This is a genomic window from Lysobacter enzymogenes, from assembly GCF_900106525.1.
Classification (GTDB): Bacteria; Pseudomonadota; Gammaproteobacteria; order Xanthomonadales; family Xanthomonadaceae; genus Lysobacter; species Lysobacter enzymogenes.
Genome location: NZ_FNOG01000007.1, coordinates 41,534 through 146,148 on the forward strand (window position 1 = coordinate 41,534; position 104,615 = coordinate 146,148).

General features: G+C 66.9%; 80 protein-coding genes and 5 pseudogenes. 40 read left to right on the top strand and 45 right to left on the bottom strand.

Annotation, left to right across the window (positions count from 1 at the left end; genetic code table 11):
• Positions 1-215 precede the first annotated feature (215 nt).
• From BLU84_RS17540 to trxA, 3 genes and pseudogenes are all read right to left on the bottom strand, one after another.
• A complete protein-coding gene (locus BLU84_RS17540; protein WP_074870401.1) occupies positions 216-584 on the bottom strand; it encodes a GFA family protein in 369 nt (122 codons plus the stop codon).
• Between the two features lie 204 nt (positions 585-788).
• Positions 789-2,273: pseudogene (gene rho / locus BLU84_RS17545) on the bottom strand (transcription termination factor Rho); the annotation flags it as partial.
• A gap of 688 nt (positions 2,274-2,961) precedes the next feature.
• Positions 2,962-3,294 (bottom strand): thioredoxin, encoded by a 333-nt coding sequence (gene trxA / locus BLU84_RS17550; protein ID WP_074870863.1) that lies wholly within the window; start codon positions 3,292-3,294, stop codon positions 2,962-2,964.
• Positions 3,295-3,582: 288 nt separating this feature from the next.
• On the opposite strand from trxA, the gene rhlB reads away from it, so the two are divergent.
• The gene (gene rhlB, locus BLU84_RS17555; RefSeq protein WP_074870405.1) at positions 3,583-5,388 is read left to right on the top strand and encodes an ATP-dependent RNA helicase RhlB; all 1,806 of its coding nucleotides are present in this window, start codon (positions 3,583-3,585) and stop codon (positions 5,386-5,388) included.
• 357 nt (positions 5,389-5,745) lie between these two features.
• Here the strand turns inward: rhlB and BLU84_RS17560 are convergent, their stop codons facing one another.
• The gene (locus BLU84_RS17560; protein WP_074870407.1) at positions 5,746-6,183 is read right to left on the bottom strand and encodes a hypothetical protein; all 438 of its coding nucleotides are present in this window, start codon (positions 6,181-6,183) and stop codon (positions 5,746-5,748) included.
• A 249-nt stretch (positions 6,184-6,432) separates the two neighbouring features.
• On the opposite strand from BLU84_RS17560, the gene ftsE reads away from it, so the two are divergent.
• The 5 genes from ftsE (at position 6,433) to BLU84_RS17585 (ending at position 11,174) form a co-directional block, all read left to right on the top strand.
• Positions 6,433-7,119: a cell division ATP-binding protein FtsE gene (ftsE, locus tag BLU84_RS17565; RefSeq protein ID WP_074870410.1), complete on the top strand. Its 687-nt coding sequence runs from the start codon at positions 6,433-6,435 to the stop codon at positions 7,117-7,119.
• Between the two features lie 128 nt (positions 7,120-7,247).
• A complete protein-coding gene (ftsX, locus tag BLU84_RS17570) occupies positions 7,248-8,144 on the top strand; it encodes a permease-like cell division protein FtsX (protein WP_074870864.1) in 897 nt (298 codons plus the stop codon).
• A gap of 354 nt (positions 8,145-8,498) precedes the next feature.
• Positions 8,499-9,353: a response regulator gene (locus tag BLU84_RS17575; protein WP_074870412.1), complete on the top strand. Its 855-nt coding sequence runs from the start codon at positions 8,499-8,501 to the stop codon at positions 9,351-9,353.
• Entirely contained in the window at positions 9,350-10,054 is a 705-nt protein-coding gene (ung, locus tag BLU84_RS17580; RefSeq protein ID WP_074870415.1) for a uracil-DNA glycosylase, read from the top strand. Before BLU84_RS17575 ends, ung begins: the two co-directional genes overlap by 4 nt.
• Before the next feature lie 904 nt (positions 10,055-10,958).
• A complete protein-coding gene (locus BLU84_RS17585; protein ID WP_036110112.1) occupies positions 10,959-11,174 on the top strand; it encodes a transcriptional regulator in 216 nt (71 codons plus the stop codon).
• 149 nt (positions 11,175-11,323) lie between these two features.
• Here BLU84_RS17585 and BLU84_RS17590 read toward each other — a convergent pair whose 3' ends face one another.
• Positions 11,324-12,178: a LysR substrate-binding domain-containing protein gene (locus BLU84_RS17590; RefSeq protein ID WP_074870419.1), complete on the bottom strand. Its 855-nt coding sequence runs from the start codon at positions 12,176-12,178 to the stop codon at positions 11,324-11,326.
• Between the two features lie 129 nt (positions 12,179-12,307).
• On the opposite strand from BLU84_RS17590, the gene BLU84_RS17595 reads away from it, so the two are divergent.
• The gene (locus BLU84_RS17595; protein ID WP_074870865.1) at positions 12,308-12,718 is read left to right on the top strand and encodes a tautomerase family protein; all 411 of its coding nucleotides are present in this window, start codon (positions 12,308-12,310) and stop codon (positions 12,716-12,718) included.
• A 10-nt stretch (positions 12,719-12,728) separates the two neighbouring features.
• Here BLU84_RS17595 and BLU84_RS17600 read toward each other — a convergent pair whose 3' ends face one another.
• A complete protein-coding gene (locus BLU84_RS17600) occupies positions 12,729-13,640 on the bottom strand; it encodes a LysR substrate-binding domain-containing protein (protein ID WP_074870421.1) in 912 nt (303 codons plus the stop codon).
• Positions 13,641-13,775: 135 nt separating this feature from the next.
• Between BLU84_RS17600 and BLU84_RS17605 the strand changes: the two genes are divergently transcribed.
• Together BLU84_RS17605 and BLU84_RS17610 are read left to right on the top strand one after the other, a co-directional pair.
• Complete coding sequence (locus BLU84_RS17605; RefSeq protein WP_074870422.1) at positions 13,776-14,468, top strand: FMN-dependent NADH-azoreductase; 693 nt, start codon at positions 13,776-13,778, stop codon at positions 14,466-14,468.
• 334 nt (positions 14,469-14,802) lie between these two features.
• Entirely contained in the window at positions 14,803-15,678 is an 876-nt protein-coding gene (locus tag BLU84_RS17610; RefSeq protein WP_074870424.1) for an EcsC family protein, read from the top strand.
• Here the strand turns inward: BLU84_RS17610 and BLU84_RS28775 are convergent.
• The 3 genes from BLU84_RS28775 to BLU84_RS17620 are packed head-to-tail and all read right to left on the bottom strand — an operon-like array spanning position 15,675 to position 17,810.
• The gene (locus BLU84_RS28775; protein WP_425479413.1) at positions 15,675-15,788 is read right to left on the bottom strand and encodes a DUF6053 domain-containing protein; all 114 of its coding nucleotides are present in this window, start codon (positions 15,786-15,788) and stop codon (positions 15,675-15,677) included. The two genes, BLU84_RS17610 and BLU84_RS28775, sit on opposite strands and share 4 nt — an antisense overlap.
• Positions 15,789-15,802: 14 nt before the next feature.
• Positions 15,803-17,068, bottom strand: a complete 1,266-nt coding sequence (locus BLU84_RS17615) for a sensor histidine kinase (protein ID WP_139175117.1) — start codon at positions 17,066-17,068, stop codon at positions 15,803-15,805.
• Between the two features lie 28 nt (positions 17,069-17,096).
• Positions 17,097-17,810, bottom strand: coding sequence for a response regulator transcription factor (locus BLU84_RS17620; RefSeq protein WP_074870428.1), 714 nt, complete (start codon positions 17,808-17,810; stop codon positions 17,097-17,099).
• Positions 17,811-18,229: 419 nt separating this feature from the next.
• On the opposite strand from BLU84_RS17620, the gene BLU84_RS17625 reads away from it, so the two are divergent.
• Both BLU84_RS17625 and BLU84_RS17630 read left to right on the top strand, forming a co-directional pair.
• Positions 18,230-18,991: a phosphatase PAP2 family protein gene (locus tag BLU84_RS17625; protein ID WP_425479410.1), complete on the top strand. Its 762-nt coding sequence runs from the start codon at positions 18,230-18,232 to the stop codon at positions 18,989-18,991.
• On the top strand, positions 18,988-20,655 hold the full coding sequence (locus BLU84_RS17630; protein ID WP_074870430.1) for a phosphoethanolamine transferase: 1,668 nt from the start codon (positions 18,988-18,990) through the stop codon (positions 20,653-20,655). Before BLU84_RS17625 ends, BLU84_RS17630 begins: the two co-directional genes overlap by 4 nt.
• A gap of 189 nt (positions 20,656-20,844) precedes the next feature.
• On the opposite strand, the gene BLU84_RS17635 is transcribed toward BLU84_RS17630, so the two are convergent.
• From BLU84_RS17635 to BLU84_RS28780, 4 genes and pseudogenes are all read right to left on the bottom strand, one after another.
• Positions 20,845-22,110: a patatin-like phospholipase family protein gene (locus tag BLU84_RS17635; protein ID WP_074870433.1), complete on the bottom strand. Its 1,266-nt coding sequence runs from the start codon at positions 22,108-22,110 to the stop codon at positions 20,845-20,847.
• 288 nt (positions 22,111-22,398) lie between these two features.
• Complete coding sequence (locus tag BLU84_RS17640; protein ID WP_172437094.1) at positions 22,399-23,769, bottom strand: glycosyltransferase; 1,371 nt, start codon at positions 23,767-23,769, stop codon at positions 22,399-22,401.
• 10 nt (positions 23,770-23,779) lie between these two features.
• Entirely contained in the window at positions 23,780-25,261 is a 1,482-nt protein-coding gene (locus BLU84_RS26640; protein WP_074870435.1) for a thioesterase domain-containing protein, read from the bottom strand.
• 61 nt (positions 25,262-25,322) lie between these two features.
• A pseudogene (locus BLU84_RS28780) lies at positions 25,323-27,788 on the bottom strand (amino acid adenylation domain-containing protein); the annotation flags it as partial.
• A gap of 859 nt (positions 27,789-28,647) precedes the next feature.
• Between BLU84_RS28780 and BLU84_RS17660 the strand changes: the two are divergent.
• Positions 28,648-29,310: a TetR/AcrR family transcriptional regulator gene (locus tag BLU84_RS17660; protein ID WP_074870437.1), complete on the top strand. Its 663-nt coding sequence runs from the start codon at positions 28,648-28,650 to the stop codon at positions 29,308-29,310.
• A gap of 28 nt (positions 29,311-29,338) precedes the next feature.
• Here the strand turns inward: BLU84_RS17660 and BLU84_RS17665 are convergent, their stop codons facing one another.
• The 3 genes from BLU84_RS17665 to BLU84_RS17675 all read right to left on the bottom strand — a co-directional run bounded on the left by BLU84_RS17665 (position 29,339) and on the right by BLU84_RS17675 (position 31,953).
• Positions 29,339-29,773 (bottom strand): hypothetical protein, encoded by a 435-nt coding sequence (locus tag BLU84_RS17665; RefSeq protein ID WP_074870440.1) that lies wholly within the window; start codon positions 29,771-29,773, stop codon positions 29,339-29,341.
• A 122-nt stretch (positions 29,774-29,895) separates the two neighbouring features.
• A complete protein-coding gene (locus BLU84_RS17670; RefSeq protein ID WP_074870442.1) occupies positions 29,896-31,254 on the bottom strand; it encodes an ATP-binding protein in 1,359 nt (452 codons plus the stop codon).
• Positions 31,255-31,953, bottom strand: coding sequence for a response regulator (locus tag BLU84_RS17675; RefSeq protein WP_074870445.1), 699 nt, complete (start codon positions 31,951-31,953; stop codon positions 31,255-31,257).
• 259 nt (positions 31,954-32,212) lie between these two features.
• Between BLU84_RS17675 and BLU84_RS17680 the strand changes: the two genes are divergently transcribed.
• The 3 genes from BLU84_RS17680 to BLU84_RS17690 all read left to right on the top strand — a co-directional run bounded on the left by BLU84_RS17680 (position 32,213) and on the right by BLU84_RS17690 (position 33,589).
• Positions 32,213-32,701: a hypothetical protein gene (locus BLU84_RS17680; protein ID WP_074870447.1), complete on the top strand. Its 489-nt coding sequence runs from the start codon at positions 32,213-32,215 to the stop codon at positions 32,699-32,701.
• A 77-nt stretch (positions 32,702-32,778) separates the two neighbouring features.
• Positions 32,779-33,240 carry an SRPBCC family protein gene (locus BLU84_RS17685; RefSeq protein WP_074870450.1) on the top strand — a complete coding sequence of 154 codons (462 nt, stop codon included), beginning with the start codon at positions 32,779-32,781 and terminating at the stop codon, positions 33,238-33,240.
• Positions 33,224-33,589, top strand: a complete 366-nt coding sequence (locus tag BLU84_RS17690) for an ArsR/SmtB family transcription factor (RefSeq protein WP_074870452.1) — start codon at positions 33,224-33,226, stop codon at positions 33,587-33,589. Before BLU84_RS17685 ends, BLU84_RS17690 begins: the two co-directional genes overlap by 17 nt.
• A 12-nt stretch (positions 33,590-33,601) precedes the next feature.
• On the opposite strand, the gene BLU84_RS17695 is transcribed toward BLU84_RS17690, so the two are convergent.
• Positions 33,602-34,075 carry a cupin domain-containing protein gene (locus BLU84_RS17695; RefSeq protein ID WP_074870454.1) on the bottom strand — a complete coding sequence of 158 codons (474 nt, stop codon included), beginning with the start codon at positions 34,073-34,075 and terminating at the stop codon, positions 33,602-33,604.
• 30 nt (positions 34,076-34,105) lie between these two features.
• Complete coding sequence (locus tag BLU84_RS17700; protein WP_074870456.1) at positions 34,106-34,912, bottom strand: MBL fold metallo-hydrolase; 807 nt, start codon at positions 34,910-34,912, stop codon at positions 34,106-34,108.
• Here BLU84_RS17700 and BLU84_RS28785 point away from each other — a divergent pair.
• Together BLU84_RS28785 and BLU84_RS28790 are read left to right on the top strand one after the other, a co-directional pair.
• A pseudogene (locus BLU84_RS28785) lies at positions 34,847-35,083 on the top strand (DUF6053 domain-containing protein); the annotation flags it as partial. The gene BLU84_RS17700 and the pseudogene BLU84_RS28785 overlap by 66 nt on opposite strands.
• A gap of 104 nt (positions 35,084-35,187) precedes the next feature.
• Positions 35,188-35,280, top strand: a pseudogene (locus BLU84_RS28790) (DUF6053 domain-containing protein); the annotation flags it as partial.
• Positions 35,281-35,286: 6 nt separating this feature from the next.
• Here the strand turns inward: BLU84_RS28790 and BLU84_RS17705 are convergent.
• On the bottom strand, positions 35,287-35,982 hold the full coding sequence (locus tag BLU84_RS17705) for a glutathione binding-like protein (protein ID WP_074870458.1): 696 nt from the start codon (positions 35,980-35,982) through the stop codon (positions 35,287-35,289).
• Positions 35,983-36,073: 91 nt separating this feature from the next.
• Between BLU84_RS17705 and pdxR the strand changes: the two genes are divergently transcribed.
• Positions 36,074-37,546: a MocR-like pyridoxine biosynthesis transcription factor PdxR gene (gene pdxR / locus BLU84_RS17710; RefSeq protein WP_074870460.1), complete on the top strand. Its 1,473-nt coding sequence runs from the start codon at positions 36,074-36,076 to the stop codon at positions 37,544-37,546.
• 177 nt (positions 37,547-37,723) lie between these two features.
• Here the strand turns inward: pdxR and BLU84_RS17715 are convergent, their stop codons facing one another.
• The 3 genes from BLU84_RS17715 to BLU84_RS17725 all read right to left on the bottom strand — a co-directional run bounded on the left by BLU84_RS17715 (position 37,724) and on the right by BLU84_RS17725 (position 43,051).
• On the bottom strand, positions 37,724-40,855 hold the full coding sequence (locus BLU84_RS17715) for a TonB-dependent receptor domain-containing protein (RefSeq protein WP_074870465.1): 3,132 nt from the start codon (positions 40,853-40,855) through the stop codon (positions 37,724-37,726).
• Between the two features lie 247 nt (positions 40,856-41,102).
• Entirely contained in the window at positions 41,103-42,377 is a 1,275-nt protein-coding gene (locus BLU84_RS17720) for a sensor histidine kinase (protein ID WP_074870468.1), read from the bottom strand.
• An 8-nt stretch (positions 42,378-42,385) separates the two neighbouring features.
• Positions 42,386-43,051, bottom strand: coding sequence for a response regulator transcription factor (locus BLU84_RS17725; protein ID WP_074870868.1), 666 nt, complete (start codon positions 43,049-43,051; stop codon positions 42,386-42,388).
• Positions 43,052-43,198: 147 nt separating this feature from the next.
• On the opposite strand from BLU84_RS17725, the gene BLU84_RS17730 reads away from it, so the two are divergent.
• Both BLU84_RS17730 and BLU84_RS17735 read left to right on the top strand, forming a co-directional pair.
• A complete protein-coding gene (locus BLU84_RS17730) occupies positions 43,199-45,355 on the top strand; it encodes a TonB-dependent receptor (protein WP_074870470.1) in 2,157 nt (718 codons plus the stop codon).
• A gap of 707 nt (positions 45,356-46,062) precedes the next feature.
• Positions 46,063-46,593 carry a YecA family protein gene (locus BLU84_RS17735; RefSeq protein WP_233431180.1) on the top strand — a complete coding sequence of 177 codons (531 nt, stop codon included), beginning with the start codon at positions 46,063-46,065 and terminating at the stop codon, positions 46,591-46,593.
• Between the two features lie 206 nt (positions 46,594-46,799).
• Here BLU84_RS17735 and BLU84_RS26650 read toward each other — a convergent pair whose 3' ends face one another.
• Entirely contained in the window at positions 46,800-47,147 is a 348-nt protein-coding gene (locus BLU84_RS26650; protein ID WP_139175082.1) for a hypothetical protein, read from the bottom strand.
• 150 nt (positions 47,148-47,297) lie between these two features.
• Between BLU84_RS26650 and BLU84_RS17740 the strand changes: the two genes are divergently transcribed.
• From BLU84_RS17740 to BLU84_RS17750, 3 genes are all read left to right on the top strand, one after another.
• Complete coding sequence (locus tag BLU84_RS17740) at positions 47,298-49,259, top strand: AAA family ATPase (protein WP_074870474.1); 1,962 nt, start codon at positions 47,298-47,300, stop codon at positions 49,257-49,259.
• A 285-nt stretch (positions 49,260-49,544) separates the two neighbouring features.
• Positions 49,545-54,167, top strand: coding sequence for an NACHT domain-containing protein (locus BLU84_RS17745; protein ID WP_074870477.1), 4,623 nt, complete (start codon positions 49,545-49,547; stop codon positions 54,165-54,167).
• Between the two features lie 124 nt (positions 54,168-54,291).
• Positions 54,292-57,570, top strand: coding sequence for an ATP-binding protein (locus BLU84_RS17750; RefSeq protein ID WP_139175083.1), 3,279 nt, complete (start codon positions 54,292-54,294; stop codon positions 57,568-57,570).
• A 23-nt stretch (positions 57,571-57,593) separates the two neighbouring features.
• On the opposite strand, the gene BLU84_RS17755 is transcribed toward BLU84_RS17750, so the two are convergent.
• The 4 genes from BLU84_RS17755 to BLU84_RS26655 all read right to left on the bottom strand — a co-directional run bounded on the left by BLU84_RS17755 (position 57,594) and on the right by BLU84_RS26655 (position 65,737).
• Positions 57,594-58,736 (bottom strand): hypothetical protein, encoded by a 1,143-nt coding sequence (locus tag BLU84_RS17755; protein WP_139175084.1) that lies wholly within the window; start codon positions 58,734-58,736, stop codon positions 57,594-57,596.
• Positions 58,737-58,976: 240 nt separating this feature from the next.
• Positions 58,977-59,237: a hypothetical protein gene (locus BLU84_RS17760; protein ID WP_074870484.1), complete on the bottom strand. Its 261-nt coding sequence runs from the start codon at positions 59,235-59,237 to the stop codon at positions 58,977-58,979.
• A gap of 3 nt (positions 59,238-59,240) precedes the next feature.
• Positions 59,241-63,887: an RHS repeat-associated core domain-containing protein gene (locus BLU84_RS17765; RefSeq protein ID WP_074870486.1), complete on the bottom strand. Its 4,647-nt coding sequence runs from the start codon at positions 63,885-63,887 to the stop codon at positions 59,241-59,243.
• An 863-nt stretch (positions 63,888-64,750) separates the two neighbouring features.
• Entirely contained in the window at positions 64,751-65,737 is a 987-nt protein-coding gene (locus tag BLU84_RS26655; RefSeq protein ID WP_139175085.1) for a hypothetical protein, read from the bottom strand.
• A 739-nt stretch (positions 65,738-66,476) separates the two neighbouring features.
• Between BLU84_RS26655 and BLU84_RS17775 the strand changes: the two genes are divergently transcribed.
• The 6 genes and pseudogenes from BLU84_RS17775 to BLU84_RS27825 all read left to right on the top strand — a co-directional run bounded on the left by BLU84_RS17775 (position 66,477) and on the right by BLU84_RS27825 (position 70,624).
• Complete coding sequence (locus BLU84_RS17775; protein ID WP_139175086.1) at positions 66,477-66,872, top strand: hypothetical protein; 396 nt, start codon at positions 66,477-66,479, stop codon at positions 66,870-66,872.
• Positions 66,862-68,148, top strand: coding sequence for an integrase catalytic domain-containing protein (locus BLU84_RS17780; protein WP_074870489.1), 1,287 nt, complete (start codon positions 66,862-66,864; stop codon positions 68,146-68,148). The genes BLU84_RS17775 and BLU84_RS17780 overlap by 11 nt, the downstream gene beginning before the upstream one ends.
• The gene (locus tag BLU84_RS17785; protein WP_170849195.1) at positions 68,138-68,689 is read left to right on the top strand and encodes a Mu transposase C-terminal domain-containing protein; all 552 of its coding nucleotides are present in this window, start codon (positions 68,138-68,140) and stop codon (positions 68,687-68,689) included. The genes BLU84_RS17780 and BLU84_RS17785 overlap by 11 nt, the downstream gene beginning before the upstream one ends.
• Positions 68,682-69,632, top strand: a complete 951-nt coding sequence (locus tag BLU84_RS17790) for a TniB family NTP-binding protein (protein ID WP_170849196.1) — start codon at positions 68,682-68,684, stop codon at positions 69,630-69,632. The genes BLU84_RS17785 and BLU84_RS17790 overlap by 8 nt, the downstream gene beginning before the upstream one ends.
• Positions 69,632-70,009, top strand: a pseudogene (locus BLU84_RS28795) (TniQ family protein); the annotation flags it as partial. The gene BLU84_RS17790 and the pseudogene BLU84_RS28795, both read left to right, overlap by 1 nt.
• Positions 70,010-70,018: 9 nt before the next feature.
• Positions 70,019-70,624 carry a hypothetical protein gene (locus BLU84_RS27825; RefSeq protein ID WP_233431181.1) on the top strand — a complete coding sequence of 202 codons (606 nt, stop codon included), beginning with the start codon at positions 70,019-70,021 and terminating at the stop codon, positions 70,622-70,624.
• Between the two features lie 95 nt (positions 70,625-70,719).
• On the opposite strand, the gene BLU84_RS27555 is transcribed toward BLU84_RS27825, so the two are convergent.
• Positions 70,720-71,247, bottom strand: coding sequence for a hypothetical protein (locus BLU84_RS27555; RefSeq protein WP_074870498.1), 528 nt, complete (start codon positions 71,245-71,247; stop codon positions 70,720-70,722).
• 1,383 nt (positions 71,248-72,630) lie between these two features.
• Between BLU84_RS27555 and BLU84_RS17810 the strand changes: the two genes are divergently transcribed.
• Complete coding sequence (locus tag BLU84_RS17810; RefSeq protein WP_074870500.1) at positions 72,631-73,326, top strand: helix-turn-helix domain-containing protein; 696 nt, start codon at positions 72,631-72,633, stop codon at positions 73,324-73,326.
• A gap of 79 nt (positions 73,327-73,405) precedes the next feature.
• Here BLU84_RS17810 and BLU84_RS17815 read toward each other — a convergent pair whose 3' ends face one another.
• Together BLU84_RS17815 and BLU84_RS17820 are read right to left on the bottom strand one after the other, a co-directional pair.
• Positions 73,406-75,916 carry a S8 family peptidase gene (locus BLU84_RS17815; RefSeq protein ID WP_170849197.1) on the bottom strand — a complete coding sequence of 837 codons (2,511 nt, stop codon included), beginning with the start codon at positions 75,914-75,916 and terminating at the stop codon, positions 73,406-73,408.
• Between the two features lie 111 nt (positions 75,917-76,027).
• Positions 76,028-77,008, bottom strand: a complete 981-nt coding sequence (locus BLU84_RS17820; protein ID WP_074870504.1) for an AAA family ATPase — start codon at positions 77,006-77,008, stop codon at positions 76,028-76,030.
• Positions 77,009-77,743: 735 nt separating this feature from the next.
• Here BLU84_RS17820 and rpoH point away from each other — a divergent pair.
• Positions 77,744-78,622 carry an RNA polymerase sigma factor RpoH gene (gene rpoH / locus BLU84_RS17830; protein ID WP_074870508.1) on the top strand — a complete coding sequence of 293 codons (879 nt, stop codon included), beginning with the start codon at positions 77,744-77,746 and terminating at the stop codon, positions 78,620-78,622.
• A 135-nt stretch (positions 78,623-78,757) separates the two neighbouring features.
• Here rpoH and BLU84_RS17835 read toward each other — a convergent pair whose 3' ends face one another.
• Complete coding sequence (locus BLU84_RS17835; RefSeq protein ID WP_074870510.1) at positions 78,758-80,254, bottom strand: hypothetical protein; 1,497 nt, start codon at positions 80,252-80,254, stop codon at positions 78,758-78,760.
• A gap of 140 nt (positions 80,255-80,394) precedes the next feature.
• Here BLU84_RS17835 and BLU84_RS17840 point away from each other — a divergent pair, with 140 nt between their 5' ends.
• The 3 genes from BLU84_RS17840 to BLU84_RS17850 all read left to right on the top strand — a co-directional run bounded on the left by BLU84_RS17840 (position 80,395) and on the right by BLU84_RS17850 (position 82,201).
• A complete protein-coding gene (locus BLU84_RS17840; RefSeq protein WP_074870512.1) occupies positions 80,395-80,865 on the top strand; it encodes a DUF1203 domain-containing protein in 471 nt (156 codons plus the stop codon).
• A gap of 380 nt (positions 80,866-81,245) precedes the next feature.
• Positions 81,246-81,674: a hypothetical protein gene (locus tag BLU84_RS17845; protein ID WP_074870514.1), complete on the top strand. Its 429-nt coding sequence runs from the start codon at positions 81,246-81,248 to the stop codon at positions 81,672-81,674.
• Between the two features lie 98 nt (positions 81,675-81,772).
• Positions 81,773-82,201, top strand: a complete 429-nt coding sequence (locus tag BLU84_RS17850; protein ID WP_074870516.1) for a hypothetical protein — start codon at positions 81,773-81,775, stop codon at positions 82,199-82,201.
• A 97-nt stretch (positions 82,202-82,298) separates the two neighbouring features.
• Here the strand turns inward: BLU84_RS17850 and BLU84_RS17855 are convergent, their stop codons facing one another.
• The 3 genes from BLU84_RS17855 to tal all read right to left on the bottom strand — a co-directional run bounded on the left by BLU84_RS17855 (position 82,299) and on the right by tal (position 85,307).
• The gene (locus BLU84_RS17855; protein ID WP_074870518.1) at positions 82,299-82,967 is read right to left on the bottom strand and encodes a hypothetical protein; all 669 of its coding nucleotides are present in this window, start codon (positions 82,965-82,967) and stop codon (positions 82,299-82,301) included.
• Between the two features lie 83 nt (positions 82,968-83,050).
• Positions 83,051-84,343, bottom strand: coding sequence for an NAD(P)/FAD-dependent oxidoreductase (locus tag BLU84_RS17860; protein WP_074870520.1), 1,293 nt, complete (start codon positions 84,341-84,343; stop codon positions 83,051-83,053).
• Positions 84,344-84,353: 10 nt separating this feature from the next.
• A complete protein-coding gene (gene tal / locus BLU84_RS17865; protein WP_074870522.1) occupies positions 84,354-85,307 on the bottom strand; it encodes a transaldolase in 954 nt (317 codons plus the stop codon).
• 186 nt (positions 85,308-85,493) lie between these two features.
• Here tal and BLU84_RS17870 point away from each other — a divergent pair, with 186 nt between their 5' ends.
• A complete protein-coding gene (locus BLU84_RS17870; protein ID WP_074870524.1) occupies positions 85,494-86,312 on the top strand; it encodes an NYN domain-containing protein in 819 nt (272 codons plus the stop codon).
• Between the two features lie 42 nt (positions 86,313-86,354).
• On the opposite strand, the gene BLU84_RS17875 is transcribed toward BLU84_RS17870, so the two are convergent.
• Together BLU84_RS17875 and BLU84_RS17880 are read right to left on the bottom strand one after the other, a co-directional pair.
• Positions 86,355-86,999 carry a hypothetical protein gene (locus BLU84_RS17875; protein WP_074870526.1) on the bottom strand — a complete coding sequence of 215 codons (645 nt, stop codon included), beginning with the start codon at positions 86,997-86,999 and terminating at the stop codon, positions 86,355-86,357.
• 917 nt (positions 87,000-87,916) lie between these two features.
• Positions 87,917-90,160: a primosomal protein N' gene (locus BLU84_RS17880; protein WP_074870528.1), complete on the bottom strand. Its 2,244-nt coding sequence runs from the start codon at positions 90,158-90,160 to the stop codon at positions 87,917-87,919.
• A gap of 544 nt (positions 90,161-90,704) precedes the next feature.
• Here BLU84_RS17880 and BLU84_RS17885 point away from each other — a divergent pair.
• Both BLU84_RS17885 and BLU84_RS17890 read left to right on the top strand, forming a co-directional pair.
• Entirely contained in the window at positions 90,705-91,607 is a 903-nt protein-coding gene (locus BLU84_RS17885; RefSeq protein WP_139175087.1) for a hypothetical protein, read from the top strand.
• Positions 91,604-92,236: a DUF3106 domain-containing protein gene (locus BLU84_RS17890; RefSeq protein ID WP_083382788.1), complete on the top strand. Its 633-nt coding sequence runs from the start codon at positions 91,604-91,606 to the stop codon at positions 92,234-92,236. The genes BLU84_RS17885 and BLU84_RS17890 overlap by 4 nt, the downstream gene beginning before the upstream one ends.
• Before the next feature lie 266 nt (positions 92,237-92,502).
• Here the strand turns inward: BLU84_RS17890 and BLU84_RS17895 are convergent, their stop codons facing one another.
• Both BLU84_RS17895 and BLU84_RS17900 read right to left on the bottom strand, forming a co-directional pair.
• Positions 92,503-92,820, bottom strand: coding sequence for a DUF4286 family protein (locus BLU84_RS17895; RefSeq protein WP_074870533.1), 318 nt, complete (start codon positions 92,818-92,820; stop codon positions 92,503-92,505).
• A gap of 70 nt (positions 92,821-92,890) precedes the next feature.
• Entirely contained in the window at positions 92,891-94,378 is a 1,488-nt protein-coding gene (locus BLU84_RS17900) for a DUF3667 domain-containing protein (protein ID WP_074870537.1), read from the bottom strand.
• A gap of 119 nt (positions 94,379-94,497) precedes the next feature.
• Between BLU84_RS17900 and BLU84_RS17905 the strand changes: the two genes are divergently transcribed.
• Entirely contained in the window at positions 94,498-95,919 is a 1,422-nt protein-coding gene (locus BLU84_RS17905) for an MATE family efflux transporter (RefSeq protein ID WP_074870538.1), read from the top strand.
• Positions 95,920-96,083: 164 nt separating this feature from the next.
• A complete protein-coding gene (gene sppA, locus BLU84_RS17910; RefSeq protein WP_074870540.1) occupies positions 96,084-97,970 on the top strand; it encodes a signal peptide peptidase SppA in 1,887 nt (628 codons plus the stop codon).
• Between the two features lie 245 nt (positions 97,971-98,215).
• Here sppA and BLU84_RS17915 read toward each other — a convergent pair whose 3' ends face one another.
• Positions 98,216-98,431, bottom strand: coding sequence for a hypothetical protein (locus tag BLU84_RS17915; protein ID WP_074870542.1), 216 nt, complete (start codon positions 98,429-98,431; stop codon positions 98,216-98,218).
• Positions 98,432-98,523: 92 nt separating this feature from the next.
• Here BLU84_RS17915 and BLU84_RS17920 point away from each other — a divergent pair, with 92 nt between their 5' ends.
• Complete coding sequence (locus BLU84_RS17920) at positions 98,524-99,300, top strand: SDR family oxidoreductase (protein ID WP_074870544.1); 777 nt, start codon at positions 98,524-98,526, stop codon at positions 99,298-99,300.
• Here BLU84_RS17920 and BLU84_RS17925 read toward each other — a convergent pair.
• From BLU84_RS17925 to BLU84_RS17950, 6 genes are all read right to left on the bottom strand, one after another.
• The gene (locus BLU84_RS17925; RefSeq protein WP_074870546.1) at positions 99,288-99,923 is read right to left on the bottom strand and encodes a hypothetical protein; all 636 of its coding nucleotides are present in this window, start codon (positions 99,921-99,923) and stop codon (positions 99,288-99,290) included. The two genes, BLU84_RS17920 and BLU84_RS17925, sit on opposite strands and share 13 nt — an antisense overlap.
• Positions 99,924-100,039: 116 nt before the next feature.
• On the bottom strand, positions 100,040-100,711 hold the full coding sequence (locus BLU84_RS17930) for a DUF4124 domain-containing protein (RefSeq protein ID WP_074870548.1): 672 nt from the start codon (positions 100,709-100,711) through the stop codon (positions 100,040-100,042).
• A complete protein-coding gene (locus BLU84_RS27265; RefSeq protein WP_074870550.1) occupies positions 100,711-101,529 on the bottom strand; it encodes a DUF4124 domain-containing protein in 819 nt (272 codons plus the stop codon). Before BLU84_RS27265 ends, BLU84_RS17930 begins: the two co-directional genes overlap by 1 nt.
• 63 nt (positions 101,530-101,592) lie before the next feature.
• Positions 101,593-102,027 carry an EamA family transporter gene (locus tag BLU84_RS17940; protein WP_074870552.1) on the bottom strand — a complete coding sequence of 145 codons (435 nt, stop codon included), beginning with the start codon at positions 102,025-102,027 and terminating at the stop codon, positions 101,593-101,595.
• A gap of 224 nt (positions 102,028-102,251) precedes the next feature.
• A complete protein-coding gene (gene tsaC / locus BLU84_RS17945) occupies positions 102,252-102,818 on the bottom strand; it encodes an L-threonylcarbamoyladenylate synthase type 1 TsaC (protein WP_074870554.1) in 567 nt (188 codons plus the stop codon).
• 85 nt (positions 102,819-102,903) lie between these two features.
• Positions 102,904-103,896 carry a lytic polysaccharide monooxygenase gene (locus tag BLU84_RS17950; RefSeq protein WP_074870557.1) on the bottom strand — a complete coding sequence of 331 codons (993 nt, stop codon included), beginning with the start codon at positions 103,894-103,896 and terminating at the stop codon, positions 102,904-102,906.
• Positions 103,897-104,615: the final 719 nt, after the last annotated feature.

Here is a 104,615-nt window from a genome sequence, read left to right on the forward strand (position 1 = left end):
GGGGTGAGAGTGGTGCCGCGAACTCGAAAGAAACGCCGCGGAAGAAGCGCGGCGGAACCCACCTATCGTCATGCCCGCGAACGCAGGCATCCAGGGCTTCACCGCGAGATGACTCTGAAGTCTCTGGATCCCCGCCTTCGCGAGGATGACGGCTTCGAGCATGCGCAGCGCACGCTCTTACCGTGTCGCCGTGTCGCCGTGTCGCTGTATTGGCGCTAGGCCCAGGCCGGTTTGCCATCCTCGAACGAATGCGAGACCGGCTCCAGCTCCGGTGCATCGTGCCGGTCGAGGCTGCCGAGCAGCAGCGCGATCGTCGGCGCGTCGTCGATCGCGCCCAGCGCGCTGCCGCAGTGCGGGCAGAACGCGCGGCTGGAGTGCGGCGAGGAGCGATAGACGGCGGGGCGGCCTTGCGGCCCGGTCCAGCGGACGCGTTCGCTGGGGAACTCGATCCACGGCGCGGCCAAGGATCCGGTGTGCTTGCGGCACTGGCCGCAGGAGCAATAGTGCGGATTGCCGGCTGGGCCGGTAGCTTCGAACCGGATGCGGCCGCACAGGCAGCCGCCGGTGTAGAGAACGGGATCCACGCGTCACCTGCAAGTCGATGCGATGGCGACGAGTATGCCCGTCGCATGCCCACGTCATCGAACTCGCACCTACGAACGGATGTCGCCTGACGTCTCCAGCGCGCGACGTCGCAGCGCCTTATGCAGCCCTCGCCATCGCCGATCGCAGAAACGACAAGGGCCTGAGGTCGCCCCCAGGCCCTTCGATGACTGCCGATTCCGCGCTTAGCGCTTCATCGAACTGAAGAACTCGTCGTTCGACTTGGTCGTCTTCATCTTGTCCAGCAGGAACTCCATCGCGCCGATCTCGTCCATGCCGTGCAGCAGCTTGCGCAGGATCCAGATCTTCTGCAGCAGCTCCGGCTCGATCAACAGGTCTTCGCGACGCGTGCCCGAACGGTTGATGTCGATCGCCGGGTAGACGCGCTTCTCGGCGATGCGGCGGTTCAAGTGGACTTCCGAGTTGCCGGTGCCCTTGAACTCTTCGTAGATCACCTCGTCCATCTTGCTGCCGGTGTCGATCAAGGCGGTGGCGATGATCGTCAGCGAGCCGCCTTCTTCGACGTTGCGCGCGGCGCCGAAGAAGCGCTTGGGACGGTGCAGGGCGTTGGCGTCGACGCCGCCCGACAGCACCTTGCCCGAGCTCGGCACGACGTTGTTGTAGGCGCGGGCCAGGCGGGTGATCGAGTCGAGCAGGATCACCACGTCCTTCTTGTGTTCGACCAGGCGCTTGGCGCGCTCGATCACCATCTCGGCGACCTGCACGTGGCGCGCGGCCGGTTCGTCGAAGGTCGAGGAGACCACTTCGCCGCGCACGGTGCGCTGCATTTCGGTCACTTCTTCCGGACGCTCGTCGACCAGCAGCACGATCAGGTGCACGTCGGGATGGTTGTGCGTGATCGCCGTGGCGACCTGCTGCATCATCATCGTCTTGCCGGCCTTGGGCGGCGAGACGATCAGCGCGCGCTGGCCTTTGCCCTGCGGCGCCATCAGGTCGAGGATGCGGCCGGTGATGTCCTCGGTGGACCCGTCGCCGCGCTCCAGACGGAAGCGCTTGCGCGGGAACAGCGGGGTCAGGTTCTCGAACAGGACCTTGTTCTTCGACGCTTCCAGCGGCTCGCCGTTGATGCCGGCGACCACCGACAGGGCGAAGTAGCGTTCGCCGTCCTTGGGGAAGCGGATGCGGCCGGAGAGGTGGTCGCCGGTGCGCAGGTTGAAACGGCGGATCTGGCTGGGTGAGATGTAGGTGTCGTCCGGGCCGGCCAGGTAGCTGGCCTCGGCCGCGCGCAGGAAGCCGAAGCCGTCGGGCAGGATTTCCAGCACGCCGTCGGCGGCGACGCCTTCGCCGTGGCGGGTCAGGACTTTCAGCAGGGCGAAGATCACGTCCTGCTTGCGCGCGCGGGCGACGCCTTCCTGGATGCTCAGCTGATCGGCCAGGTCCAGCAGCTTCGGCGCCGGCATGCGCTTGAGGTCGCCCAGCGAGTACTGCGGGAAGCCCTCGGGCACCTGCGGGTGCGGACGCGGAACGAAGTTTTCGCCGTTGTCGCCGAAATCCTCGCCGCCGCTGCCGCCGCGCTGCTGCTGGCGGTTGTTGCGGTCGCGCTCGCGGCGGTTGCGGAAGCGGTCGCGGCGGTTGTTGCCGCCGCGGTTGTTGTCGTAACCGCCGTCGCGCTGCTGGCCGGCCTGGTTCTGCTGGCCTTGCTGCTGCGCGTTGTTGGACTGGCCGCCGCCGTCGTTGGCGTGGCCGTTGTTGGAGGGGCCGTTGTTCTGCGGCGCGGCGGTCTCGGCGGCGCCGGAGGCGGCCGGAGCGGACTCGCCGGCGCTGGCGGCCGGGGCGGACGCGGCGGCCTTGGACGGGCGCGGCGCGGGCGCGGCTGCCGCAGCGGGTTCGCTGGCGGGCATCGGCGCGGGAATCAGGGGGCTGGCATCGGCGACGATGGCCGGAGCGGCCTCGGCGGCTTTGCTGGCGCGCGGCTTGCGCACGCGCTTCTCGGCGGTGTCGCCAGCGTCGGGGGTCTTATCGGACAAGCGGAGGTTCCTCGCTAAGCGGCGAGCGCTCGCATCGGGCGAGCGGGACGTCAGGGACGTGGGTTGATGTGATGAGTTGCTAGACGGGGTGCGGCGCGGGGACGCGGAGTCCGACGCCGGGTACTGCGAAACTAGCACTGCTGCGGGGCTGCGGCAAGATTCTCCCTTCCTGCCGTTCACCTGGCCGGGCCGGCGTCGGCCGGTCCGGGCTCAGGACCGCCCGCGCCCGTGGCGGGCGCGAACGTCGTGTCGCTGTGGATCTCGCTGTGGGCCGCGCCGCGCGGCGCGGATCGCGTCGATCCGGCTGGAGCTTGCTTGCTGGAGCCGCCCGGGCCGCCGCGGTCGCGCCGGCCCGGTTGCGGCGCCGGGCTCAGATGGCCTTGTCGATCATCTGGGTCAGCAGGGTCTTGATGTTCGGCGGCGCGCCCAACTGGGTGGAGTGGATCTGGCCGTCCTTGAACATCATCAGCATCGGAATGCTGCGGATGTTGAAACGCACGCCGAGCGCGGGATGTTCCTGCACGTCGACCTTGACCACCTTGGCGCGGCCGTCGTATTGCTCGGCCAACTGCTCGACGATCGGGCCGATGGCCTTGCACGGGCCGCACCACGGCGCCCAGAAATCGACCAGGACGGGTTCGGACGACTGCAGCACGGTGGCGTCGAAATCGGTAGCGCCAGCATGCAGAACTTTTTCGCTCACGGGGGTCTCCTGCGGGTGCCAAACCATACGGTTTAGACTAATTTGGAACGGAACGCCCGGGCGGGCCATGCCGGGCGGGGGCTTACGCTAAACTGGGGCGTTTCGTGGCGCCTTCAAGGCCCCTTCAAGGGCTGGGACACAGCGTATCGCGTCGCGCCACGGCCTCCTCGAACCGGTCTTCCCGCTACATAAAACGGGTGCCGGCTCGGCCCCGGCAGTCTGCTTCGCCGACGCCACCCACGCAAGCGACACCCTACGGCGCCGAACCGGCGCGGATTCCGGAAACGCATGAGCGACAAGCCTTTAACCGATATAACGTTCTCCTCCTTCGACCTGCATCCGAGCTTGCTCGCGGGTCTGGAAGCGGCCGGGTTCTCCCGCTGCACCCCGATCCAGGCGCTGACCCTGCCGATCGCCCTGACCGGCCGCGACGTCGCCGGCCAAGCCCAGACCGGCACCGGCAAGACCCTGGCCTTCCTGGTTGCGGTCATCAACCGCCTGCTGACCCGCCCGGCCCTGGCCGAGCGCAAGCCCGAAGACCCGCGCGCGCTGATCCTGGCGCCGACCCGCGAGTTGGCGATCCAGATCCACAAGGACGCGGTCAAGTTCGGCTCCGACCTGGGCCTGAAGTTCGCCCTGGTCTACGGCGGCGTCGACTACGACAAGCAGCGCGAGCTGCTGCAGAAGGGCGCCGACGTCATCATCGCCACCCCGGGCCGGCTGATCGACTACGTCAAGCAGCACAAGGTGGTCTCGCTGCACGCCTGTGAAGTGTGCGTGCTCGACGAAGCCGACCGCATGTTCGACCTGGGCTTCATCAAGGACATCCGCTTCCTGCTGCGGCGCATGCCGATCCGCACCGAGCGCCAGACCTTGCTGTTCTCTGCGACGCTGAGCCACCGCGTGCTCGAGCTCGCCTACGAGCACATGAACGAGCCCGAGAAGGTCGTGGTCGAGACCGAGTTCATCACCGCGGCCAAGGTCCGGCAGAAGGTCTATTTCCCGGCCGACGACGAGAAGATCCCGCTGCTGCTGGGCCTGCTGTCGCGCAGCGAAGGCGCGCGCACGATGGTGTTCGTCAACACCAAGGCCTTCGTCGAGCGCGTCGCGCGCGCGCTGGAGCGCGGCGGCTACCGGGTCGGCGTGCTGTCGGGCGACGTGCCGCAGAAGAAGCGCGAGTCGCTGCTCAACAAGTTCCAGAAGGGCCAGCTCGAGATCCTGGTCGCCACCGACGTGGCCGCGCGCGGCCTGCACATCGACGGCGTCAGCCACGTCTACAACTACGACCTGCCGTTCGATGCGGAAGACTACGTCCACCGCATCGGCCGCACCGCGCGCCTGGGCGCCGAGGGCGACGCGATCAGCTTCGCCTGCGAGCGCTATGCGATGAGCCTGCCGGACATCGAGGCCTACATCGAACAGAAGCTGCCGACCTCGCCGGTCGACGCCGAGCTGCTGGTGGCGCTGCCGCGTCCGCAGCGCGAGGCGCCGCCGCTGGAAGAGGGCGACGAGGAAAGCGAGAGCATCGGCGCGATCTTCAAGGAAGCGCGCGAGCAGCGCGCCGCCGACGAACAGCGTCGTGGCGGTGGCGGCAGCGGCCGTGGCCGCGGCGGCCCCGGCGGGCGCAGCGGCGGTCGCGAAGGCGGCCGCAGCGAAGGCCGTCGCGACGGCGCGCCGCGCCGTCCGCGCAGCGAAGAAGGCGCACCGGCCGTGGCCGGCGCCGAAGCCGGCGCGCCGCGTCCGCCGCGCAAGCCGCGCGCCGAAGGCGCCGTGGCCGCGACGGCGCAGGACGCCGCTCCGCAGGCGCCGCACACCGGCACGAGCCCGGCGGCCGAGGGCGAGCGCGCGCCGCGCAAGCGCCGTCGCCGTCGCGGCGGCCGCCGCATCGACGGTGGCGCCGAGGGCGCCGCGCCGAACCAGGCTGCGCAGACCGGTCAGCCGGCCGCTTCGGCGCCGGTGGTGCCCAAGGCGGTGCCGGCCAAGCCGGCCGCCGCCGCGCAACCGCAGCAGCCGGGCCAGCCCTCGTCGCTGCTGAGCCGCATCGGCCGCAAGCTCAAGTCGCTGGTCGCGCGTCCGCCGCGTACCCAGCACTGAGAACATCGCGGCGAAGCGGCGCGAGCCGCTTCGCTGCGAGATCCGGGCCGAAGCGAACGGCCGCGGGCCCGAAGGCCCGGCCGCGAAACTTCGATCTTTTCGATCCGTCCCCATCGTGTCGATCCCCACCCCGTCATCCCTGCGAAGGCGGGGATCCAGGGCGGCATCGCGACACCGCTGCGAAGTCTCTGGATATTCGGCTCCGCCGAAGAAAAGCGAAGCCCGCCTTCGCGGAAATGACGGTCCTGTGGGCTCGAATCGAGCCCAAGGGCGTCCAGGCCCGATGCCCCCGCCGCGCGCCGGGCCGAGCGCGGATCGGAAACATCGGGCCGTGGGCCCCGCCAGCGCAGGCCGGCCTTACTGCGTGCGGCTATAGAACACCGACCAGGTGTTGGCCGCGGTCTCCGACAACTGGAACACGTCCAGGTCGCCGTCGCCGTCGATGTCCAGCAGCTGGTACTGGTTGCCGTAACCCGGCGACGCCGGCCAACCGACCCCGAAGGCGCCGCCCGCGTACGGCCAGGTGCTGCCCACGCCGCCGCTGCCGGGTTCGAAGTGGCCGCGGCGGCCGCTTCCGCCGGCGTTGCACCAGATGGTCAGGCGCCAGTTTGCCGGGGTGCCGCCGAAGAACGGGAAAATCACGAAGCGCGCGTTGTTGAAGCCGGTGGAACCGGCCGGGCAGGCCAGGGTGGCGATGTTGATCGGCGCGTCGTACGACTCGGCGCGAGCGGCATCGGTGTAGAGCCCGCTGGCGGCGAGGGCGGCGCAGACGAGCGAGAGCTTGAGCGTGTGCATGATCCGACTCCTTGGAAGCGTCGAAGGGCATCCCGCCCGGAATGGGTCGGGACGTTCGCTGCGGATGTCGGACTGGAAAAGCCGAGCCGGCGCGTGACGCCGGCGGCCGCGCATGCGCCGGCCTGCGAGGTCCGCGCGTGCGGACGGCCGGTCTTGAAAGGTGCGGCGCGGGCCGCAGCGCGAACATAGGCCAAACCCGCGCGCCGAAACGTGATGTTTTCCGGCGATTCGCTCTGCGATACTTCCGCCATGACCGTCCTGCGCTTCGACAACGTCAGCAAACGCTACAGCAGCGGCCACGAGGCCCTCAGCGAAGTCAGCTTCGAGGTGGCCCAAGGCGAGATGCTGTTCGTCACCGGCCATTCCGGCGCCGGCAAGAGCACCCTGCTCAAACTCATCCATCTCAGCGAACGTCCCAGCCGCGGCGCGGTGGTGTTCGGCGAGAAGAACCTGCTCAAGGTCGGCGGCCGCCGCATCGCCCTGCACCGGCGCGAGGTCGGCGTGGTGTTCCAGGACCATCGCCTGCTCGCCGACCGCAGCGTCGCCGACAACGTCGCCTTGCCGCTGCTGTTGCGCGGCCTGCGCCGCAACGACATCGGCCGGCGCGTGCGCGCGGCGCTGGAGAAGGTCGGCCTGGGCGCGCGCGCCAGCGCATTGCCGGGCGAATTGTCAGCCGGCGAACAACAGCGCGTAGGCATCGCCCGCGCGATCATCGGCGAGCCGCGCCTGCTGGTGGCGGACGAACCCACCGGCAACCTCGACCCGACCCTGTCCGCCGAAATCATGGCCCTGTTCCAATCATTGCCCGAGCGCGGCACCAGCGTGCTGGTGGCCAGCCACGACCTGGCCCTGGTCAAGCGCATGAAGAAGCGCGTGCTGGTGCTCAACCACGGCCGCCTGGTCGACGACATCGCTCCGGAGGATCTGGCCGAATGAGCGCGCACGACCTTCGCGACGACGACGTCCTTCCCACCGATCCGTCCCAATCCGGCGTGCGCCCGTCCGAGCTGCGCGCCGAACGCGCCGAGCCCGCGGTCGAGGCGTCCTCGCAATCGCGCCTGGGCATGTGGCTCGATCACCACCTCTACAGCCTGGTCGCCAGCGTCGGCCGCCTGCTGCGCAAGCCGTGGGCGGCGCTGCTGACCATCGGCGTGATGGCGGTGGCGCTGGCGCTGCCGCTGGGGCTGTGGGCGGCGCTGAACAACATCGAGCGTTTCGCCGGCGACGTGCAGCGCTCGCGCCAGATCAGCGTGTTCCTCAAGCCGCAGATCAAGGTCGAGCGCGCCCGCGCCCTGGCCGAAGAGCTGCGCGCGCGGCCGGACGTGGGCGGGGTGGAACTGCGCACGCCCGAGCAAGGCCTGGCCGAATTGCGCGAAAAGAGCGGGCTGGCCGAGGCGCTGGCCGCGGTGGAATCCAATCCGCTGCCGAGCCTGCTGGTGGTGACGCCCAAGAGCGACGAACTGGCGCTGGCGCAATCGCTGGAACAACTGGGCGAGGCCGACGTGGTCCAGCACGACGCCGGCTGGCGCCAGCGCCTGGACGGCTGGCTGCGCTTCGGCACCCGCCTGGCCTGGGTGCTGGCGGCGATGCTCGGCCTGGGCGCGCTGCTGGTGGTCGGCAACACCGTGCGCCTGGACATCCAGTCGCGGCGCGACGAAATCGCCGTGCTGCAACAGCTCGGCGCCACCGACGGCTTCATCCGCCGGCCGTTCCTGTACCTGGGCGCCAGCTACGGCCTGGCCGCCGGCGCGGTCGCGCTGGCGCTGCTGACCGCGGCCGACCACAGCCTGCGCGAATCGCTGAGCGCGCTGGCGCAAAGCTACGGCAGCCGCTTCGCCCTGCAGGGCTTCGATCTGCTGCACGCGCTGGGCATCCTGGCCGGCGCGGCCGCGCTGGGCTGGCTCGGCGCCGGCCTGGTCACCGGCCACTACCTGCGCCAGACCCGCGGCGGCCAAGGCTGAATCGAGCCTCGCAGGCTCCCTGTAGGAGCGGCGCGAGCCGCGACCAACCGAAGCGACGTACGAAAGCGCCCCTCTGAAGCCTCGATCCCGATGCTCGGGGTTTCTTCCGGGGCTGGGTCTCGGCTCCGGCAAGTACAGGCTGTTCGACCTCTTCGGTTGGTCGCGGCTTGCGCCGCTCCTACAGGGAGCCATCGCGGCATCGAAAACCGCCGTCAATCCGCAATCGTGCCGCGCAAGACTCGGAATCCGCCCCCGCTTGCGCCTAGAATCGGGGTTCCCCCGCACGACCCGCGTCGCGTACCGCCGCCGCCGTCCCGGCTGCCGCCGGTGCGTGCGCAGACGCCAAGGCCCCGAATGCAAAGCCAGACCCTGCGACATTTCGACAACACCGCGCCGCGGGTGATGGTGGTGGACGGCTCCAGGCTGGTCCGCAAGCTCATCGCCGACGTGCTCGCGCGCGAGCTGCCGAACGCGCGCATCGTCCAGTGCGGCAACATCATCGAGGCCAAGCTCGCGCTCGATCACGGCGAAGTCGATCTGGTCACCACCTCGCTGGTGCTGCCCGACGGCGACGGCATCGCCCTGGCGCGCGCGGTGCGCGAGGCCGCGGGCCAGGCCTACGTGCCGGTGATCGTGGTCTCCGGCGACGCCCAGGCGCACCTGGAAGCGCGCCGCTTCACCGAAGACGTCACCGACTACTTCGACAAATCGCTGGGCCAAACGGCGCTGGCCGAATTCATCCGCGGCTACGTGCAGCCGCAGCCGATTCCCGGCGCGCGCGTGCTCTACGTCGAAGACAGCCGGGTGGTGGCGGTGGCGACCAAGCGCATGCTCGAACGCCACGCGCTGCAGGTGCTGCACTTCATCGGCGTGGAAGAAGCGCTGGAACACCTGGAAGCGCACCGCGCCAGCGGCCGCGACGGCGGCGACGCCGGCGCCGACCTGGTGCTGACCGATGTGTATCTGAAGGGCGAACTGGCCGGCAAAGACCTGCTCGCCAGACTCCGCAACGACTTCGCTTACGGCAAGCGCCGTCTGCCGGTGCTCGTGATGACCGGCGACGCCAATCGCGACAACCAGAGCGAACTGCTGCGCGCCGGCGCCAACGACCTGGTGCTCAAGCCGATCGAGGAGCGGCTGCTGGTGACCAAGACCCTGTTCCAGTTGCGCCTGTCGCGCATCGGCGAAACCGCGGCGGCCACGGCATGAGCGACGGCGACCGCGACATCAAGCTCGATCCGTCCTGGAAGTCGCGCATCGGCGACTGGTTCGGACGCGAGGACATGCAGGCGCTGTCGCGCTTCCTGCGCGAGCGCAAGGCCGCCGGGGCGCGGATCTTCCCGCCCGGCCCGCAGATCTTCTCCGCCTTCGACGCCACGCCGTTCGACCAGGTGAAGGTGGTGATCCTCGGCCAGGATCCGTATCACGGCTACGGCCAGGCCCACGGCCTGTGCTTCTCGGTGCAGCCCGGGGTGGCGGTGCCGCCGTCGCTGGACAACATCTTCAAGGAAATCCAGCGCGACCTCGGCATCGCCCGGCCCGACCACGGCTGCCTGCTGCCGTGGGCGAACCGCGGCGTGCTGCTGCTCAACGCGGTGCTCACCGTCGAGGAAGGCCGCGCCGGCGCGCATCAGGGCAAGGGCTGGGAAGGCTTCACCGACCACGCCGTCGACGTGCTCAACCGCGAGCGCGAGGGCTTGGTGTTCCTGCTGTGGGGCAGCTACGCCCAGGCCAAGGGCAAGGTCATCGACCCGCGCCGCCACCGCGTGCTCAAGGCGCCGCATCCCTCGCCCTTGTCCGCGCACCGCGGCTTCATCGGCTGCGGCCATTTCTCCGCCGCCAACGAGTACCTCGCGCGCCAGGGGCAGGCGCCGATCGACTGGACCTTGCCGCCGCGCAGCGCGCTGTAGCGGTTCGGCGGGCCGCTCGGCCCTTAGCTCTAGTGATGTCGTCCTGGCCGCCGGCTTTGCGGCCGGGCGGCTGTGCGTGTGTTTCGGATTGCGGTTGTCCGGCTGGCCGGAGCGGTGTCGGCCGGTCGCTGCGCTGTATCGCGCGCCGCGCTGCGGATCGTGGCGGCGGACCGGCCCAGGCCGCGAAGGCCAAACGTCTCTGAGCCGAGCCGGGCGCGGCATCGCGCCATCCGGGGCCGAATGTGTTCGCAGGGCACCGCAGAGGCCTTGTGAATGAAGAAAAACGGCTCAGACAAGTCTGAAATTTTGCGTGGTAATGGGGCCGCGATTCAGGATATTTAGCGATGTCAGTCACATTTATTTGGACCTAAAGCGTCGCTATTTGCCCTCATATCGCCTGGAAATGGAGTGTTTTCACGCTATTACGGGTGTTTCCCCGCTTTTCCGACCCGGAAAACCCCCGGCACAGTAAATCTGCCGATGTCCTTGCGTCCGGGGTTTCTCCGATGGGGACAGGTGTCAGGAGTTGGAGGTGCCGAGCGGTCGTTACCAGGCGCTCGGGGCCGCTACAGGGGGCAGACGAAGTGATCAGGCAGTCCACGCAATGCATCTGTTCGAGCGCATTCAAAGCGCACGAGGTGTGGCGTCGAATCACGTTTGCCGTGCCGCACGTGCAGGTCGGGTCCCGATCTCGCCGTCGTCCCCGGTGGCCGCGCCGTATCGGCGCGCCGGTTCCTCAAGCATTCGCGGCGGTGGCCGCGGATGCGGGCGGCGTCTTCGCTGCCTGCCTTTCGCGCCGGCCAGCCGGCGCGGCTTCCATCGCGTCCGTCGCACCGCCCTTGCGCCATCTGCGGGCGCAAGGCCGGGCGGTCGCGATTCCCATTGGACTACTTGAGGTGACCCCATGAAAGAAACCCGGCGCCGTATGACCCTCAACCTGGCCGGCAGCGAAATGCAGTTCCTCGAAGAGCTGTGCGTCCGCAAGGGCGTCAGCAAGACCGCGGCGATCCGTCAGGCGCTGCGCCTGTATCAGGTGGTCGAGGATCGTGCCGACAAGGGCAAGAAGATGTTCTTCGTCGACAACAGTACCAAGGAGCGCTCCGAGCTGATGCTGCTCTGACCCCGCGGATCAGACCGCACGGATCAGATCGCGCGGCCGCAAGTCCGCCGCACGTCCGGGCTGCGGCGGGCGGACAGCGCGGTTCGCGCGCGGTCGCGCCGGATCGGCCGGCGCGGCAACGCGTCGGCGCCTCGCCTCGCCGGCGCGCTTCAGGCGAAGAACGTGCGCACGATCAAGGCGGCCTCGTGCAAGGCCGCGGGCGCTTCTTCCGGCGGCGTCAGCAGGCCGAAACCGCAATCGGGCAGCGGCGGCAGCCGCGGCGAGCGGGCGATCGCCAGCCCCGGCCCGATCGCCGACGCGTTGAGGCAGCCCACGCCCAGGCCCGCGCGCAGCGCCGCCTGCAGCCCGGCCACGCCGCTGGCCAGATGGGCGATGCGATGCGCGCTGCGATGCCGCTGCAGGCGTTGCACCGCCAATCCGTGCAGGCCGCAGCCCGGCGGCAGCAACACCAGCGGCAGCTCGGCTTCCTCGCGCAGGTCCAGGCCGGGCGCGGCGACCCAGTGCAAGGCTTCGCGCCGCAGCGGCAGACCGGGCACGCGCGTGCGCGCGGCGCCGGCGTGCAGGATCACCGCCAGGTCGTACTGACCTTCGGCATGGCCCTGCGCCAGCGTCGCGCTCTGGCCGATGCTGACCTGCAGGCGCAATTGCGGGCAGCGCCGGCCCAGGTGGCCGAGCAGACCGGCGATCTCGTCGTTGCGGAAGTAATCGCTGATCGCCAGCCGTGCATCGGTGCGGCGCACTTCGTTGCGGACTTCGTGCAGGGCCAGCTCGCCCAGGGCCAGCATCTGCCGCGCGTGGCCGATCAGGCGCCGCCCGGCCGGCGTCAGGTCCACGCCTTGGCGCGAGCGCGACAACAAGGCCGCGCCGGCAGCGGCTTCGAGCTTCTGCAACTGCTCGCTGACCGCCGATTGCGAGCGGAACACCCGGCCGGCGCCGGCGGAGATGCTGCCGGCTTCGGCGACGGCGACGAAGGCGCGGAGCTGGTCCAGGTCGAGGCTGCGCATGGCGGCACCGTTATCGGAATAGCCGATGGATGAGCGGCAATCTTCCCGCTATTCCGATGGACGCCGCAAGCCTAGCCTGTACCTGCATTCCGGGGCCGAGTGATGCCGGCCCGCCACGAGACCGCCGCCATGCCGCACCTGAACCTGCAGATTTCCGGCCCCGCCGACTCCGAACTGGCGCGCCGCGCCAGCGCCGCGATCGCCGACCTCACCGTCGAGGTGCTCGGCAAGCGCCGCGAGCTGATCGCGATCGAGGTGCGCTTCGTCGAGCGCGCGCACTGGTTCGTCGGCGGCCGCAGCCTGGACGAGCTGGGGCGCAATTCGTTCTTCCTCGACATCAGCATCACCGACGAGACCAACACCAAGGACGAGAAGGCGCGCTTCATCGAGCAGGCCTACGCGCGCCTGTCGGCCTTGATCGGCGAGGTGCACGAGGTGTCCTACATCCACGTCGTCGATGCGCGCGCGGCCGCGTACGGATACGGCGGCGCGACCCAGGAACATCGCTACCAGGCCGCCCGCATCGCTGCGCCGGGTTGATCGATCGTCTTCAGATCGCGTCGGCCGGACCGACTGCGGCCTGCGCGCGCAGCCAGTCGCGCAGCGCCGCCAGCCCGGCGGGCTCCACGCCCGGCGCCCGCACGAACCAGTGCGGGTAGCCGTCGAGCGCGGGCCCGAACGGCTGCACCAGCGCGCCGCTGGCCAGATCGTCGGCGACCAGCGCCAGGCTCAGCAGCGCCACCCCGTGGCCGGCGATCGCGGCCTGGATGGCGTGGCTTTCGTCGGTGAAGCGCAGGCCGGCGTCGACATCCAGGCCGGCCAGCTCGGCCAGACCGGCGCGCTCGCGCCACAGCCGCCAGGTTGGCGTGTCGGCGGTGGGGTGGCGCCATTCCGAATGCAGCAGCATGTTCTCGTGCAGATCGCGCGGTTGCCGCAGCGACAGGCGCGGGCTGCACACCGGGGCGAAGCGGTTTTCGATCAGCGGCTCGGCCTCGAGGCCGGGAAACGGCCCACGGCCGTAGCGGATCGCCGCGTCGGCGAGGCCGGCGTGCAGGTCGACCGGGTCGTCGGAGGCGTGCAGACGCAGGTCTAGGTCGGGACAGGCCTGGCGGAACGAGGCCATGCGCGGTACCAGCCATTTGGCGGTGAACGACAGCGTCGCCGACAAGGTCAGCGCACGCCGCTGCGGCGGCGCGCGCAACGCCTCGACCGCTTCGGCGAAGGCGTCGAAACCGTCGCGCAGCACCGGGAACAGCCGCTCGGCTGCGGCGGTGAGGGCGACGCGGCGGGTCTGGCGTTCGAACAGGCGCAGACCGATGTGCTCTTCCAGCGCGCGCACCTGATGGCTGATCGCGGTCGGGGTGACGGAGAGCTCCTGCCCGGCGCGCTTGAAGCTGCGCAGCCGCGCAGCGGCCTCGAACGCGCGCAGGGCGCTCAGCGGGGGCAGGCGGCGGCCGGGCATGGATGAGGTGAGTTCATTCGTCGCTTGAGAAATCGGAGTTTGTCGCCTGCGGCACGTGGTTTCAACATGGCCTGCATCGCGGCAAGGCCTCGAACAGACCAAGCCGAACTCATCCATCACCTTGCGAGCCCCGTCATGACCCGACTGCTCCACATCGACTCCAGCGCCCGCTCCGGCGGCTCCGACACCCAGGCCCACGGCTCACACAGCCGCCGCCTCAGCGCCCGTTTCGTGCGCCGCTGGCGCGAACTGCGCCCCGACGACGAGGTGACCGTGCGCGACGTCGGCCTGCACCCGCCGGCCCCGGTCACCGGCGGCTGGATCCATGCCGCCTTTACCCCGCCCGAGAGGCGCGAAGCCTGGATGCGCGACGCGCTGGCCGAGAGCGACGCGCTGGTCGACGAACTGCTCGCCGCCGACGTGATCGTCGCCGGCGTGCCGATGTACAACTTCGGCATGCCGGCGCAGTTCAAGGCCTGGATCGACAACATCGTGCGGGTCGGCCGCACCTTCGGCTTCGACCGCACCCGCGAAGGCGAACCCTACTGGCCGATGCTGGCCGACAGCGGCAAGCGCCTGGTGCTGCTGAGCTCGCGCGGCGACTACGGCTACGGCAAGGGCGAACGGCTGGAAGCGATCAACCACGTCGAACCCGGCGTGCTGACCCCGCTGCGCTACATCGGCATCACCCAGGCCCATAGCGTGGCCGCGGAGTACGACGAATTCGGCGGCGAACGCCTGCGCGCCTCGCTGGAACGCGCCGAGGGCGAGATCGACGCGCTGGTGGAGCGTCTGGTCGCGGAGCATTCGTTGCGCGCTGCGGCGTGAGCCGGCGACAGTTGCGCAATACCCCTGTAGGAGCGGCGCGAGCCGCGACCGCGCCAACGCAACTAAGACGAATCTTTCACCGAGGCGTACAGGTTCGAGCTATCGCCGCATTCGCGTCATAACAAATGTTTACGGCGATCACCCTGTGTCGCCGCAGTTGCATTGGCGCGGTCGCGGCTTGCGCCGCTCCTACAGGGGGCGGCCGCCGCGGCGCTGAACGGTGGTGGGGCGCGGACTTGTAGCCGCCCCCCGCCACCCCTACCTTCGCCAAGTCGCGGAGCGATTTCGCGACCGGCCGCCGGCCATGGATTCCGGCGATGCGAGGCGAGGGGCGATGACCGAAGACGCGCAGTTGCTGAACCATCCGGCCGATGCGGCCGATCTCAAGCGCGCGGTGGCGTTGCTGGAGACGCCGTCGATCACCGCGCGCATGGCGGCGCTGGCCGGGGCGCCGATCGAGTTCGGCATGTCCAAGTTGCCGCGCTTCGCCCATGAGCGCATCCACAAGATCGTGCACGCGGCGATGCACAAGGCCGCGTCGGCGGCGCTGAGCACGGTCAAGGAGGCGCCGAGCAAGCGCGCTTCGACCAAGACCCACAAGCTGGCCGCGGCGGTGTCCGGCGCGGCCGGCGGTTTGTTCGGCGTGGCCGGATTGGCGATCGAACTGCCGGTGACCACGGTCATCATGATGCGTTCGGTCGCCGACATCGCGCGCAGCGAAGGGTTCTCGCTGTCCGAGCCTTGGGTGCAGGCGGCCTGCGTGGAGGTGTTCGCGTTCGGCGGCAACAGCAAGCGCGACGATGCCGCCGAATCGGGTTATTACGCCTCGCGCGGCGTGCTGTCGGAGCTGACCAAGAACGCGACCCGCGAGCTGGTGCACCTGGCCGGGCACCGCGGCGCGCACGAGGTCACCCAGGCCTACGCCAAGAAGCAGGCGGCGACGTGGATGGCCAAGCTGATCGATACGGTGGCCACGCGCTTCGGCATCGTCATCACCGAGAAGACTGCGGCGCAGATCGTGCCGGTGATCGGCGCGGCCACCGCGGCGACGATGAATGTGTTGTTCACCAACCACTACCAGGACATGGCGCGCGGGCACTTCATCGTCAAGCGGCTGGAGCTGAAGTACGGCGCGCAGGCGGTGGAGCAGGCGTACCGGCAGGTGAGGGCGGGCGAGGCGCCGGCGCCGCAAGCGCGGCTCGAAGGCTAGGCGCGGCCCCGAGGTCGGGCGCGGGGTTGCAGCGCCGCGAACTGGAACAAAGGCGTCGGGCCTGAAGGCCCTCCTACAGTCGCCTGCGTGGGAGGGCGTTCAGGCCCGATGCTTTTGTCTCAGATCAGGCCGAGGCCTTCAGCGCCAGCGTCGTGCGCGTCCCGCGTTCGGCCTTGTCGAAGCGCAGGCTCCAGCCCAGGTGTTCGCACAGCCGCGAGATCAGGTCCAGGCCGATGCCGCCGCCTTCGCGGCCGCCGCGGGCGACGCGGGCGTAGATCGCGCTGATTTCCTCCGGGGTCATGCCGTGCCCCGGGTCTTCGATCACCACGGTGGCGTCGCCCAGCAGGCGGATCGCGATTTCGCCGCGGTCGCTGTTCTCGATGGCGTTGCGCAGCAGGTTGCCGATCGCCGCCTGCACGATCGGCAGCGGCGCCAGGATTTCGCACGGCGGCAACGGCGCGATCGCCAGGGTCAGGTCCTTGTCGCGGGTCAGGTGGCGGTGGTCTTCGACGATTTCCGGCAACAGATGATCGAGCGCGACCCGGTCGCTGTTCGCGCTCAGGCGCTTGGGATCCTTGGCCAGCACCAGCAGCAGCGAGATCAGTTGTTCGACATCGCGCGAAGTGCGGCGGATGCGGTTGAGCTGGTGGCGGGTGCCGGCCGGCAATTCGTTGTGGTCCAGCGCGATTTCGGCCGCGCCGGCGATCACCGAGATCGGCGTGCGCAGCTCGTGGCTGGCGCTGTCGATGAAGGCGCGTTCGCGCTCGACGTAACGGTCGTTGCGCTGCAGGTAGTCGTTGACCGCGTCGGCGATCACCACCAGTTCCGAGCTGGCCGAGTCGGGCACGTCCACGCGCTGGCCGGAGCGGTCCGGGCGCAGGCCGCCGATGCGCTGGGCCATGTTGGTCAGCGGCCGCACCAGCCGGTGCACGCCCCAGCCGATGACCGCGCACAGCAGCAACAAGGTGGTGATGGCCGAAGCGGCGATGGTCAGCGCGAGGTCGAACTCGCGGTGTTCCATGTCGTCGATGTCCAGCGCCAGGATCAGGCGGCGGCCGTCGACGTCGCGCACCAAGGTCACGTACTCCACGCCGGCGACGACGACTTCGTCGTGCACACCGGGCGGAAGCGTGGCCAGCTCGCGCGGCGGCGGCCGGGTGGCGCTGTCGTACAGCGACAGCGCCTGGGTGTCGCTCCAGCGGTAGTCCGGGTCGCCGCGGCTGCGCTCGATGAAGTAGTCCATCTCGGTGTTCATCAGCGAGGTCCACACCAGGTGTTCGGCGTGCTCGTTGACGAAGAACCCTTGCACCACCACCGCGATCGACAGCAGCGCGGTGTAGCCGAACAGGCCCAGCAGGATGCGCTGGCGCAGGCTGGAGCGCGCGCGCAGCGGCGCGGCGGCCGGCGCCGGGGCGCGGTCAGACGGCGCTGCCATCGGCCTCGTGGTCGCCCGACTCCGCCGGCACCGCCAAGCGATAGCCCACCCGCGGAAGCGTCTGGATCAGCTTGACCGGGTACGGCCCGTCGACCGCGCGGCGCAGTTCGTAGATATGCGAACGCAGCATGTCGCCGTCGGGCGGGCTGTCGCCCCACAGCGCGTGCTCCAGGCGTTCGCGGGTGACCGCGCCGGGGCTGGACTGCATCAGCACTTCCAGCAACTTGCGGCAGGCCGGATACAGATGCAGCGAGCGGCCGCCGCGGCTGACTTCCAGTGTGGTCAGGTCGAGCTTGAGGTCGGCGACCTGCAGCACCTTGCTGCGGCCGCGGCCGGCGGCGCGCGCGGCCAGCGCTTCCAGCCGCACTTCCAGTTCGGGCAGGGCGAAGGGCTTGGTCAGGTAGTCGTCGGCGCCGGCGCGGAAGCCGGCGATCTTGTCGGGCAACTCGTCGCGCGCGGTCAGCATCAGCACCGGCACGTCGGAACCGGCTTCCTCGCGCAGGCTGCGCAGCACTTCGCGGCCGTCCAGGCGCGGCAGCATCCAGTCCAGCACGATCGCGTCGTAGCGCTGGGTCACCGCCAGGTGCAGGCCGGTGGGGCCGTCGGGCGCGGCGTCGAGGGTGTAGCCGCGCGCTTCGAAGTAATCGAAGAGGTTGGCCACCAGGTTGCGATTGTCTTCCACCACCAACAGGCGCATGCGCCGGTTCTCCTGCCGCGGGCGCGGCCTGAACTGAGTGTGCCCCAAGCCGGGGCGCGAGGTCTTGCCGGGAACTGACGCGCGGGGTGCGCGAAGCCCCCCAGCTCCCCGGCACAGGCCGCCAGTGTGGTTACGGTGGCGTCGGAACCCCGTCGGAACAAGGGGCCGCGGCTGCGCCGAATCTGAACGCAGCGCCGCGCGCACGCCCGGATTTTCCCTGTTTAACGAGCCCACAACCCGGTTCCGACCGCTCTCCGACAGCGCCGTTTCGATCATCGCCGCACAGCCCGCTTCGCCGACGTTGTCGCCGCCGCCCGGGTTTCTCACGCCCGCTCACGAGCTCGTTGCCGTCGATGAATCGTTCCGTATCCAGGCCGCTCGCACCGGCCGTCCCCGCCACGGCCGCCGTGCCCGCCGCATTGCCCCTCGTGTTGCCCGGCGTTCCCGCCGGCGTGTCGGCGCGCGGTTTCCTGCTGCGCCACGCGCTGTGGCCGCTGCTGGCGCTGGCGGCGCTGTCGGCGTTGAGCATGGGTCTGGGCGCCGACTTCTGGCTGGCGGACCGGCTCTACGCGCTGCAAGGCGGGCACTGGGCGCTGCAGAACGCCTACCTGACCGAGCACGTGATCCACCGCTTCGGCCGCGACGTCAGCACCGCGGCGTGGCTGGGCGTGTTCGCGTTCTGGCTGTTCGCGCGCTCGCGCCCGGCGCTGGCCGAATGGCGCCGGCCGCTGGCCTACCTGTTGCTGGCGACGTTGCTGGCGGTGTCGCTGGTGTCGGGCCTGAAGTCGCTGACCAACATGGACTGCCCCTGGGATCTGAGCCGTTACGGCGGCGACGTCGCGTTCTACGGCTTGTTCGACGCGCGTCCGCCCGGACTCGACCGTGGCGTGTGCTTCCCGGCCGGCCATGCCAGCGGCGGTTACGCCTGGGTGGCGTTGTATTTCTTCTTCCTGCAACTGCGGCCGCGGCTGCGTTGGCGCGGGCTCGCGGTCGGCCTGGGCGTGGGTCTGCTGTTCGGGATTTCGCAGCAGCTGCGCGGCGCGCATTTCTTCTCGCACGATGTGTGGACGCTGGCGATCAGCTGGTTCGTAGCGCTAGCGCTTTACTTGGCGATGGCGCGGCGCGAGGCGCCGAAAGCCGCGTCCGCAGCGCAAGCCGCGCTGCAGGGAGCCGGCCGATGAGCGTCGTCGCCCGTTCGCAACTGCGTTGGCCGGCCTGGCTGTCGTATCGCCCCGAGCTCAGCGTCGAGACCATCGTCCTGCTGGCCAGCGTGTTCTTCGCTGCGTTCGCCAACAACGCGTTCTGGCGCGCGGCCTCGGCCGCCGGCGCGTTCGCGGCCGGCCACGGCATATGGGTGGCGGCGTGCGTGTTCGTCGCCGTGGTCGCGATCACCTCGCTGTTGCTGGGCCTGTTGCTCAATCGCTGGACGGTGAAGCCGCTGCTGACGGTGCTGCTGCTGGTCACCGCGGGCGCCGCGCACTTCATGAGCCAGTACGGGATCTACCTGGACACCGGCATGATCCGCAACGTGCTGCAGTCCGACGGCAAGGAGTCGGCGGAGCTGTTCACCGCCGGGCTGATCCTGCCGCTGCTGCTGTACGGCGTGCTGCCGGCCGCGTTGCTGTGGCGGGTGCGGGTGAAGCCGCGGCCGCTGGGGCGCGCGCTGCTGGTGCGGCTGGGCCTGCTGGTCGCGTCGCTGGCGCTGGCGGGGCTGGCGCTGATGGGCTCGTTCCAGGACATCTCGGCGCTGCTGCGCAACCACAAGGAAATGCGTCACCTGGTGACGCCGGCCAATTACCTGGTGTCGCTGACGCGGGTGGCGCTGGACGACTCGGCCTCGCGCGTGCGCGGCCGCGCGCCCATCGGCACCGACGCGCGCGTCGCTGCGGCACGCACTGCCAGCCCGAAGCCGCGCCTGCTGGTGCTGGTGGTGGGCGAAACGGTGCGCGCGCAGAACTGGGGCCTCAACGGCTACGCGCGCCAGACCACGCCGGAACTGGCGCGGATCGCGCCGGTCAATTTCCCCGACGTGACCGCCTGCGGCAGCAGCACCGAGGTCTCGGTGCCGTGCATGTTCTCGCCGTATGGCCGCGCCAACTACGACAAGGACCGCATCCAGGGTTCGGAATCGCTGCTCAACGTGCTCGAGTACGCCGGCATCCAGACCTTGTGGCGCGACAACCAGACCGGCTGCAAGAACGTGTGCAAGGGCCTGGCGTTCGAATCGTTCGAGCATGCCAGCGATCCCAAGTTCTGCGGGCCCGACGGCTGCTTCGACGAGGTGATGCTGAGCGGCCTGCGCGAGCGCGTCGGCGCCAAGCCGGGCGACGCGGTGGTGGTGCTGCACCAGTTGGGCAACCACGGCCCCGCCTATTTCCGCCGCTACCCCGACCGCCTGCGCCGCTACACCCCGACCTGCGACACCAACGAACTGGGCAAGTGCGACCGCGAGCAGATCGTCAACGCCTACGACAACGCGGTGATGGCGACCGACGAGTTCCTCGCCCGCACCATCCGCTATCTGGCGCAGGACAATACGCGCGACACCGCGTTGATCTATGTGTCCGACCACGGCGAGTCGCTCGGCGAGAACGGGCTGTACCTGCACGGCGTGCCGTACGCGATCGCGCCCAAGACCCAGACCAAGGTGCCGATGGTGATGTGGTTCTCGCCGGGCTTCGCCGCCTCGCGCGGGCTGGATCTGCAGTGCCTGCGCACCGAATCGGCCAAGCCGGCGAGCCACGACAACCTGTTCCACTCGGTGCTGGGGCTGATGCAGGTGGAGACGAGCGTGTATCAGAAGCCGATGGACCTGTTCGCGTCTTGCGTGCACGCGAAGGGTTGAGGCGGTATTGCGCGGCGGTTCGGTCGGGAAGTTTTCGCGGGTGAGGCAGCGGGCGGCGTAGGTGCGGTTTCGCGGTCGCGGCTTGCGCCGCTCCTACAGTCGGAAACGAAACCGGCCGCAGCCCCTGTAGGAGCGGCGCAAGCCGCGACCGCGAAACCACGGCTACGACGATAGCGACCGTTCGCGGCGCTAACTCGCCCCCCACCAACGCCGATGCAGCACCCGCGCATGGCTGCGCCGCAGCCAACGCCGCACGCGGCTCTCGTCGGCGCGCTCCGGATACGGCCAGACCGCGGGCGCGGCGTCGGACACCCAGCCGTTCTGCCGCCACAGCGCATCGTGCGCGGCGAAGTAGCCGTGGTTGACCAATACTTCGAATTCGACGTCGAGGAACCGGTCCAGGTCGGTGCGCAGGCGGCCGAGCACGTCGCGCACCAGCGCGGGGCTGTAGCCGTCGGCGCCTTCGTCGCGGTAGCCGGTCAGGCTCCAATAGACGCCGCTGAAGGCGCCGCTTTCGGCCTGGCTGAAGAACAGCCGCTTGCGCAGCGCTTCGGCCTGATTGCTCATGACCTGGGTGTAGCGCAGCAGCCGCGACAGCCACCAGCGTTTGCTCTGGAATACGAACGGGCCGCCGGCGTCGGAGACCAGCACTTCGCGATAACGCCGCAGGCTCGGCTCGGTAGCGAGGTTGTCGTAGACGCCGCCGTCGCTGAGCTCGATGCGCGCGCGCAGCGCGTCGCCGTCGTCGCCGCGGTAATCGCCGCGCTGGTAGTCGCCGGGATCGGCCTCGAAACGCACCGGCCCGAACACCGGCGGAAAGCTCGAGGACGCAGCCACCGCGCAGCTCAGCCGCACCCGCCGCGCGCCGTCGCGCAGGTAGCCGGCGAGGTAGTCGCCGACGCGGCGGCGCGAGAATTCCCAGTTCACCCCGAAGGTCAGGTCGGTGGCGCAGAACACGAACGACGGCGACTGCGGCAGTTCGTCGAGATGGCGCTCGCCGAAGGCGCGCTGATAGCCGCGTTCGAGCAGGCCGATCCGCCACGACGGCTTGAGCCAGTTGAACGGCAGCGTCGCCAGCACCGGCAGCGTGCGCAGGTCGCGCGCGGCCACCGTGCGGAACGGCTCGACCACCGTGGCGAGGAGGTCGATGCGGTCGCTCCAGGCGGCGAAGCTTTCCTCGGCGTCGCGGCGGGTGTCGAGGTAGCGGCAGGCCAGCCAGGCCGACACGATGCTGCCGCCGGAGACCGAGCTGATCAGGCTCAGGCCGGCGAGCAAGCCGGCTTCGTGCAGGCGCAGCAGCCCGCCCAGATGAAATAGTGCGGCGCGGTAACCGCCGCCGGACAGGCACAGGGCGCGGCCTTCGCGCTGGTTGATGCCGCTGTGCGCGGCCAGCTCGGCGCGGCGCGCCTCGCGGCGCACGCGCAGGCGCTCGAGTTCGACTTCGGTGCTTTGCATGCGGGACGCCTCGCTCGCGGGCGGCGCGCACGGGCGCCGCGGGGCAGTCCGCCATTGTGTGCGGACGGCGTCTCCCAGGCTGTGACTGCGGCGCATGGCCTCACGCTCCGGCCTCGCCACAGGGGCGGGGAGGCCGGAGCGCCCGCGTGTGCGTAGGCCGCTGCGAGGAAAGGGCTGAGAGCGAAAGTCAAAATGGGTTCCGGCTTTCGCCGGAACGACGGTGTCGCGGCGGCGCGGTTCGCGCGAACGCCCGCTGGTTCGCGGCTCAGGCCGCGAACTGCGCGCGGCTCAGGCCACGCGCTCCAGCGGCAGCGCCGGCGCGTCCTGGCCCAGCCGCGGCGGCGGCAGCAGGCCCCATTGATTGAGCGCGCGGATCGCCGCGACGCCGCCGTTCTCGGCGCGGATCTTCTCGCCCAGTTCCTGCGCCGCGCGCACGCGCTCGGGCCGCAGCGCGTCCTCGACCGCCTGCGCCATCTGCTGCGCGGTGACCGTGCGCCGGTCCAGCGCCGGCGGCGCGGTGCCCAGCGCATTCATGCGTCGCGCCCAGAACGGCTGGTCGCCGAAGAACGGCACGAACACCGACGGCACGCCGGCGCGCGCCGCCGCCACCGTGGTGCCGGCGCCGCCGTGCTGCACGGTCGCGGCCATGCGCGGGAACAGCCAGTCGTGCGGCGCGGCTTCGATCACATAGACCTTGTCGTTCAAGCGTCCCGGCTCGCAGCGCAGGCCGCCCCAGCCGGTCGCCAGCACCGCGCGCCGGCCACCCAGGCGCACCGCGTCGAGCACCACCTGGGTCAGCGCCTCGGCGTTGTTGGCCAGCATGCTGCCGAAGCCGAAATACACCGGTTTTTCGCCTTCGGCGAGAAAATCGGCCAGGCCCTGCGGCGGCTGCCACACGTCGGCCTGATCGAGGAACCAGCTGCCGGTGACCTTGACCTCCTCGGGCCAGTCATCCGGCGGCGGCAGGATGTGGCGGCTGTAGCCGTACAGCACCCGCATGCGTTCGGGATTGGTGTCGAAGAACGGCCCATACCACGGGAACAGCGGCAGCTTGAGCTGCGGCCGGATCGCGCCGTTGACCGCCGGCTTGAGCGTGTACCAGGCCAGCAGCTTCATCACCGAGAACAGCGCCATGTTGACCGCGCCGGGAAACTCGCGCTCGGACCAGAACGACAGCGGCGAGAGTTTGCGCGAGGGCGTGAACGGTTGCAGATGGGCCTGGATGAAGGGAATGCCGTCGGCCTCGCCGATCGCCTTGGCCAGCTGGGTGACGATGCCGGTGCCGACCAGCAGCGCCGCGCCCTTGCACGCCGGCCGCGCTTCCTGCGCCCAGGTCGCCGCCCACTGCGCGAACTTGGCGCGGGTGTGCTGGACCAGGTACCAGGGGTTGAGCGCCTTGTCGACGGTTTCGGGATTGTTGGTCAACAGGTCGCTGAAGTCGGCGCTGATCGCCGAGAACTCCAGCCCGGCCTCGCGCACCAGCGGGGCGAAGTTGTCGCTGGTGACGATGCGCACCGGATAGCCGGCGCGCTTGAGCGCCTGGCCCAGGCCGATGCACGGGCGCGCGTCGCCCTGGGTGCCGACGGTGAAGATCACCACCGCGCCGGGGGTGACGGGGGCGGCGGCTTCGGCGGCGATGGGAAGTGCGGATGCGGACACGGACGTCTCCTTACGAATAAGCGGCGACCAGCGGCAGCGCGGCCGGCGGCGGCGGATCCAGGCGCGCGGGTTGCGCCGGTTCGCCGAGCAGGCGTTCGCGCAGCACCCGGCCGATGTGCGCGGCCGCGCGCGGCTCGAGCATGGTCTGGTGGTGGCAATCGATTTCGTGCACGTCGAAACGGCCGGCCACGTGCGCCTGCCAGGCGTTGGCGCGGTAGTGCAGCAGGCCGTCGAGGTCGACGCGCTCCTTGCGCTTGGCATCGAAGAACAGCACGTCGGCGTCGATGCGCTGCGGCACGTAGCGGCGCGCCAGGGTCAGGTTGTTGCGGGTGACCGCGGCGACGTGTTCGATCAGCTTGGCGTCGTCCTTGAGCACTTGCTGCACCAGCGGGTTGGAGAACACCTCGTATTCCTGGCACAGCAGCTCGGTCAGCGCGCGCATGTCCTGCGGTGCTTCGCGCAGGCGGTGGTGGAAGCCGAGGAACTTGAGCACGGCCTGGGCCTGCTGGGCTTCGTCGGGCAGCGCCGGTTCGGCGGCGAAGGGATAGGAATCCATCATCGCCAGCAACTCGACCGTGTCGCCGTCGCGCTGCAACTGCGCCGCCACCGCGTGGCCGATCAGCCCGCCCAGCGACCAGCCGAGCAGGCGGTACGGGCCCTGCGGCTGGACCTTGCGCATCTGCGCGATGTAATCGGCGGCGATCTCCTCGATGCTGCCCGGCAGCGCGCCGCCGCGCAGGCCGCGCGACTGCAGCGCGTACAGCGGCAGCTCGACCTGGCGCAACATACCGGCGAAGGCCCAGCCTACGCCGGTGACTGGGTGGATGCAGAACAGCGGCCGCTGCTGGTGTTCGGCCGCGCGCTCGCGCCCGCCGCCGCGCAGCGCCAGCAGCGCGCCGAGCGGATCGTTGTCGCCGCCGCTGCGTTCCAGCGCCGCGGCCAAACCGGCGATGGTCGAGCCTTCGAACAGCGCGCCCATCGACAATTCCGAACCGAAGTGGCGCGGCAGCGCGGCGACCAGTTCGGCCGCCGACAGCGAGTCGCCGCCGAGTTCGAAGAAGTTGTCGTGGATGCCGACCCGGTCGAGCTTGAAGATCTGCTGCCAGATCGAAGCCAGCTTGCGCTCGGCCTCGGTGCGCGGCGCCACATAGGCGCTGCGGCGGTCGCGCTCGGGCGGGCGCAGCGCCTTGCGGTCGAGCTTGCCGCTCGCGGTCATCGGCAGCGCCGCCAGTTCGATCCACGCCGACGGCACCATGTAGTCGGGCAGGCGCGCGGCCAGCGCGCGGCGCAGCGCGTCGGCCTCTGCGGTCGCGCCGGCGGACGGCACCACGTAGGCGGTCAGCAGCGCGTTGCCGGCGGCGTCGCGGTGCAGCGCGACCGCGGCCTCGGCGACGTCGGCGAAACCGCGCAGTTGCGCTTCGATCTCGCCCAGCTCGACGCGGTGGCCGCGGATCTTGACCTGCTGGTCGGCGCGGCCGAGGTATTCGAGCACGCCGTCGTCGCGCCAGCGCGCCAGGTCGGTACAGGCGTTCGCCGGGCCGGAACGGATCGGCGAGGAAGCGCTCGGCGTTGAGTTCGGCGCGGTTGCGATAGCCGTGGGCGACGCCGTGGCCGCCGATGTACAGCTCGCCGGCGCTGCCGGTCGGCATCGGCTGGCCGGCGGCGTCGAGCACGTAGACGCGGGTGTTGAGCAGCGGCCGGCCGATCGGCGGCGAAGCGCCGTTGCCGGCGGCCAGGGTGTCGGCGGTGATCTCCATCGCGGTCGACCACACCGTGGTTTCGGTCGGCCCGTACAGATTGGTCAGCCGCGCGGCCTTGCGCACCAGCTGCTGGGCCAGTTCCGGCTGCAAGGCTTCGCCGCCGATCAGCGCGTGCACGCGTTCCAGGCGCGCGTCCGAGTTGGCCAGCAGCATGCGCCACAGCGACGGGGTGGCCTGCATCGCATCGATGCGCTGTTCGTCGATCAGCCGCGCCAGCGCCAGCGGATTGCGCGCGACTTCGGCGGTGGTCAGCACCGCTGCGGCGCCGACGGTAAGCGGCAGGAACAGCTCCAGGCCGGCGATGTCGAAGGTGATCGTGGTCTGGGCGAGATAGCGCTGGCCCGGCTCGGGCCGCAGCTCGCGCTGCATCGCCTGGAGGAAATTCCAGAAGCCGCGCTGGCCGACTTCTACGCCCTTGGGCACGCCGGTGGAACCGGAGGTGTAGATCACGTAGGCCAGCTGCGCGCCGCCGACTTGCGGCAGCGGCGGCGCGGCTTCGGCGTCGTAGCGCTCGTCCTGGGCGTGGGCGAACAGCAGCGGCACGCCGCGGCCGGCGAACGCATCGGCGAAGGCCGGCGCGGTCAGCAGCAGGCTCGGCGCGGCGTCGTCCAGGGTCAGGGCGATGCGCTGCATCGGCGCTTCCGGATCCAGCGGCAGATAGGCCGCGCCGGCCTTCCACACCGCCAGCAGCGCGGCCGGCAGCACTTCGTCGCGCGGCAGCGCGATCGCGACCGTGTCGCCGGGGCGCACGCCGCGCGCGATCAGCCGGTGGGCCAGGCGGGTGCTGGATTCGTCGAGCTCGCGATAGCTCAATCGGGTGTCGCCGGCGATCACCGCCACCGCATCGGGCGTGCGCGCGGCCTGACGCTGGAACTGCGCCAGCGCGGTGCTGTCCTCCAGCGCTTCGTCGGTGGCGTTCCACTGGTTCAACAGGCGCTCGCGTTCTTCCTCGCCGAGCACGTCGATCGCGCCCAGGGCGATGTCGGGGCGTTCGAGCACCTGCTCGATCAGGCGCATCAGCCGGCGCTTGTGCTCGTCGAGTTCGGCGGCCGGGTACAAGGTGGGATTGGCGTCGAAGTCGAAGCTCAGGCCCTGGCCGTCGAGGCGGTCGAACACGAACACGGTCAGGTCTTCGGCGGTGCCGTTGTGCAGGTTGCGCGCGCTGCCGCGGTGGCCGAGGAAGTTGTTGTAGTCGTAAGGCTCGATGTTGATGCCGAGCCAGGCCATGTGCTGGTCCGGATTGACCAGGCCCAGGTCGCGGCGCAGTTCCTCGAAGCGGTACTGCTGATGGCGCAGCGCCGACTTGACCGTACGCGAGGTCTGCTGGAACAGCTCGCTCATGCTCATGTCCGCGCGCATCTGCAGGCGGATCGCAACCACGTTGGCGACCATGCCCGGGGTGCTGCGCAGCGCATGGCTGGAGCGGCCGGTGACCGGCATGCCGAACACCAGGTCGTGGGCGCCGCTGGCGCGGTGGTAATAGGCCGCGATCAGCGCGATCAGCACCTGCGGCAGGCTCACGCCGTTGTCGCGGGCGATTTCCACCAGACGCTCGCGCCCGGCCTCGGACACGCGGCCGCTGGCGCGGCGCAGGCCGCCGTTGTTGCGCACGCGACGGCGCGCCAGGGTCACCGCTTCGGGCAGGTCGGCGAGCTGCTCCAGCCAGTACTCGCGGTCGCGGCGGTAGCGGTCGGAATCGCGATAGGACGCTTCGGCCTCGATCAGCGAGGCCAGCGTGCCGTAGCCGCTCGGTTCGGGCTCGACGCCGTCGCGGTAGGCGCAATACAGCTCGTTGAGGCGCTTGGCCGCCATGCCGCCGCTGTAGCCGTCGTAGACGGTGTGGTGGGCGCGCTGGTACCAGCAGTACAGATCGTCGGCGTACTTGAAGATCGCGCCGACCCACAGCGGGTCGTGGGCCAGATCGACCGGACGGTTGATCTCGGCCTGCATCCAGCGTTCGGCGGCGGCGCGCGGATCGGGCTCGCCGCTGAAATCGATGTAGGGCGTCTCGAACTCGTAGCGCTCGCGCACGATCTGATAAGGCAGGCCGTTGTGCTCGACGATGCGCGCGCGCACGGCTTGCGCTTCGTCGGCGAATTGGCGCAGCGCGCGCTGGAACAGCGCCGGCTCGACCGGCCCGTGGATCTCCACCGCCTCGGCGATGTTCAAAGTCGCTTCGGCCGAGGCGAGCTTCTGTCCGACCCACAAGCCGCGCTGGGCGGTGGTGAGCGGCAGGCCGGATGCATGGAGTTCGTTCATGGCGCTTCCTTTGAACCGGCGCCGGGACGCGCGACGCCGCCGGCTGCCGGCGGACGCGCTGTCCGTCGGCGCGCCGTGACGAATGCGCGCGAGCCTGCGGCCGACTCGTTCTTACGAGTGGCCCCCTCTCCGTGTGTATAGCGAATTCGAAGTACAAACATGGCCGCAGCGCAGCGCGCCTGGGCGGGGCCTCTGTCCGTAGCCATCCGGCGCGAACGGCGGACGGTGGGCCTTAGTTCTTATCGGTACAGCAAAGGGGGGAAGGTCCGGGCGATGCCCGCGTTTCGGGCGCGGCGCGATCGCATCGGAAGGCGACGCTGCGCGGATGCGTTGTGCGCCGCCTTCGGAATCAATATCCCCGAGCGCTCAAGTCATGTCCATCAAGTGCGATGAGAGGCATATCACAAGTCGAGGATTTACGAACACGACGGTGAGAGGCTTATCACAAGACGGATATGTGAAGGTTTTCGGACAACGCACAAGCCATCGCCGATGCGTTCGACGGTTCGCGCGAAGTACGAAATTTCCCTGGAAAAATGCCGATTTCGCGCGCTATCGCAGACTCGCGTTCAATCACGCGAAAGTTGTGATCGTGTCCGATTCGTTTCCGCTCAACGCGAACGTGTTTTCATCGCGGGCAATAGATTGGTTCGCATGCGAATGTCGATCGCGGTCGCAAGCGGCGGTGAGGGTTGGTGAAAATTTATCCAATGCGGAAAACCGCAGCGGGGCCGATCGACGCGCTCGGCTCGGTGGCCGGACGCGGCGCAGATGACAGCTGGGCGACAGGCGCCTCCGGCCGCGCGCCGGGGCCGCGGATGGGTTACGATGAGAATCGTTCTCATTTGGAGCTGTCGCCATGACCCTCCTGTCGCCCACGGCCGTGGACGACGCCGGCGCGCGCGAAGCGGCCGCGGCGTCGGCGTTCCTGGCCCTGCCGCCGGATCCGGCGCTGGACGCCGCCGCGCGCCTGGTCGCGGTGTACGGCACCGGTGCGCTGCGGCTGGAGCGCATCGCCGCGGCCGCGGCGATCGACGAGGCCGGCCTGCGCGCGCGCTTCGGCTCGGATCGCCACCTGCGCACGGCGCTGGAGCAGCGCTTCGCCGACAGCTTCGTCGCGCGCGTGCGCGCGGCGATGGACCAGTGCCGCGACGGCGACTGGAGCGGCCGCCTGCGCGCCTGGGTGCGCACCGCGGTGACCGCCTACCTGGAGCAGGTGGCGCTGCACGACGCGCTGTTCCACGACGCCCACGGCAACGGCTACGACCGCCAGGCCTGGCAGGACAATCCGGTGATCGACCAGTTGGTCGAGCTGCTGGAAGGCGGCATCGCCGCGCGGGTGTGGGCAGCGCCGGATCCGCGCATGACCGCGGTGATCTTCTTCAGCGCCATGCACGGCGCGGTCGACCGCGCCATCGCCTGCGGCGACGCGCAGGCGCAGCCGGACGAGACCCGGCACCGCCTGGTCCAGACCCTGATCGGCCATTTCGAGCGCAACGTGCAGTGGTGGACGCGGTTCTGAGCCCGCGTCGCGACCGCCCGGCGCGCGCTCAGGCGGCGTCGGAGCGCAGCAGGCGCGCCACCGCCGCGCGCAAGTCGAGATCGATCGCGTCCCAGACCGCGTCGCCGCCGATCTCGCGCGCCTCGCGCAAGGCCTCCAGCGCCGCGTCGCGCCCGCCCAGGCGCAGTTGCGCCTGGCCGAGCAGCAACGCCGGCAATGCCGCGTGGCGTTGTTGGCCCCACTCGCGCGCCGCGCGCGCGGCGAGGGTGCAGCCGGGGTAATCGCCGAGCCGGTACAGCGCTTCGGCGGCGCCGGCGCTGAGCCAGTGGCGGATTTCGTCGTCGCCCAGGCCGATGTCGGCCAATGCGATCGCGCGGGCCCAATGCTTGGCCGCCTGGCGGTGTTCGCCGGCGGTCTGGTGGGCGATGGCCTGGTTGGCCAGATCGAGCACCCGCGACTCGAAGTCGTCGGGCGGGGCGTTCATATCCGTATGCATCGATGGGTTCCTATCCTGGAGCCGGTCTCAATGTGAACGAGCGTGCTTGCACATCCATGCGAAAAAGCGCTGCCCGCGCTGTTGCCAACGCGGTGCGGGACAAAAAGGGGTCACTGCAGGTGGAAGGGGCGTTCCTTCGGATCGACGTCGTGCGGACCGGCCTCGCGTTCGGGCCACAGCCGCGGCTGCCGCGGCAGCCGCGCGACGAAGCGCGCGCCGCCGAGCGAGGAGGGCTCGACGTGGATCGAGCCGCCGTGGCGGTCGACCACCTGGCGCACGATGCTCAGGCCCAGGCCGTAGCCGCCGGTGGCGCGGTCGCGGCTGCGGTCGAGGCGGTAGAAGGGTTCGAACACGCGCCGGCGGTCCTCGGCCGGGATGCCGACGCCGTCGTCCTCGACGATCAGCAGCCAGTCTTCGCCGGCTGGCTCGGCGGCGACGCGGATGGCGCTGTCGGCGTAGCGCACCGCGTTGCGCATCAGGTTGGAGAACGCGCGGCGCAGGCTGCGCGGCTCCACCGCCACCTCGTCGAGCTCGGGCGAGATCGCCCAGTCGATGCGGGTGGCGCGGCTGCGCAGCTCTTCGGCCGACACGCCGGTGGAAGAACGCAGGAAGCCTTCCAACTGCACCGGCTCCAGGCTCGGGCGCGGGCCGTTGCGTTCCAGCATGCCCAGGGTCAGCAGTTCGCCGACCAGCAGGTCGAGCTCTTCCACGTCGCAGCGCAGCGCGTGCACGCGGGCGCGCGCGACCCGGTCGTCGAGGGTGTCGGCGAGATTGGCCAGGCCGAACTCCAGCCGCGTGATCGGCGTGCGCAGCTCGTGCGAGGCGGCGTTGACCATGTCGCGCTGGGACTGGATCAGGCGGCCGATCTGGTCGGCCATGTTGTTGAAGTAGGCGGCCAACTGGCGGATCGAGGAGCCGCCGCGCAGGCGCGCGCGCGCGCCCAGGTCGCCGTCGCCGAACTGGGCGGCGGTCATCCGCAGCCGTTCCAGGTCGCGCCAGTGCGGCTGCAGCCACATCAGCAGGCCCAGCAGCACCATCGCGAACACGGTGAGGTAGGCGACGTAGCGGATCGGAAAATCGTTCTCGGTGTAGACGATCTGCACCGTCTCGCCGCCGGGCAGGCGCAGGAACAGGTGGTGGTGCTCGTTGCCGACGTGGTCGCTGGCGCTGCCCAGGCGGTCGAGTTCGCTGCGGGTGCGCTTGGGCAGCGCGGCCAGTTCCTGGGCGTTGATCCGGCTGTAGCGCTCGGGCGCGCGCTGGTTGAGTTCGCCCAGGCGCCGTTCCAGTTCGGCGCCGGCGGCCTCGCCCAGGCGTTCGCGCAGCAGGGTCAGCTCGCCGACGAACTCGTGCCGCACCGAGGCGGAGTACTGGTCCGGGAACAGGTAGGGGAACACCTGCTGCACCACCAGGATCGAGCACAGCAGCAGCCCGGCCACGGTGAGATACAGCCGGACCAGCATCGAGAGCATTCAGTCCTCCCAGGCGATCGGGCTGAACAGATAGCCCCGTCCCCACACGGTCTTGATCTTGCGCGGCTCGTGCGCGTCGTCGGCGAAGTGCCGGCGCAGGCGCGAGATGCTGACATCGACGGTGCGGTCGACGCCGTCGAAGCCGATGCCGCGCCAGCGCCGCAGCAGTTCGTCGCGGCTGAGCACGCGGCCGGCGGCCTGGGCCAGGATCACGAACAGGTTGTAGTCGGCGGTCTTCAGGTCGATCTCGTCGCCCTTCCAGCGCACTTGGCGCGCGGTGAGGTCGATCTGCAGGCCGCCGTAGCTCAGCACCGACGGCCCGGCCGCCTGCGGCTGGGCCTGGCTGCGGCGCAGCACCGCGCGCAGCCGCGCCAGCAGCAGGCGCGGCTCGACCGGCTTGAGCACGTAGTCGTCGGCGCCGACCTCCAGGCCGGTGACCTGGTCGAACAGGTCCGCGCGCGCGGTCAGCATCACGATCGGCAAGCTGGATTGCTTGCGGATCTGCCGGCACACGTCGAAACCGTCCATGCCGGGCAGCATCAAGTCGAGCACGATCACGTCGGGCGGATCGTTCTCGATCGCGGCCATTGCAAGGTCGCCGCGCAGCACCACCGAGGTTTGGAAGTCGTAGCGTTGCAAGTACTCGGAGATCAGCCCGGCCAGACGGGCGTCGTCCTCGATCAGCAGGACTTTATTCATGGCCACCTCATGCGAGCCGGCATGGTAGCGCCGGGGGGCGTGGGCCGTGGAGACGACACAAATAAACACATCTGCCGTTGAGGCTAGCGTCAGCCGGGTTTTCGTGTGTGAACATGGGTCTCCGAAGGAGGGACGCGATGCGCAGCGGGGCGAAGGATTCGATACCGCCGGAGCGCGGACGGTTGCAAGCCGGCCGGCGCGCGGCCGCTGAGCCGATGCTGCGCGCGGCCGTGGGCCGCGCGGCATGCGGGCGTCGGCGATGAGCGCGCCGGCCCGCCGCGACGGCATCGCGCGCGGCGTGGGCATCGCCGTCGCTGCCGCCTGGGTCGCCGGTTCGGCCTATGTCGCCTGGAGCCTGCACATGCCCGGCATCTGGGGCATTCCGCTGGCGGTCGCGCTGGCCTGCGCCGGCTGCCTGGTCCTGGCGCGGTGGCCGCGGGCGCTGGCGGCGCGCTGGTTGCGGGCGTGGCTGTGGACCGCGCTGTTCTGCTTCGCGCTGGTGCCGCCGGTGTACACGCTGATCGCCGACGCGGCCAACGCCTGGTGGCCCAACCGCTTCATGTGCGGCGACGGCGATCGGCTGGTGCGTTGCGGGATGATCGGGATGGAAGCCTTCGTCGTGCCCCTGGCGGTGTTCGCGACGGCCGTGGTGTACCGGCTCAGATGGCGCGACGAAGCGGTGGAGACCGCGGCGACCGCGCTTGCGCTGCTGATCGCGCTGATCTGGCTGGCGCTGGTGTCGTTCTGAGCGCGGCGGCGGATGAACAGGCAACTTGACGGTTGCATTTATCCGGCGCAGGCTGAAATGCACCCAGGAGGTTGCCTATGAACGCATCGACCGACCGCATCCAACGCCGCATCCTGCTCGAAGCCCCGCGCGCCAAGGTCTGGCGCGCGCTCGCCGACGCCGAGTCGTTCGGCGAATGGTTCGGGGTCCGGCTGCAGGGCCAGCGCTTCGCCCCGGGCGAGTCCGCGCAGGGCTACATCACCTATCCCGGCTACGAGCACCTGCTGATGACGGTGGTGGTGCAGGCGATGGAACCCGAGCGCCGGTTCTCGTTCCACTGGCATCCCTACGCGGTCGATCCGGACCGCGACTACTCGCACGAGCCGCCGACCTTGGTCGAGTTCCTGCTCGAAGACGGCGAGGGCGGCACTTGGCTCACCGTGACCGAGTCGGGCTTCGACCGGATCCCGGCCGAGCGCCGCGAGGAAGCGTTCCGGATGAACTCCGGCGGCTGGGACGAGCAGGTCAAAAACATCGCCGCCTATGTCGGCACCCGTTAAGCCGGCCAAGCCCGCCGCCGCGCTCAAGGCGCCGGCGCTGCGGCGCTCGGCGCGGGTGTTCGAGGCGCTGGGCGACGAAACCCGTTTGCGCCTGGTGGTGGCGCTGTGCGCCGGCGGCGCGCTGTCGATCGCCCAGCTCACCGCCGGCACCGACATCAGCCGTCAGGCGGTGACCAAGCACCTGCAGGTGCTGGCCGGCGTGGGGCTGGTGCGCGATCTCAAGGTCGGGCGCGAACGGTTGTGGCAGTTCGAACCGGCCGAGCTGGAGCAGGCCCGGCAATCGCTGCAGCGCATCGGCGAGCATTGGGATCAGGCGCTGCTGCGGCTGAAGGCGTTCGTCGAGACCTGAGCCGCGCCGCGCTCAACGGTCGGTAAGGTCCAGCGCCGGCCGCCGCTGCTCGCGGCAATAGCGCTCGTAAGCGGCGCGCTGGCTCTGCGCGGTCGCGCGCAGCCGCACCGTGCCGCCAGGGCCGAGGAATTCGACCGCGCCCATCACCACCACCAGCGCGATCATCGGTTCGGCGCCAACGATCTTCCACCAATCGACGTTGCCCGGCGGCTCATAGACGTAGTCGCCCGGGCCGATCAGCTCGCCGGTGCACAGCTGGCGGGTGCCGCTGAGGTTGTAGGCGTGGATCTCGCCGGTGTGGCGGTGCAGCGGCATGACCAGGCCCGGGTCCATGCGCAGCAGTTCGACGAAGCCGCGGTCGTCGGCGAAGAAGCGCAGCGGCTTGGAGTACTTGCCGGGCGTGTCGGCGGGAATCCACGGCAGGTCGGCGCTGGCGCCGATGCGCGCGGGCAGGTAGTCGTGCAGGGTGTCGAAACCGGAAGGCATGGCGGTCGCTCGCAGGATGGGCGCGCCGGCTCAGCCGGCGATCGCGTCGAAATAGCGCTGGAACGAGGCGTCGACCGCGGCGCGGCCGCCGCCGAGGATGTTGCGGCCCAGGCTGTAGCCGTAGACGTCCTCGAAGTCGTAGCCGGCAAGGCGCTCGCGCATCGCGCGCACGTCGGCCGGTTTCATCGGGATGTAGTTCGGATAGCTGTACATGAAGGTGGTGTGGCGGCGGTCGGACACCACTTGCAGCGCATCGCCGGGGAACAGCGCGTCGCCGCGCCCGCCGCCGCGGCGCCAGTGCAACGCGGTGCTGCCGGGGAAATGGCCGCCGCAGCGGATCAGGACCGCATCGTCGGACAGCCGCAGTTCGTCGCCGCTCCACCAGCGGATCGCCGGCGACGGCCGTTGCACCCAGTCGCGGTCGGCTTCGTGCAGATAGATCGGGACATCGCCGAGCGCGCGGCTCCACTCGACCATCGAGGCGTAGAAGTGCGGATGCGAGATCGCGATCAGGTCGACGCCGCCGAGTTCGCGCAGGGCTTGCACGGCCTCATCGGTAACCAGCGCCAGGGTTTCCCACAGCAGGTTGCCGGCGCCGGTGGGCAGGAACATCGCGCGCTGGTCGATGGCGAAGGCCGGGCTCATGCTCAGGCTGAGCACGCCGGCGTCGTCGTCGATGCGCAGGCGATGGCGCTGGGCCAGCGACTCCAGCGTGGTCCAGCGCTGGCCGTTCCAGCCGACGTACTGGCGCTCGTCCTCGCAGATCGGGCAATGCGGCGGCGGCGCGGCGGATTCGGCGAACTGGGTGCCGCAGGTTTCGCAGATCGGGAAGGGCATGGCGGGCCTCGCAGGGGAAGTCGGGTGCGGCCGTTGCTGTGGAAGGGACTTCGGTTGTTGTGGGAGGGGCTTCGGTTGTTGTGGGAGGGACTTCAGTCCCGGCGCTTTCCGGCCAGGTCTGCGGCGATCTGGCACAAGAGCGTCGGGCCTGAAGGCCCTCCCACAAGAGCGGGTTGCTCAGGGCTTAGCGCCGTGGCCGAACAACGCTTGTCGCTAGGCTTCGGTAAATCAGGGAAAAGTCGGGCGCCGCTGTTCGGTGTGAAGGACTTCGGTTGTTGTGGGAGGGACTTCAGTCCCGACGCTTTCCGGTCAGGTCTGCGGCGATCTGGCACAAGGGCGTCGGGCCTGAAGGCCCTCCCACAAAAGCGGGTTGCTTAGGCCTTCGCGCCCTGGCCGAACAAGGCCTGTCGCTCGGCTTCGGTGAAATTGGCCGGCTTCGCGTAGGGGTCTTCGACGCCGGCATACGCGCGCTGGGTCGCCGGCCGTTCGCGCATCCGCTCGAACCAGCGCTGCAGGTCGGGCGTGGCGGCCAGGTCGTGGCCGAGTCCCGCGTGCGGCAGCACCCACGGGTAGCAGGCGATGTCGACGATGGACAGCGCGTCGCCGACGATGAACTCGCGGCCGCCCAGGCGCCGGTCGAGCACGCCGTACAGGCGCGCGGCTTCGCGGGTGTAGCGCTCGATCGCGTACGGCACCGGCTCGGGCGCGTGGGCGCGGAAGTGCCCGGCCTGGCCGGCCATCGGGCCGAGCCCGGCCATCTGCCAGAACAGCCATTGCTCGGCCTCCAGTTGGTCGCGCTGCGCGCGCGGCCACAGCAGGCCGGTCTTGCGCGCCAGGTACAGCAAGATCGCGCCGGATTCGAACACCGGCAGCGGCGCGCCGCCGTCGGCGGGGGCGTGGTCGACGATCGCCGGGATCTTGTTGTTCGGCGAAATCGCCAGGAACGGCGCGGCGAACTGCTCGCCGGCCGACAGCCGCACCGGCACGATCCGGTGGGCGAGCCCGGTCTCTTCCAGGAACAGGCGCAGCTTCAGCCCGTTGGGGGTGGCGGCGTAGTGCAGGTCGATCATCTCGGCGGGTTCCGCAGCGGCAAAGGCCGCGCTCAGGAGCCCAGCTTAGGAGTAGGCTGGCGCCCCGATTGAGCCAAAACGGGTGGAATCGATGGAGCCAGTTTCCGGGCGCGACGTGTTCGAGTTCCCGCTGAGCCTGCCGGCGCGCGGCCACGGCCATCTGACCCACGAACTGCACCAGCAGCTGCGCGCGGCCATCCTCGACGGGCGCCTGGCGGCCGGCGCGACCCTGCCGGCCACGCGCCAGGCCGCGGCCGGGCTCGGCATCGCCCGCAACACCGTGGTCGCCGCCTACGACCTGCTGATCGCCGAGGGCTACGTCAGCCCGCGCCAGGGCGCCAAGGCGGTGGTCGCCGACGTCGCCGCGCGCCGCGACCGGCGCGCGCCGCAGCGGCTGCGCGCCGGGGTCGAGGACGAGCGCCTGAACCCGATGTGGCGCACCCCGTTCCTGCGCCCCGACCCGCCGCGCGAGCTGCCCGAGCGCTGCTTCCGCCTCGGCATTCCCGACCATCGCCATTTCCCCCACGCGCTGTGGCGGCGGCTGTCGGCGCAGTCGCTGCGGGCCTGGTCGCGCACCGGTTTCAGCTATCCGCCGTCGGAAGGCATCGCCGAGCTGCGCCACGCCATCGCCCAGCACGTCGCCTTCGCCCGCGCGGTGGCCTGCACCGGCGACGACGTGGTGGTGACCTCCGGCGCGCAGCAGGCCTTCGACCTGCTCGCGCGCTTGCTGGTGACGCCCGGCCAGACCCGGGTGGCGGTGGAAGAGCCCGGCTACCCGCCGGTGCGCGCGGCCTTCGCCGCCGCCGGCGCGCGGCTGGTGCCGATGGCGGTGGACGAGGAAGGCCTGTGCGTGGAACAGCTGCCCGACGACGTGCGCGTAATCAGCGTCACCCCGTCGCACCAATCGCCGACCGGCGTGGCGCTGTCGCTGCGCCGGCGCCGGGCCCTGCTCGATTTCGCCCGCCGCCGCGGCGCGTTGGTGATCGAAGACGACTACGACGGCGAGTTCCGCTTCGGCGGCCGCCCGCTCGACGCCTTGCAGACGCTCGACCGCGACGGCCTGGTGTTCTACATCGGCACCTTTTCCAAGAGCCTGTTCCCGTCGCTGCGCAAGGGCTTCATCGTCGCCCCGCGCTGGGCCCGCGACGCGCTGGTGACGGTCAAGCACTGCGCCGATTCGCACAGCGACACGGTCACCCAGTCGGTGCTGGCCGCCTTCATCCGCGACGGCCACCTGGCCCGGCACGTGCGGCGCATGCGCGCGGTCTACGCGCCGCGGCGCGCGGCGCTGCTGGCCGCGCTCGACGCCGAACTGGCGCCGTGGCTGCAGCCGATCCCGTGCGAAGCCGGCATGCATCTGGCCGCCAGCATCCGCGATCCGGAACTGGCGCCGGCGATCCTCGCGCGCCTGCCGCGGCATATGCCGGGCGCGCAGTCGATCGGCGAGTACGCGATGGCCGCGCCGGCGCAGCCTGCGATCACCTTCGGCTACGGCGTCATCGACGCCGAAGCGATCCGGCCGGCGACGCGCGCGTTCGCGCGCGCGTTGGCGCGCATGGGCTGAGCCGCGCCGATATCGCGACGGCCCCCTGTCGGAGCGGCGCGAGCCGCGACCGCGGGGTATCCGCTCGCGTCGAAAGTCGCGTCGTAGTTGTGTTGTCGCGGTCGCGGCTCGCGCCGCTCCTACAGGGGGCGATCGGGCCTGCGCCGCGAGCGCGGCGCAGGCCCGCAGCCAGCGACCTCAGTCGAACCGATAGGTCACGCTGAGGCTGTAGCGCCGGCCGAGGATGTCGTAGGTGCCGATGCCCAGCTCGGCCGGCGTGGTGCCCAGCGGCGGATCCTTGTCGAGCAGGTTCTGCACCGCCAGGTTGACCCGCACGTTGTCGCCGAAGCGGTAGTTGGCGCCGGCGCCGAGCAGCCAGTACGACGGCGCGCGCAGCACGTCGGCGGTCTCCACGGTGTTTTCGTTGTCGAACACCGCCGAGCTCAGGTAGCGCGCGTTGAGGTTCAGCCCGAGCTTGTCCTTCTGGTAGTCCACGCCGAACTGGTACTGGCGCTTGGCCATGCCGACTTCGCCGGCGTCGTCGTCCACGCTGACGCCGGTGGTCGAGCTTTCGAAGCGCTTGACCCACAGCGCGTTGGCGCTGAAGTCGAAGCGGCCCCAGTCGCCGGCGTCCCAGCGGTAGGCCAGCTCGCCGGTGATGCCCTGGAAGTGGATGAAATCGCCGTTGCGGTAGCGCACCGCGACGATGTCGAACTGGCCGTCGGCGTTGCGCTTGATCTGCTGGCAGTAGTAGTTGGCGTTGTTGACGTTGGCCGGGTTGAACTCGGCGTTGTCGTAGCAGGCCGACAGCACGTCGTTGATGCTCTGGGCGAAGATCTGGTCCTTGAGCTTGACCTCGTTGTAGTCCACCGCCAGGCGCAGGCCGCGCACGAACTCGGGCTGCCAGACGAAGCCGGCGGTCCACGAATCGGCCGCTTCGTTGCGCAGGTTCGGTTCGCCCTGGCGCGCACCGCGCGCGGTCGCGCTGTTCTGCTGGAAGTCGACCGGGTTCAGGCCGTACTGCTGGTAGAACGCGGCGCAGTTGCGCGCGCGCGCGGCCGGGTCCGGGCCGCCGGTGACGTTGCGGCGGTCGCAGGGGTCGGAAGTGGTCTGGAACAGCTCCACCTGCGGCAGGAACAGCTCGGTGATCACCGGCGCGCGCAGCGAGCGGGTCTTGTTGCCGCGGATCTGCAGACCCGGCAGCGGCTCCCACTGCAGGCCGTAGGTGTAAGCGTTGAAGCCGCCGTTGACGCTGTTGTCGACGCGGCGGAACTTGCCGGTGATGTCGAGCCGGTGCAGGCCCGGGATGTTGGCGTCGGGCGACACCAGCGGCAGCATCGCTTCGGCGTAGTACTCGTTGGTGTGGTACTTGCCGTTGAGTCCGGGGATCGCGACCGAGCGCCCCAGCCCGCGGCGGGTGAAATCGTTCGGGGTGAAGCCGCCTTCCTCGACCCGGTACTCGTAGCCCAGCGCCACGTTGAGCGGGCCGCTCCACAACTCGGCCACCGGGCCGCTGATGAAGGCGCTGAAGACCTTTTGCTTCTGTTCGAAGTCGGTGCGCTGGATGCCGGTGATGTAGCGGATCGCTTCGGCCGAGGGCCGGCCCTGGCCGAACAGGTCCAGCGGCACGCAGTTGGGATCGGCGACGGGATTGGAGTTGGCCCCGGCGGTGGCGGCGTAGACCGCGTTGCGCGCGTTCGGATCGCACACCAGGCGCCCGCCGACGTTGCTGACGTTGATGGCGTTGATGAAGTTCTGCTGGTTCAGCGACACCGACGAGGTGTGGGCCTTCATGCGGCCGTAGTTGGCCGAGATTTCCCAGTCGAACGGCCGCGACCACAGTTCGAAGTCGCCGCGCGCGCCGACCACGATGCGGTCGATGGTGCTCTGGGTGCGGTCCGGGGTCAGGCCGAGGTCGGCCGAGGTGCGGGCCAAGCGGAAGCTGCCGATGCCCAGCGCCTGCAGCTGCTGGCGCGCCTGCGCGTTGAGCAGCGGATGGGTGGATTGCACGATCAGCGCGCTGTTGAGGCGGGTGCCGGCGGTGGTGTTGCCGGTGCTGGCGATGTCGACCGGCGGATCGGCGTCGGCCCGGTAGTGCAGGCCTTCGGCGAACAGACGCACGTTGTCGGCCACGTCGTAGTAGCCGAGCACGTTGACGGTCTGGCGCTTGAGGCTGGTCAGCAGCGCGGTGATGTCGGCGGTGTTCAGCCCCTGGCCGCCGGATGCGGTGCTGGTGCCGAAGTTCACGCCCGGGTCGTAGGGCACCAGGTTGCCGTTCGGCGCGAATTGCAGATACGTGCGCTGGTTCGGGCCGAAGCCGCGCAGCGCGCCGCCGGGCAGGGTGACCGCGCCGCTGACCGGCAGCACCAGGCCGCCGAAGGTGGTGGTGAAGGTGCGCGCATCGCGGATCAGCACGGTGCCGGGGATGCCGTCGTCCGGGCCGGTGTCGAACGGCACGTTGCCGTGCACGCGGCCGTCGGTCGCGGGGTTGCGGCCGGGCTGGTTGGTGCGCATTTGCGCGGCGTTGGGATTGGCCGGGAAGGCGTAGGCGCGGGCGAAGTCGGTGCGGTCCGAGCGCACCAGGCCCTGGCTGTCGTCGTAGGACGCGCCGACCATGAGGTTGCCGCGGCCGTCGGCGAAATCGGCGCCGGCCAGCACGCTGTAGCCCATGCGTTCGTTGTCGCCGTGGTCGCTGATGCCGTAGTTGAAGTTGGCCTCCACGCCCTGGAAGCGGTCCTTGAGGATCACGTTGACCACGCCGGCGATGGCGTCGGAGCCGTAGGTCGGCGCGCCGCCGATGGCGACGTTCTCGACCCGGTCGATCATCTGCACCGGGATCGCGTTGAGGTCGACCTGGGAACCGGCGGAGGCGCCGAAGTTGGTCAGCGCGCGCGAGGTCACCATGCGCCGGCCGTTGAGCAAAGTCAGGGTGCGGTTGCTGCCCAGACCGAAGCGGTTCACGAAATTGACGCCGCCGGCGAAGTTGGCCTGGCCGCCCTCCGGGGTCTGGCCGACGCCGAAGCCGACGGTCTGGTTCAGCGCGTCGGCGACGTTGGTCATGCCGCGCTCGCGCACCGACTCGCCGGAGACCACGCCGGCCGGTTCGAGGGTGTCGAAACCGCTGCGCGGGATGCGCGAGGCGGTGACCTTGATGCCCTCCAGCTCGGTCGCGCTGCGCTCGGCCGGCGCGGGCGCGGGCGCGGGCGCCGGCGCGGCGGCCTGCTGGGCCGCGGCGGCGAAGGGAGCGAAGGCCGGCGCGGCGAGGGCGACGGCGAGAGCGGTCAACAGCGGGCGACGCCGCAGGCTGCGGCGGTGGGACGGACTGGTCATGGCGGTTCCCCGGATCGGACCGGCGAGGAAGCGCCGGCGCGCTATCACTAGGCCCAATCCGGAAAAGCCGCCGCAAGATCCAATTCCACCCAAATCATCCGGAAAATGGGATGGCCATTGCGTTGTGCGGGACTGTTTCAGAGCAACGGTGTCAACCGCGGCGCGCCTGCGGTTTCCAGCATCGCGCAACGTCGGCGTCGCCGCACCCGCGCGCTGCGGCGGGCGCGGACTTCGCTCGGGCGACCCTCTAGTGCGGCGTCGCTTGCGCGAAGCGGATGCTCGCGCAGGTGCCGCCCTGCGGCGCGGCGGACAGTTGCAGCCTCCAGCCGTAGTGGTCGCAGATGCGCGCGATCAGGCCCAGGCCCAGGCCGCCGGTGCTCGCGTATTCGCTCATCGCCAGTCGCGCGTGCAGCGCGGCGATTTCCGCCGCCGACATGCCGTGGCCGCTGTCCTGCACGACCAGGCTGTCGCGGTCCGGTGCATGGATGCGGATCGAACCGCGGTCGCTGTTTTCTATGGCATTGCGGATCAGGTTGCCGATCACCGCGCGCAACACCTGGGCCGGCGCGCCGACCTGCGGCAGCGGCCCGGCGTCGATCGAGATCGTCAGCTCCTTGTCGCGGGCGACGTAGGCGAAGTCGTCCACGATCCGCGGCAGTTCGGCGGCCAGATCCACCGGCGCCAGCCCGCGCAAGGCGCGCTCGGGATCGCGGGCCAGCGCCAGCAGCATCGAGGCCAGTTCTTCCATCGCCGCGGCGGTGCGTTGCGTGCGCAGCACGTGCGGGCGCAGCCCCTCGCTCATCTGCGGATGCGCCAGCGCGACCTCGGCCGAGCCGGCGATCACCGCGATCGGCGTGCGCAGCTCGTGGCTGGCGAGGTTGATGAAGGTGCGCTCGCGCTCCATGTGTTCGCGGATCCGGCCCATGTAGCGGTTGACCGAATCGGTGACCACGGCGATCTCGGCCGGCGCGGTGTCGCTCACTTCCAGCGCCGGGCCGCGGCCGTCGGGCGGCAGGCGCGCGATGAGGGCGGCGAGCCGCGACAGCGGCGCGACCAGGCGGCCGACGCCCCAATACGCCAGCGCCGCCATCAGCGCCGCCACCAGCACCACCGACAACGCCAGCGACGCGCCCAGGGTGCGTTCGCCCTGTTCCTGGTCGGTGATGTCCAGCGCCAGCGCGCGCCGTCCGCCGGCGACGTCCTCGACCAGCACCACGTACTCGCGCGAACCGGCGCGCACTTCGTCGTGCACGCCGGCGGCGAGCGCGGCGAACGGGCTGGCGGCGAATCCGGCGCCGTCGTAATAGCGCAGCGCGTCGGTGTCGGGGCCCGTGTATTCGGCCTCGTGTACGCGCCGGCCGACGACGTGCTGCATCTCGGCGTGCAGCATGGATTCCCACACCGCCTGCTCGGCGCGCTCGTTGACCCAGTAGCCGTGCGAGGCGACCACCGCCGAGAGGATGCCGGTGTAGAGCGCGATCGCGATCAACAGGCTGCGACGCAGGCTGGGGCGTTTGCTCATGGGTGCGCTCAGGTGTCCGCCAGCCGGTAGCCGACGTTCTTGACCGTGTGCAGCAGCTTGGGTTCGGCGTGCGCGTCCAGGCGCCGGCGCAGTTCGTAGATGTGGGTGCGCAGCAAGTCGCGGTCGGGGCGACGGTCGCCCCAGATGGCCGCTTCCAGACGCTCTTTGGCCACGATGTTGGGACTTTCGCGCATCAGCACCTCCAGGATCGCGCGGCAGCCGGTGTGCAGCTGCAACGCGCGTTCGCCGCGGACGATTTCCTGCGTCGCCAGGTCGTAGCGCAGCGGGCCCACGCGCAGCACGCGGGTGCGCCCGCGCCGACGCAAGGCCAAGGCGCGGATGCGCGCTTCCAGTTCGGCGATGGCGAAGGGTTTGGACAGGTAATCGTCGGCGCCGCTGCGGAAGCCTTCCAGCTTGCTGTCGAGTTCGTCGCGCGCGGTCAGCATCAGCACCGGCACATCGGTATGCGAAGCGCGCAGCCGGCGCAGCACTTCCACGCCTTCCATGCGCGGCAGCATCCAGTCCAGGACGACGACGTCGTAATCGTTGTCCTGCGCCAGCTGCAGACCCGACACGCCGTCCGGCGCCGCGTCCAGGCTCAGCCCGGCGCCTTCCAGATACGCGAACACGTTGGCCACCAGGCTCTGGTTGTCCTCGACCAACAGCACGCGCACGAGCTCGCCGCTGTCCAGCGGACGGTCCAGCGAATCGGGTGCCCGAGCGCTCATCTGACAATGGCCTGACGTTGGGGTTTCTATATTAACGCGAATCATTCTCGTTCTTACTGGCCGCCAGCGCCATCACCCGTGAGCTTTCCCGACATGCCCGCCGCAATCACCTCTCCGACCCTCTCCGCCATCTCGCTGTCGATCCGCACCGCCCTGTTCGGCTTGCCGCTGGGCCTGGCGATGTACGCGCCGCACGCCGCCGCCGAGCAACCGGCCGGCCACGCCCCCAGCGCGACCACGCTCGACCGCATCGAAGTGCTGGGCGAACGCGGCGCCTATCAGGTTCCGCGCACCGGCACCGCGATGAAGACCGACACCGCCCTGCTGGATACGCCGCAGTCGGTCACCATCGTCACCGACAAGCTGATCCGCGATCAGGCGATGCAGTCGATGGCCGATGTGGTGCGTTACGTCCCGGGCGTGCAGATGGCGCAGGGCGAGGGCCACCGCGACGCGCCGATCCTGCGCGGCAACACCAGTACCGCCGACTTCTTCGTCAACGGCGTGCGCGACGACGTCCAGTACTACCGCGACCTGTACAACATCGAGCGGGTCGAAGTGCTCAAGGGCCCGAGCGGCATGATCTTCGGCCGCGGCGGCTCCGGCGGCCTGATCAACCGCGTCACCAAGCAGGCCAACTGGACCGACCAGGCCGAAATCGCCGCGACGATCGGCTCGTGGGACCAGCGCCGCGTCGTCGGCGATTTCAACCGCGCGCTCAGCGACACCGCGGCGTTCCGCGTCACCGGCATGTACGAGGATTCGGAAAGCTATCGCGACGAAGTCGAACTCAAGCGCTGGGCGATCAACCCGACCCTGAGCTTCCGCGCCAACGACGCCACCACCTTCGCCTTCGGCTACGAGCACTTCGAGGACGACCGCGTCACCGATCGCGGCGTGCCCTCGCTGCTGCCGGTGCGCGGCGCGCCGCTGCGCACCGACGCCTCGACCTTCTTCGGCAACGCCGCCCTGAGCCCGACCTGGGCGCGGGTCGACGCGCTCACCGCGACCATCGCCCACGACTTCGGCAACGGCGCGCGCATCGTCAATCAGACCCGTTACGCCGACTACGACAAGTTCTATCAAAACGTGTTTCCCGGCGCCTACACCGCCGGCAACGGCCGGGTGGCGATTTCGGCGTACAACAATCTGACCACACGCAAGAACCTGCTCAACCAGACCGACCTGACCTTCAAGCTGGAGGCCGGCGCGGTCAAGCACGAGCTGCTGATCGGCGCGGAATTCGCCCGCCAGACGACCGACAATTTCCGCGAAACCGGCTATTTCCCGGCGGTCGGCGCCAACGCCACCGCGGCGTTCGTGACCTTGCCCAACACGATCTACACCGGGCCGGTCGCGTTCCGCCAATCGGTGTCCGACGCCGACAACCACAGCGTCGCCAAGAGCGCGGCGATCTACGTCCAGGACCAGATCGAGTTCTCGCCGCAATGGCAGGCCGTACTCGGCGTGCGCTTCGACCGCTTCGACGCCGACCTGCGCAACAACCGCAACGGCACCTCGCTGTCGAGCTCGGACGATCTGGTTTCGCCGCGCGCCGGCTTGATCTACAAGCCGCGCGAGAATATCTCGATCTACGCCAGCCACAGCCTGGCTTACGTGCCGCGCGCCGGCGAGCAGTTGGCTTCGCTGACGCCGAGCAACCGCAACCTGGATCCGGAGAAGTTCACCAACGACGAGATCGGCGTGAAGTGGGATCTCGCCTCCGGCGTCGCCGCCAGCCTCGCGGTCTATCAGCTCGACCGCACCAACGTGGCGATCGTGGACCCGAACAACCCCGCGCAGTCGCTGCTGGTCGACGGCCAGCGCGTGCGCGGCGTGGAGCTGGAAGCTTCCGGCCGGATCACCGAGGCCTGGCAGATCATGGGCGGCTACGCCTACCAGGACAGCGAAGTGCAGACGCCGGGCGCGCAGGACGGCAATCGCCTGGGCCAGGTGCCGAAGAGCTCGTTCTCGCTGTGGAACCGCTACGACTTCAACCCGAACTGGGGCGTCGGGCTCGGCGTGATTCATCAAAGCGAGGTCTACGTGGCCACCGACAACGCGGTCAAGCTGCCCAGCTTCACCCGCGTGGACGCGGCGGCGTTCTACAACGTCAACGACAAGCTGCGCATGCAGCTCAACGTCGAGAACCTGTTCGACGAGGACTACTACGCCTCTGCGCACAGCAACAACAACCTGCTGCCGGGCTCGCCGCGGGCGGTACGGTTGGGGCTGAGCTACCGGTTCTGATCGGAGCGGGTTTTGATCGAAACGGAAGGCCGGCGCCGGATGTCGGTGCCGGCCGGCCACGCTGGGCGCCCCGGGGTTTCCGGGCGCCCGAGCGGCGACGACCCGGCGCGGCCGGCGGCCGCCGCGATCCCGGCCGGGAACTTCGGCGTCCCGATTGCGGTCTCAATGGGGCCCGCGATCCTGGCCGTCTGCCCTGATTCACGGGGCGCTACACCGCTCCCGTTTGCAGCGGTTAAGCCGGTTCCAACGCCGGCAAACCCGCTACGTAGCCTGCACGTTCGCCGCTTTTGGCTGCCGCCGCGTCTAGTGGTCGCGGTGCCGGCTTCCCGGCGTCGAATTCCTGTCGAGAGCAGGTAATAGCGTCAGCGGCCGCGGTTTCTGCCCAACCTGCTGATCAGAATCAGCTTCCTCTGGGCATCGTTGCTGTTTTTCGCGGAAGACTGATCCGCTGCTGACATGGCTAAAGGCCGGCATCCCGTGCACTGACACAGATAATGGGCAGAAGCGTCCTGCCGAAGCGGGAGCAGCGGGGGATTGGCCAAGGCCGATGCTGTCGCATCGCCTGAGAAGGCTAGGGCAGAGCATCATGGCACCCCGCCAGCCATGGAATAGCCTGCTTGCACACGACGACGCCTCCCGAGATAACACCTGCGGTCCGACGACTTGTTGAGAAGGTGAGCAGGAGCGGTCAAGGCGTGTACTTGGCGGTGAAGCCTGATCCCGAGGCCATTGTCAACGAATGCTTTCCGAATGTTGAGGCGAAGATCGCGCGTGCCGGAGGGAGCATGCTATGCGGCTGGCAACTCTGGGAATGGCCGCATGTTCTGGTCGAAGCAGAGTTTCACGCAGTCTGGCTATCTCCAGAGGGCGAGATGGTCGACATCACACCCAAACCGCACGGCGAAACTCGGATCCTCTTCGTGCCCGACGAGCGGCGCCGCTATGACGGTATGGTGGTCGACAACGTGCGCATGCCGCTGCGCGACGACCAGGTGATTCGACACTTCATCCGTGTATCGGAAGCAATCGTGCGTGTGATGAACCGAGGGGAGCGGGCTTCCCAGTACGGCCATGTCAGCGTGCCTGCACATGAGATCGAGCCGCTGCTGCAGGTTCAGAACCTTCTAGGGCAATCCTTGGGATTGGGATTACGCGATCACGACCCCTGCCTGTGTCGCAGCGGAGGCAAGTACAAACGTTGCCATGGGCGTCGTCTCGAACTCATGTTTGGCCTCTGAATGCTCGCGTATAGAGCTTCGTAAGGTTGTTAGATACTGTTGTGCACGTACTTATCTCCGATACCGGCCAGCGCTTGATTGGCCATCGATCAGCGTGCCTCATTAAGACGGCGTGGCGCACCCACCGCAGCTTTAGAATTTCGCTAAGGGGCGGTGGCCGCGGCCAAGCCCCTTAGTGCGCACTTCAGTCTCGCGATCCCATAGCGTTACTCGTAGTGGCGATGGTTGACGTTATCGCCGCAGGCATAGCAACGCCGATAGGCGCCGCCGCGACTGGCATAGCCGGCGCGTTCGTAACCTAGTGGTCCGTCGCAGCGCGGGCAGTTTGGTCCTTTGCCGCGCTGCCACTGCCACAATCTGTATATGGGGGCTAGCAAAAGCCAGAGCGACGCTACCAATGCCAGCAGTGGAATCCACCGCCCAACGACCATCAGCTCGGCAAGTAGCGGGGTCGCCTGCCAATGTGAAAGGATGGCCATCGTTAGCATGGCCACCAGCAGGGCGACGGCGGCGGGGCCGAAGGCTCGAACCATTACCCAGTTCCAACGATCCATAATCTCTCCGTGGCCCAAAAGTAGGATTTGATCATTCCCCCGGACGATCTCACAGGAAGAGATCCAGTTGCTATTGAATCGGACCCGTGACCGCCCTTACCTTGGAACTCCGTAGGGGAAGTAACAACCGATTGCCAACAAGGGGGGAGCATGGAGCTGATCAGGGCGCGGGTGCGCAATTTCCGCTCAGCCGAGGACACCGGCTGGTTCGATATCGGGCAGCTCACCTGCCTCGTCGGCAAGAATGAGGCGGGCAAGACTGCCGTGCTTTCTGCCCTCCATGGCATCAATCCAACTGCTGACTTTAGCTACGACAAAATCCGTGACTACCCGCGCCGGCACCTCGTTCGATACAAGGAGAGGCATGGAGATGGCGAGGCTCGTGTCGCTGCTACCGTGTGGAAGCTCTCTGAGGCTGAAAAGCTTGTTGTAGAGAATGTGCTTGGCGAGGGGAGTTTGACCTCCGACACTATTGAGATCGAAAGCGAATACGAAAGCACAACCAACTACTGGACGATCGGAATTAATGAGCTAGTAGTGGCGAAGCACCTGCTCGCCAAGCACGGAGTGGTGGGGGAGGAGCTAACGAAATTTGAAGAAATTTCGTTCGACAAGTTCGTTACGGAAATCGATAGTACAGAAGGGGCGTCCGAGGCTCTACTGGCGGTAAAGGAGGAAATTGCTTCCTACCGAAAAGGTCGGACCACGCTTAAGGCAATCGACCTGCTGAGCGTGAAGGTGCCGAAGTTTTTTTATACATCTCACTATGACCGTATGTCAGGCGAGATCTCCATCGTAAAGCTTCAAGACGACAAGCAGCACGGCCGGCCGATGTCGCCAGGAGACCAGATTTTTCTGGACTTCTTGGAGTACGCCGGAACATCAATCGAGGAGTTGAAAGCGAGTACACGCTTGGAGGATCTGAAAGCCAAGTGTCAAGGGGCATCGAACGATATTACCGACGAAATTTTCGAGTTCTGGAGTCAGAACGATGCGCTCGCGGTAAATATCGAGCTTGCTCAGGGATTGAGGGACGACCCACCGCCGTTCAACTCGGGGACTGTAGCCAAGATTCGCATCAACAACTCGAACCACAAAGTGGATGTTCCGCTCTCCGAGCGGAGTGCGGGTTTCGTGTGGTTCTTCTCTTTCCTTGCTCAGTTCAAGCAAATGCGAAAGAAGGCGCCGAATGCCGTCATTCTTCTCGATGAGCCAGGCCTTACTTTGCATGGTAAGGCGCAGGCTGATCTGCTCCGCTACATCATCGAGAGACTTCTCCCTCAACACCAAGTTATCTATAGCACGCATTCGCCGTTCATGGTTCCGGTTGATCGGCTTGAGGACGTGCGTGTTGTTGAAGATGTTGTAGAACGAGATGAGCGCAACCGGCCTGTCGTCAAAGGAACTAAGGTTTCCGCCGATGTGCTCACGGTCGATAAGGACACTCTGTTTCCGCTGCAGGCCCATCTTGGGTACGAAGTAACGCAGTCACTTTTCGTTGGTGCGAATACGTTATTAGTTGAAGGTCCCTCGGACATTCTGTACCTGCAAGTGGCGTCTCATGCCCTGAAGGCCCGAAAGCGTGAAGGGCTGGATTCGCGTTGGACGATGTGCCCCTCCGGTGGCATTGATAAGGTGCAGTCGTTTGCATCTCTCTTTGCTGGGAAGGGGGTCAACATTGCCGCCCTATGCGACTACGGCAATGGCGACAAGAGCAAGGTGCAGCGCCTTCGTACTTCGCAAATCTTGAAGTCCGAGGGCATCCTCGTGGCGACCGATTTCACGGGAAAGGATGAAAGCGACATTGAGGACTTCTTCAGTCCCAGGCTATTTGCAGAAATCGTCAACGGCGCGTATGGCTTGAAGGGTAAGGGTGCGATCAAAGCGGATGCGTTTACGCAGGACGGCGCATTGGTGAGGCAAGTCAAGCAGACAGAGGCTCTGTTCAATTTGATGGATGCCTCCGTTCCAGCGTTTGATCATTTCACGCCTGCATCTTGGCTGCTCAACAACCAAGACTTGCTGTCGAAAGACAGCCAGGAAGTGAACGAATCGCTTGATCGTTTCGAGCGGGCTTTCAAGGCGGTCAACGCGCTGCTACCAGCGAAATAGCCCGCAGCCGGCTGCCGACTGTCCACGGCCGCACCCACGTCATCGTAAGGGCGGAGTCGGTCTGAGCCGAGAGCGGCGGAACATGGGAAGTGCCAGCGTATGGGCCAAGCCGCTGCGAACGAAACCTCGATCACTTCATAAGCGACACAGATCGTCAGGGAAGTCGTTTCGCCAATTAGTTAGGCGGCGGCTCCGGGCAAGAGATAGCGATTACCACCGCGGCCGCCGACATCCGGCCGTGTTTGGTCTAAGAGCTTCGGGTGTCAATGGCCGATAGGTGCGGCATTGAGCGATTTCTTTGTCGAGCTGGACCGGACTTTCCATCTGAGCGTCGCGAACGGCGCGAAGAGCGACGACATCGACCTGACCCAGCCGTTTGGTCAGCGCGGCCAGATGTCTTGGAGCGACCTGCTCGCCCGGCCGCGCGTTGTCATCCTGTCCGGCGGAGGCTCCGGCAAGACCGTCGAGATTCGCCATCGAGCTAAGCTGCTGCACGCCGAGGGCCAGTCAGCCTTCTTCCTGCGAATCGAGCATGTCTGCAACGATTTTGCCGGCGCATTCGACAAGGCCGCCGGCAACCATGAGCAGTTCCTCGAGTGGGTCAAGTCCGGAGACGAAGGCTGGGTGTTCCTGGACTCGGTCGACGAGGCGCGGCTGAAGAGTCCGAAAGAGTTCGAGCAGGCGATCAGCTACATCGGCCGCATGCTCGAGCCAGTCCTGCAACGGGCACACATTCTCGTCACCGGACGGGAAGCCGCTTGGCGGGCCCGTACGGATCGCGAGCTAATTCGTACGCATCTCCCCTACGAGTCGTCGACACCAGTAGTCACCTCTGATCCTGCCGAAGAACCACCGGCGCCGAAAGATAACGATTCCGAGCTGGAGGGGGCCAGCATCGACTGGCAAGTCGATGATCTCGATGCTGAGGATGACGACGGGCCCGAAGAGCCGACAAACAAGAAGAAGGATGAACCACCGGAAGCGGAGCCGAACGCAGTGCTGCTCGTCGGTTTCGATACCTTGAATGAGAAGCAGGTCGAGACCTTCGCGCGTGCCAAGAAAGTCGCCGACGTAGCGAGCTTCCTGGAGGCCGTCACACGTAAGGAAGCGCAGTCTGAAACCGCCCGTCCGTTGGATCTGGAGGGGCTTGTCGACTACTGGAATGCGAACGGGCGCATCGGCAGCCAGTTCGAGCTCACTGAAGTCAGCATTGTTCGACGTCTATCCGAAGTCGATCCGGATCGCGCAGAAGCCACCACGCTGAGCCGCGAACAGTTACGTCAAGCGGCACGCACGCTTGCGGCAGCAAACATGTTGATGCAGACACCGGAGATCCGACTACTGGACGCCCCGGCCGAGCTGCATGGTGTTGAGCCGGGCGACCTGCTTAATTGGTCGGAAAAGGACATTCGCACGCTATTGCTGCGGCCGCTTTTCGTTGCAAGTCAGTTCGGCGCCGTTCGCATCTACGTGCAGAAGGCCCGAGAGTTTTTGACCGCCGAATGGTTGCACCGTCGTCTCGTCGACCACGCGTCCCGTAGCCGAATCGAAGCGCTCTTCTTCCAGGTTCAGTATGGTCGGGAAGTAGTGGTGCCGGCGATGCGTGGCGTTTTGCCGTGGTTGGCCTTGCTCGATCCCGACGTGCTCGCGCGGGTGCGCCGCGTGGCGCCCGAGGTCATGTTCGAAGGCGGCGATCCGAGCCGTCTTCCGCTCGAGATGCGCCGCGAGTTGCTCAGCAAGGCGTGCGGCCAGTTGGCGGGCGCTTCGGGGCACGGTTCGCTGACTGACTTCCAGGCCGTACAGCGATTCGCGGCGCCCGATCTGGCCGATCACACTAAGGCGCTTCTGGCTATCCATCACAACGACGACGAAGTCGTCTATTTCTTAATGCGAATGGTCTGGCAGGGTGAGATTGCGGGAGCGCTCGACGAAGCTAAGCAGGTCGCGAGCCGCGCCAGCGATTTCAACGTGCGCCTCATCGCGTTACGTGCAGTCGCCGCGCTGGGGACGGATGCTGATCGCAAGACGGTTCGCGTGGCCCTGTTGGACGACGCCACGCCACCGGAGCGGGGGTGGGTTGCCGAGGTCGTCAAATCACTACCCCGCGATGCCGACGGCGTCGCTTGGCTGCTGCAAGCCTGCATTGGCGCCAAGCGCGAAGAGCGCTACAGCATCGATCCTCTCGCCGACGCCGTTGAGACCTACGTCGCTGAGCTGCCCCTGGCTCTGCTGCCACTTCTCGTCACGGGACTTGAGAGACTGCTGGAGCTGGCCGCGGACCACGACAACGACGATGGGGGCCATCGTCGCCGACCGAACGACTGGTTGATGAGCACAGCAATCATAGTGCTGGATCGACTCGTCCAGGCGAAGGACACCGCCACGTTGCAGGCACCGGCGATGGCTTTGCTGCGTCGGATTCCAGTGGCCGTGCGGTTTGGCGACAACGAGGATCGTGAGGACAGCACGCGCTTGGCGGAACACGTGAGTGCGTGGGAGACGCTCAATCGCGCCCTGTTCTGGCAGGACGTGGAAGAAACGCGTGCGCATCGGCTGAAGAAGTCGGGCGAACCGCTGGTTGACATCTGGAGAGTCGGCATGTTCGGGCGCTACTGGCGCCTGACTGTCGACGATTTCGAGTACATCCTCAAGGAAATCGGTACGCGACCACTTCTCGATGATCGCTTAGTCGCGTTATCGGCCGCACATAGCTTGTATCGCGAGAACGGTCGCCCGTCGACCTGGCGTCAACGTTTGCGCCGACGTGCCAACGGAGTGCCTGAGCTCCAGGCGGCGCTCGCAGCACTGCTGGGACCGCTATCCGATCAGTTCAAGAAGTGGCGGCGGCAAGAGGCGCGAAGGAAGCAGCGCTCTGCGCGGGCCGCAGAAAAGCGTGAGGAAAATCGGGCGGGGTGGCGCAAGCATTTGATGGCGAATCTTGATTCACTTCGCACACCTTTCCCGGGCGGCGGTGTCCGCAAAAATCAGCACTATCTTTCGACACGGATGCGTGAGTTCGACAAGAATTCGTCACGGTGGGCCGATGGCAGGTGGAGGTCGCTGATCCCAGAATTCGGCCACGACGTGGCCAGGGCATTCCGTGACGGTGCCGTCGCGTTCTGGCGAACAAACACGCCGGAGCTGCTTTCGACGGGCGCAGCTCCCAACAATACGCCGTTGACGACAGTATTCGGCTTGATTGGCTTGCTGTTCGACTCACGGGAGACGTCCAATTGGGCGGACCAGCTGACGCACGAAGAGGCTGAGCTGGCCGCGCGATACGCAATGCGCGAACTCAACGGCTTCCCGCCGTGGTTGCCGCGACTGTTCGCCGCGCACCCCGAGGCGGTGTTGAAGGTCGTTCTAGGTGAGATTGACTACGAGCTGCGAACGGCGCTGGCCATCAACAGTCCCAGTCACGATGTGCTGAGCGACGTCAGCGGCGTTGGTAGCTGGATGTGGAACCGCCTTGCGCCGGAGCTCTTGAAACGCCTAAATGCCCCGCCGGCGAGCGCCGCGCACTTGCGTCAAGTTCTGACCATCCTGTCTGGTTCCGAAGTGGAGGGAGCTGGCATCGCCGCGCTTGCGAGCACGCACGTGGGGAAGAGTGCTGATGAATTTGCTGCCGCGTGGTTTGCAGCCTGGATCGGCGTTGATCCCGATCATGCTCTCCCGGCACTAGCAACACACCTGGAGGCTCTTCGGGACAAGACGCGACAGACTGGTGTGGCAATGCATTGCCTGATCGCTCTCACCGGAGGACGCCGTGGGCGTCGCGTGGCTCGAGAGGGCTATCGCACGGTTCCGCATCTGACGGCCCTGTTCCTATTAATGCATCAATACATTGTCGAGAGCGAAGACATCGATCGAGCTGGCAAGGGCGTTTACAGCCCGACCTTGCGTGACGACGCCCAGGAGGCACGCAACCAGTTGCTCGCGCCATTGAGGGACACGCCCGGACAGGAGGCATACTTCGCGCTGCTGCGAATCGCTGCGGAGCATCCTTCCAAGCATGGACGGGCTTGGGTTACGAGGCTTGCATACGCGCGAGCGGTCACCGATGCGGACCGGCCTGGTTGGGGAAGCAGCCAGGTGCGAGAGTTCCAAGAGAATCTAGAGCGTACGCCACGTAATCACCAGGAATTGCATGATCTGGCGATCGATCGCCTGCTCGATTTCAAGCACTCTCTTGAGCACGGTGAGACCAGTATCGCGGGAGTACTACTGACGCCAGAGGAAACTGAGGTCAGGAACGTCGTTGCCGACTGGTGCAGGGCCCGCGGTCTGAATCGTTATGTGATCGCACAGGAGGAAGAGTTCGCGGACAAGAAGCGCACTGACATCCGCTTCCTGAGCATGGCCTTCGACAACCCGGTGCCGGCGGAACTGAAGCTGGCTAACCAGTGGTCCGGGCCAGAGTTAGCCGAACGCCTCGAAAATCAGCTGTGCAATGACTATCTCCGGGATCAGCGGTCCAGTCGAGGCATCTTTCTTCTGATGCATCAGGGAGGGCGCAAATACTGGGGCCTTCCCGACGGAAGTCGGGTCACCTCGGTTGAGGAACTCACGGCAGGCCTGCAAGCGCACTGGGCGAAGGTAGCCAAGGATTTCCCGCATGTGCATGCCGTGCACGTTATCGGCATCGACCTGACCATGCGTGCCGAGCCCAAAGGTAGGGGCGCGGCTAAGTCCACTACCAAGAAGATAGCCAACACGGCTACGAGGAAACCGACAAGCGATGTCGCCAAGAAGGTGGCTAAGAAGGCCGCCAAGAACGTCACCAAGAAGGCCGCCAAGAAGGTTACTAAGAGCGTCACCAAAAAGGCCCCTGGAAAGACAAGACCCAAGTCGGTAGCCAAGTCAGCCGCGAAGAAGGTTGACGTGAGTAGGGCGAAGAGTCGGAAGTAACGCGCCCCAAAGTGATTAGTCTGCAAGGGCTTTCAGAGTAGGGTTAGCACGACTGTGAAATCTGCGGCGACTCGGTCGCGAGCGATAGCGCCTTGATCCACCGATCAGTGGAAGCAATCTACCCATGGACAAAGCAAGCAAGAATCGAAGCTACCGAGAGTTCATGCGAGCGCGGCGTCCGGAGCTGTACTCCGATACGTTGCATACCGAGGTTGGTGAATTAGACCGGCGCCAGTTCGAGTTTCATCTGCACTCGCTCACAAGCCGAAAGGAGGAGACTGCGTTCGAGAATTTCGCGCGGGTTCTGGCTGAAAAGGAGATTTGTCCGAATCTGATACCGCAGACCGGGCCGACTGGGGGCGGTGACAGCAAGGTTGATACGGAGACATATCCAGTAGCTCCATCGATTGCAACGCTTTGGTTCGAGGGTGACCCAGTGTCCGCCGGCGAGCGCTGGGGTTTTGCCGTAAGTGCCAAGGCCGAATGGAAGCCGAAGATTCGCTCAGACGTCGCCAAGATTTTGGCAACCGGCCGCCCCTACACTCTTGTTTACTTTGTCTCGAACCAGTCCATCAAGGACAAGGACCGAGCCGAGATGGAAGACGCCCTCACCAAGGAACATGGTGTGCAGGTGCGTATCCTGGACCGGAGCTGGATCGTTGAGAAGGTTGTCCGCCACCAGCGTTGGAATATCGTCGCTGAGACGCTCCAGTTCGAGCTCGCGTCCAAAGTGATCTCTAGTCCTGGCCCCCTTGACGCCGGAAGGCTGCGTGAGCTGGATGCTCTCGACAAGAAGATCGAGGCGGCAGCTATGTCTGGTGTCACCTTGGAACTGGTCGAGGAGAGCTTGCAGTCGGCACTGCTCGCACGCGGTCTCGAGCGGCCACGACACGAGGTCGATGGCAGGTTCGAGCGCGCAGAGCGCCTTGCTCGTCGCACCAATCGTTGGCAACTCCAGCGCATCTGGTACCAGAAGGCTTGGACGGCCCTGTGGTGGTTCGATGACATGGAAGAGGCGGACCGAATCTATGACCTATTGGCAGCTGAAGTACTGGCCTCCGATTGGGTTTGGGATACTGACGGCCTTGTCAATCTCTGGTTGGCCTTCCAAGCGGGTAAGCCTTCCAGAGAAGCACGTACCAGCGCTCTTCGTACTTCACTTCTGCGCCATGCCGCCGACGAGTCAAAGGAAACCAGCTCACTTTGGGCTCGGACGCAACTTCTACAGATGGACTTGGTCGCGGGCATGCATTCAAAAAGCGATTTGCGGCCTGCCATTACTGCATTGAGCCATGTTCTGGGCGAAGTGCGCGGCAAAGTCGAATTCCCAGTCGAGCCATTGGTTCGGATGGTGCAAGAACTGGCAAATGTCATCGGTGAGTTGCCCGGTTATGACGAGCTGCTAGATACCGTCATCGAAATCGAACGCGAGAGAAATGGCGACCGAGTCGCTGGAGAGCTTCAGCTGCAGCGCGGTCTTAAAAGACTCGAGCGCAAGAAGGCGTATGACGCGATTGACGACCTGGCCCGCGCGCAGCTGCTCCTTGCCCAGGAGGACTGCCGTGATGAGTTCATTGCCGCGCTCTGCGGGACGGGCCTCGCGTACGAGTCGGCGGGTCTTCTCTACGCGGCAAGGGCGAATCTAGTGACCGCGTTGGACCGATGCTTATATTCATGGTTCAAGGAAAAATCCGTCGATCGTCGAGCGTTGCCGCTGTTGAAGAAGCTGGCTTGGCTGGATCTTCAGCTCGGTCGCGTGCCTTATGTACTCGGCTGGGTGAAGTGGTTCGCGCCAATCCAGGTCGCATTGAGTCTGGACGAGGATGACACCAAGGCGCTGTACGAGGAACTGCAGGCTATCGACAGAGTTCTTGGAATCTTGGTGTTGCGCACTGCGCACGATGATTGGCCTCGCCTCGCTCGGCTTCCGGACCTGCTGTCAACATTGGGGTTGGAGATGTCACGTGCCGCGGCCCTCTTCATGCTGGGGTACGAGGACACGGTGCGAGCAGAGTATGGGACTGCGAATGACGACTTGGACCAGTTTTCCAGCGAATGGCTTGCCGCTCCAGCTTCGCAAGATCTTCCCAAGCACCCAGCTTGGCACTTCGGCACAGCCACCATGACAACGGCGATCTTGGGTTGCCAAATTGAAGTCATCGTCCGTGGTGGTGTCGCGTCGGCACTGCTGGGTGAGAGCATTGTCGCGTTTCTCGAGGCGTTCTATTCCACCGCCGTTCGCGCCACAAGCATGTTTTCACCCCGAGAGCGACTGGTTATCGAGGTTCGGCAGTCGGAGGCCGCGAAGCCGCCCTTTGTTCATCGTCATGTTGAGGATGACTGTGGCGAGACGATGCTTATCGTCGCGCACCCGATTTCTGGCGCATCGGAACTGGTCGGCGAGGGTTTCGAAAAAGCGATGATTGAGCTGTTCGCGCGCGTGACGTACGAGCTGCAGCTCAGGGTTAAGCACAAGGACTTTGAGGAGATGTTTGCTAAGCATCGTGCTCAAGACCGTGCGTACCACGTAGCGCGATCCATCATTTCCGTCACGAACATTCTTGGGGCGTCGCCGCCGGGGCGCGCAGAAGACTGGGTGCAGGACAATACTCTGGCCGAGTATCCGCTCGTTCGCGCAAAAGCCTGGGTGCCGGATTCGAGTGTCGTCGCGCTTGCTGGCGCTAATGCCGAAAAAGAATCCGACTATGCTAGGGAGCCGTTGTCAGAGAAGCTCTTCGGCGTGGATGCGGTGTTGCATCGGGACATGAGGGTCATGTCGCCCATCATCCTTCCGCTCTGGGACAAAGCCAAATGGAAGGGTACTGGCGTGCTGCTGCCAGAGGTTCCTGGCGAGGTGGCACCGCCGATGATGGCCTTGGCATTTGAGAACTTTGACGCAGGCCAAAAGATCTTTCGTGGTTGGCGCAAGAAGGTGGGTGCGGAGAACCGGGACGGATGGCTTAGCGTTACTGTCATCACCGGTATTCAGCGCGACAGTCCATTGAACTACCGGGTGGCAATAGGCATTGGCGAGTCGTACCTGAAGGCAATGTCCGCTGACAATCGCATGTTCGCCATGGTCTACCGAATGCACGATATGACGCCATCGTCTGGTCGAAACCTCGAGGTCTTGCAAGATCACTTCAGGCGCCGAGGATTTGTTTTCCTGCTGCCGGTTGCTTTCAGCGCTACCTCGCCACGAATCGAGACGACTGAAGAGAGCTTTGAGTTGGGCATCAGGCTCTCACACCTGGTGTTCATCCCGGCATGGCAGGTTGGAGAGACGTCACCGCTTATTGGGGCCATGCGCGGAATCACTGACCCGATTCTTCCTCCAGGAGTGACCGACGCGCCATTCTTGCAGGCGATTGAACGCTTCAAGGAAAGCAAAAAGGCTCACTAGTTCAAGTGCGCATTAGAGGATGCTTACTCAGCTCGCCCGCCTCCCGACGTTAGTATTTGGGTGCCTCCGAATGCGGGGAAGTCAATGGCACGGCGGATGTCGTTCTCAGCAAAAGCTCTGATTGTCAAGGCTTGTTTCTCGATTCGATCGATGTCGGTGTTGGGATTTAGTCGAACTTTTCGCCGTGCAATTGCCTTTTCTGTCCTCGACCAATACTCGCCGTGATGCGCCATCTCATCCGTGGCCAGGATCATTCCGGCTTGTCCTTTGAACACGCCGACGTGATGGATGACGCGAAGCATCGACGCCAGCTTCCTGTCTCCTGTCACGAGCCAGGGGTCGACGCCTATGCCTGCTAGTCCTCGATTTTCCGCAACAAGTGCTGCATCCAGAACCATGAGGTCATGTGACCCATTCAGGGCCGCCTTGTCCATCTGATGAAAGCTCGATGGATAGCGCTGCATTGGCTTTTCGCGCTGTGTGAAATTTATGACGATGTCCCTCCACAAACCGTAAATCTCTTCACCTTCCTGTGGGGGCGGCGCAAGCACGAATCTGGCGATCTGCACCAATCGTGACGAAACAATATTTAGGTATGCCCGGGACAAGCGCAAGAACGTGGCAAACTGTGCATAGGGCGTTGCGGTGGCGTAATCTCGAGCGACCAGAAGCAGCAACAACAGCCCGCCGTAGTACTGCGCCATAAATTTTCGCTCATCCTCGTATTGTCCTGCGTATCTATCCTCCCGCACGCGACGCCCGGTACGGGACAGGTCGGGAGTAGAGCTGTGCGCATCGTCAATCCAGCTCAGACCGAACTTCGAGGGAAAGGCGTCAATAGCGCTAGCTGCCGCCGCTACTTCGCGAGCTGGTATTTCCATCAGGGCAAAGTAGGGGCTGATGTAGTACGCGAGGCCAAGCTCGTGGCAGCCGCGCAGAAATTCAACGAACTCCAATAGCCCCTGTCGTCTCAGAGTCCGGTCATCCGCGGGCACGCCGGGATCACAGCACTTAACCATGCCGATTACGATATTCGTATCCAGCGTCAATTGCGTCTGCCGCCCCATCAGCATGTTTCGACTCACACGAGCGAAGTCGAGGCGCGGTACGTCCGTGCCGAGCCTGTAGGCTTTGCAGCACGAGACTTTTCCGAACTCAGTGATCATGTGCTCATCTATGTGGGGAAAAATGAGACCTGTGCCACCAGCCTTGCCAGGGAGGATTCGGCGCTTCCGACGCGCCGACTTCCTTTCCTGCGATCGTGATTATTTCAGGTGATCGGTTATGGGGACCATGTACGGTGAAGATGCGAGTGCACTGATCGTGCTACCGCCGGACTTTCCGCATGATGACAAAAGAACAGGCGCCTCAGAGACGCCTGTTCTTTTTGCTCTTCTGGATGGCAACTAAAGTTTTTGCATTTTTTCCATGAGTGCAAGTCGCAGTTCGACCTTCTTCGATAACAAGGTGACGCCTTCGACGGTCGCCGGCTCAGTGGCGTGTTCGGTCAACACCTCGATGAGCTCCAGTGCCTTCCTGGACGCCTCCAGGGTGTCTTCCCGGCCATCGCGTGGGCTGCGGTCATCGAAGGGCTCCTGCAGCCGCTCGATCAGTAGATCGGCGACCGTTCCCATTGCCTCATAGATGCGTTTTTGCAAGTCGCTCATCGATCAAAACCTCGGTATGTGGGCGCATATTCTCGGACAAATCTTGCAGGCCTTGATCACGCTGAGCCTGTATCCGGCAATCATCATCCTGACGTCGTGCCCCTGCCGCTGCAGCGACATGATGCCGTTGTGCTGCGTAAAGAGGTCCTCCAAAAGCTGGAAGCAACCGTCGTCGTCATCGTCATCGTCGTAGTCGTCATCGTTCGCCGCGGGCTTGTTTGCAGCCGCGACGACGACCTTCGCCAGCCACCCTGGGGTGGAAAACCACTCGAACATCGGTGTGATGACGTCGGGTAGCCGGCAAGCCGCTGAGCTGCCCGGCAGGGTCGCATCGTAAATGGGATCGCCGGTTGCTTGCCCTTGGACGGCTGAAGACATGGGGCCGACCGGTGGGCGGCTCAACGCCCAGGTCGCCCCTGACGCGGCCAACGCGCCACCCGGCGGGGGCGGCGGAGGCGGCGGCTGAAGGCCCAGGGGATCTGTGCCCGACAAAGGGCTTCCGCCCACGTACACGTAAGTGCTGATGCCCCCATCCAAGCCGATCGGGTCGCTTTGCGCATACCGTCCCGTCCCCGGCTCGTAGTCGCGGAAGTAGTTGTAGTTCAACCCGCTGGCGGCGTCGAACCGCTGGCCCGGGAACCGCATGTCGAACACGAAGGGCACGGCGTCCAGGTCGGGATCCTGGTTCGGGGTGCTGTTGCCGAAGACCTCGCTGGCCAGATCCCATGTCCAAACGGCCACGTTGCGCACCGGGTCGATCACCGACCGAGGCGTGCCCAGGTGGTCGGGCTGCACGTAATGCAAACGCCCGACCGACGCGGCCGGACCGACCTGCACACCCACGGGCTGGTCCACGAGCCAAATGGCTTGCTGGATGGCTGCGCCCGTGGCGCCGTAGTCGCCCAGCCACTGGCCGGCTTCGTCATATACCGTGTAGGTGTTCGTGCTGCCAACGTAGCGCCGCACCCGCTCGCCCGCGCCGTTGTAGGCGTAGTTCATGGTCGGCACGCCGGCTTGTTTCACCTGCGTGAGCCGCCCATGGGCGCCGTAGACGAACTCTTTGGTCACCCCGTCGATCGACGTCGTGTTGCCGGCCGCGTCGTAGCCGCGGGCGACGCCGCCGACGGCGGCGAGGCGATGGCTGCCGGCCGGGTAGCCGTAGGTCTGGGCTCCGCCGTTGTTGGTGAACAGCGTGCGGTTGCCGGTGGCGTCGTAGTCGTAAGCCTCCAGGACCGTGCTGGTGTCGCCGTCGCGGAACTTGGTGAGCCGGCTAAGCGAGTCGTAATCGAACTTGAGCTTGGCCGGTAGGGCAAAGGCCGCGTTGTGCAGGGCCGCCACCTGCAGCAATTCGTTGCGGGCGAAGCCGAGATCGAGGCCACCCACGGCGTTATCGCGCAGGGACTGAACGGCGTAGTTCAGGTCGTAGGTGCGGGCGAGCACCCGACCGTTCCCGTAAGTCCAGCCGGTCGCGGGGCCGAACGGGTTGTAGCCGCTGACCGTAAGCAACAGTTCGCGCGTGCCGCCCGGGGGCGTTACTCCGACGCTGGCGACACGGCCACGGGTGTCGCGGGTGTAATCCACCACCGAACCGTCGGGATAGGTGAGCGCGGTGAGTTGACCGGCCACGTTGTAGGCGTAGCGCACGGTCAGGCTGACCCCGTTGGTGGTCTGCACCTTGCGCGCGAGCTGGCCGAATCGGTCGTAGCAATACGCCGTGCTACCGCTGCTGTCGGTCATGGTCGACCGGCGGCCCTGGCCGAACTGCTCCCCGCTCGTGCACACGGTGGGTACGGCGTCGTAGGTGAAGGACACGTTCAACGCGCTGTCGGGGTAGGTGACCGCGGTCACCCGGTTCAAGACGTCGTAGCTGCGCGTGCCGGTGACGTTGCGCGCATCGGTGGCCGTCTTGAGGTTGCCGGCCGCGTCGAACGTGTAGGTCGCGTTGCCGGTGTCCGGGCTGGTCACCTGCTTGCGCTCGCCGAAAGCGTTGTAGACGTAGCTCGTGTTCAGACGCTTGGGGTCGGTCACCTGCGTGACTTGGTCGAACACGTTGTAGGTGTAGTCCGTTTGGGCAGCGATGCCTCCGACATCTTCCAGCGTTTGGCTCAAGCGGTTGAGCGGATCGTAAGCCTGGGTGATCTGCCGCGACAGCGCGTTGGTGACGCTCGCCACGTTGTTCTCGGCGTCGTAGCCGTAGGTCGTGGCGTGCCCGCCGGCGTTCTTGTCAGCCTGCAGCTGCCCCAGGGTGTTATAGACGCGCGACAGCGTCTGCTTGAGGGCACCTCCCGGAGCCTTGGTGTCCTCTTGCTTGCGGTTGCCTGCGTTGTCGAGCGTGTAATGGACCGTGTCGCCGCCATTGTCGGTCACGTCAGTCAAACGTTGGGCGGCGTCGTAGGTGTAGGTGCTGAACGAACCGTCCGGTAGCGTCACCTTCTTGACCAGGCCGGTGGGCCAGTAATCGAACAGCGTCACCCGGTCGTCGGTTTCGGTGGCGTTGTTCGGGCCGCGCACCTTGGTGGACAACACCCAGCCACGAAGGTGGTAACTGGTGTCGGTGGCGACGCCGTTGAGGTCGAGCCTCGACAAGGGCCGACCCAAGGCGTCGTAGCCGAGAGTCTCCACGGAGCGTCCCAGCGCGTCGGTGACCTTCCACAGGTCGCCCTTGCGATGGAGGCAGACAGTGGGGTTGGTGGCGCAGTTGGCGTCGTCGGTGCCGTAGTAACTGAAGGTCACCAAATCGTTCACGTCCGACCGCGGGCCGTCGATGCTCTTGAGCAGGCCGAGGGTGGGGCACGTGCTGTTGGCAGCTGAGACGTCCGCGGCCTCGCAGTAAGCGTAGGTCGTTGTGCGCGTTTCCGCGGTCGCCGTGTCCTTGACCGACACCGTGATCGGCTGGAAGCGCGCGTTACGGGTAACGCGCGTTTCGCGGTTACCCAACTTGCCGAAGATGAGGCGGTTGCTGGCGACGTCGCGTCGTTCCAGGGTGACCCGTTCTTGGGGCGTGCCCAGCGCTTCTTGCGTGGTGTGGGTGCGGGCCAACTGGCCGGTGACCGGGTCGTTAGCCTCGGCGTAACTGTGCTGGGTCTTGTTGCCGCGACGGTCCTCGACCAGGTTGAGTCGGCGACGGAAGTCGGTGGCTTCGTCGTTGTAGCTGTGCTTCACCGTGCCGCGGATGTCGTTGACGTCGCCGACCTTGCGGGGCGGGCCGTTCGTGACGGCGGTGGTCAAGCCGTAGGTTGTGGGGTGCCCCAACGCGTCGGTGACGGTGGCGCCGCCGGCCGCGGTGTACGACAACGTCACGCCTTCGGCGCCACCGGCGTGCTGGCTGGAGATAACGCGGCCCTTCGTGTCGTAGGCGAACGTGCTGAAGCGCACGTTGTCTTCCGCGGTGATGCCGGTGAGGTGCACGGGGTAGCGCGTGTCCTCGTAGTGGTAGACCCGTGTGCCGCTGTTCGGGTAGGTGGCCGACGCGACTTGACCCTTGGGGCCGTAGCCGTAAGTAACCAGCGCGACGCCGGCGGAGGTCAACGAGGCGATGGTCGCGTCGCTGCCGGTGCCGTTGTAAGCCACCTTGAGCGAGCGCCCGGTCGAGTGGGTGATGGTGTCCAGTCGGCCGGCGCTGTCGTAGGCGTAGGTCAGGCCGGTGCCGTCTTCGGCTTGTTGACCGACCATCCGGCCTTCGGAGTCGAAGGTCACGACACCGGACGCGCGGTAGAGCACCCATTGCGCTCCACTCTGGATCAACCGCTCACCGCTGTCGTCGGTGGCCCAGTAAGCGGCGCCGTCCTGGCGGAAGCGGACCTGATAGCCGCTACCATCGATCAAGGCCACGGTGCCGCCGGTGAGGGTCAACCGCATGCTGTGGGAGTGGGTCCAGCCAGACCCGAAACCGCCGGAGGCGCTGGCGACGCCCGAATGGTAGTAGCGCGAGAACGTCAGCCAGCCGAGGGCGAGATCCGTCTCGGTTTCATACTTCTCACCGGTTTTAACGTTGCACGGGTTGCCCACGGTGGACGACACACCCTTGTCGCATTCCGAGCCCTTACCCGTGATTTTCGCGATGAAGTCGGTGTTGACGCAGGCGTTGTGTTCGTCCTTCCACTCGGTGCCTTGGAGCGGGCACTGTATTCGGCGCGACCGGAGGATGGAGAGATCTACGTAGTCGCTGCTGACGCAAGGATCTTCTTCTGTGTTGGAGCCACTCAAAACCGTGGAGTGGAAATCCTTGCGTTCGAAGCGGCCTTCGTAGCCGGGGATATGCACCTGCCAACCAGAAGCCGGCGTCAGCGTTGCGCCTCCCGGGCACTCGGGGTTCGTGGTCTGCAGCTCCGCGAGCATCAGATCGTAAGAGGCTTGTTCGGTGAGCTGGGTTTGGGAGGTGTCGCCATTGGGGTAGTAGGACCAGTTGGGATCGGCCGGCTGTTCTTTGCCCATCCAATACGACAACGTGATGTTGCCGTTGGTGTCGATTTGGCGGTCCTTGACCTTGGTGACTTGCTCCCATATCCCTGGAAAAGGCTGGTTGTGAGCGTTGACGGCGCTCAGCGCTTCTTGCTGGGTGTTGTAGGGGGTGTTCAAGCCGGTGGGCTCGAGCACTTTCCACGCGTTGCCGCTTTCCTCTTGCGCCATCGCGTTGGTGGAGAGCGCCACGCCAACGGCCAGCGTTAGGCTGGCTAAGCGAATTGTTCTGGCGCGGTGAGTGGGTGAAGCTCCATTTCTACTCGACATCACAGTCTCCTTGTGAGAGGGCAATCAGGTGCCCATTACCGGTGCGTTGTGGGTGAGAGGTTCACAGCGCAATCCGATTCCAGCGGCGCGGTTCAGTCACGCGATGCGTGATGGCAAAAAACCTTGCAACCCCGGCTTGTGCGGAACAGCAAGCAGGGCAAGTCACCCTGCGTGCGGCCTGGAGCGTTAAGGCTAATTGAGGCACGCTTAGCGCCCAAGATGACGGGCCACCCGGTCAAGGCAGGCGCGGGGCTCGGACTGACAGCGGGGTATCGACAAGTCCATTTGCATCACTCCATGTGGGATCCGTTTTGGTGGCTCGCGGTCGTGTCCAAGGCGATAAGCCTGCCGAGCCCAACGCTTCATCGAAAGTATTTAGCGGAAGCCAGAGTGTCACATATGCCTTCTCTGGCGTTTACTTCTGGACTCCGCTCATTGGTGTCTTTGGCGGGGAAGTTGCTTGGGTATCTTGGCCAGATCAAGGGCATTGATCTGCGACGCAAGTGTTTTTCTTTGTGAAAATCCCATCCCGTTGACGCGGAGCCCAGTAGTCAGGCTAGGCCGACCTTGCGCGTCCCAGAACCCACTGAAAGTGCCTGGGAGGGATGTCTGACGCGTAGATAAAGACGACACCACCCGGCTTAACGAATTACCTAAAATCGCCAGTCTCATCGGGTCTCGGCACCGGATGGGTTCCGAACGGGCTCGTGCTTCACATTAGCACCCTGCCTTACTCTTGTGCGTTCCAGCGCCGGTGCGGCTGTCATCTCGTCGGCTGCGCTGACTCAGTCAGTCGGTCCAGCATCAAAGTCCTTCATCGAAGTCAGGTCTGATGTTTGTAACGAATCGTAGAGTTTTTCTTGAGCCTCGGTGAGGCGGAAGGGCGCGGCCAGGCTGCAACTAGTGACGGGCCTGGTGTGTTGACGTCGGGGGCGAACGTGCTTGAGGTCTTCGATGTATTTTTTTGAAGGCATAGAAATGCCACGGAGCTCCGCTTCCATGCGTGCTCTATCAATTTGATGTGCGACATCATCCCAGTACTCTGCCCGACTTCCATCGTCGAGATCGGCGATAGGGCGCTGCGTCGGGCTATCGCCAAAAGGCCACTCGAGATAATCGGCAAAGGCGGGGACTAGAACATGCTTCGCGAGACATAGGTGCGGACAGCTGCCTACTACCGCGGCAAAGCACCCCATGAGTGCGAACTCGTAGACATCGTCGAATTCGGTTTGGCCCATCAGGCGACGAAGTCGGTGGCGCCCAAGCAGAGCGAGGAACGCATCTGTTGTGCGTAGATCTGCAAGGGAATCGATGGTGTCGGTGTCGTCAGGCACTTCGCGTCGAAACGAACTTCGCGCAAGCGCTTCGGGAGACTCATCCCAGACGCGACTTCGTGCTATTCCAGCAGGTAGCATTTCCAGCAAGCGCAACACAGTATCCACACTTATGTCGCCGTCGGTGAGTAATTGCCCGATGGGATGAACTGTCCAGAAACGCAGTGCTGTATTCCCATGCTTTTTCGAGATGGCATTGATTGTCTTCTCGCTCGGAATGGCGCCTAACAAGTAGCGTGCGTACTTCCGCGTTCCCTCTCCGCTGGTGGCGCCTCGCTGAGTGCCAACCCCCTTGCCATCAAGACTGGCCTCGATGCCCGTGGTCGTCCACGTTCCGGCAAGTAGGGCTAACTCCGCATAGCAGGCTGCCCCGCGAAGCAGAGACAGGCGGTGCTGGGCCAGGGCCGGGCTGGGACGGGTCTCAGAGGCTGGTGACATCAACGGTATTCTGAGGGGCGGCAAAGTACCGAGTTCGGTATTTCAACGATAGCCGTTTCACCGTATGCAAGTCAGGACCTGCCTTGTACGGTCTCTGCATGGCCGATCAAGAACATACGAGCACAGAGGGCCCGGCTCTGGGCGAGCTGGTCTCCCATTACGAGCAACTGCTGCTGGGTCGATACGGACCATTAATCCGGGGGGCAGACCTGGTGCGGGTCGCGGGGTACCCCAACTCGGAGGCATTACGCCTCGCGGTTCGTAGACAGGTTGTGGGGTTCCCGGTCTTCAAAATTGCCGGTCGGCGGGGGCGATTCGCTCATGCGGGCGATGTGGCCCGCTGGCTGGCGCAGGTCGACGCGCATTCGCAAGTCAAAGGAGGATCCATGAGCTAAGCATGCTCGCATTACCCTGCTGAGGCCCCAGAAACGAGAAAACCCAAGCGCGCCAACGCTTGGGTCCTTTGTATCTCGTCTTTCGGTGCAGCCGTCGAACTTGCCTATCTCGACTCCTTTAGCCTCCCATGCCCGTCCCCTGGCGTCAAGGGAGGCGAGTGTGGTGTTCGGCCAGGGACTACGCTGCGCCAGGGCCTCAATCCATTCAGATCCAAGGATTGAGGTATCTCATGTGTTGCATATCTGATTTGCGCGGCCGCCTGGCCGTGCCTACCACCATTTCCTATGAGATCGAAGGGGTCGTTCCCGACTACCGACGCATTCCCTTGTCCCGGAGCACGCATATGCGTGGCTGGCATCCCGTTCGGGAGGGACATCCCGCGACCCCATTCGAGTCTTATCTAGAGTGCCGCGTCATTTCGGTGTTGGCGCGGTACCCACAACTGGTGTCGATCAAGTCTCAGCCGGTGACGATTTTTTACCGGCACGACGGCCGTGCTCATCGCTATACCCCCGATCTTCTCGTGCAACTGTCTGAGGTGCCGATTGCGTTGAAAGTGCTGGGGTTCGAGGCGCTTACCTACGTCGAGGTAAAGCCCCAGCGTCGCGCGATCGAGGTGGAGGACACGCTGCAACGCCAGTTCAATGTAGTGCGCCAGGCCACGGGTCATGCGGTGGCATTGATCACCGATTGGGACCTCCTCGCCGATGAGACGGAGGAGTGCCTCTATGGCTTCTGAACTCAGGGTCGGGCAGCAGGTTCTCTACCAGGCGATCCAAGGCTCGGTACTGGAGATGCCTGGTCACGACACCGTGCTCATCGACTTTGGTGAGCTGGGAGTCGCCACCGTCGGCCGCAACGAAGTGATTGCGATTGCCCCAGCCAAAGACATCCTCGCGGGTTCGACGCTCTCACGCATCTCCAATGAAGACTGGCAAAAGGCCGCGGGCCGAGCGGACGCAATCCGCACGCTAATAGCTAGCGGGGCGCCGACACGCGGTGATGTGAAAACGGCAGCTTCCAAGCTGGGTCTGTCTGAACGGCATCTGTGGCGCTTGATTCGCGATTTCCGACAGCACGAGACCATCAGCGGCTTGGTCTCCCTGGCCGCTGGTCGCAAAACTGGGGCCAAGGTGCTGCCCGCGGAAGTCGAGCGCGTGATCACCGAGATGATCGAAACGCATTTTCTCCAGCCCGAGCGATGGACGAGGACCGCGCTACACGAGCGCATTGTGATGGAGTGCGAGCGACGGGTGATCAAGCCCCCATCGTTTAAAACAGTTTCTTCCCGGCTCGACGATTACCGGAGTCGTGAATCGCAACGAAAGCGCATTGGTGCGAAGGCTGCTCGCTACCAGTACCAACCTATGCCGGGGCATGTCGAGGTCAGCGGGCCCCTAGAGCGCGTCGAGATCGATCACACGCCGCTGGATGTAATGGTGCGTTCAGACGATCGGTGCTGCGACTACGTTGGCCGGCCGTGGCTGTCCATCGCAATTGACGTTTACACCCGTTGCATCCTCGGCATCCAAATCGGCTTTGAAGTGCCATCGATTCTGTCGGTCGCGTTGTGCCTGACTCATGCCGTACTGCCAAAGTCGCCAGCGGCTGAGTTCGGCGTGCCGCTGGACTGGGGCATGCACGGGATTCCAAAAGAGATCGTCGTCGACAATGGCAAGGACTTCGTCTCGACGGCGTTTCGACGTGGCTGCGAACAGTACGGGATCTTGCTTACGTATCGTCCTGTTGGAAGTCCGCATTACGGAGGAACCATTGAACGCTTGATCGGGACGATGGTGGGGCAGTGTCATTTGCTACCGGGAACGACCAAGAACTCGGTCAAGGCACGGCGCGACTACGACAGCGTCAAGCACGCCGCACTAACTCTGAGCCAAGCGCGCTCATGGTTTGTGGAGCAACTGCTGGGGCGCTACCACCTATTGCCGCATCGCACGCTTCGTATCCCTCCGGAAGCTGCGTGGAAGCGCGCCATGGAGGGCGAGGGTGGGGTTTGATCCGTTGGAATTCCTGGCAGCCTTCCTCCCAGGCGACTATCGGGTGCTCACGCGAACCGGCGTGGAGATAAACAACCTGCAGTACTGGTCGGACGCTCTGTCGCCTTGGGTGGGTCAACGCAAGAAGGTGCTGGTCACCTACGACCCCAGGGACATCACCTTCGTCTACGTCCGCACACCGGGTGGCGTGCTCGTTCGCTGCTCGGTGACGACACTAGGCGTGCCGGCGATTTCACTGGCCGAGTGGCAGTCCCGACGCCGCTACGAAGACAGTCTCGGAAAAGACCCGGAGCGAGTCGCCAGAAGGCACGCCAGCATGCGCCGAAATGACGAGCGCGTTGCGGAGCTCAAGGCCTCAAGGCGCGTCCGCCGCAGGCGAGCCACAGAGGCCGCGGGGGATCGATTCCGTAGCGTGTCGACCCCTACGGCGGAACGCTCGCTGCCCGTGGACACCGCAGTTCACATCGTCACCGAACCCGAACTCGAACCGGTGGGTGACATCACCTCTATTCGCATTTACGAGATCGATACCTATGAATAACTTCGACGCAAGAACCTTTCGCGATGACGATTCGCAACCGAATGGCAATCGCAGCCCGAGCGTGTCGGCTTCAGGCCGTTTGGAGCCGACAACTCAGGCCCTCTTGGAGGCGCCCTTGGAGGCGCGTATCCAGCACGTGCTGCAGGACCGACTCGTTCGGTACCCCGCGTTCGATTCGGTGAAGGGCCAGGCCGAGTGGCTGATCTACGAGCCCAGGCAAACCCGAGCGCGTGGGATCGTTGTGAGCTCCGAACGCGGCAACGGTAAGACAACGCTCGCCCACATCATCAATCGTCAGTACAACCACCGCTGCAATCTTGATCGCCCGTTCGTGGTGGAGATCAGTATGTCGGGCGCTCGAGATGCACGTACCGTCTATGGCCGCATCCTGGAAAGCCTGGGAAGCCCGGCACGGATCTCCCACAGGGTGAGCGACCGGGAAACGTTGGTCAGCCGGCTGCTGCGCAGTGTGGGGTGCCGCCTTCTGGTGCTAGACGAAGTGCAGGACATCATGCTCGGTAACGAGCGCGAGCAGCAGCGGGCGTTGGAGGGCATCAAATTCCTGATGAACGAGCTCCAGATGCATGTGCTGGGCTTTGGCACCGACAAGGCTTTTCAGGGCTTGGCAAGTGACCCGCATCTAGAGGCCCGCTTCACTGAATACGTCTTGCCCCGCTGGAAAGCCGACAGCACCCTTGCCAACTTTCTGGCGACCTACGAGCGCTTTCTTCCGTTTTCTGAGCCCTCTCACTTGGGTCGAGAAGAGGTCGTCAAGCATATGGCCAAGGTAGGCGGTGGGACGTTGGGTAGGACCGTCACCCGCCTCCAGAACGCAGCGCTGGAGGCCTTGTGTGCGGGGGAGCAATCCGTAACGATGTCGCGGCTGGAGACCGCGCACATGCGCCCGGCGCGTTGTGCGATTCGTCCGCAGGGGAAGCCGTGATGGGCGGGCTCACGTTACGGGTGGATCCGCCTTACGAGGGCGAAAGTTTATCCTCGGTTATAGGGCGGGCGGCGCAGTTCTATGGTACGCCGCTGATGGCGTTGTTGGCGGACCTTGGTCGACCCGCTGGATCTTCGGATCGGACTTACGATTTAGACCTTCGCCCCCATCCGCTCATCCAATCGTGCATAGGCGACGCTGTGCCGAATTGGCGCTCACCTGTGGATGGCCACCGTGGCTTTCATCACTGGGTCCTCGGGTCGTCTCATCGCACCTCCTATTGTGTTCGCTGCTTCGAGGAAGATCTGGCGCAGGGGAGGACGCCTTACTTTCGCCTTGATTGGGTGCCCGTGCTGGTGACGAGCTGTTGGAAGCATCGAGTCCCCTTGTTTAACTGGCTGGACGTCAGTTCTGGGGGGATGCGTCGGTTGCCGCGAGCATGGATCCAGAAATCGGGCGAGGCGAGCTCAGCGCCTTCGTTCTTCCAGGAGCATCAGCGAAAGCTCAATGAGCTTATGGATGTTCGCGCCGCGGACGCCCACTCTCGGGTTTCAGCCGCATTGGATTGCTTGGACGCGTTCCAGCGCCTCATGGAGAAGCAATCAGAAGACGAATTGCTCATCCTGCCCGATGACAACCCATCCGTAAGACTGCGGGGGTTGGGGCACGAGATGATCATCTCGACGATGAAGTTCTGGCGGCAACAGATGGTCAGCCGTGCCCGTCCGGTCACGATCGACGGAGCTTACAGTGCTTGGTTCGACCCATATGTCGAGTACCCGGAGCGCGTCCGAGGCTCGTGCCTCAACAGCGCACTGCGTCGCGCATGGGACTTGGGATGGCGCCGAAGCTACTTCGTGTTCACCGCTCAGGCTTTGACGCCGCAGGGCGATCATGGCGCAGGCGGTCTCTGGTGGGGGCAGGTGCCAAAGCTGGGCTATAGCCTTGATGGCGCGGGCAACGTCGACCGGAGAGCTCACGGTGGAAAATAGTCGCCTGGATCGGCAGTGCGATGCGGCAGCACCGAAAGCTTGTTGTTTCATCAGCATGCCTAAGTGCAGCGTCGCTTACGTTGCCAAGGAATTTGTCAGTCCATGTGCCTGCGCGCCTCGAAGTCCCATGATGAGGCCGGACGCATGAGGACAAAGTCCGTTTCCGCTAGGACGCTGAATGTCTCAGTGAACGGCGCATAGAGAAGGACGCGCCAGCCCTCGTTGGTGAGTTCCACGGCGTAGGGATGGTAGATTTCGCCGGCGTCGTCGACGCGATCGATACGGAGCAGTCGAGGCTGCGGATAGCGGCGTGTATCGTCGGAGCACCGCGCCTTCATCATCGTGTGGGCTACCGCATGGGGGTAGCCTGGATGGGGGGCGTGCTCGGCTTCTGCCTGCGCCTCTTGGACGGCGTCTTCGTGGCTATGGAACGCAGCGGCGATGTCCAGCTCGTCGAAGGTCACTTCCGGTACTGGATAGGGCGGACCCCAGAACCATGCCGGATGCAGTTCTGGTCGCAGCTCGATCGCCGCAATCGAACGCTGACCGACGTCTGTGCAGCGCCAACGCTGGCCCGTGCAGGTTTCAAACTCGGTCCCGATGGCAAAGTCGGCGTGCTTCATCGCAGTTCCCTGGGCTTTCACTAAGCGGTGTAGTGGCTTCACGATCAAGAGATGGCCCCACGTGCTTTGCCGACGAGATCGAACGGGTGCAACGAACTCGGGGTTCGGGGGGCCTCGCGGAGTGGCTCGATCGCGCTGCCCATCCATGGCGTTACGGCGGGACGTGCTCGCCGCGGGCGTAACGCCAGCCGGTGTGGGCCGCAGACGATGGTGCCCCTGGTCGGAATCGAACAGACGTGGACGCGCTTATCTGGCGCGTGCTCTCACATGGGTATAAGGCCGGCGCTCTGACCAACATGAGCCACAGGGGTGTGATCGATCGTTGCGATCACGCCGGCATTCGAGGATCGAGGCAGTAGTGGTGGTTCATGGGCGCGTACAGTAGCGACGCGTGGATGATCGAGCAAGCGCCACCGTTCTGAGATCCCATTCGGGCAGCCCAGACGGCTCTGAATCGCGCAGGTTCTTGTGGGCAATCGTCAGCCGTTCTGCGGAACGAGGTTCGCACATCCTGTTCGCAAGGAGCGGGGAAAGCGAAAGCTGAGTGCCGTGATATCTTTCTTTATGCACGCTGCATAAAACATGCCGCCGGACCGCGCGGACATTGAGCGGCGCCGCGTGTAGACGAGTCAACATGACTCACGTTGGCGCGCGTCGAGTTCGGGAGGTCACAATCATCCTCGTGGTTAGTAGATCCTGCAGCTGATTGAGACAGATCAAGAAAAGATAGCGACGGCGCCCCAAGTGGGCCGAAGCCGTTATAGTGGACTTATGTCAGAGCCTCGCCGCCCGCTTGATCAGCAGGTCGCCCTGGATGCAATCAGTGCGGCATACGATCGCTACTTCGCTGATGTATTTGGCAGCGCCGATGCCGGGGCCCGCCTGCGGTCCGTGGCTCGAAGGCCGATTTCGCTAAACGGAGCAGTGGTTGTTGGGCAGCCCGATCGCACCGACCCGCGACTTCAGGACCTCATCGACGAAGAGCTGGCATCGCGGACTGCCGGCTAAACGCGCGCAATGCCGCAGCAGCTTTCTTTTATGCGCGCTGCATAGAACACGCCATGGAATGGCGCGACGATCGAGCTAAGCCGCATGTTGACAAGGCAATTAGGCCGTCACCATCGGTGCCGAGACGTAAGGATTTTTTGTAGAGAGTTGACCGCAGCTTGGTGATTCGTACTTTGCATATCTTGGTCGAATTATGCACGGCGCATAGAATATGCCGCCGGGGCGAGTGAGGCCGAATCACCCCGAAGCTCCGTCGTCGGGCCGCAGCGTCCACGATGACTGTGGTGCTCTGTCGGCTTGCTGTCGGGCTCTTGTCGTGTTGCCCATGCTTAAGGCTCCCCATACTTCGCCACAGTGAAGACAACGGAGAACGAAATGGACGCCTCTACGAACGCTCAGCAAGTGCGTGTGCTGACGCCTGCCGAGCTGGCCGTGTGTATCAAGTTATTTCGCGAGACGCGGCAATGGTCACAGGAGCAGTTGGCCGCGATCTCCGGCCTCAACGTGCGAACGATCCAGCGGGTCGAGCAAGGATTGTCAGCCAGCTTTGACACCCGCAGAGCGCTTGCCGGCGCATTTGGATTTGAGGACATCGACGCGCTCAACAAGCCATTCACCATTCCGACGGAAGAAGGGATCAAGGCGGAAAAAGATCAGTTCGACCGGGAGCACGTCACCTTAACGGCGCTCCCCCTTGCCACGGGCAAGCAGTTAGCTAAGCTGGCAGAAAGCTGCGCGATGGATTTGTCGGTGCCAGCTTTCGTGCTGACCCGCGAGGCAGACGAAGTTTTCGCGGCGATGGTGGATTTCTTTCGGGAATATCGAGATTGCGCTGACGTGTACAGCGAAACTCAGAAATTTGAAATTTACGACGAGATGCAAATCCATATCGAAGCGCTGAAAGCGCTTGGCGTGTCATTGCGTTACGCAGAACGGAAGATGCAAGTGAAATGGGGTGGTGTTCCGGGCGAAAATCCGGCGCCTGTCAACCTGTTGTACATTGTTGGCTTTCCGCTCGGCAAAGAGCCTGAGCAATTCGCAACGCCAAGATCCGGCGGGATTCGGTTCTAAAGCAGAAAGCGCGGCGCTCCCGTAGATAGATGTTATCGGTTGTGATGCCATCTGTAGCTTCAGCTCAGGTGCATTTCGGTCACGCAGGTCTGATGCCTACTGGCGGCGCGATGCGCTCGCTAATTTCTTGATACACGCGAATCCCAGAATCGACTGCGACCTCTAAGGATACGCACAAGGCAAAGCGTACTTTCCCCTCCAAGATGCCGGCATCCGCGGCACAGTTCACCTTGCAAACAAAGCGATCGCCATCGACATAGGCGACGGCATCTTCGCCCTCAAGAATTTCGTGCTGTACCGTTCCGCGCCGAGCGGCTTTGTCATCGACGCTATTTGTACGCTTCACGCGCAGCTCCGCGCCGGGCTCGGAAATCCAGAGTTTGGCGCGCCGGTACGCATGGTGCTTGGGATTGACGGGGGACATCCAAGCCAGCGTGATGGTGACGCGACGCCACGCGCGCGTACCTGCTAAACCAGGTGGCAGGGGCGCCGAAAACAAGAGCGCCTCTTCTGCCGCCAGCTCGCCAAATCCCAATAACGTTGCTCGCTGCTCCGTACAGGTAATCGCCCGCTCGACATCAAGCGGGCCGTGGCCCAGCCATCGCGTAACAAAATCCTTTTGAGCGATGCGCCGACGATTGGTGTCGGTAATCGCATGAAGGTCGGGACGACTGTCGAGCAACCGCGTCGATAGGTCGCCCCAGGACGCGCCGTGAACCAGCAAGGCTTTCAGCAGTACAGCGTCATATTCAAGGCCGGGGCCGTTCTGAAGCTGAGCACGTAAGGCCTCGAGCATGTCGTAGGTTTGGGCGGCCGCTCGGCTGGTTAAGGCGGCAGCGTTGCTGGTGCCTCGACAATAGGTTGTCTCAGACATGCCGCCTGCCTCAGGCAGCGCAGGAGTTGCCGTTCGGTGCCCCGGTTTGGCACTCAACATGGCGAGCTCCACAACGGTCTCTTGCGGGACTCCTATGAATTGCTCCATATGCAGGACTCGCCCGCCTGGCATGAGGACGTCGGGCTTGATGGCGCGCCGATAGCCATGGCCGACACGCGACAGCGGACTAAGCCCTCTCTGGGCAAACAAGTCGAAACGATTGGGAATCGCGATATTGGGAGAATCGTCCGCGTGCAGCGCTCCTACCGTAAGCGCATTGATGGACTCGGCGGGTGCCATCAGGCGGCGGTCGGCATTTGCGCGAATCAGCGCAGCGAACGCCAGGGTCTCGCGAGCCATCGGCGTCATGTCGGCAAGTGAGCCTCTCGGCGTTTCCAACTTTAAAGGCGATGGATCGTTGCCGGCGCTTACGATGAATAGCACGGAGTAACGATGAGAAAGCCAGTCAAGCAATCGCGCCCATGGGGACATTTCGCGACCGAAGATACGATGGCTGTCGCCCAACGATAGGTTGATGACTCTGACGGTGGGAGCAGTGGGCGGCTGACCTGCATCGCCCTCGAAAATTCGTTTGACCGCACGATGGATGAGATCGATCAGTAGTACGTCATTTGGTGTCTGCTCCCGGCGCCGCTGATGAAAGCCATCGTTTGGATCTGGACGCATGATGGGACGGACATAGAGCTTTCTTTCCAGCGAGGCGTGGCCGCCGTCTAATTCCCCGTGCAGAATCAGAGACGCCATCGCAGTGCCATGCATGCGATCTTTGGCCTCGTACCCAGCTTCCCACCCATCCGGGTCGTCTATGATGAGGCGATCTGCCAGAAGTGCGTGATTGCTTAGTGGGAGGCCGTCGAACAATGCAATGACTGGCGGGCGCTCCGATGCGGGGCGGTCATCCTCGATAGCGGATGTCTCTTGTTCCATAAGGCCGTCCGTCATGGACTGACCTTTGGGGCGGAAGAACATGATGCGGTCCGAGAGAAGAAGCGCTGGCACTTCCCCTGCTAGAACCCTCTCGATCGCCTCAGTTGGCAGTTCGACAAGCAAACCGTGGTAAGCGATGTCGCTGATCAGCGCGCTGCTGAGTACTCGTCCTCCAAGTTGACGGACCAATGCCTCAATTTCAGCGCGAGCAGACGTGTTCTTGGTTGCCGCGGTGAAATGCCAAGCCTCGATTTCAAAGCGAGAAACATCTTGGCCGCTTCCGACTTGATCCTGCCAGTAGATGCGAACATCGGTTCCAACGCGGTCGTTTACATCCCATGGGCGAATAGTTCGCAGATGTGCAAAGACGCGCTTGAACGGAGCGAGGCCGCGATCAAACTTACCGGCGGGATCCTGCTGGTAGCGATTCCATAGGCCAATCAACTGGGCCAATGCTTCTTGATTGCTCCCGAGCAAATAGAGGCGGCCGGAAAGCAACTCCGCTCGCTTGTTCTCTTCCTCGGAGTAGAAATCTTCATCCTGCGCGATCTGATCTTCCGCCAACTCGAACAACCATTCGAGTCCTGGCACGAGTCTGACCGCTCTAGCGAAATCGGCTACAGAGCCGACCACCTCCAACACAAGGACCAACTCTGGGTTTTCCAGAGGGGCGGTTTGCTGGAGCTGGATGCGTTTGGCCTCAAAGGCCTGTTGCAGGGTGGCGAGTTGCGGAGCGATGCGAGCGCGCTGCCGGTCAATGCCCGGCACATTCACCCCTCCGGCGCCCCCTCCCAACTTGCTTCGTTCTGCTTTCGCCCGGCTCGGAAAGAGCAAGAGGGGGTAGTGTCCGTTCGGCATCCTTGTCCGTACCCCTGAAGGTTACGTGGATTGATCAACCGTGAACCGGGAGCGCCATTGTTTCAAACGCTCAGAGACGATCTGTTTTAGGTTGGCGTTAGGTAGTGCTAGTACATAGCGCCTCTGGATATCCTCGCAGAATTGCTCGAGGTCCGAGAAATTGACGGCGGGGAGCTTGGCCGCCAGGGTCTTGGGGGCCATTCCCAATGGGGTGCCCAGCTTTTCCTGCAGGCGGACAAACCACTTTTCCTTTTGCGCTTCGGTCGGCGCGGACATCTCCAGTCGCAACTGGAATCGCCGCCAGACCGCGCGATCCAGCAACTCGGCATGGTTGGTTGCTGTGACCACGACTACATGGCTGGGAAGCGCATCGATCTGCAGCAGAAGCGAGCTGACTACACGCTTGATTTCACCCGTTTCATGCGTATCGCCTCGTTCCTTGCCGAGAGTGTCGAACTCGTCAAAGAAGAGGACGCATTGATGGGTACGCACAAAGTCGAATAGCCTTTTCAGGCGGCCGCTTGTTTCGCCCAAGAAACTTCCAATCACCGCTTCGTAGCGCACTACGAAGAGAGGGGTCATGAGTTCATGCGCTAGCGCTTCGGCTAACGACGTTTTGCCATTGCCAGGGGCTCCGGACAGGAGCAGGCGATGCCGCGGCTCCAAACTATATGAACGCAGCAAATCACGCCGATGCTGCTCTTCGATCAGTTCTCCGCACGCTGCCCGGACGGCGTCGGCCAAGAACAATGAGTCGAGCGTCCTGCGAGGCTCGATCTCATAGAGGAGCCCACCATGGCCTCCATCGTAGGAACGCACGACCTCTGGCGATCGTGGACGCGCTTTCCCTTCGCCAAGGTTCTGGACGAGTCGATCAGCTAATTGGTGGTGTTGTTTGGCGCGTTCTTCCGCGGCCATCGCTTCCACGGTCGTGCGCAGAAGCTGCTGGTCGCCTTCGCTTCCAGCTTTCACCAAACTGACGATGAGATCTGCTCGCGACATGGCGCCTCACTTGGGACCGGGCAATGTTCGTCTAGGTCCGCAATCCTGTCTATGAATCGTGTCTATGAGCTGTTCGGAGGAAGGCATTCCAGCAGCTTGGCCTCCCACAGTTTGCGACTATTATGATCATATCATAAAAATGATAATATTGAAAAATGCAAACCCTACCGAAGCTCAGCTTTTGCCTTACAGAGGAGGAGGCCCGGACGGTTGATGAGGCCAGGAAGAGGCTTGGGAAGCATGGGGTTCTCCGAAATCGGAGCGAGGTCATCCGAGTCGCTATCGCATGCCTGCAGCAGCTGGACGATGAGGCGCTTCAGGTCGCCGCCGAAAGGACCCCGCAGTTGAGGCCGGGGCGCAAGCGCAAGGGCTCCGAAGGCTAGCCGGGCGGCCTGGCCGCTCGCGCCCAATCGATCATTTCTAAATATTTGATATTTATAGTGTTTCTTTGGCGGTCAGGAGCGTGCTGACATAGTTAGTAGCCGCTGACACCGTTATTGCAGTTGCTGCCACCGTTAACGCAACTCGACAATTCCGTAGCTAAGTAATTGATCTAAAACGGATTGCGTATCGCCAGCGAGGACGCCGCGACATTGCGCCCACAGCCGCCCGGGTACATTCCCGCGGCCTGAACGCGCGCTATCCGCAGGCCTTCTTCGCCGTTCTACTGCCGCAACACTGCGGAACTTCCCCCACCTTTAGCAGTCCGATAGGCCGACTGCTAAGATCGCTGCCATGACCTCTATCGCCCAATCCCAAGCTCTTGTCGCCAACAACCTGCCTGTGCCCAGCGCGCTCGGTTCGCTGGACGCATACATCGGCGCAGTGCACCAGATCCCGGTGCTCACCGTCGAAGACGAGCAGGCGTTGGCCCGCCGCTTCCGCGACGAGGAAGACCTCGACGCGGCTCGCGAACTCATCCACTCCCATCTGCGCTTCGTGGTCCACGTGGCCCGCGGCTACAACGGCTATGGCCTGCAGATCGGCGACCTCATCCAGGAAGGCAACATCGGCCTGATGAAGGCGGTCAAGCGCTTCGACCCCGAACAGGGCGTGCGCCTGGTCTCCTTCGCGGTGCACTGGATCCGCGCCGAGATGCACGAGTTCATCCTTAAGAACTGGCGCATCGTCAAGGTCGCCACGACCAAGGCCCAGCGCAAGCTGTTCTTCAACCTGCGCAAGAGCAAGAAGCGTCTGGGTTGGATGAACGCCGAGGAAGTGAGCCAGGTCGCCAAGGACCTCAACGTCTCCGAGCGCGAAGTGCTGGAGATGGAGTCGCGCCTGTCCGGTCGCGATATCGGCTTCGACGCGCCCAGCGACGAGGACGACGATCACGCGCCGCCGTCGCCGGCCGCCTACCTGCGCGCCGACGCCGAAGACCCCTCGCAGAGCTACGAGCGCGAGGACGAGGAAGACAACCAGCTCGGACTGCTGCGCGAAGGCATGGCCGGCCTGGATGCGCGTTCGCGCGACATCATCAAGCGCCGCTGGCTCGACGCCGACAGCAAGGTCACGCTGCAGGAACTGGCCGACGAGTACGGCGTCAGCGCCGAGCGCATCCGCCAGATCGAGGCCAACGCGCTGAAGAAGATGCGCGGTCTGTTCGCGGCATAAGCGCAGCGGATCGGAAACGACGAACGGCCCGGGGCGACCCGGGCCGTTTTGTTTTTGCGGCGTGCGATTGCGCTTCTCGATGGCGCCGCGCATTCCGGCGCCGGCCCGCATCGCGGCCGGCCCCGTGCGCCGGACTCAGCTGCCGACGCCGTTCTTTTCCAACGCCTTCTCCAGCCGTCGATACAGCGCCTTGAGTTGCGAATGCGAGCGCAGGTCGCCGTAGCGCACGCTCAGGTCCAGGCTGCGGGTTTCGGCTTGCAGCACGCGCGCGACGTCGGCCGCCGGCGGATCGCCGGCGCCGGCGCGATAGACCGCTTCCAGCATCGGGTACAGCGGCGCGTGCGGAAAATCCTGCGCGGCCTGGACCAGCATCGCCCGGTATGCCGGATCCGGGGCGACGCCGGACGCCGGCTCGGCGTGCTGGACCCGGCTCAGCGCGAAGCGTTCGTCGCGGTAGCGCTTCCAGCCCAGTTCGTCGCTCTGCGCGAGGCCGGCGGCGTCGCCGGCGCCTTGTTGCAGGTAAGCCAACACGCGCAGCGCTTGCAGATCGTCGTGACGGCCGCCGGCGCGTTCGCGCAGCACGCCGGCGTGGCGGGCGAGCAGGGCGGCGAAGTCCGGCGGCTGGTCGGCGCGCGCGACCCAGCGGCCCAGCGCGACCAGGCCCAGCGCCGAGCTGGCCGGATACGGATGGCCGCCGACCAGCACGCCGCAGCGGTCGAGGTCTGCATAGCCGAAGGGCTGCGCCTTGTCGCGCAGCTTCGGCCACAGGCAGTCCCACTGCTCGCGTTCGGGCGATCGCTCGCGCCATTGCGCGCGCGCCAGTGCGATCGCCGCATCCTGCGCCGAGGGCTGCGGCGCGTGGTTCCACCAATCGGTGCGCCAGTCGAACGAGCGCGCGAGCAGGCGTTCAAGCGCGTCGCGGTCGCCGCCGGCGGCGCGGCGATACTCCTGGTCGAAGCGGGTCAGCTCGGCCGGGCCGCCGAACACTTCGAACGACATTTTCTCGGCGCCGACATGATGGTTGTCGATATCGGCGGCGCGCACGATGTCGACCGCGCCGCGCAGATCGCCGCTGGCCAGATGGCAGTAGGCGGCGATGTAGGCGGCTTGGTCGGGAATGCCGATGCGGCTGGCGCGCAGGCGTTTCCACAGCGGCAGCGCGGCGGCGCATTCGTCCTTGCGGGTGTAGTGCAGGGCCAGTTCGTAGAGGATTTCCGGCTGCTCGGGCTGCTGCGCGTCGGCGCTGCGGTGCAGGCTCAGCGACGCGTCCGGTGCGAGCGACCAGAGCATGTTGCCGATGGCGAAGCGGCGCGGGGCGCCGCCTTGTTCGGCGTAGGCGACCAGTTCGGCCACGGCCTGGTCGAGCCGGCCGGAGAACTGCAGCGGACGATGGCGTTCGTTGAACCGGTCGGCGGCCTCGCTTTCGGCCTCGACCTGGGCCATGAAGTCCTCGGCGCTCGCAGCGCGCGGTGCGGCCGCGGAGCTCGCAGCGGGCGTGGCCTCGAACTCGCGCTTCACCGCGGGTTTGGCCGGTTCCTGTCCCGAGCACGCGGTCGCGGCCAGGATCAGCGCAAACAAGACGACGCGGCGGCGAAACGGCAGTGCGGAGCGATGGCGGTGGTGCGGATTCATGCGGTCCTCCCCTGACCCGGCGCGGCAGCGCGCCACGAGCGCGCCAGACTAAACCAACCCGCGCGCCGCGCAAGACGCGGATATCGGCGCCGCGGCGGCGGCTCTAAGGTGGCGTCGTACCCACTAACGGACTTCCCGCCATGCACGCTTACCGAATCGACGGCCTCATCCCCGAACCCTTCGCTCCGCTGTTCGCGCTCGACGACCAAGCGCTGCGCGCCCACGGCATGCGCCGGGTCACGGCCGACTCGCCCACCGGCTATCCGTGCCGGGTGTCGCTGGACGAAGCCGCGCCGGGCGAGCGCCTGTTGCTGCTGACCTTCGAACACCACGCCTGCGACGGTCCGTACCGCGCCAGCGGCCCGATCTTCGTGCGCGAAGGCGTGGCGCGCGCGCCGACCCTGCACAACCGCCTGCCGGCGATCCTCGCCACGCGCCATCTGTCGCTGCGCGCCTACGACGCCGACGGCTGGATGCTGCACGCGCGCGCGCTCGAAGGCCGCGAGGCCGAGGCGGCGGTGCAGGAACTGTTCGACGATCCGCGCGTGGCCCAGATCCATGCCCACAACGCGCGCTACGGCTGTTTCCTGTGCCGGATCGAACGCGACTGATCGAACTGGTTTGATCGAATGAGTTCGATCGAATGGGTCTGGCCGAACGCGCCGGATCTGCGATGCCGCTTGCCGCTGCGCCCGCGTGAGCCGTTCCGCCTGCGTTTTGCGAGTACCCCCAACGAGCGTTCGATGCCGCCGCTTCCCCACAAGGCGGCTCAAGCGTTCGTGCCCGCTGCCGGCGTCCACGGACTGCCGGCGCGGCCATTCGCGGTTGCGTCCGCTTGCAACTTCGTCGCCGTCGCGCCGCGCCGGCGGATGAGAACTGCAAGCCGCGTCGCATCGCCGTCGCTCCGCGGTTGCCGGCGCCCGCGCGCCGGCCCAAGACTGCAGCGCCGGTTGCGCGACGCGCCGGCGGACAAAACCAAAGGGAGGGGGTCATGGATGTGAGCAAGATGCTGATCGCGGCGGGCTTCGCCGCCGCGTTGTCGCTGTCGCCCGCCGCGCCCGCGCGCGCCGGCGATCTGAGCGGCGCGCAACTGACGTGTTATGTCGATACCTACGCCTTCGACGTGCCGCAGGCGCAGTGGTGCCACAGCACCTGGACGCCGGGCACCGCCAACAATCCGTCGGTGGCGTTCTTCGAAGTGGCCGGGCTGCCGGCGGGCAGTTACAGCTATGCCTGGACCGACCTGGAAACCGGGCAGACGCCGTCGGGCTGCGGCAATGTGCAGTATTGCCTCGTTCCGATCGCCACCGAAACCCGCGGCGACGGCGAAGCGCGCTTGCGCGTGGTGGTGACCGACCTGGCCACCGGCGCGCAGCGCACGCTCGACGCGACCGCGTACTACTGGGATGGCTACACCTGATCGCCCGGAGCGGGCCGGCGTGCGCGCCGGTCCGCTTCGCCGCGCTGGCCGGGCGCGCGCCGCAGCGCGCCGTACGTTCATCGGACAAGGAGAGTTTCATGCGCATCAACGCAGCAATCGGCCTGAGCGCGGTCGCGCTCGCGCTGGCCATGGGCCACGCCGAACCGGCCCACGCCGGCAATGTCGGCAACGCCGGCATGGAGTGTTATGTCGACACCTTCCGTTTCGACATCGCGACCGCGGATCAGTGCACCTCGCTGTGGGTGCCCAACGGCGCCCACGACCCGTCGGTGGCGGTGTTCTCGGTGACCGGCCTGCCGGCCGGCAACTACAGCTACGTCTGGCGCAACCTGGAGAACAACGCCATCGTCGCCAGTTGCGCCAACCAGTCGGCGTGCGCGGTGCAGATCGCCACCGACCGCATGGGCGACGGCATCGCGATCCTGCAGGCCACGGTGACCGACCTGGACACCGGCGCGAGCCGGCAGGTGCAGGCGACGGCGTACTACTTCGACGGCTACACCTGAGCCGCGGCGGCGCGTAGCGGCGAATGCACAGGGCGCCCGCGGGCGCCCTGTTTTCTGCGGCCGGTGCGCGCGACCGCGGCCGGCGCGCGCCTGCGCATCATCGCTCGTTCGAATCCTTCAACAGCCGGCGCAAGGTCTCGACCGCATCCAGGCAGTCGCGCGGTTCGCCGCCGACGTGCCGCTTCCACAGCGCGGCTGCTGCTGAGCGATGGCCCGCCTGCAACTGGGTGCGGATCTCTTCGCGTACGGGTGACGGCAGCCCGCGCCATTGGCGCAGCGGCAGCGGGCAGGGTTCGCCGAAGCGCCCGCTGGGATCGCGTTCGAGCAGTTCCGGATGCAGCGGATGCAGGCGCCGGGCGTCGCCTGCGTCGGCTTCGCTCGCGCAGGCCAGCACGGGCGTGACTGCCTCGGGCAGATCCCAGCCCAGGGCCAGCGCGGGATAGTCGAGCAACTGCGCCAGGTTGTAGATCGCCAGTATCTGCGCGGAACGCACGACGCCGCTGAGATCGTGCGGATCGGCGCCGGCAGCGAGCAGGCGTTCGAGCGCGGCGGCGTCGATGATCGGAAAGCCGTCGGCCGCCTGCGTGCGCCAGCGCTCGATCCACTGCGGCGCGGGTTGGGCTTCGTCGACGACTTCGCTCCACAGCCCGTGCGACAGCAGTTCGTGGACGAGATCACGCAGGTCGCCGGCGCGTGCGGCCTGCGCTGCGCGCTCGGCGCGTTCGGCCGGAATGCCGAGTGCGCGCAGGTGTTCGGGATCGATCATGGGACGGCCCTGTGCGGGGTGTGCGGATGCGCGTCGAAGGCCGGACTGGCGGCGCGGCGTTGGCTTCGCCGCGCCGCCGTAGCTCAGTCCTCGCCGTCCTTGTCGGCCTTGGCCTGCGCATCGCCCGCGCCGCCGAGGATGATGCGTGCGTGGCGTTGGTAGGTGTAATACGCCCACGACCAGTTGAGCATCACGATCAGGCGGTTGCGGAAGCCGATCAAAAAGAACACGTGCGCGGCCAGCCAGAACGCCCAGGCCAGGAAGCCGGAGAAGCGCAGCCCGCGCAGGTCCACCACCGCGGCGCGGCGGCCGATGGTGGCGAGGTTGCCGAAGTCGGCGTAGCGGAACGGCGCCGGCGCCGGTTTTCCCAGCACCTGCGCGCGGATGCTCTGGGCGACATGGCCGCCCATCTGCTTGGCCGCCGGCGCCACGCCGGGCACCGGCTTGCCGTCGGTCTGCTGCAGGCTGGCCAGGTCGCCGGCGATGAAGATCTCCGGATGGCCGGGCACGCTGAGGTCGGGCAGCACCTGCACGCGGCCGGCGCGGTCGCGCGGGGCGTCGAGCAGCGCACCCAGCGGCGAGGCGGCGACGCCGGCGGCCCACAGCACCGTGCGCGCCGGAACGAATTCGGCGCCCAGGGTGTAGCCGTTGCCGTCGATCGCGCCCACCGGCGTGCCGGTGGAGACTTCCACGCCGAGCCGCTGCAACTGCGTGCGGGCCTTTTCCGACAGCGATTCGGGAAAGCTCGCCAGCACCCGCGGCCCGGCTTCGATCAGGCGCACCCGCGCCTTGGACGGGTCGATGCGGCGGAACTCGCGGCGCAGGGTCTTGTGCGCGATTTCGGCCAGGGTGCCGGCCATCTCCACGCCGGTCGGGCCGCCGCCGACCACGGCGAAATGCAGCCAGGCCTCGCGCTCGGCTTCGGTCTGCGCCGCTTCGGCGCGTTCGAACGCGAGCAGCACGCGGCGGCGGATGTGCAGGGCGTCGTCGAGCGTTTTCAGGCCCGGCGCGTGCGCGGACCATTCGTCGTGGCCGAAGTAGGCGTGGGTGGCGCCGCTGGCCAGCAGCAGGAAGTCGTAGCCGATGCGTTCGCCGTCGGCGAGCGCGACGTTGCGCGCGTCCGCGTCGATGCCGACCACTTCGCCCAGGCGCACCTCGACGTTGGCCTGCTTGCGCAGGATGTGGCGCAGCGGCGCGGCGATGTCCGGCGAGGACAGGCCGGCGGTGGCGACTTGATACAGCAGCGGTTGGAACAGGTGGTGGTTGCGGCGGTCGATCAGGGTGATGCGCACCGGCGCGGAGGCCAGTGCGCGGGTCGCCCACAGTCCGCCGAAGCCGCCGCCGACGATGACGACATGCTTGCGGGTGTCGGACATGGCGCGCTCCTCATCCGTTCAAGCGTTGGGCAAGCAGGTCTTCGAGCTTGCGCTGGTCGGCGGCGAAGCGGCGGATGCCGTCGGCGAGCTTGTCGGTGGCCATCGCGTCCTCGTTGTGCTGCCAGCGGAACGCGGCCTCTTCCAGGCGCGGGCCCGGCGCGGCGCGCTCGCCCGCATCGATGAGCGCGCGCGGCACTTCGCCGTCGCTGCCTTCCAGCTCGCCCAGCAGTTCCGGCGAGATGGTCAGGCGGTCGCAGCCGGCCAGCGCCAGCACCTGGCCGACGTTGCGGAAACTCGCGCCCATGACCACGGTCTGGTAGCCGTGGCGCTTGTAGTAGTTCCAGATCTGCGCGACCGATTGCACGCCCGGGTCGTCCTGCGGGGTGGCCGGCTTGGCCGCGCCGTTGGCCAGGTGCCAGTCGAGGATGCGGCCGACGAAGGGCGAGATCAGGTACACGCCGGCCTCGGCGCAGGCCACCGCCTGGGCGAACGAGAACAGCAGGGTCAGGTTGCAGTGGATGCCTTCCTTTTCGAGCTGCTCGGCGGCGCGGATGCCTTCCCAGGTGGAGGCGATCTTGATCAGCAGACGCTCGCGGCCGATGCCGGCCTCGGCGTACAGCGCGACGATGCGCCGGGCCTGGGCCAGGGTGGCCTGCGTATCGAAGCTCAGGCGCGCGTCGACTTCGGTGGAGACGCGGCCGGGGATCAGCTTGAGGATCTCGCCGCCGATCGCCACGGCCAGGCGCAGGCCGGCGTCGGCGATGCGCGCCTGGCGGTCTTCGCCCGTGGCCTGGGCGACGGCCGCGTCGATCAGTGGCGCGTAGGCCGGAAGGCCCGCGGCCTTGAGCAGCAGCGAGGGATTGGTGGTGGCGTCGAGCGGGCGGAAGCGGGCGATGGCGTCGATGTCGCCGGTGTCGGCGACCACGGCGGAGAGTTGGCGCAGTTGTTCCAGACGGTTGCTCATGGGGGGGCTGGGTTCTGTCGTTTGGTATCCCGGGCATTTTCGCCCATCGCGGTTAGCCCGTCATGAAGCCGGCGCTATCTTCTGACTGCCGGCTTTCGAAAGCGGGCCGCGCCGCGGCTGATCTTGGCGTGCGCCATGCGCTAGGCTGGCGGCGACGGGCCGCGCCGCGGCCTGGGAGCACGCCGCATGGCCGTAGCCACCGACGAAAAGCGCATCGCCCTGCTGATCGACGCCGACAACGCGCCGGCGGCCAAGATCGAGGTGATCCTGGCCGAGGTCGCCCGCTACGGCGCGGCCAACGTGCGCCGCGCGTACGGCAACTGGAAAAGCCCGAACCTGAAAAGCTGGGAGGCGGTGCTGCACGAGTACGCGATCCGCCCGATCCAGCAATTCGCCTACTCCAAGGGCAAGAACGCCTCGGACATGGCGATGGTGATCGACGCGATGGACCTGCTGTACGCACGCAACCTCGACGCCTTCGCCATCGTCTCCAGCGACGCGGATTTCACTCCGCTGGTGATGCGGCTGTTGACCGACGGGGTCAAGGTCTACGGCTTCGGCGAAAAGAAGACGCCCGAGCCGTTCGTCAACGCCTGCTCCAAGTTCACCTACGTCGAAGGCCTGGGCCAGCCGGCGGCCGAGGTGCAGGCCGACGAGACCGTGGCCACGGTCGCGCCGCGCAGCGCCCAGGATTTGCGCAGCGACGACCGCCTGGTGCGGATGCTGCGGCGCGCGGTGGAGACGGCCAGCGGCGACGACGGCTGGTCGCACCTGGGCGCGGTCGGCCATCAGATCGCCAATCAGGCCTCATTCGATTCGCGCAATTACGGCTACCGCAAGCTCAGCGATCTGATCGAGGCGGCCGGCTTGTTCGAAACCCGGCGCGACAATCAGATCGTGTGGGTGCGCGACAAGCCCAAGGGCAAGACCAAGGAAGCGGCCAAGGAGCCCGACAAGGCCGAGGCCGGCAAGCCCAAGGGCAAGAGCAAGGCCGGCAAGGGCTGAGCGCCGGCGTCATCGACGCCGGCGTCGCTTATCCGCGCGGGCTTACTCGCTCTTGATGCTGTCCAGTTGCAGCGTCATCAGCGGCTCCTTGCCCATGTAGCGCACGAACTTGACCCGGCCGAAACCCGGCGCGTACCAGAACTCGGCCGAATTCTCGGCATCGCCGGCCTTCAGGTGGCAGGTGCCGGGGAACTTGCGCGGCTCGAAATCCACCGGCAGTTCCAGGTCTTCGAAACCGACGAACACGTAATCGTCGAAGCCGTCGTACTGGATGTCCTGGCTGGCGCCGTCGTTGTGGGTGATGCGCTGGCCGGCGCCGCTGAGGCGGAACTTGGCGCCGGGCTTGGCGCTGGCCGGGAACTGCGGGGTTTGCGCGTAGCGCTCGGTGATCGCCGGTTTGCTGGCGTCGCCGCCCCAGTCGGCGATGCCGTATTGCACGCTGCCGAGCAGGGCGCGGCCGCTGGGATCGTAATAGGTCGCGGTCTTGACGCCGTCGCCGCTGGACACGACCGCGATCGCGTCGCGATCGCCGAAGCGCTCGCGCACGATGCGCACGCTGTCGCGGCCGGCATCGTAGGCGACGCCCGGCTTGAGGCTGAAGCAGGCGGCGAAATCGCCGGCCTGCGCGGCGGGCGCCGCGGCGGCGAGGGCGAGGCTCAGGGCGAGGGTGAGGCGTGGGAGGTTCATGCGGGTCCTTGTATGAACTCGGGGGCAGGGGCATGCGCAGGGTGTCCGCGCGTTCTGCCTATTTTCGTCTGAAGGGCGGCGGGCAGGTAGAAGAATTAGATGCATTGTCTGGCCGGATTCATCCCGGACTCGCGGGCGCGAGCCGATTGCGGCGGCTGCCGTCGCGCAATCCACGCAAGCTGCGGCCGTGGCGATGCGGCTGCGTTGAAAGTTTCGGCGTAGTCGTGAGTTCGCGGTCGCAGCTCGCGCAGCTCCTACAGTCTGAAACGAAACTGGCCGGACCCCGGTAGGAGCGGCGCGAGCCGCGACCGCGACAACGCGGCTGCGATGATAGTTTCGGCGTAGTTGCGGATTCGCGGTCGCAGCTCGCGCAGCTCCTACAGCCTGAAACGAAACCGGCCGGAGCCCCTGTAGGAGCGGCGCGAGCCGCGACCGCGACAACGCGGCTGCGACGAAAGTTGCGGCGTAGTTGCGGATTTGCGGTCGCAGCTTGCGCAGCTCCTACAGCCTGAAACGAAACTGGCCGGAGCCCCTGTAGGAGCGGCGCGAGCCGCGACCGCGACAACGCGGCTGCGATGATAGTTTCGGCGTAGTTGCGGATTCGCGGTCGCAGCTTGCGCAGCTCCTACAGTCTGGGACGAAACCGGCCGGAGCCCCTGTAGGAGCGGCGCGAGCCGCGACCGCGACAACGCGGCTGCGACGAAGGTTTCGGCGTAGTTGCGAATTTGCGGTCGCAGCTTGCGCAGCTCCTACAGTCTGAAACGAAACCGGCCGGAGCCCCTGTAGGAGCGGCGCGAGCCGCGACCGCGTCAATGCGATTGCGATGAAGGTTTCGGCGTAGTTGCGGATTCGCGGTCGCAGCTTGCGCAGCTCCTACCGTCTGGAACGAAGCATCTGCAACGCCGGAGCGTGGCGAATCAGTACAAATCCGCCGGATCCACATCCAGCGACCAGCGCACCTTGCGCGCTTCGGGCGCGGCGTAGATCGCCGGCAAGGCGGCGTCGAGCGCGGCGTGCAGGTCGCGCCGCTGCGGCGCGGACAGGATCAGTTGCGCGCGCAGGTAGCCGGCGCGGCGCGGCATCGGCGCGGGCACCGGGCCATTGATTTCCAGCGCGCTGCGCTCGGTGCCGCGCTGCGCGGCGGCCTGCTGCAGTTCGCGCCGCGCCATCGCCAGGAACGCGTTGGCGGCCTCGACCTGCTGCGCTTCGGCGCGGATCAGCGCCATGTGCGCGTACGGCGGGAAACCCGCGGCTTCGCGCTGGGCCAGTTCGACCTCGGCGAAGGCATGGTAGCCGCCGGACAGCAGGGTGATCAGCAGTTCGTGTTCGGGATGATGGGTCTGCAGCAGCACCTCGCCGGGCTTGAGCGCGCGGCCGGCGCGGCCGGCGACCTGGATCAGCAACTGCGCGAGCTTTTCGCGCGCGCGAAAGTCGGCGCTGAACAAGCCTTCGTCGATGCCGACCACGGCAACCAGGGTCAGGTTGGCCAGGTCGTGGCCCTTGGCCAGCATCTGGGTGCCGACCAGCACGCCCGGCGCGGTGCCGAACTGCGCCAGCAGATTTTCCAGCGCATCGCGTTTTTGCGTGCTGCCGCGGTCGATGCGCAGCACCGGGAACTCGTCGAAGCGCGCGGCCAGCGATTCCTCGATGCGCTCGGTGCCGGCGCCCTGCGATTGCAGGGCCAGGCCGCCGCAGTCGGGGCAGGCGTCGGGCGCGGGCCGGCGGGTGCCGCAGTGGTGGCATTGCAGGCGCCGGCCGCCGCCGTGCACGGTCATCGGCGTGGGCTTGAGCGGGGTGCTGCAGCGCGGGCAGTGCGCGGTCCAGCCGCAGTCGTGGCACAGCAGCACCGGGGCGTAGCCGCGCCGGTTCTTGAACACCAGCGCCTGGCCGCCGGCGCGCAGTTCGCCGTGCAGGCGTTCGAGCAGTTCCGGCGACAAGCCGGCTTGCAGCGGCCGCTTGCGCACGTCGAGCACGCGCACCCGCGGCGGCTGCGCGGTGCCTGCGCGGCGAAGCAGGCGCAGGTGGCCGTAGCGGCCGGCCTGGGCGTTGCGCAGCGATTCCAGCGACGGCGTGGCGCTGCCCAGCAGCACCGGCACGTCCAGCGCCTTGGCCCGGACCAGGGCGAAATCGCGGGCGTGGTAGCGGATGCCGTCGAGCTGCTTGAAGCTGCCGTCGTGTTCTTCGTCGATCACGATCAGGCCCGGCTCGCGCAGCGGCAGGAACACCGCCGAACGCGTGCCCACGGCGATGCGCGCCTCGCCGCGCGCGAACGCGGCCCAGGTGCGCGCGCGCTCGCCGTCGCTCAGGCCCGAGTGCAGCGCGTGCACCGGCACGCCCAGGCGGGCGCGAAAGCGCGCCAGGGTCTGCGGGGTCAGGCCGATCTCCGGCACCAGCACCAGCGCCTGCTTGCCGCGCGCCAGGCAGTCGGCGATCGCGCGCAGGTAGACCTCGGTCTTGCCGCTGCCGGTGACGCCGTCGAGCAGGAACGGGGTGAAGCCGGGCGTGGCCAGGATCGCGTCGACCGCGGCCTGCTGTTCGTCGTTGAGCGGCGGCCCGGGCTGCGGCGCCGGCGCGTGCGCCGTCGCCGGCACCGCCAGGCGCTCGGCGTGGCCGCGCTTGGCCAGGGCGCGCGCGGCCGTGCGCCAGTCTTCGAGCAGGTCGTCGAGGCGGTCCTCGTCGAGTTCGCCGTGTTCGTCCAGCAGGTCCGACAGCCGGCGCGGCTTGCCGGCGCGCAGGCCGGGCCGGGCGGTGGCGCCGGCTTCGGTCAGGCGCCAGGCCCAGGCGTGGGTGTCGGGCAGCGGCTCGCCGTGGCGCAGCGGGCCGGGCAGGGCGGTGGCCAGTACCTCGCCGAGCGGGGCGTGGGTGTAGCGGGCCAGCCAGCGCAGCGACTCCAGCAGCTCGCCGTGCAGCAGCGGTTCCGGGTCGAGCCGGGCCAGCACCTGCTTGAGCGCGGCCGGGTCGGTGCCGGGCTCGGGCGCGCCGACCTCGGCCACCCAGCCGACCAGCTCGCGCCGGCCGAACGGCACCCGCACCCGCGCGCCGACCGGGTCGCCGGCCTCGCCGGCCCCGGCCGGGGGCAGGTAATCGAACAGGCGCGGCAGCGGCACCGGCAGGGCGATGCGCCAGACGCTGGCCGGCGGGAAAAACGAAGCCTCGGACATCGCATCAGTCTAGCGAGCGCGGCGGCGGCCGGGCAGTTGCGGGCCATAGCTGCCCCCGGTCCGACAAAGCCGACGCAAGTGACCGCCAGTTAAGGAAAAACCCCCTTATCCACACGGGTTGTGGATAAATCTGTGCATGGTGTGTCGGCAGGGCTGCGCGAGGGCGTTGAATCAAGCCCTCGGGTTAGGTTGGTGAAAAAATCGCCAATTGCTCTATTTTCTTTGGAATCATGCGCTTAGCCGTGAAACATAGCTGTAACGCGGTGTTTTGGTTCCGTGAAAGAGCGACACATGACGGTTCGATTACTGCTGTGCACAACCGGATTTTCGCCCAAGCCGCATTGCGCCTCGCGCAAACGCGGTTTGGCGGTTTGTCAAGCGGTTTTGCGCCGGCCCGGCGGCCTGCCGGCATCGCTATGATGCGCCGTATGGTGAAGTCGTCCCGATGAGTTCCACATCCCCCGCCCCGGGTTCGTCCGCCCCCCGTTCCGCCGCTCCCGCCGCCCTGTCGGCGTTCCTGCGCGGCGTCGAACGGCGTGGCGCGGTGTTGGCTGAATTGCAGGCCGGCGACGCCGCCGCCGGCGACGCCGCGCTGGTCGCGGCCATGGCCGGGTTCCGCGCGATCGCCGCGCAGACCGCGCTCAACGATTGGCCGGCGCGGTTCTGGCAGCTGCTGCTGACCCAGCCCGGCCTGCGCCAGCGCACCCCGGTGGCGATCCCGCTGGACGCCACCGACCGGCTCGGCGAGCTCGGCAGCGGCCCGCGCGCGGCGCTGCTGCTGCGGCTGGCCGCCGGCCTGGACGAGGCCGAGGCCTCGGCGGTGCTGCACGTGGCCCCGGCGACCTACCGGCTGGCCCTGCAGCGGGCGCTGCCGCGCCACCCCGACGGCCGCGCCGATCCGCAGGCCTGGCAGCAGTTGCGCGAACAGGTCCACCGCCGGATCAAGACCCTGCCGGCCGAGCGCCTGCAGCGCCTGGCCCAGGCGCGCGAGCGGGCGCTGCAGGGCGCCGCGCCCGCGCCGGCCGCCGCCGGCGCGCGTGCCGGCGCTGCGGCGCGGCCGCGGCCGCGCTGGCTGATGCCGCTGCTGTGGAGCCTGCTGGCGCTGTGCGCGCTGGCCTTCGCCGCGACCTTCTGGTGGCCGTCCGGGTTCGCGCTCGGCGACGGCCCCGAGGGCGTGACGGTGGCGCCGCTGGCCGAAGGCAGCGGCCCGGCCGAGCGCTACAGCCGCGAGGCCGGGCTGATCGCCGACGGCGATTTCGACCTGCTTGCCGACCCGCAGGGCGAGGCCGCCGCGGCCGACCTGGAATTCCACAACTGGCTGGCCGCGCGCGACGCCGGGACGATCCCGGCCACCGCCGCGCCGCCGGCCGAACCGGCGCCCGCCGCGCCGCCGTCGCCGGGCAGCGAGAGCCCGGGTCTGGAAACCGACGCGCAGGAGGGCGAATGAACCGGATCGTCGTATTCGCCGCCGCCCTGGCCGTGGCCGCCGCGGCGTGGCTGCCGGCGCGCGCGCTGCCGCCGGAGCTCGAGCGCAGCCTGACCAAACTGCCGCCGCCGGTGCGCGCGCGGATCCAGGCCAACGGCCAGCGCTGGGACGGCTGGGACGAAGCGCAGCGGCGCGAGTTCGCCCAGCGCGCCGCGCAATGGAATCAACTCGGTGCAGGCGAACGCGGCGTGCGCCGCGAGCGCTACCTCGCCTGGCAGGCGCTGAGCGCCGACGAGCGCGCGCAGTCGCAAGCCGCCGCCGCGCGTCTGGCGGCGCTGCCGCCGGAACAGCAGCAGGCGCTGCGCGCCCAGTTCGACGCGCTCGACCGCAGCGAGCGCCGCGGCTGGCTGCTCGGCCCGGCGCTGGGCGCCGACTATCCGGCCTTGCAGCCGCTGCTGGCGCAACTGCCGCCGGAGCAACACGCGGCGATGCTGACCGCGCTGCGCGGCCTGACCGCCGCGCAGCGCAAGGATCTGGCGGTGCTGGCCCAGCGCACGCCGCCGCAGGAGCGCGAGCGTTTGCGCGCAGGCCTGCTGGCGGCGCTGGCGGCGCAGCGCGGGGCGTGGTTGCAGGACGCGCTGGCGCGTTGATTGGTTTGGAGAGTGGGCGCTTGCGCAGGTACTGCGCGGGATGACGGCAATCCGCGTTTCGGCTTGCGCCTGAGCGAAGATCGCAGCGGTCTGTCGTTGTGGTGGTTTCGCGGTCGCGGCTTGCGCCGCTCCTACAGGGACCCATGTCGCAGCCGCAGCCCCTGTAGGAGCGGCGCAAGCCGCGACCGCGCCAACGAAACGACGACGAATGCTTGCGCAGGCGAAAAAACGACGACCGCTGCGGCCATCGCTTCCCTAACCGACGCTCAGCGCGGCAACACCCGCATCACCCGCCGGCTCGCGCCGAACCGGCCTTCGAACCGCGCCAGACCTTCCGCGCGCATCCGCGGCGCGTGATCGCGCAAGTAGGTTTCCAGCGCCGCCGCATCGCGCAGGCGATAGCGCACGCACAGCGCCAGCCGCCCCGGCGCGGGCGCCGGCTCGTCGACTTCGTGCAGGTCCGCGCCGAGGAAGCCCGGCAACGCGCAGATCTCGCCGATGTGCGCGCGCAGCCAGACCAGGAACTGCGCGGCGACCGCCGCGTCCACGTCCAGCGATACCTCGTAGATCGTCTCGTCGGTCATCGCAGCCTCGCGTTCGCTCTTCGAATCCCGGCCGTTGGCGCGGCCGCAGCGGCGCCTGCGCGCCGGGGGGTTACATCCGCACGATCGCCGCGGTCATCAGCGCCACCGTGGCCAGGCTCAGCAGGAAGAAGTACGCGCTGCCGATCAGCAGATAGCGCAGCAGGGTCAGCGGCCAGCCGTTGGCGTAGACGCGCTTTTCCATGATCAGCAGATAGATCGGCATCCACGTCCACAACAGGCCGATGGCCAGGCCCTTGAGCCAGACCACGCCGGCCCAGTGCGGCGCGATCGCGTCGCCGAGCAGCATCAGCACGAACATCGCCAGCAGCGCCAGGCACAGGTAGATGTGGCTGTACAACGCCACCACCAGATGCTCGAGATAACCGCGGCCCGAGCCGACGTAGGCGATCTTCAGCAGCAGCGCGAAGATCGGCACCATCAGGAACAGCGCCGAGGGGATCGCGCCGATCAGCGCGTGGATGTACAGCGCCGGATCCTTGGTCGCGCGCTGGAAATTGACCTCGCCCTTGCCGACCTGACGGTTGAGCCAGTCGTTGGCGAACTGCGGCCACCACTCGACCTTGAGCGGATTGGTCTTGGGATCCCACGGCCGGCCGTTGAACGACAGCGGTCCTTCGCTGTTGTCGCACTCCACCTCGCCGTAGCGCTGGCGGTCGGGCGCGCGCAGCCCCGCGCCCTCGCTGCGGCCGGCGTGGGCGACCTGCAACTGCGCGATGCGGCAACCGGCTTCGAGGTTGGCCTGGCGGATCAGCCCGGCGTAATCGGACGACTCGCGCGACTGCGGCGTCGCCTGCGCGCGTTGCGCCTGCAATGCGGCGATGCGTTCGTCGCGCAGGCGCTCGACTTCGGCCAGGTTCTTGGCCGCGTCGATCGAGCCCGGACGCGGCGCGCCGGCCAGGCGCTCGCCCTCGGCGCGCTGCGTGGCGACTTGTTCGGCGTCCAGGCCCTGCTCGGCCTTCAGCAGTTCGATGCGCTTGTCGGCCTGGCGGTGCACCGAGACGATCGAGGCTTCGATGGCGTTGCGCGCGACCGGCGCGGCGGCCGCGGCGGTGCGCAGCTCGCCGACCATGCGCGCGCGCAGCTCCTCGACCTCGGCGACGCTGTCGGCGTCGCGCATCTGCTTCTTGACGTTGCCCAGCCGCACCGTGGTGCTCTGCGCGGTGTCGATGTCGAAGTGGGTGTTGCTTTCGACGTGGATCGCGAACTGGGCGACGAAGAAGGTCATCACCGAGACGATCACGAACAAGCGCAGCGGCGGGATGTAGCGCACGCGCCGGCCGGCCAGGTATTCGCGGGCGACTTTGCCCGGAGACAGCAGATCGCGCAAAGTGCGGAACACCCGGCCGTCCAGGTGCCAGAACGACTCGAACACCTCTTCCAGCGCATGGCCGAGGTTGCGCACCGGGTTGTGCACGGATTGGCCGCAGGCGTGGCAATAGTGGCCTTGCAGCTCGGCCTTGCAGTTCTCGCAGTGGCTGGGGTGATCGTCGTGGCCGTGGCCGGCCGACGAGGCCTTGGCTTCGTTAGGTGCGCTCATGCGTATCGAGAAACGAGGCTCCCCGGCCTTCACTTTCGAGCGGGTAAGATAGCCGTCCGCCGCGACCCGGCGCCAGCGCCCCGACCGGATGCGCGGCCGCAGTCGCCGTTGGTTCCCCCATGTCTGCGTCGTCCCCCTCCGTTTCCCGTCCCGGCCTGCTCCGGGAAATCCGCACTTCTTTGGTCCTGGCCGCGCCGCTGGTCGCCGGCCACGTGTCCACCGGCCTGATCGGTTTCGTCGACAACACCCTGGCCGGCCACCACAGCACCACCACCCTGGCGTCGGTGACCATCGGCACCGCGTTGTGGTGGCTGCCGATGATGGTGCCGATCGGAACCCTGCTGTCGGTGCCGCCGTCGGTGTCGCAGCTCGAGGGCGCCGGCCGCCGCGGCGAGATCGGCGCGCTGTTCCGCCAGGCGCTGTGGATGGCGCTGCTGCTGAGCGTGTTCCTGTTCGCGTTCCTGACCCTGATCCCGCACGCGCTGCCGGCGATGGGCATCGCCCCGGGCATCGTGCCGGGCGCGCGCGAATTCCTGCACGGCATCCGCTGGGGCGTGCCGGCGCTGACCTTGTTCTTCTGCATGCGCTATCTCAGCGAGGGCCTGCACTGGACCTTGCCGACCATGCTGCTCAGCGCCGGCGGCCTGCTGATCCTGCTGCCGCTGGGCTATGTGCTGACCTTCGGCAAGTTCGGCCTGCCCGAGATGGGCGCCGGCGGCCTGGGCATCGCCTCGGCGGCGATGCTGTGGGTGCAGGCGATCGGTTTCTTCTTCGTCCTGCGCAACGCCAAGCGTTTCGCCGACCTGCGCCTGTTCGAGCGCTTCGACAAGCCGCACTGGCCGACCATCCGCGGCCTGCTCGCCACCGGCCTGCCGATCGGCGTGACCGTGTTGATGGAAGGCAGCTTGTTCATCGTCACCGCGCTGCTGATCGGGCGGCTGGGCGAGGTGCCGGCGTCGGCGCACCAGATCGCGATCAATCTGTCGGCGCTGTGCTTCATGGTGCCGATGGGTCTGGCTGAGGCGACCACGGTGCGGGTCGGCCACGCCCTGGGCCGGCGCGACTACGCCGGCGTGCGCCGCGCCGGTTTCGCCGGCTACGCCATCGTGCTGTGCACCCAGTTGCTGTCCGGCATCTTGCTGCTGAGCGCCAACGACGTGCTGGTGGGCTTCTACACCACCGACATGGCGGTGGCCTCGCTGGCCGCCTCGCTGCTGCTGTACTCGGCGATGTTCCAGTTCCCCGACGGCATCCAGGTGCTGTCGGCCGGCGCGCTGCGCGGGCTCAAGGACACCCGGGTGCCGATGATCCTGGCCGCGCTGGCCTATTGGGGCGTGGGCATGCCGATCGGCGCCGGCCTCGGCCTGGGCCTGGGCTGGGGCCCCAAGGGCATGTGGATCGGCCTGATCGCCGGCCTGACCGTGGCCGCGGTGCTGCTGTGCGCCCGTTTCCTGCGCTCCAGCCAGCCCGAGCGGCTGGCCGAGCGGATGGCGCGGGAAGCGCCGCACGAGGTCGACCCGCACGAGACCGGCTGCACCTGAGCCGGCCGCGCCCCGGGCCGCCGCCCACCCGGGGCGCCCAGCGTTGCGTAAATGAACGGATTGCGGCCGGATCGCAAGTTTGCAAACACCCTACGTTACGAATGGCGGGTGAAACCCCGCCCCGCGCCGGGTTAGTCTGAGCGCGTACCCACGGAGCCTGTGCAATGAACGAGACCCTCCCACGTCGCGGGCCGCTGGCCCGTTTCTTCGTTGGCGCCTGGGATGCGATGAACTTCACCCGGCGGTTGGTCTTCAACCTGGTGTTCTTCGGCTTCCTCCTGATCTTGCTGATCGCGATGCTGTTCGGCGGCAACACCAAGCCGTTCCAGGACCGCACCACCCTGGTGATCGCGCCGGAAGGCGCGCTGGTCGAGCAATACAGCTCCGACCCGGCCTCGCGCGCGCTCAACCGCGCGCTGGGCGACAAGAATCCGGAAGTGCAGCTGCGCGACATCGTGCGCGCGCTGGACGCGGCCAAGGACGACAAGCGCATCGAGCGCGTGGTGCTGCGCCTGGACAAGCTGCAGTCGGCCGGCATGGCCAGCCTGCGCGAAGTCGCCGCCGCGGTGACGCGGGTGCGCGCGGCCAAGAAGGAAGTGATCGCCTTCGCCGAGAGCATGGATCAGAAGCAGTACCTGATCGCCGCGCAGGCCAACGAGGTCTACCTCGACCCGATGGGCGGCATGATGCTCGAGGGCCTGGGCCGCTATCGCCTGTACTACCGCCAGCTGTTGCAGGACAAGCTCGGCGTGGACGTGCACCTGTTCCGGGTCGGCGAGTTCAAGTCGGCGGCCGAGCCCTACATCCTCGACGCGGCTTCGGAAGAGTCCAAGACCGCCGACCTGTTCTGGATGAACGACCTGTGGCAGCGCTACCTCGGCGACGTGGCCAAGGCGCGCAAGCTCGATCCGGCCGCGCTCAACGCGGCGATCGACGAACTGCCGGCGCGCCTGGACGCGGTCAAGGGCGACCTGGGCAAGTACGCGCTGGGCCTGAAGCTGGTCGATGGCCTGAAGACCCGCGAGGAAGTCGATCAGATCCTGACCAAGCGCGGCGTCGCCGACGAGGACGCCGACGGCGGCTTCCGCCAGATCGCGATGGACGCCTACCTGTTCAACCTCGACCGCCTGACCAATCCGGCCGACAGCCGTCCGCAGGTCGCCATCGTCGTGGCCGAGGGCGAAATCAGCGGCGGCGAGCAGCCGCCGGGCACCGTCGGCGGCGTGTCGACCGCGGCGCTGCTGCGCCAGGCGCGCGACGACGAGAACGTCAAGGCGCTGGTGCTGCGGGTCAACTCGCCGGGCGGCGAGGTGTTCGCCTCCGAGCAGATCCGCCGCGAGATCGTCGGCCTGAAGGCCGCCGGCAAGCCGGTGGTGGTGTCGATGGGCAATCTGGCGGCGTCGGGCGGCTACTGGATCTCGATGAACGCCGACCGCATCTTCGCCGATCCCTCGACCATCACCGGTTCGATCGGCATCTTCGGCCTGATCCCGACCGTGCCGCGCGCGCTGGAGAAGATCGGCGTGCATTCCGACGGCGTCGGCACCACCCGCTTCGCCGGTTCCTACGACATCACCCGGCCGCTGACGCCGGAAGTCGGTCAGGTCATCCAGACCATCATCAACAAGGGCTATGCCGACTTCACCGGCCGCGTCGCCGAGGCGCGCAAGAAGCCGGTGGCCGACGTCGATGCGGTCGCGCGCGGCCGGGTGTGGAGCGGCGCGCAGGCCAAGGAACGCGGCCTGGTCGACGAGATGGGCGGGCTGCAGGCGGCCGTCGACGACGTCGCCCAGCGCGCCAAGCTGGGCAAGGCCGGCGAGTTCCGCGTGCGCTATGTGGAGAAGATCGCCAGCCCGTTCGAGCGCTTCTTCGCCAGCCTCGCCGGCAGCGGCGCCGGCGCGATGGTGCTGGGCCATTCCGATCTCGCCCGCGGCCTGCTGATCAAGGCCGTGCCGCAGGCGGCGGCGGACCTGCGCTTCGTCGAAAGCGCGACCAAGCCCAGCAACGGCGCGCCGGTGAAGGCGCTGGCCTACTGCTTCTGCACGTTGTAAGCGCAGGTTCGCGGCCGGCGCGCTGCGCCGGTCGCGCAAAAACGAAACGCCGCATCGTTCGCGATGCGGCGTTTTTCGTTTGCGGTTCGGCGTGTGCGGCTGTTCGTCGTGGAGAGGTTTCGCGGCGGAGCCAAAGGCATCGGGCCTGAAGGCCCTCCCACAACAGCGGACCCGGGCGGCCCAGGCTTCGGCTCTTGTGGGAGGGCCTTCAGGCCCGACGCTTTGCGCTCAGGCGAGGTTGACCCTCAACCGCCCGCCGCCTCGACCGCATCGCGCGTGTGCTGCGCGCCCTGATCGACGCTGTCTTCCACGCCCTTGGCCTGCTCGATCGGCTTCTGGATCGCATCGCGCATCTGCGTGGCCTGCGGGTCCACCGGGCGTTCCTTCTCCGGCGGTTGCGGCTTGGAGCAGGCCGCGGCCGCGGCGCAGATCAGGACAAGGACGACAAGGCTCGGCTTCATCGCGGCATCCTCTCGACGGTCTGGCCGGTATGCTACGCCGGTCGCGCGCCGCGCGCGCGGCGCGACCTGCAACGACCGTAACGGAGGCACCCATGGACCCCAAGCGTTGGCGATTGGACGGACAGCTCGCGCTGGTCACCGGCGGCAGCGCCGGCATCGGCCGGGCGATCGCGCGCGAGCTGCTGGGCTTCGGCGCCGACGTGCTGCTGGCCGCGCGCGACGCGGCCGCGCTGGAGTCGGCGCGCGCCGAACTGGTCGAGGACTTTCCCGAGCGCGAAGTGCAAGGCTTCGTCGCCGACGTCGCCGACGACGAGCAGCGCCGCGAACTGCTGGACTGGGTCGAGGACTTCGGCGAAGGCCTGCACATCCTGGTCAACAACGCCGGCGGCAACCTCAGCAAGCCGACCAACGACTACACCGAGGACGAATGGCGGCAGGTGTTCGAGATCAACCTGTTCTCCGCGTTCGAACTCTCGCGCTACGCGCATGCGCTGCTGACCCGCCACGCCGCCTCGAGCATCGTCAACGTCGGCAGCGTCTCGGGCAACACCGCTGTGCGCACCGGTTCGCCCTACGGCATGAGCAAGGCGGCGATGCACCAGATGACCCGCAACCTGGCGGTGGAATGGGCCGAGGACGGCATCCGGGTCAACGCGGTGGCGCCGTGGTACATCCGCACCCGCCGCACCTCCGATAAGCTGGCCGATCCGGACTATCTCGACGAAGTGCTGCTGCGCACCCCGGCCGGCCGCATCGGCGAGCCGGAGGAAGTGGCCGCCGCGGTCGCGTTCCTGTGCCTGCCGGCGGCGGGCTACATCACCGGCGAATGCATCGCGGTGGACGGCGGGTTCTTGCGTTACGGGTTCTGAGCCGTATTGGCGGGCGCCGTGTCCGGCACCGGGCCGTAGTGCTCCACCGCCGTGCCGTAGCGCGAGCGGGTGCCGGTGATTTCGACCTCGCCCTTGCTCGCCAAGCGAGTGTAGAGCTCGGGATTGAAGTCGATGCACAGGCGCGCGCCATTGAGGTCCGAACCGCTGCGGATCCAGGCGCGGCGTTTGCATTCGCCGTCGCCGCCGAGGCTTTCCATGCGCACCGATTCGACCCAGGTCGCGCGCGGCGGATCGCTCCAGCGGTGCAGCAGCTGCAGCGGCAGGTTCGACGCCATCCACAGCGTCAGCCCCGCCAGCAAGGCCAGCAACTGGTTGAAGCCGAGCGCGCGGTAGTGCGGTTCCTCGCTCGGCGGGTAGCGGCGCTGGCGCCGTTGCAGCAACACGAAGACCATCGCCGCCGCGGCCACGCTGCACGCCACCGCCAGCGTGCCCACCCAGCCCAGCGACGGCGCCGGTAGGAACGGGCCTGGCCAGGACCACAGGTGCACGGCCAAGGCGCTGCCGCACAGCGCGAGGACCGCGCCGGTCAGTTCGATCAGGACGGGGCGGCGCGGACGGTCTTTGCTGCGCCGGCTGCCGGTGTCGTTAGGGCGGGCGGTCATGGACGGCGTCCTGCGGCGATGGGCCTGGGGTCCGGAACCGCATCGCGCTCCGGTTCAACGCTCACTCGGCGGCCGCGTCGGGAACGGCTCATCCACCACGACTTACCCGCCACAGCTCACTTGCCGCAGGTGCTCTCCACCACGATGCGCTGGATCCGCGCGTACTCGGCGGCCGAGGCGTCGCGGTTGTCGGCGCGGCCGAAGCGCAGCGCCGATTCGGCTTCGCGCAGGCGCTGTTTCCAGCTCTCGCACAGGCGCTCGTCGGGGATGCGCTGGCATTGGTCGTCGACCATCTGGCAGGCCACGCCGGCGCCGCTGCCGACGTTGCCCAGGCCGGTGGTCTGCAGCGGCGCGCAGCGCTGCGGCGGCTTGCCGTCGTCGTTGAGGTAACGGCCGTTGTCGTAGGTGCGGCATTCGAACAGCGCCGGCGGCGGCAGCCGGTCGGCGTCGGCGATGGTCGCCTTGGGCAGCGGCGCGGCCTGCGCGGATTGCGGCGGCAGCGTTTGCGGCGGGCGCGCCACCTGCGGCAGCTGCGAGGACACCGGCGGGTGCATCGGCGGCGCGGGATTGGAATATTGGCCGGGCCCGGTGATCACCGTCGGCGGCGCCGACGACACCGGCGCGTCCTCGATGATGCGTTTTTCCTGGGTGCTGCCCTTCGGGCACGGCGTGTTGTTCTGCACGGTGAGCTGGCCGATCGCGTCGGTGCAGCGATAGATCACCACCTTGCCTTGAGCCTGCGCGCCGGACGCGGCCAGCAACAACACCCACAACCCCCACACGCGCATCAGTAAGCTCCGCAATCGGCGTTCAGGCGCGCGTCGATGACGCGCTGTTCCTCGGTGATCTTCGTGCGCTCGCTCTGCAGCGCGCTGTTGTAGCGGCGGTCGCCGGCCCAGCGCTGGTCGCGCAGCCGCGAACACACTTCCTGTTGCGGCAGCGGATGGCATTCGTCGCGCACCAGCTGGCTGCCGTAATAGACCCCGTAGCCGTAATTGTAGCCGCCGGGAATGACGTAGCCGCTGTTGCTGGAGTACGACACATGGCCGTGGCGGCCGCCGACGGCGATGCGGGTGGACGAATCGGCCACGCGCACGCGCGGCTCGATGCGCGAATCCGGATCGCCCGGCCGCGGCGTCGGCGCGCCGATGCGGCGGCCGAGCGAGGTGCCTTCGTAATAGGGAACGCCGTAGCCCAGATCGACCAGCGGCATCATGCGCGGATTGCCGTCGCCGTTGTCGCTGACGTAGCGGCTGCCGTCGGGGCGCACGCAGTCGTACATCGGCTGCGCGGTGCGCACCACCAGGTACTGCGGTGCGGCGTTGCGCGCGGGCGTCGCGTTCGGCGTCGCCGGCGCGGCTTCGGCCGGACGCGGCGGCGGATCGACCGGACGCATCATGCTCACGGTCTGCTGGCGCTGGCCGGCGGCGCAGGGCGTGTCGCGCAGGCTCAGCCGGCCTTGATCGTCGGTGCAGCGGTAGATCAGCACTTCGCCAGCGGGCTTGGCCGGCGCATCGGCGGCGGTTGCGGCGAGCGCGGTCGCGGCCAACGCGGCCGCGGCGGCAGCGACGATACAGCGGCGGTGGCGGATCGAGGCGGAGCGCATGTGCGCATCTTGCGCCACCGGCGCGTCGGGGAGAAGCCGCGGCGGGCGCCGTCCGGCGGCGGTTCAGCGCCGCCAGACCAGCACCACGACCCCGGCGCCGACCAGCCCCAGCCCCAGCCATTCGCGCAGCGACGGCCGCTCGCCGAGGAAGGCCACCGCGAACAGCGCCGCCAGCACCACGCTGAGCTTGTCCACCGGCGCCACCTGGGCGACCTCGCCGAGCTGCAGGGCGCGGTAGTAGCACAGCCACGAGGCGCCGGTGGCCAGCCCCGACAGCGCCAGGAACAGCAGCGAGCGCGCCGGCAGGCTGCGCGGATCCACCCATTGCCCGCTCAGCGGCACCAGCAGGGCCAGCACCGCCAGGATCACCACGGTGCGCACCAGCGTCGCATAGTCGGCCGAGATGCCGGCGACGCCGACCTTGGCCAACACCGCGGTCAGCGCGGCGAACACCGCCGAGAGCAGGGCCCAGACCGACCAGGCGGGCAGAGAACTCATGGCGAGGCTCCGTATCGAGTTGGCCCGAGCCTAACGCCGCACGGGTAACGGCGGTGTCGGAGCCGCGTCGTGGCCGCCTGTCGCGGCGACGCGATCATGGGCGCTCGATCTGCGCGAACGCCAAGCGCATCGGCAGTGCTCGATCTGCGCGAATCCCCCAACCCGTCATCCCCGCGAGCGCGGGGGTCCAGAGCCTTCAGCGCGCCGCAACGCGCACCCCGCGCTCACCCGCGCAACACTTCCCCAGTCGACGCCACCCGGATCGGCGTCGGCGCGGCCAGCCCGCCGGTCTCGCCCTCGCACACGCCGTCGGCCAACGCCAGCAACGCGCGGTCCAACTCCTCGCGCCGGAACGCCGGCGGCTGGCCGGCGAGGTTGGCGCTGGTCGACACCAGCGGCCCGCCGTGGGCGCGGCACAGCGCGCTGGCCTGCGGATGCGCGCTGACCCGCAGCGCGACGCTGCGGTGCGCGCCGCTGATCCACGCCGGGACCAACGCGGTCGCCGGCAGCGCCCAGGTATGCGGGCCCGGCCAGCTCGCGCGCACCGCCTGCGCGCGCTCGGGCGGCAGCGCCGCCCAATCGACCAATGCATCGAGCTGATCGAGCGAGGCGGCGATCAGGATCACGCCCTTGTCCACCGGCCGTTGCTTGATCGCCAGCAGCCGCAACACCGCGGCCTGATCGAACGGATCGCAGCCGATGCCCCACACCGCTTCGGTCGGATACACCAGCACGCCGCCGCGGGCGAGCGCCGCGGCGGACTGTTCCAGGCTCAAGGACGGGGCGGACATGCGTGGATCCTGCGACGAAAAAAACAGTGTCGCATGCGTCGCGGCGGCGCGCAGGGTACCGCCGCGACGGTTCGCGCGGCCGCCGTCAGTGGCCGTGATGGGCGTGATCGACCGCGGGCTGCGCCGATGCCGGCAGGCGCACGTCGAAGGCGTAGGAGCGATTGCCGCTGAGATAGACGCGATTGTCGGTGCCGGCCTGCGCCTGCACCTGGCCGCCGCGCTGCTGGCCGATGCGGGCGAACTTGGCGCGCGCGTTGACCTGTTCGGCGACGCGCTGCGGCCACTGCGCCGTGGAAGTCTCGCCGGTGCGCAGCACGGTCTCGATCTTCTCCGCGTCGCTGCCGTCGGCGTTGAACACGCGCAAGGTCACCGCGGTGCCGGCCGGATAGTCGTTGACCACGTTGAGCGGGCCGGCCTCGCGCCACGGCGAGCGCGCGTCGGCGAGCGAGGTGGTGAAGTTGACGTCCATGCAGGTGTAGAACGCTTCGGTCGAATCCGAGCGCTGCCAGGTGTTGTAGATCACGTGGCGGCCGCTGCGCGCGGGCAGGGTGCAGGTGATGTGGTAGTTGTTGCCGGCCGACAGCGGGATCGGCCCGGTCTTGCAGAACTGCTGCAGGTCGCCCCAGCGCAGGGACGAGTTCGGGTTCCAGCCTTGCGGGGTTACGTAGAACGTCCAGTCCTTGGTCGCGTGCGGCGCGGTGGCGTAGAAGGTGAAGGTGTAGCTGCTGCCCGAGCGCACGTTGGTGGTCTGCCAATCGCTGCGCACGATGTCCAGGCCGCGGAAGGTCGGGTTGTTGCCGCTGCACAGCTTGCCGTCGGGCACCACTGCGCGGTGGTTGCTGTTGGCGTTGGCCTGGTTGATGCCGTTCCAGTCGTAGAACAGCTGCGAGCCGGCCACGGCCCAGGCGGCGCGGCAGGCCGGATCGGAGGGATTTTCCTTGTTGCCCAGATAGCACTTGTAGATGCGGCTCTGCGGGTTGACGAACGAGCCGTGGGCGAAGGCGGTGGACGCGGGCAGGGCGGCCGCGCACAGGGCGACGGCGGCGGACAGCAGGGTGCAACGCTGGATGCGGGTCATGGCGGTACCTGTCGATGGGCAATGGTGACGGGCCCCCCAACAGCTTCGCGATGGCGAACGGCCTAGCGCGACTGCGGTCGCGTCTCGAAACGGGTACGGCCGCGCGGCGGCGTCCCGGTATTTGTGCGGCCGATCCTAGTGGGCGGGGGCGGGCGATTCTGTGCGGGCGGTCGCCTGGGGGGACATGCGCTGGGGTGCGGTGGTGGGTGCGATGTGGGAAACGCGGGGTGCGTCACGGATGGGGGCGGTGGGTGCGACGTTGTGTCGCTGGCGTGGCCGGATTTTCGGTTTTGGGGTGGCGGGGTTCGATGCGGCTTGCGCCGTTCCTACAGGGGTTGCGGCCGGGTTCGTATCCGACTGTAGGAGCGGCGCGAGCCGCGAACGCGACACCGCAACTACGACGAAACCTCCGCAATGGCTGCGCTTTCGCGGTCGCGACTTGCGTCGCTCCTACAGGGAGATACGAAACTCGCCGGAGACCCTGTAGGAGCGACGCAAGTCGCGACCAACCGCAGCTCCGCAGCTCCGCCGAACTCGTCCGAAGACCCGAAGCTTCCCCGCCCGTCATTCCGGCGAAAGCCGGAACCCATTTTGATGTTGCTTGCGCTTGTCTCGTAGCAACGAGTGAAGACCAGCCAAGATCAACAGCTTCCGTCCGCAAGCGGCCGGGTCACTTTCTTTGTCTTGCCAAAGAAAGTAACCAAAGAAAGGCGCTTTCC

Coding starts and splice junctions, on each gene's coding strand:
- BLU84_RS17870 (WP_074870524.1), top strand. CDS start 85,494: ATGGCCGTAGCCACCGACGAAAAGCGCATCGCCCTGCTGATCGACGCC.
- BLU84_RS17665 (WP_074870440.1), bottom strand. CDS start 29,773: ATGAACGCCCCGCCCGACGACTTCGAGTCGCGGGTGCTCGATCTGGCC.
- BLU84_RS17630 (WP_074870430.1), top strand. CDS start 18,988: ATGAGCGTCGTCGCCCGTTCGCAACTGCGTTGGCCGGCCTGGCTGTCG.
- ftsX (WP_074870864.1), top strand. CDS start 7,248: ATGTGGCTCGATCACCACCTCTACAGCCTGGTCGCCAGCGTCGGCCGC.
- BLU84_RS17835 (WP_074870510.1), bottom strand. CDS start 80,254: ATGAATCCGCACCACCGCCATCGCTCCGCACTGCCGTTTCGCCGCCGC.
- BLU84_RS17620 (WP_074870428.1), bottom strand. CDS start 17,810: ATGCGCCTGTTGGTGGTGGAAGACAATCGCAACCTGGTGGCCAACCTC.
- BLU84_RS17755 (WP_139175084.1), bottom strand. CDS start 58,736: ATGATCACTGAGTTCGGAAAAGTCTCGTGCTGCAAAGCCTACAGGCTC.
- BLU84_RS26650 (WP_139175082.1), bottom strand. CDS start 47,147: ATGGATCGTTGGAACTGGGTAATGGTTCGAGCCTTCGGCCCCGCCGCC.
- BLU84_RS17845 (WP_074870514.1), top strand. CDS start 81,246: ATGGATGTGAGCAAGATGCTGATCGCGGCGGGCTTCGCCGCCGCGTTG.
- BLU84_RS17610 (WP_074870424.1), top strand. CDS start 14,803: ATGACCGAAGACGCGCAGTTGCTGAACCATCCGGCCGATGCGGCCGAT.
- BLU84_RS17925 (WP_074870546.1), bottom strand. CDS start 99,923: ATGACCGCCCGCCCTAACGACACCGGCAGCCGGCGCAGCAAAGACCGT.
- BLU84_RS17780 (WP_074870489.1), top strand. CDS start 66,862: ATGGCTTCTGAACTCAGGGTCGGGCAGCAGGTTCTCTACCAGGCGATC.
- BLU84_RS17595 (WP_074870865.1), top strand. CDS start 12,308: ATGCCGCACCTGAACCTGCAGATTTCCGGCCCCGCCGACTCCGAACTG.
- pdxR (WP_074870460.1), top strand. CDS start 36,074: ATGGAGCCAGTTTCCGGGCGCGACGTGTTCGAGTTCCCGCTGAGCCTG.
- BLU84_RS17850 (WP_074870516.1), top strand. CDS start 81,773: ATGCGCATCAACGCAGCAATCGGCCTGAGCGCGGTCGCGCTCGCGCTG.
- BLU84_RS17760 (WP_074870484.1), bottom strand. CDS start 59,237: ATGAGCGACTTGCAAAAACGCATCTATGAGGCAATGGGAACGGTCGCC.
- BLU84_RS17820 (WP_074870504.1), bottom strand. CDS start 77,008: ATGTCGCGAGCAGATCTCATCGTCAGTTTGGTGAAAGCTGGAAGCGAA.
- BLU84_RS17660 (WP_074870437.1), top strand. CDS start 28,648: ATGACCCTCCTGTCGCCCACGGCCGTGGACGACGCCGGCGCGCGCGAA.
- BLU84_RS17900 (WP_074870537.1), bottom strand. CDS start 94,378: ATGAGCGCACCTAACGAAGCCAAGGCCTCGTCGGCCGGCCACGGCCAC.
- BLU84_RS17860 (WP_074870520.1), bottom strand. CDS start 84,343: ATGTCCGACACCCGCAAGCATGTCGTCATCGTCGGCGGCGGCTTCGGC.
- BLU84_RS17635 (WP_074870433.1), bottom strand. CDS start 22,110: ATGCAAAGCACCGAAGTCGAACTCGAGCGCCTGCGCGTGCGCCGCGAG.
- BLU84_RS17715 (WP_074870465.1), bottom strand. CDS start 40,855: ATGACCAGTCCGTCCCACCGCCGCAGCCTGCGGCGTCGCCCGCTGTTG.
- BLU84_RS17915 (WP_074870542.1), bottom strand. CDS start 98,431: ATGAAGCCGAGCCTTGTCGTCCTTGTCCTGATCTGCGCCGCGGCCGCG.
- BLU84_RS27265 (WP_074870550.1), bottom strand. CDS start 101,529: ATGCGCTCCGCCTCGATCCGCCACCGCCGCTGTATCGTCGCTGCCGCC.
- ftsE (WP_074870410.1), top strand. CDS start 6,433: ATGACCGTCCTGCGCTTCGACAACGTCAGCAAACGCTACAGCAGCGGC.
- BLU84_RS17575 (WP_074870412.1), top strand. CDS start 8,499: ATGCAAAGCCAGACCCTGCGACATTTCGACAACACCGCGCCGCGGGTG.
- BLU84_RS17890 (WP_083382788.1), top strand. CDS start 91,604: ATGAACCGGATCGTCGTATTCGCCGCCGCCCTGGCCGTGGCCGCCGCG.
- BLU84_RS27555 (WP_074870498.1), bottom strand. CDS start 71,247: ATGAAGCACGCCGACTTTGCCATCGGGACCGAGTTTGAAACCTGCACG.
- BLU84_RS17905 (WP_074870538.1), top strand. CDS start 94,498: ATGTCTGCGTCGTCCCCCTCCGTTTCCCGTCCCGGCCTGCTCCGGGAA.
- BLU84_RS17560 (WP_074870407.1), bottom strand. CDS start 6,183: ATGCACACGCTCAAGCTCTCGCTCGTCTGCGCCGCCCTCGCCGCCAGC.
- BLU84_RS17940 (WP_074870552.1), bottom strand. CDS start 102,027: ATGAGTTCTCTGCCCGCCTGGTCGGTCTGGGCCCTGCTCTCGGCGGTG.
- BLU84_RS17690 (WP_074870452.1), top strand. CDS start 33,224: ATGTCGGCACCCGTTAAGCCGGCCAAGCCCGCCGCCGCGCTCAAGGCG.
- BLU84_RS17750 (WP_139175083.1), top strand. CDS start 54,292: ATGGACAAAGCAAGCAAGAATCGAAGCTACCGAGAGTTCATGCGAGCG.
- BLU84_RS17605 (WP_074870422.1), top strand. CDS start 13,776: ATGACCCGACTGCTCCACATCGACTCCAGCGCCCGCTCCGGCGGCTCC.
- BLU84_RS17950 (WP_074870557.1), bottom strand. CDS start 103,896: ATGACCCGCATCCAGCGTTGCACCCTGCTGTCCGCCGCCGTCGCCCTG.
- rpoH (WP_074870508.1), top strand. CDS start 77,744: ATGACCTCTATCGCCCAATCCCAAGCTCTTGTCGCCAACAACCTGCCT.
- BLU84_RS17600 (WP_074870421.1), bottom strand. CDS start 13,640: ATGCCCGGCCGCCGCCTGCCCCCGCTGAGCGCCCTGCGCGCGTTCGAG.
- BLU84_RS17740 (WP_074870474.1), top strand. CDS start 47,298: ATGGAGCTGATCAGGGCGCGGGTGCGCAATTTCCGCTCAGCCGAGGAC.
- sppA (WP_074870540.1), top strand. CDS start 96,084: ATGAACGAGACCCTCCCACGTCGCGGGCCGCTGGCCCGTTTCTTCGTT.
- tsaC (WP_074870554.1), bottom strand. CDS start 102,818: ATGTCCGCCCCGTCCTTGAGCCTGGAACAGTCCGCCGCGGCGCTCGCC.
- BLU84_RS17590 (WP_074870419.1), bottom strand. CDS start 12,178: ATGCGCAGCCTCGACCTGGACCAGCTCCGCGCCTTCGTCGCCGTCGCC.
- BLU84_RS17790 (WP_170849196.1), top strand. CDS start 68,682: ATGAATAACTTCGACGCAAGAACCTTTCGCGATGACGATTCGCAACCG.
- BLU84_RS17775 (WP_139175086.1), top strand. CDS start 66,477: ATGCGTGGCTGGCATCCCGTTCGGGAGGGACATCCCGCGACCCCATTC.
- BLU84_RS17920 (WP_074870544.1), top strand. CDS start 98,524: ATGGACCCCAAGCGTTGGCGATTGGACGGACAGCTCGCGCTGGTCACC.
- BLU84_RS17930 (WP_074870548.1), bottom strand. CDS start 100,711: ATGCGCGTGTGGGGGTTGTGGGTGTTGTTGCTGGCCGCGTCCGGCGCG.
- rhlB (WP_074870405.1), top strand. CDS start 3,583: ATGAGCGACAAGCCTTTAACCGATATAACGTTCTCCTCCTTCGACCTG.
- BLU84_RS17875 (WP_074870526.1), bottom strand. CDS start 86,999: ATGAACCTCCCACGCCTCACCCTCGCCCTGAGCCTCGCCCTCGCCGCC.
- BLU84_RS17840 (WP_074870512.1), top strand. CDS start 80,395: ATGCACGCTTACCGAATCGACGGCCTCATCCCCGAACCCTTCGCTCCG.
- BLU84_RS17675 (WP_074870445.1), bottom strand. CDS start 31,953: ATGAATAAAGTCCTGCTGATCGAGGACGACGCCCGTCTGGCCGGGCTG.
- BLU84_RS17810 (WP_074870500.1), top strand. CDS start 72,631: ATGGACGCCTCTACGAACGCTCAGCAAGTGCGTGTGCTGACGCCTGCC.
- BLU84_RS17720 (WP_074870468.1), bottom strand. CDS start 42,377: ATGAGCAAACGCCCCAGCCTGCGTCGCAGCCTGTTGATCGCGATCGCG.
- BLU84_RS17705 (WP_074870458.1), bottom strand. CDS start 35,982: ATGATCGACCTGCACTACGCCGCCACCCCCAACGGGCTGAAGCTGCGC.
- BLU84_RS17685 (WP_074870450.1), top strand. CDS start 32,779: ATGAACGCATCGACCGACCGCATCCAACGCCGCATCCTGCTCGAAGCC.
- tal (WP_074870522.1), bottom strand. CDS start 85,307: ATGAGCAACCGTCTGGAACAACTGCGCCAACTCTCCGCCGTGGTCGCC.
- BLU84_RS26655 (WP_139175085.1), bottom strand. CDS start 65,737: ATGTCACCAGCCTCTGAGACCCGTCCCAGCCCGGCCCTGGCCCAGCAC.
- BLU84_RS17670 (WP_074870442.1), bottom strand. CDS start 31,254: ATGCTCTCGATGCTGGTCCGGCTGTATCTCACCGTGGCCGGGCTGCTG.
- BLU84_RS17585 (WP_036110112.1), top strand. CDS start 10,959: ATGAAAGAAACCCGGCGCCGTATGACCCTCAACCTGGCCGGCAGCGAA.
- BLU84_RS17680 (WP_074870447.1), top strand. CDS start 32,213: ATGAGCGCGCCGGCCCGCCGCGACGGCATCGCGCGCGGCGTGGGCATC.
- BLU84_RS17855 (WP_074870518.1), bottom strand. CDS start 82,967: ATGATCGATCCCGAACACCTGCGCGCACTCGGCATTCCGGCCGAACGC.
- ung (WP_074870415.1), top strand. CDS start 9,350: ATGAGCGACGGCGACCGCGACATCAAGCTCGATCCGTCCTGGAAGTCG.
- BLU84_RS17895 (WP_074870533.1), bottom strand. CDS start 92,820: ATGACCGACGAGACGATCTACGAGGTATCGCTGGACGTGGACGCGGCG.
- BLU84_RS17700 (WP_074870456.1), bottom strand. CDS start 34,912: ATGCCCTTCCCGATCTGCGAAACCTGCGGCACCCAGTTCGCCGAATCC.
- BLU84_RS17695 (WP_074870454.1), bottom strand. CDS start 34,075: ATGCCTTCCGGTTTCGACACCCTGCACGACTACCTGCCCGCGCGCATC.
- BLU84_RS17880 (WP_074870528.1), bottom strand. CDS start 90,160: ATGTCCGAGGCTTCGTTTTTCCCGCCGGCCAGCGTCTGGCGCATCGCC.
- BLU84_RS17730 (WP_074870470.1), top strand. CDS start 43,199: ATGCCCGCCGCAATCACCTCTCCGACCCTCTCCGCCATCTCGCTGTCG.